The sequence below is a fragment of the Sphingomonas swuensis genome (assembly GCF_039538045.1).
GTDB lineage: Bacteria > Pseudomonadota > Alphaproteobacteria > Sphingomonadales > Sphingomonadaceae > Sphingomicrobium > Sphingomicrobium swuense.
This window is the reverse complement of the sequence record NZ_BAABBQ010000001.1, coordinates 1,105,787-1,218,285: the sequence shown is the minus strand read 5'-3', so window position 1 is coordinate 1,218,285 and position 112,499 is coordinate 1,105,787. Positions and strand designations below refer to the sequence as shown.

The window sequence follows — 112,499 nt, the reverse complement described above, 5'->3', positions numbered from 1 at the left end:
CGTCGTACCCACCAGGGCTGGACCAGATGGCCGCGGCGGGCGGCAAGGACGACGAACCAGATCCCGAGGCTCGTCGCCAGAAGCATTGCGATGACCGAGGCCTCGAGGCCAAACGCTCCACCCGACAGCCACTCTGGGCCCGACAGGCGCGCGGTGACCAGGCCCTGCTGGTCGAGACCCGAGACGGGCACGTCGAAGATCTCGCCCTGGGTGAAATTCCACGCCGCGTGGATGCCGATCGCGAACCACAGGCTGCGGGTCAGCATGTAGGCGCCGCCGAGCAGGATGCCCGCCTCCACCGCGATCGCCAGCGACGAGAACAGCGTCGCATTGGGGTTTGCGAAATGGGCGAACCCGAACAGCAGCGAGCTTGCGACAAGTGCGAACCAGGATCCGCCGAATTCCTCCAGCCAGCGAAAGAGGATGCCACGGATCAGCACTTCTTCGAAGAAACCGGGAACGAGGCCGATCAGGATCAGCGATGCGAGGATCCCGATGCGATCGCCATCCCCAGCGATCGAATAGACGCCGACCAGCGCGGCGACTCCAACCACCGCCGAGAACAGGACGAAGCCGACGGCGGTCCCGGCCCCGAGACCCTTGAGACTGCCGCGCCAGGGTAGGTCGTCGCGCGGACGCTCTCCCATCTTTGCGATGACGAACTTGTAGGCGAGCAATGCGAGTGTCAGTGCGATGAGGAAGCTGACCAGCTCCTCCCACGGGCTCGCGAGCTTCGGCAGCAGCCCACCGATCACCTGCGCCAGCACCTGCGCGAAGACGAAGGTCGCCGCGGCGATGACCATCGTCACCAGCGGAAAGTCGACGATCCGCCGCCACCGTGGCTTGCCTGCAATGTCCGTCATTTGCCCCCCCCCCTTTTCGTCCCCGCGCTACAGCAAGCGGGTTTCGCCCGCCGACGCAAGCCGTTCCGCCTCGAGCAGCGCGCGCTTGCGCTCCAGTCCTCCAGCATAGCCGCCGAGCGCGCCGTCGTTGCGGATTACGCGGTGACACGGAACGATAACGGCGATCGGGTTCGCGCCGTTCGCGGTGCCGACTGCCCTCGTGGCTTTGGGGTCGCCAAGAGCGCGAGCAATGTCGAGATAGGAGCGCGTTTCTCCAGGCGGGATCTTGCGCAGTTCAGCCCACACCCGCTGCTGGAAGGCGGTCCCGGGGACATCGACCGCGAGACCTTGCGCAAGCGACGGATCGGCAATGGCCGCCACCGCCGCCTGGACCATCGGAGCTTCCGCATCCTCGATGAACTCGGCCTCGGAGTAGACTGCCCGAAGGCGTTCCAGGTCAGGATCGAAGCTGACATGGCACACCCCGCGCGCCGTGGCCCCGATGAGCATCGGACCGAAGGCGGTTTCCACGACCGCATGGTGGATGGTCATTCCAGCTCCCTTTCGAACAATCGCCGATGGGGCAGCGCCGAGCGCCTTGGCCGCGGCGTAGAAACGGCTCGGCCCCGAATAGCCCGCCTCGTAGATGGCCTCTGTCACGCTCGCGCCCTGCTCCAGGCAGGCCCGCGCCCGCTCGAGCCGCACCGCCCGGCCGAAGGCGGCGGGCGACATCCCGATCTGGCGAGTGAAGATTCGCTGCAGATGCGACGGCGAATATCCGGTCGCGGCACCCAGCCCGGCAAGCGGCAGGGGACCACCGGTCTCCTCGATCCGGCGCCGCGCTTCGGCGACCGCGGCAACGTCGGCAGCAACGTCGTCGGGAAGGCAACGGCGGCACGCGCGAAAGCCGGCCGCGACCGCAGCGGCCGTCTCGGCGAAGAAGAGCATGTTCTCGCGCTTCGGCCGGCGCGCAGGACAGGATGGGCGGCAGTAGATGCCTGTCGTCGTCACCGCCCCGACGAAGCGGCCATCGAAAGACCGGTCGCGCGCCTCGAAGGCCGCCCAGGCCTGGTCGTCGCTGAAGGGGGTTGGTTCGTGCATCGCCGTCTTCTGCCCGATGTGCGATGCCCGCGCATCCCGAAGCTTGCGGTCAAACCTTCACCTCGTCCGGTCGGTGTCGGGCCGCTAGAAGCCACGCTCCATGACCCTCTCGATCCACATCGACCAGCTCTCCGCCGAAGATGTGCGGGCGCTGCTCGACCTGCACGTCGCCGCCATGCGGGGCCAGTCGCCTGCCGATGCCTGCCACGTCATGGCCGCCGATTCCCTCTCCCGCCCCGAGATCAGCTTCTTTGCCCTGCGTGACGAAGGAGCGCTCGTCGCCATTGGCGCCCTTAAGGAACTTGGCGACGGAAACGGGGAAGTGAAGTCCATGCGCGTCGACCCGGGTCGTGCCGGCCAGGGGTTCGGACGCGAGTTGCTCGGACGCCTCGTCGCCGAAGCCCGCCGACGCGGGTATCATGCGCTCCTCCTCGAAACGGGGCGGAACGCCGATTTCGCGGCTGCCAACGCGCTCTACGACAGCGCCGGCTTCGTCGAATGCGGCTCCTTCGGGGGCTATCCGGAAAGCAACTTCACCCGCTTCCTTCGCCTCGATCTCTGACTCGCCTTGCATCCCCCGGGACCCCCTGCTAGGGGCCCGGCCAACCCGGCTGGGGCGAGCGATCGTAAGGTCGCTACCGCCCCGCTTTGCATATATTTGACGGAGCTTTAGGCGCGTGGAGACTTCCGGCGGCATTCGGGCCAGCTTAGCGGGACGCTACGCGTCGGCGCTGTTCGACCTTGCCCGTGACGAACGCCAGATCGACGCGGTCGGTCGCAGCCTCGAGGGGCTAAAGGCAAACATGGCGGAATCGCGAGAGCTGCGGGCCCTCGTCTCGAGCCCGCTGGTCAGCCGCGACGCGGCCGGCAAGGCCCTTGCGGCCGCGGCGGCCTCGATGGGGCTCGATCCCCTGACCACCCGCTTTGTCGGCGTCCTCGCGAGCAACGGCCGGCTTCGCCAGCTGGCGGACGTGATCCGCATCTTCGAGCGGCTTGCAGCCGACCACCGCGGCGAGACCTCTGCCGAAGTGACCAGCGCCCGCCCGCTTGCCGACGACCAGATCGCTGCGCTCCGCACTCAGCTCGGAGCCCGCGTCGGCCGCGACATCCGGATCGACGCCCGCGTCGACCCCTCCATTCTCGGCGGCATCGTCGTCCGGCTCGGAAGCCAGATGATCGACGCGTCGATCCGCACCAAACTCAACTCCCTCGCCCAGGCGATGAAAGGCTAATCGATGGACATCCGCGCCGCTGAAATCTCCCGCGTCATCCGCGACCAGATCGCGAATTTCGACGCCGACGCGCAGGTCTCCGAAGTCGGCCAGGTGCTGTCGGTCGGTGACGGCATCGCCCGCATCCACGGCCTCGACAATGTTCAGGCCGGCGAGATGGTCGAGTTCGACAATGGCGTGAAGGGCATGGCCCTCAACCTCGAGGCTGACAACGTCGGCGTCGTCATCTTCGGCTCCGACTCCGAAATCCGCGAAGGCTCGACCGCCAAGCGCACCGGCACCATCGTCGACGTCCCCGTCGGCAAGGGCCTGCTCGGCCGCGTCGTCGACGCGCTCGGCAACCCGATCGACGGCAAGGGCCCGATCGTCGCCGAGAAGCGCAGCCGCGTCGAGGTCAAGGCGCCCGGCATCATCCCGCGCAAGTCGGTGCACGAGCCGATGCAGACCGGCCTCAAGGCGCTTGACGCGCTCGTTCCCGTCGGCCGCGGCCAGCGCGAGCTGATCATCGGCGACCGCCAGACTGGCAAGACCGCCGTCGCGCTCGACACCTTCATCAACCAGAAGGCCGCGCACCAGGGCGACAACGAGAACGAGAAGCTCTACTGCATCTACGTCGCGGTCGGCCAGAAGCGCTCGACCGTCGCTCAGATCGTCCGCGCGCTCGAGGAGAATGGCGCGATGGAATATTCCATCGTCGTTGCCGCGACTGCGTCGGAGCCGGCCCCGCTCCAGTTCCTCGCGCCCTACACCGGCTGTGCGATGGGCGAATATTTCCGCGACAACGGCATGCACGCCGTGATCGTCTATGACGACCTTTCGAAGCAGGCCGTCGCCTACCGCCAGATGTCGCTGTTGCTGCGCCGTCCGCCGGGCCGCGAAGCCTATCCCGGCGACGTCTTCTATCTTCACAGCCGGCTGCTCGAGCGCGCCGCCAAGATGAACGACGCCAATGGCAACGGCTCGCTGACCGCACTTCCGGTCATCGAGACCCAGGCGGGCGACGTGTCGGCCTACATTCCGACCAACGTCATCTCGATCACCGACGGCCAGATTTTCCTCGAGACCGACCTCTTCTACCAGGGCGTCCGTCCGGCCATTAACGTCGGTCTCTCGGTCAGCCGCGTCGGCTCGGCCGCGCAGACCAAGGCGATGAAGAAGGTCGCCGGCTCGATCAAGCTCGAGCTCGCCCAGTATCGCGAGATGGCGGCGTTCGCCCAGTTCGGTTCGGACCTCGACGCCTCGACCCAGAAGCTGCTGGCGCGCGGCGCTCGCCTGACCGAGCTGCTCAAGCAGGGTCAGTTCCAGCCGATGCCGATCGAGGAGCAGGTCGTCTCGATCTTCGCCGGAACGCAGGGCTTCATCGACAGCGTGCCGACCAGCGACGTCACCCGCTACGAGGCCGCGCTGCTCAGCTTCATGCGCTCGGAGAAGCCGGAGATCCTGGCCAAGATCCGCGACACCAAGGCGCTCGACGACGAGACCTCCTCGGCGCTCAAGGACGCGCTCGGCGCCTTCGGCAAGCAGTTCGCGTAGGTACGCTGGACCCCGCCCCGCGCGGGGTCCGGTCGTTCTTTGTAGGTTCTGGGCCCCGGCCAGCGCCGGGGAACAAGGAAGCAAATGGCAAGTCTCAAGGCCCTCAAGATCCGCATCGGCTCGGTCAAGTCGACGCAGAAGATCACCAAGGCGATGAAGATGGTCGCCGCGGCGAAGCTTCGCCGTGCGCAGTCGAACGCCGAGCAGGGCCGCCCCTATTCGCAGCGGCTGTCGGACGTGGTTTCCAGCCTCGCCAGCCGGATCACCGTTGGCCCGCAGAGCCCGCGGCTGATCGCCGGCACCGGTAGCGACCAGCGCCACCTGATTGTCGTCGCCGCCAGCGATCGCGGTCTCGCCGGTGCGTTCAACACCAACATCGTCCGCGCCGTCCGTCGCACCGCCGACGAACTCATCGCGCAGGGCAAGGACGTCCGCTTCTTCATCGTCGGCCGCAAGAGCCGACCGGTCCTGACGCGCTTCTTCGGCGCCGACCGCATCGTCGGCCAGTATGACACGAGCGAGATGAAGAACCCGGCCTACAGCGACGCCCAGGCGATCGCGGCCGAGATCACCCGCCGCTTCGAGGCAGGCGAGTTCGACGTTGCCCACCTCGCTTATTCGAACTTCAAGTCGGTCCTCGCGCAGGAGCCGACGATCGACCAGATCATTCCGGTCAAGCCCGCCGCCGCCAACGACGGTGCGACCTCGGTCGCTTCTGCCGCGGTAGAATATGAGCCTGACGAGGAGGAGATCCTCGCCGCACTGCTCCCGCGCAACGTCGCCATCCAGATCTATCGCGCCCTGCTCGAGAACCAGGCCGGCTTTTACGGCAGCCAGATGACGGCGATGGACAATGCGACGCGCAATGCCGGCGACATGATCAATCGCCTCTCGATCCAGTACAACCGCCAGCGCCAGGCGGCGATCACGACCGAGCTGGTCGAGATCATCTCCGGCGCCGAAGCGCTCTAACGAACACGACAAGGCAAGGAAGACAGCCATGGCCACCGCCGCCGACACCATCCACACGCCGCAGGGCACCTCCTCGAACCTCACCGGGCGCGTCGCGCAGGTGATCGGCGCCGTTGTCGACGTCGCGTTCGACGGCGAGCTGCCGGCGATCCTGTCGGCGCTCGAGACCGACAACAATGGCAATCGCCTGGTCCTCGAGGTCGCCCAGCACCTCGGCGAGAACATCGTCCGCACCATCGCGATGGACGCGACCGACGGTCTCACCCGCGGTCAGTCGGTCCGTGCCACCGGCTCCCAGATCCGCGTGCCCGTCGGTCCCAAGACCCTCGGCCGCATCATGAACGTCATCGGCGAGCCGATCGACGAACGCGGCCCGATCGGAAGCGACATGTCGGCCCCGATCCATGCCGAGGCTCCGCTGTTCGTCGACCAGTCGACCGACGCCTCGATCCTGGTTACCGGGATCAAGGTCATCGACCTTCTCGCCCCCTACGCCAAGGGCGGCAAGATCGGCCTGTTCGGCGGCGCCGGCGTCGGCAAGACCGTGCTCATCCAGGAGCTGATCAACAACATCGCCAAGGGCCACGGCGGCGTTTCGGTGTTCGCCGGCGTCGGCGAGCGCACCCGTGAGGGCAACGACCTCTATCACGAGTTCCTCGAAGCCGGCGTCATCGCCAGCGACTCCGACGGCAACCCGATCAGCGAAGGCTCCAAGGTCGCGCTCGTGTTCGGCCAGATGAACGAGCCGCCGGGAGCGCGCGCCCGCGTCGCCCTGTCGGGTCTGACCCAGGCCGAATATTTCCGCGACGTCGAAGGCCAGGACGTGCTGTTCTTCGTCGACAATATCTTCCGCTTCACCCAGGCGGGTTCGGAAGTGTCGGCGCTGCTCGGCCGTATTCCTTCGGCCGTGGGCTATCAGCCGACCCTGTCGACCGACATGGGCCAGCTGCAGGAGCGGATCACCTCGACCAACAAGGGCTCGATCACCTCGGTGCAGGCGATCTACGTCCCGGCCGACGATCTTACCGATCCGGCCCCTGCCGCGTCGTTCGCCCACCTCGACGCCACCACCACGCTGTCGCGCGCCATCTCGGAGCTGGGCATCTACCCGGCGGTCGATCCGCTCGACTCGGTCAGCCGCGTGCTGACCCCGGCTGTCGTCGGCCAGGAGCATTACGAAACGGCCCGCGCGGTTCAGGAAGTGCTCCAGAAGTACAAGAGCCTGCAGGACATCATCGCCATTCTCGGCATGGACGAGCTTTCGGAAGAGGATAAGCTCACCGTCAGCCGCGCCCGCAAGATTCAGCGCTTCCTTTCGCAGCCGTTCCACGTCGCCGAGGTGTTCACCGGCATCCCGGGCAAGTTCGTCCAGGTCGAGGACACCGTGCGCAGCTTCAAGGCGGTCGTGAACGGCGAGTATGACCACCTGCCGGAATCTGCCTTCTACATGGTCGGCGGCATCGACGAGGCGGTCGCCAAGGCCGAGAAGATGGCCGCGGACGCCTAAGTCTTCTTCCCCTCCCGTTCGCGGGAGGGGACCGAGGGGTGGGTCTGATTGGGCCGCCCGCACCTCGGCTTCACTGACAGGCCCCCCCCCACCCTTCCCGCAAGCGGGAGGGGAGCAGGTATTCGAGCGATGGCAGACCTTCACTTCACCCTCACCACCCCCGAGCGCCAGATGATCAGCGACGACGTCCACATGGTCGTCGTTCCCGGCGTCGAGGGCGAGTTCGGTGTGATGGCTGGCCACGCCCCCTTTATGACCACGCTCCGCGACGGCGAGCTGGCGGTCTATCGCTCGGCCGGCGCTACCCCCGAGCGCATCCGGGTGTCGGGCGGCTTTGCCGAGGTGGGCGACGCCGGCCTCACCATCCTTGCGGAAAGCGCCGAGGCCTAGCTCCTCGCCACTGCCGTTCGCACCCCTGAAGCCCCGCGAACGTTAACGAACCTCAGTTCCGGTTAGCCTTTTGGCAAAGTTTGCGTGTCATCAACCACGCGAACAAACGTCACGGACGGGATCGGCACTGGCATGAACGCATTCGGCAAGCGCGGAGGGATGACCGGGGGAGGTCGTCCAAACTTCGGCGTCGCGCGTCCGATGAAGGGCGGCGGCAGTGCCGGTGGCGAACAATTCCCGCCCGTCGAGGACGTCGCGCCGGAGCCTGAACCGGTCGAACCGGGCGGCCCGCAGCTGGGCGCAATGGACCGCCTCAATATCCGGATGAACGGCTCGGCCGAGGCAGGCTCGTCGAAGCAGGAGGGCTTCGAGGCCAGCGTCCACCGGATCAAGGAACAGGTCCTCCCCCGCCTGCTCGAGCGGGTCGATCCCGAGGCCGCCGCAACGCTCGGCAAGGACGAGCTGGCGGAAGAATTCCGCCCGATCATCTCCGAAGTGCTGACCGAGCTCAAGATCAACCTCAACCGGCGCGAGCAGTTCGCGCTGGAGAAGGTGCTGGTCGACGAATTGCTCGGCCTCGGACCGCTCGAGGAACTGCTGGCCGACCCGTCGGTCAGCGACATCATGGTCAACGGTCCCGACCAGACCTTCGTCGAACGCAAAGGCAAGCTCGAACTCGCCCAGATCCAGTTCCGCGACGAGGAGCATCTGTTCCAGATCGCCCAGCGGATCGTGAACAAGGTCGGCCGCCGCGTCGACCAGACCACCCCGCTCGCCGACGCCCGCCTCCAGGACGGCAGCCGCGTCAACGTCATCATCCCGCCGCTCTCGCTTCGCGGCACCGCCATCTCGATCCGTAAGTTCTCCGAGAAGCCGATCACGCTCGACATGATGCGCGGCTTCGGGTCGATGAGCGAGAAGATGGCGACCGTGCTCAAGATCGCGGGCGCGGCGCGGATGAACATCGTCATCTCGGGCGGTACCGGCTCGGGCAAGACGACCATGCTCAATGCCCTGTCGAAGATGATCGACCCGGGCGAGCGCGTCATCACCATCGAGGACGCGGCCGAACTCCGGCTTCAGCAGCCGCACTGGCTGCCGCTCGAGACCCGCCCGCCCAATCTCGAGGGCCAGGGCGCGATCACCATCCGCGACCTCGTCATCAACGCGCTGCGTATGCGTCCCGACCGGATCATCCTCGGCGAAATCCGTGGTCAGGAGTGTTTCGACCTCCTGGCCGCGATGAACACGGGTCACGACGGCTCGATGGCCACCCTCCACTCCAACAGCCCGCGCGAGTGCCTGGCGCGTATGGAGAACATGGTCATGATGGGCGACATCAAGATTCCGAAGGAGGCGATCAGCCGGCAGATCGCCGATTCGGTCGACCTCATCGTCCAGGTGAAGCGCCTCCGCGACGGTTCGCGCCGCACGACCAACATCACCGAGGTCATCGGGATGGAGGGCGAGGTCATCGTCACCCAGGAGCTGTTCAAGTTCGAATATCTCGACGAGACCGCCGAGGGGAAGATCATCGGCGAATATCGCTCGATGGGCCTCCGCCCCTACACGCTCGACAAGGCCAAGCAGTTCGGCTTCGACCAGCCCTACCTCGAGGCCTGCCTCTAGGCCTGCCTCTAGGCGCAGACCCTTGCCTGCCGGAGGCTCAGCGCTCCATTCGGTAGACGAGGTTTAGCGAGATGCCGGTTTCGAGCTGTCCAGGCGCGACTATTCCGTCACGCAGCGGCGCTGGCGGCGGCGCTGGCGGCGCGGCTTCGGAATAGCTGACCCGGCTGGCCGTCACGACCACGTCGGTACCGCGATAGCTGGTTCCCTCTTCCATCGACAGCAATGACACCCGGCTGAAGCCCTGCGCGCGGGCATATTCGAGCGCTTCCGACTGGCCGCGGGCGAGCGCGCGCTTGCGGGCTTCGGCGCGCAATGGAAGCGGATCGGAGATCGAGAAATTGGGACCGTAGACGGTATCGGCGCCGGCGGTGGTCAGCGTGTCGAGCAGCGCGGTCAGCCGGGGAATGTCGCGCGTCTTGAGCTGGATCGAATTGCTCGCGACATAGCCGTTGAAGACCTGCCGCCCACGACCCGTCGCGGGATCGTTGACGTAATTATACTCGGGGCTGAGCTGGATGCCCTGGGTCTGGATGTCGCGCTCGCGGAGCCCGGCACGGCGGATGGTGGCGAGCAGCCGCTCGGTCTTCTCCTTATTGGCCGCGGCGGCCGCGGTCGCGGTTGGTGCCCGCGACTGGGTCCCGACGGTGATGCTCGCCTCGTCGGGCGGCGTGCGCAGGGTCTCCGCGATCTGCAGCTTGACCAGAGGGGTCGTCGCCATCTCAGCGATGGTCGATTGCGGCAGCACCTGTGCGCCGGCGATGGCGGGAAGCGGGAGAAGCAGAAGCAGGGCGGCAAGACGCATCGGAGATCCTTCGACTGTTCAAGCAGGCAACGAGCATTTGCGCGATGCTGTTCCGGCTCCTCAACAACTCCGGCTGAAGCGAGGCTTAACCCTTTGACGTTGACCGCTTGATTTACCGCTGCTCCAATCGGCGGCGAGGTTCGAATCCTCACAACGGGGAACCAGCATGAAGCGCGACATCCTTCCGATGCGGTCAGCACCAGACTGCCGGTTTCCCACTGCACCGGGTATGCAGGTGCCTGCCACGCACCACAAGCGAACGCCTTCCGCACGCCGGTCCCCCGGGACAGCGCGGGCACGGTCCTGCGAGCTTCGGGCTCCCACCGTGCCGACGTGGCGTGCGGGAGGTCAGTAGCATGACGCTGCCCCTCGCCTACCTGACCCTCGCAGCAATCGGCGGCATCGTCCTGCTGTGGCTGCTCGGCGCGCGCAGGTCGGAGACGATCTACGCTCCCGATGTCGGCCTGCTCTATCGCGACGGCCAGTTCGTGCGGGAGCTTGGACCGGGGCGGCACATGTTGTTCGACCCGGGATCGCGCATCCGGATCGTTCGGGTCAACGCCGCCCCGACAACCCTGCGGCTGGCCGAGACCACGCTCGTCTCGGCCGATCAGTTCGCCTTCAAGGTCGGCTTGTCGCCGACCGTCCGGATCACTGACGCCCGTGCCTTCCACGAAGCGCAGCCAATTGCTCCCGCCTACTCGATGAGCGGTGGAACGGTGCAGGCGGTTCGGCCTGCCATGCGCCCGACCACGGTAAGCGGCCCCCCCGACATGCAGGCGCAGCTCTCGGCGGCGGCGATCCTGGCGGCTGCGGCCATGCCGTTGAAGGAAATCATCGCCGCGCCCGCCACCCTTGCCGCGGCGGCGCGGACGGCCCTGACGGGCAGCGTGCCGGGGGTCGACGTGGTGGACGTGCTGGTCACCTCGATCACCCTTCCGCCCGAGACCCGGCGGATGTTCACCGACGTCGAACGGGCGCGGCAGGAAGCACTGGCTTCGCTCGAGCGGGCGCGCGGCGAGCAGGCTTCGCTGCGAGCGCTGGCCAATGCCGCTAGGCTGCTCGCCGACAATCCGGCGCTCGGCAATCTGCGCTTCCTGCAGACGCTCGAACAGACGCCCGGCCCCAAGACGATCGTGCTCGGCCAAGGCGGGCTGATGGCGGACGTCGGGGCTACTCGCGCGTCTCCTCGTCCCGACACCGCCGACTGAGCGAAAAAGAAAAGGAGCCCGGCCTTGCGGCCGAGCTCCCTTTCAGTTCCGACAGTGAGCGGTGACGCTCAGGCCTCGTCGTCGGCTTCCGGACCGACCATCAGCGCGTCGCCGATCTCGTCCTTGCCGCGGCGGATCGCCATCTCGATCTTGGCGGTCATCTCGGGGTTCTCGCGAAGATAGTTCTTCGAATTTTCGCGACCCTGACCAATGCGGGTGCTGTCGTAGCTGAACCAGGCACCCGACTTCTCGACCACCCCGGCCTTGACCCCGAGGTCGAGGATCTCGCCGATCTTGCTGACGCCCTCGCCGTACATGATGTCGAACTCGACCTGCTTGAACGGCGGCGCGACCTTGTTCTTCACCACCTTCACGCGGGTGGTGTTGCCGACGATATCGTCGCGGTCCTTGATCTGCCCGGTGCGGCGAATGTCGAGGCGGACCGAGGCGTAGAACTTGAGCGCGTTGCCGCCCGTCGTGGTCTCCGGATTGCCGTACATGACGCCGATCTTCATGCGCAGCTGGTTGATGAAGATCACCATGCAGCGCGAGCGGCTGATCGAGCCGGTCAGCTTGCGCAGCGACTGGCTCATCAGGCGGGCCTGGAGGCCGACGTGGCTGTCGCCCATCTCACCCTCGATCTCGGCCCTCGGCACCAGCGCGGCGACCGAATCGACCACCAGCACGTCGATCGCGTTCGAACGGACCAGCGTGTCGACGATCTCCAGTGCCTGCTCACCCGTGTCGGGCTGCGACACGATCAGCTCGTCGATGTTGACCCCGAGCTTCTTGGCATAGGCCGGATCGAGCGCATGCTCGGCGTCGACGAAGGCCGCGGTGCCGCCGGTCTTCTGCGCCTCGGCAATGGTGTGGAGCGCGAGCGTCGTCTTGCCCGAGCTTTCCGGGCCATAGATCTCGATCACGCGACCGCGCGGGAGACCACCGACGCCAAGGGCGATGTCGAGCCCGAGGCTTCCGGTCGAGATCACCTCGACTTCCATCTTGGGCTTTTCGCCCAGCTTCATCGCCGAGCCCTTGCCGAACGCCCGATCGATCTGCGCCAATGCGGCGTCGAGCGCCTTCTGCCTGTCCGTAGTCACCACATCCCCGCCCATACCGACGACCTTCAGCTGCGTTGCCATTCCCATCCCTCTCGCCGGCGGTGGCCAGATGCCTCCGCGATGGAGCGTATGTACTCTATCCGTTCCGGAGGAACAAGAGGAGAACAGCGCCATCCGGCAGCGAACGGGAGTTGGGCATGGCAAGAGTGAGCCGAGCCCGCTTACTCTAGCGGAAGCGGGAGCCCGTGCAACGGGGAATGCGGGTCAGGAGCGGCGCGACTTGCGCTTGCGGCTGCGCCAGAAGTCTAGCGCGTGGGATGCTTCGAGCGGCTTGGCGAAGAAGAACCCCTGCCCTGCGACACAGCCGAGCGCGGCCAGTGTCGTCGCGAGTTCGCGGCTCTCGACGCCTTCGGCAGTGGTCGACATGCCGAGGGCGTCGGCGAGGCTCAGCACCGCGCGGACAATCGCCACGCTGTCGGGATCGATCATCATGCCCGTGACGAAGCTGCGGTCGATCTTGAGCACGTCGATCGGGAGCCGCTGAAGATAGGCAAGACTGGAATAGCCGGTCCCGAAGTCATCCATCGCGACGGTCGCGTTGAGCGCCTTCAGCGCATCGAACACGCGGGTCGCGCGGCGCGGGTCCTGGACGATCGCGCTTTCGGTCAGTTCGAGCGTCAGCCGCTCGCCCGCCAGACCACTCGAGCGGAGCGCACCTCCGACCATTCCCGCGATGTCGTCGCGCGCAACCTGAATCGCGCTGAGGTTGACTCCGACGTAGAAGGGCAAGGTCTCGCCGGCTTCCTGGTCCCAGGAAGCGAGCGTGGTGGCGGCCTTGTGCATCGCCCAGCGGCCGAGCGTCAGGATGAGCCCGCTTTCCTCGGCGACCGGGATGAACTCGCTCGGGCTGATCTCGCCGCGGTCCTCGTGGGTCCATCGGGCGAGCGCCTCGAAGCCCGACACCTCGCCGGTCTTGAGGTCGATCAGTGGCTGGTAGAAGAGGTTGAGCGCGTCCCGGTCGAGCGCGCGACGAAGCTCGGTCTCGATCGAGAAGCGGCGGCGAGCGAGGCTGGCTTCCTTGGGCTCGTAGACCTGCGGGCGGCCCGTCGCCTTGGCCTGCTTGACCGCGAATTGCGCGTTGCGGAACAGCTCCTCCGCGTCCTGACCAGGGGCCATGATGGCGAGACCGATCGCGCATTCGACCTTGATCTCGAGCTCGCTTAGCCGGAACGGCGCGCTCATCGCGTCCTGAATCCGGCTTGCGGCCTTGAGCGCGTCGGCCATTCCGCGGCGAAGCGCGACGATGATCCCGAACTCGTTGCCGCCGGTTCGTGCCAGGCGGTCACCCGACCGCAGCGCCGAGATCAGCCGGCGGGCGAAGGTGATCAGCAACTCGTCGCCGGCAAGGCTGCCCATGCTCTCATTGATGCGGCTGAAGCGGAGCATGTCGACCACGAGCACGGCGTGCTCGGTGGCGAGGTCGCCCTCGGCCGCCTCGGGCATGCGGCCGGCCACCTCGATCATCTCGGTGAAGGCAAGGCGATTGGGAAGGCCGGTCAGGCTGTCGCGCAGCATCTCGGCGCGAAGGGTGCGCTCGGCCTGGACCTCGGCGGTGCGGTCGACCACCGACACGAGCGCACGCCGGACGGCGCCACGGGTCGGCAGCGGCGCGAGCTTCAGCCGATAGAAGCGGGCCGCGACCCCCGAATTGTCACGAAACTCGAGGTCGGGACCGACCGCGCAATCGTCGAACCAGTCGCGCAGGTGCGAGGCGATCAGCCCGTCCCCCTGAAGGCAGCTGGCGTTCATCCCCTCGAGAGTTCCGACGGTCGAGATGGTGACGGTTTCCTCGAACCGCGGATTGTAGGCGGCGATGGTGATCCGCTCTTCCTCATACTCGAGGATGGCAGCGGCGATCGGCAGGGCGGCGAGCAGCACGGGGCCGTCCGCCCAGAGGGGCGGCGCATCGTTCGGAGCGCTTCGGCGAGCGGAAGCGCGCGGTGGCGAGGCCTGCATCACGACGCCATGCGCCACGAGGCGTTAAACTTCTGTTTCATGCCGGTCGCTTTTTACGCCCGTCCCTTGCCTCGCCGGTCGGGCGCGAACAAAGGAAGCGAGGTCTACTTCCGACGAGGGTTTCCGATGCGCCGTCTTGCCTTGCTCCTCCCTGCCCTCTCACTCGCCGCCGCGGCGCCTGCCGCCCAGCCCAAGCCCGAACAGCGCGCGCTCGCCGCGGCGGTGGCGAGCTCGGCGCGGAGCGAGGCGAACCGCGCCCGCGACCGCTTTCGCAATCCGGCCGCGACGCTCGCTTTCTTCGGGGTTCGCCCGCGCCAGACGGTGGTCGAGATCTTTCCCGGCGGCGGGTGGTACAGCGAGATTCTCGCACCCTACGTACTGAACGGCGGAGGCACCTATTATGTCGCCGCGCCCGATCGCGGTCTGACAGGATTCCGGCGGTTGGCCGAGAAGAACCCGGCGCTCTACGGACGAGCTCGCCTCGCCGCCTTCCCGGTCCGTTCGGCGAGCGAGACGGGAGTTCCGGCGGGCAGCGCCGACGTCGTCCTCACCTTCCGCAACGTCCACAATTGGGCGATGGGCGACGAGCCCTACGCCGACCTCGCCTTCAAGCAGATGTTTGCGATGCTCAAGCCCGGCGGCGTGCTTGGCATCGAGGAGCACCGCCTGCCGGAGAGCGCCGATTCCGCGCGCGAGAAGTCGAGCGGCTATCTCAAGGTCTCGACCGTCCGCCGGCTTGCCGAGCAGGCGGGCTTCCGCTTCGCCGGATCGAGCGAGATCAACGCCAACCGCAAGGACAGCGCCGACTGGCCGGAAGGCGTGTGGACGCTTCCGCCGACCCTCGCCCTCAAGGACAAGGACCGCGCCCGCTACCTCGCGATCGGTGAGAGCGACCGCATGACGCTGAAGTTCGTCAAGCCCGCCCGCTGATCCGGGCGCCGGTCGGAACCGCCGGGTTCGTCGCGAGCCACGCCTCGAGCGCGTCGAGGTCGAGGCCCGCGTCGAACGGGTCGGTGCCCGAGGCGAGCACCGAATAGCCGTCGCCGCCGCTGGCGAGGAAGTTGTTGACCGTCACCCTGTAACGCCGCGCCGGGTCGATCGGGCGGCCGCCGAGCGTCATCGCGACGATCCGCTGCCCGGCCGGCCGCGAGACATCGACGCGGTAGGCGAAACCGGCCGAGGGGATCAGCAGCGAGCTGGCCTGGACCTTGCCGTTGACCTCGCGGAAGCCCTGCTCGAGCAGCGCGCCGAGCTGCGCGCCGGTCAGCGTCTTCACCACCAGGCTGTTGCCGAACGGCTGGGTTGCGAACACCTGGCCGTAGGTGATCGTCCCGTCGGCCCGCGGCACCAGGTCGGTGCGGACCCCGCCCGAATTGATGAAGGCGATGTCGGCCCCGCCGCGGTCTGCGGCACGGGTCGCGGCGAGCTGCGCGTCGGCGATGAGCTCGCCCGCCGAGCTGTCGCCGTCGTCGGCATCCTTGAGCGCCGGGCGCGACAGCCGTCCGACCACCCGCTCGGCGGCTGGACGAGCGGCGGCGACATAGCGGTCGACCAGCGCCTGCACCGCGGGATCGCCCTCGGCCAGCACCGGCACGTTCTGCGCCCGCGCCGCTACCACCGTCCTTGTGGCGGGATCGAAGTCGAGCCGGATGTCGCTCACGAGATAACCGTTCTTGCCCGCGCTGGTCAGCAGCCGAGTGGTCCCGCCCGCCTCGACGTCGCAGGCATAGGCATGGTGGGTATGGCCGCTGACCACGACCCGGATCGCGGGGTCGAGTTTGCCGAGGATCGGCACGATCTCGCCCGACAGGCCCTCGCAACCAAGCGCGTCATAGGTGGGGGGAACGCGCCCGCCCTGGTGGATCAGGAGCACGATGGTATCGGCCCCCTCGGCCTTGAGCCTGGGCACCAGCGCGTTGGCGGTCGCGGCTTCGTCGGCGAAGGTCAGCCCGGCGACCCCGGCGGGCGTGACGAGGGTCGCGGTCTCCTTGAGGGTCATGCCGATGAAGCCGACCTTGACCGGGCCGAGCTGCTTGATCGCGGTGCCGGGGAAGAGCGTCGAGCCGCCCTCAGTCAGTACGTTGGCGGCAAGGTAGCGGAAGCTGGCGGGCGCGTGCGGCTCGACCGCGCAGGGCTTGCGGCTGGTCAGCTTGTCGCAGCCGCCATCCTGCATCCGCTTGAGCTCGGCGCCACCCTTGTCGAATTCATGGTTGCCCACCGCGGCAAGTTCGAGCCCGGCCATGCTCAGCGCGCGCACCGTCGGTTCGTCGAGGAAATAGGCCGAGACCAGGGGCGTCGCGCCGATCAGGTCGCCCGCGGCGACGGTCACGCTCGGCCGTCCGGCGCGAAGCCGCTGCAGGGTCGCGGCGAGCTGGGCCGCGCCGCCGGCCCTGATCTTGCTCGTCGTCCCGTCGGCGTTGCGCAGCGGCACCGGATCGGCGGGCGCGACGAGATTGCCGTGGAAGTCGTTGATCCCGAGCAGCTGCACCTCGACCGGTGCGGCCGCAGCGGCGACGGGCGGCGGAGCGACCGCGCGGGGGGTCGTCGCGCAGGCGGCGAGGCCCGCGCTAGACGCGAGCAGCAAAAGGCGTGAAATCGGTACGCTCATCAAAGACATCCATTCCTTCGCGCCGCTTGAGCGCACCAACCACCAGATAGGTCAGCGGGGTGAGCAGCACCTCCCACGCGACCTTCAGCGCCCATTGCGTCAACAGCACCTTGATGACGAGGTCGTTACTCCAGCCCGCGGCGCCGAGAAAGGCGAGCGGATAGAAGATCAGGCTGTCCACACCCTGACCGGCGACCGTGCTGCCGATGGTCCGCATCCACAAATGCCGACCGCCCGTCCAGACCTTCATCCGGGCGAGTACCGCCGAATTGACGAACTCCCCCGCCCAGAAGGCGATGATCGAGGCCATGACGATCCGCGGGACCTGGCCGAACACCTGCTCGTAGGCCCCCTGCCCGGTCCAGCCCGGTGCCGGCGGAAGCGCGACCACGACAAAGCTCATGAAGGCCATGAACAGCAGCGCCGCGGTCCCGACCCAGATGCAGCGGCGCGCCCGGGCATAGCCGTAGACCTCGGTCAGCACGTCGCCGATGACATAGCCGAGGGGAAAGAAGAGGATCCCCGCCCCGAACGGCCAGTCGCCGATCAGCGGCAGATCGACGGTCGCGACCTTGCCCGCGCCGAGCACGTTCGAGAGCAGGAGGATGGTGACGAATGCCGCCATGACGAGGTCGAAGAAGCGCATCGGCCGCCCGTGCAGGGTGCCGGCCTCGACCTTCTCGACCATCATGCCCCCACCTCCGTCATCACTTCTTTCCGCCCGCCGCCAAGACAGAAGAAGCGGGACCCCGGGTCAAGCCCGGGGTGACGAAGGGAGGTGTCGCAGCTAACAGCCCTCCATGACCGACGACGACCTCATCGCCGCCGCCCGCGCCGCGGCGCTCAAGGCCTATGCTCCCTATTCCGGCTTCTCGGTCGGCTGCGCGATCCTCAGCGTCGACGGCGAACTGGTCAGCGGGGCGAACATGGAGAATGCCTGCTACCGCCTCGGCCTCTGCGCCGAGCAGAGCGCGCTCACCACCGCGCAGCATGCCTTCGGTCTCCAGCGCATCGCCCGGATCGCGGTGGCCGGCGGCGACGGCTCGGGCGAGGCGCTCAAGGGCGAACAGAGCGTCACCCCTTGCGGCGGCTGCCGCCAGGCGCTGCTCGAGGCGAGCCATCTCTCCGGCCGCGACTTCGAGCTCCTCTGCGCCAGCGGCGACGGAAAGACGGTGGAGCGGCTGACGCTGTCGGCGCTCATTCCTCATGGCTTCGGTCCGAACAACCTGTCCGACGCGGGTTGAAGCGCGCCTGACAGACAGGCGCGCTTCAGATCGAAGGAAGCTGTTCGGCCTGAAACATTCCGGTGAACGGCGAGCAGACCAGCAGCAACTCGCCCATCAGCAGCGCCGCGATGACTTTGTGGCGAGGGCTCACGATCTGCCGGTGGACGAGGGTCATCGCGAGCGCGATACCGGGCCACAAGGGCGCATAATAGCGCATCTGGGCGGAGGTCAGATCGCCGATCGCGAGGAAGGCACTCCAGCCGTAGATTGTATGGATGCCGATCGAGATCGGCAAAGCGAGCAGGAAGGCCCCGGCGACCAAGGCCAGCGGCTCTGGCTGTTCGCGGCGGAGTACCGTCGGCAGGATGAAGAAGGCACCAGCAAGGCAGATCAGCAAGACGGCCGCAAGGCACGCCAGCTGGATCGGTGCGGCGGGTTCGAAGGCCGGCCACTTGAGCGCCAGATTCTGGAGGAAGTGGAGCAGGAACTCTCCCGCCGAAAGGTCGGGCCGCAAGGCCTCCGGAACCGCATTGTGGGTCGGGCTGCTCCAAATGATCTTGCCGCTGCTCAGCAGGTTGGCGAAGGTCGGGATGGCGCCGATCGCGGCGATCGACGCGCCGGTGAGGAGCGTTCGGCGAGCAACCGCCCGACCGTTCAAGGCGACCAACAGAACCACGAGCAAGGCCGCCGTTCCGAGCATCACGAGCGCGGTCAGCTTGGTCCATCCGGCAAGCGCCAGCCCGGCTCCGACGAGAAGGCCGGCCCTCGTGTCGCGCTGGTCGGCCAGTCGAAGCAGGCCAGCGAACACGATGCCGGTGGCGACAAGAACCAGCGAGTCATTGTTGACGAAACCGGCCATCCCCGGGGTCTTTGGGAACAGCACCAGCACGCTCGAGAAGACGGCCCGACCCGAAAGGTCCGGAAAGGCCATCGCTCCTGCTGCCAACATGATGATGATGGCGAAGCTGGCGACGGCGACATTGATCAGGCGCAGCTTGAGCATCTGCCCTTCGACACTGACGCCGTCATCCCACAATTGCCCAAGCGCCACATAATATGGCGTCGGATGGTTGAGATAATTGGGTTCGGGAGCGGCCGCGCTCGGCGGGAGCCCGCTGCCAAGCGAGGCATAGTCCGGGAAGAATTCGGGATTGGCTGCCATCGACCGGACGAAAGTCGTGTGTTGCAGCTCGTCGATGGGCGATGGAAACGGAGTGGCTAAGGCGAGCCAGAGCGACAGGCCGAGTTGAACCAGGAGCGGCAGTGCGAGAACCAGAAAGGCAAGCGCCCGCCGCGAGATCGCGGGAGCGCCGCGGTCCAAGATCTCCACCAGGCTGATCGACATGCCTCGTCTTAGTGAGGAGGCCGTTAATTATGTCCTGCCTTGCCACGGTCCGACGCGCGATTTCTGGCGCGTCGGGTTCGCCGCTCCGCCGAGGGGCTCTACCTGGTCCTGTGATTGCGACCGAATGCGCCGAGGGGCGTTGAGGGGTCGTTTCCAGCGCAAGCGAGACCCGTGATGAAGACCTTATCCCTGTCCGGTGGCGAAGCGGTTCCGATGCTTGGGCAAGGGAGCTGGATGATGGGCGAGCAGGCCTCGCGGCGGGCGGACGAGATGGCCGCGCTGCAGGCCGGGGTCGACCTCGGCATGACGCTGATCGACACCGCCGAGATGTATGGCGACGGCGCCGCCGAGGAACTGATCGGCGAGGCGCTCGGGCATCGGCGCGACGAGCTGTTCCTCGTCAGCAAGGCCTATCCGCACAATGCCTCGAGCGACCGGCTTGCCCGCTCCTGCGAGGCGAGCCTCAGGCGGCTCGGGACCGACCGGCTCGACCTCTACCTGCTTCACTGGCGCGGGTCGGTGCCGCTCGCGGAGACGGTCGAGGCGATGCAGGCGCTGAAGGCGGCGGGCAAGATAAGGCACTGGGGGGTCAGCAACCTCGATACCGACGACATGGAGGAGTTGGTCGATGCCGGCGGCGATGGCTGTGCGACCGACCAGATCCTCTACAACCTGACCCGCCGCGGGGCGGAGCAGGAGCTGATGCCGTGGCTGGCCGAGAACGGCATCCCGGTGATGGCCTACAGTCCGGTTGAACAGGGCCGGTTGATCGGCCATTCGAGCCTAAGCGAGATCGCCCGGAGGATCGGAGCGACGCCGGCACAGGTCGCGCTCGCATGGACGATGCGCGACGGCCGGGTGATCGCCATCCCCAAGGCGGGCAGCGTCGATCACGTGCGCGACAATCGCGCGGCGGCGGACCTTCTTTTGTCAGACGAGGACCTGGCGGCGCTCGACCGCGCTTTCCCCAGGCCGCGGGTGCCGACCCCGCTCGAGATGCTCTGAGCCCTTGCGGCTCAGATCGGGCGGAGCTTGAAGCCGGTCACCCGGCGGTCGAAGCGGCATTCGAACGACCGGCGCCCGGCCGGGGCGGAGACGGTGCCCCAGACGATGGCCTTGCCGCCGTCGCGCATCTCGACGTCGATGATGTGGACCGTGCCGTACGCCGCAGCCTGCGCCTGGCAGGCGGAGGAGGCGGCGAGCCGCACCGCATTGCCGTCATAGGCGACCGCCTCGCCCTGCTGGCTGCTGCGGACCGCCGCGCCGATCGCGCTCGCCGCCATGCCCGCGACGCAGCCGCCGAGCGACAGGCCGAGCATGGGGACGATCAGCAGCCGGGCGACGCGCAGGCTCACGCGAGCTTGATCTCGCGCAGACGCTCCATGAGATAATCGTGGCTGCTGATCGGCGGCCACTTGGGCTCCTCGCCGGCGGGCACGGTGCCGGGCAGCGCCTCGATGGTGAAGTCGGGGCGGAAGTGGAGGAAGAAGGGCATGGAGTAGCGCGCGTTCGAGGCCCGGTCGGGGGTCGGGTTGACCACCCGGTGCGGGGTCGAGCGGAGCTTGCCGTTGGTCAGGCGCTGCAGCATGTCGCCGATGTTGATGACCAGTTCGCCCGGCTTGGGCGAGACGGGGATCCAGCGGCCGTCGCGGGTCTTGAGCTCGAGCCCGGCTTCCTCGGCGCCGAGGAGCAAGGTGATGGTGTTGATGTCCTCGTGCGCGCCCGCGCGGATATGCTCGCCGGTGGCTTCCTTCTGCGGCGGATAGTGGAGCAGGCGGAGCACCGAATTGCCGTCGCGGACGGTGTCGGTGAAATAGTCCTCGTCGATCCCGAGGTAGCGCGCGATCGCCTTGAGGACGGTGACGCCAGTGCGGTCGAAGGTGTCGTAGAGCTCGAGGAAGGTTTCCTTGAAGCCCGGCACTTCCTCCGGCCAGACATTGTCGGCCATGACGTCGCGGAAGCTGTGGCCCGGGGTCAGCTCGCGGCCGACGTGCCAGAATTCCTTGAGGTCGTGCGCCTTGGCACCCTTGGCGGTCTCGATCCCGAACGGCGTGTAGCCGCGCGCGCCGCCCGACCCGAGGGCATAGTTGCGCTTGGTCTCTTCGGGCAGAGCGAAGAATTCCTTCGCCTTCTGCTCGGCCCGCGCGATCAGCTCATCGGGGATGCCGTGGTCGGCAAGGACGGCGAAGCCATATTCCTCGAAGCTGCGCCCCAAATGCTGGGCAAAGGCGTCGCGGTCGGCGTCGGCTTCCTTGAGGCTGACGGAAGCGATGGTGTCGGCGGTGATCGTGTCGGTCGTCATGCGGGCCGCTTTAGCCGAAGCTTGGCGGCCCGCAAATGATTGAGATCGACCGTTCTACGGCAGCATGATCCCGGCCAGCGCGGCGCTCATCAGATTGGCGAGGCTGCCCGCGAGCAGCGCCTTCAACCCGAGCCGGGCGATCACCGGGCGCTGGTTGGGGGCGAGGCCGCCGGTGACCGCCATCTGGATCGCGATCGACGAAAAGTTGGCGAAGCCGCACAGGGCGAAGGTGACGATCGCGCGGCTTCGGTCGCTGAGGAGCGCGGACGGTCCGCCGGCGTTGCCGAGCTCGATGAAGGCGACGAACTCGTTGAGGACGATCTTTGTCCCGAACAGCCCGCCCGCGACCTGGGTCTCGTTCCACGGCACGCCGATCAGGAACATGATCGGACGGAAGATCGCGCCGACCAGCGCCTGGAAGCTCAGCGTCGGATAGCCGAACCAGTTGCCGATCCCGCCGAGAATCCCGTTGGCGAGCGCGACGAGGGCGACGAAGGCGAGCACCATCGCGCCGACCGCGACCGCGAGCTTGACCCCGGTCTGCGCCCCCTGCGCGGCGGCCATGATGATGTTGGCGGGCTTCTCGCCTTCCTCGAAGGTCTCGGCGATCTCGATCGTCTCGGCCGGAGGACCGGCTTCGGCGCGCGCCTCGGCATTGGTCGGCGGGACGCTGTCGCGGGCGTCGGGCATCAGGATCTTGGCCATCAGGATGCCGCCCGGCGCCGACATGAAGGCGGCGGCCAGCAGGAAGGGCAGATATTGCTCGCCGAGCAGGCTGGCGTAGGCGGCGAGGATGGTTCCGGCGACGCCCGCCATGCCGACCACCATCAAAGTGAACAGCTGCGGCGGCTTCAGCGCGGCGAGATAGGGACGGACGACCAGCGGGCTTTCCGACTGGCCGACGAAGATGTTGGCGGCGCTGCCCAGCGCCTCGACCCGGCCGACCCCGGTGATCCAGCCGATCGCGCCGCCGACCCAGCGGACCACGCGCTGCATGATCCCGAGATAGTAGAGGATCGAGACCAGCGCGGCGAAGAAGATGATCACCGGCAGCGCGCCGAGCGCGAAGGTGTTGTAGAGCGCGGGGTTCTTGTCCTTGGCGCCGAACAGGAAGGCGGTCCCCTCCCCGGCATAGCCGAGCAGGTTGGAGACGCCGGTCGCCATGCCCTCGATCGCGGCCCGGCCCCATGGCGTGTACAGCACGAGGAAGGCGATCGCGGCCTGCATTGCGAAGGCGGCGCCGACGACGCGCGGCCGGATCGCCCTGCGGTCGGAGGAGAAAGCGAAAGCGACCAACAGGATCGCGACGATCCCGAGCAGACCGAACCAATGACTCATGTTCAAGCTTCCCCAGCCCGCTGGCAGATTACCAGACCATCCCTTGCGTAGCGTTTGCGTGCGCTTCGTCCAGCCTGTCGATCGCCTGCGCCGGAGTCTCCGCCATCAGCAGCTGCGCGCGGCGCGCCGGCGACAGGAAGCCCGAGGCCGAGACATGGTCCATGAACTGATCGAGCCCGTTCCAGAAACCCTTCACGTTCAACAGGCAGAAGGGCTTGGCGTGATAGCCGAGCGCGTTCCAGGTCCAGGCCTCGAACAGCTCGTCGAGCGTCCCGATCCCGCCCGGCAGGCAGACGAAGGCGTCGGTGAGCTCGGTCATCCTGGCCTTGCGCTCGTGCATTCCAGAGACCTGGTGCAATTCGGTGCAGCCGAGGTGGGCGACTTCCTTGTCGACCAGCGCGACCGGAATCACGCCATAGACCTTGCCGCCCGCGGCAAGCATCGTGTCGGCGACCAGCCCCATCAGGCCGAGCTTGCCGCCGCCATAGACGAGGTCGATACCGCGCTTCGCCATCTCGGTGACAAGCGCGACCGCCGCCTCGGCAAAGACCGGGTCGTTCCCCGGCGCCGAGCCGCAATAGATGGCGATCCGACCGATGCTCACAGCTTCACCAGCTCGGCGAGGTCGGCGACCGGGCGGGCGCCGAAGTGGCTGATAATCTCGGCCGCGGCGATTCCGCCGGTCATCAGCTGGCGGTCGATCGGATGCCCCTTGCAGCGCGCGGCGAGGAAGCCGGCGGCGAACAGGTCACCCGCGCCGGTGGTGTCGACGACCTGGCTGACGGAAATGGCCGGGACCTCGGTGGTGACCCCCGCCTCATGGGCGAGTGCTCCGGCAGGACCACGGGTGAAGACCAGCGTACGCACCTGCGAGGACAAGCGCTCGATCGCGCTGTCGAGGTCGGCCGCTCCGGCCAGTTGCAGCGCCTCCGATTCGTTGGCGAAGATGAGGTCGATCCCGCCGCCGCCAATAAGCTGCTGGAGCGGCTCCTTGCGCCCGGGAAGGCAGACGCTCTCGCTCAGGGTGAAGGCGACCGTTCTTTCAGCGGCATGGGCGATGTCGATCGCGTGCATCATCGCAGCGCGCGATTTCTCGGGCCCGAACAGATAGCCCTCGAGATAGAGGATCGAGGCGGCGCGGATCGCCTCGGCGTCGACCGCCTCGCGCGACAGATGGTGGGCGGCGCCGGGACAGGTGTTCATCGTCCGCTCGCCGTCGGGCGTGACGAGGATCAGGCAGCGGCCGGTCGACGGGCCCTCGGTCAGCGGCGGCGTTTCGAAGTTCACGCCGAGCGCGCGCATGTCGTGGGTGAAGATGGCGCCGAGTTGGTCGTCCGCGACCTGGCCGACGAAGGTGACGCTGGCGCCCATTGCCGCCGCGCCCGCCATCGAGTTGGCGGCCGAACCGCCGCTCATCTCGCGGGCACTCCCCATCGCTTCGTAAAGCGCGAGCGCCTGCGGCTCGTCGAGCAGCTGCATCGCGCCCTTGGGCAGGTCGAAGCGGGTCAGGAAGTCGTCGTCGCAGGTCGCGATGACGTCGACCAGGGCGTCGCCCATGGCGAGGATGTCGTGGTTGGCGGAGGTCACGAGGGCGGGCGGTTAGGGCCCACCCGCTCCCCGGTCAATGCCCGCCGCTCAGCATTGCCCGGCTCGCGGCGGTCAACATCGCCAGCCGTTCGCCGTGCGTCCCGTCACGTTCGGCATGCCGGAGCGGAAGGACATTGGCGACAAGGATCTCGGGCGGAGTAGGCTGCTGCCCGAACAGCGCGAAGGCCTCGTCGGCGAAGTCGCCGAGGGGCTGGTAGCCGGCGCGAGTCGACTGGCCGGGGGTGAGGTCGGTCTGCACGCCCGGCGGGGCCAGCTCGATCACTTCCACCCTGCCCGCCAGGGCCTCGCGCAGCGACTGGGTGTAGCTGTGCATCGCCGCCTTGGTCGCGCTGTAGGTCGCAGTCGCCATCAGCGGCACGAAGGCGAGCCCCGAAGTGACGTTGACGATGGCCGCGTCGGGCTGCTGCGCGAGATGGTCGATGAGACCGTCGATCAGGCGGATCGGACCGAGAAGGTTGGTGGCGATGGTCTGCTCGGCGACGGAAAGATCGCGGGCGGTATCGAGCCGCTCGTGGCGCATGATGCCGGCATTGTTGACCAGCACGTTGAGGCGGGGAAAGCGCTTCACCAGTGCTGCAAGCGCGGACTGCAGCGCATCGGCATCGTCGACGTCGAGCGCCACGGCATGGATGTCGGGACGACCTTGGGCGGTCTCCTCGAGCGCGTCCAGCCGCCGCCCGGCGACGATCACCACATTGCCCGCGTCGTGCCAGCGACGGGCGAGTTCGCGGCCGATGCCCGATCCTCCACCGGTGACGAGGATGGTGTTGCCGCTTGCCTTCATGGTGGATGTCCCTGTCTGGAGTGCCGCGCGAGATGGCGCTCGCCCCAAGGCGCTTCAACCCCGCTTGCAACTTAGCAGGCAGTCGCTACCCCTCCGCCCCATGAGCACCGATACCGCGCCGCCAAGCCGCCTTCTCGCCCCTTCCCTGTTCGCCTTCGCCATCTTCTATGGCGGAATGGTGTGCATCGCCGGCGTGCTCGGCAACAAGCAGGTGGCGCTCGGGCCGCTGGCCGTCGAAGCCGGCATCTTCGCCTTCCTGCTGCTGGTGGTGACGAGCAGCTCGATCGCCGAGCTGCACGGGCGCGAGACCGCCAACCGGCTGGTGGTCATCGGCTTCGTTCCGCTGCTGATCTCGCTCGCGCTTTCCGAGCTGGTCCTCGCCCTTCCGGCCAGCCCCGAGATGGATCCGGAGCGACTCGGTGCCTTCACCCTGATCATGAGCGGCACCCCGCGCATCTGGCTCGGCGGGATCCTCGCCTACGGCATCTCGACGCTGCTCAACGTCTACATCTTCAGCAAGCTGCGCGGACGCGAAGGCTCGCGCCTGCTGTTCTTCCGCTCCGCAGTGGCTTCGGCGCTGAGCCAGGCGGTCGACACGCTGATCTTCGTCAGCGTCGCCTTCGCCGGCGTGTTCCCGATCGCGCCGCTGCTCGGCGGGCAGATGCTGGCCAAGGTGGTGCTCTCGATTGTGTTCGTTCCGCCACTCATCATCCTCTTCGTGAAGCTTGGACGCCATCTGGACCGGTCCGCGGCTTGAAAATTCGCGTTTAAACTGCTGTTAGCCGGCCCGAGTCGCGGGGGTGGCGACCGGCAAGCGTTGTTTCTGAACAACAGATTGGGATCGAATGGTGAGGCCGCCCCGGCCGTCACCCTTTTGTCTTAATCAAGCCATAGCGGCCCCGGTGAACTGAACGACCACATAAGTTCCGTCAGTCACTCTCTCACCACGGGGTTCCCAAGTGAAAAAGCTCATCCTGCTCTGCTCCGCCGCGGCGGTGTTCATGCCGACCGCCGCCTTCGCCCAGTCGACCGGCACCATCGAGACCGAAGAAGAAGCGGCGCCGATCGTCGTCACCGGCACCCGGTCGAGCAACGTCGACGGCATCCAGGTGCCCGACACGACCAAGGCCAAGGCGGTCATCACGCAGGAGCTGATCAGCAAGCAGTCGGCCGGCCAGACCATCCTCAACACGCTGAACCTGGTCCCGGGCGTCAACTTCACCCAGAGCGATCCCTACGGCAGCGCGGGCGGCAACATCCGCATCCGCGGCTTCGACGGCAACCGCATCAGCCTGACGCTTGACGGCCAGCCGCTCAACGACACCGGCAACTATGCCATCTATTCGAACCAGCAGGTCGACCCCGAGCTGATCGAGCAGGTCAACGTCGGCCTCGGGGTCACCGACGTCGACTCGCCGACCGCGTCGGCCGCCGGCGGCACCGTCAACTACCGCACCATCCTGCCGACGCTCGACCAGCAGCTGAACTTCACCGGCTCGGTCGGCACCTTCGACTATCGCCGCCTGTTCGGCGTCGTCCAGACCGGCACCCTGCACTCGTCGGGCACCCGCGCCTTCCTGTCGGGCAGCTATGCCCGCAACGACAAGTTCAAGGGCCCGGGCGAGATCTACAAGCGCCAGGCCAATGCCAAGATCTATCAGCCGATCGGCAACAACGGCGACTTCATCACGCTCGGCGCGCACATCAACATCAACCGCAACAACTTCTTCCGTAACCCGAGCCTGAGCGACTTCCGCTCGCTGTTCGGCACCTCGGAGATCCAGGACAATGCCCTGGCGAATGCGAACAATCCGACCCGCGTCGGCTACTTCAGCTACGCGCAGGAAGAAGCTGCCTACGACTTCGAGAACCTGGCCGAGTGCAACAACCCCATTCCGCTGAATGGCGTCGTCCAGAACGGTAACGGCGGCACCGGCCCGAACGGCACCGGCCCCTCGGCACCCGCAATTGCCGGAAGCGCCAACAACAACCCGCTCAACGCGTCGGCCTGCACCAACTATTTCGGTGTGCGCGTCAATCCGTCGGACACCGGCAACATCCGCGGCAGCTCGCGCTTCACGCTGACCGACGCGCTGACCCTGACCGTCGACCCGAGCTACCAGTACACGCTGGCGCATGGCGGCGGCACCACCACGCTCGCCGAGAACAGCGCCCGCGCCCGTGGCGGTTCGACCACCGCTGCCGGAGTCGACTACAACGGTGACGGCGACATCCTCGACACCGTCCGCTTCTTCACTCCGAACATCACCAACACCCGTCGCTACGGCCTGACCAGCTCGCTCATCTGGGACATCACCCGCGAGCACCGCCTGCGCGTCGCCTACACCTACGACCGCGGCAACCACCGCCAGACCGGTGAGTGGGGATATCTCGAGCAGGACGGCAGCCCGCAGAACATCTTCTCGGGCCGCAACGGACGCGACGTCCTGACCGCCGACGGCTTCCAGATCCAGCAGCGCGACCGCAAGTCGATCGCTCTCCTGAACCAGATCTCGGGCCAGTATATCGGCCGCTTCTTCGACCGCGCCCTGCGGGTCGAGGTCGGCGTCCGTCGTCCGTTCTTCAAGCGCGACCTCGAGACCTTCTGCCCGATCGAGGCGCGTGGGTCTGGCTTCGCTTACTGCACCAGCGAGACCAACCTCAACTTCATCGACGCCGACGATGTCGTGCCGACCACCGGCCCGACGCCTTACTACCGTCCGTTCAAGGCCAAGTATAAGTTCGGCAAGCTGCTTCCGAACGTCGGCTTCACCTACAACTTCTCGGGCAGCCTCAACGGCCTCTCGACCTTCGGCAGCTATGCCAAGGGCTTCTCGGCGCCGCGCACCGACAACCTCTACCGTGCTCCGATCGTCGAGATCGATCCGGAAGAGACCGATGCGTTCGACCTCGGCCTGCGCTACACCCGGCGCAACGTCCAGGCGCAGCTCGCGGCCTGGAAGATCGACTATCAGAACCGGATCGTCAGCTCGTTCAACCCGGACCTCGGCATTTCGCTCGACCGCAACATCGGTTCGGTCGACAGCCAGGGTGTCGACGCGAACATCGCTTATCAGCCGGCTCGCTGGATCAGCCTCGTCGGCCTGGTCAGCTACATCGACACCGAGCTGAAGGAGAATGTCGAGATCCAGCGCTACACGGCGCCGGCGACCGGCACGATTGCTCCGCCCGCAGGCCTGATCTTCTGCGGCGCGGCGCCGACCGCGGGCCAGACGACCACCGTCTGCGCTCCGACCGCCGGCAAGTTCGTCACCGAGACCCCCAAGTGGCAGTTCGGTGGCCGCGTGAACTTCGACTTCAATCCGTTCGAGCTGGGCTTCCAGTTCAAGCGGGTCGGCTCGCGCTTCGCGACCGACACCAATGACGTGAAGGTCTCCGGCTACACCACCGTCGATGCGGACCTCCGCATCTCGGCCGAGCCGCTGGGTCTCAAGAACACCTTCTTCCAGGTGAACGTCACCAACCTGACCGACCAGTTCTACCTCGGGAACATCGGCACGCAGATCCGTGCCAACGACAACCCGAACTTCACCCCGGCTGCGCCGCGGACCATCATGGCGTCGCTCCGCTTCGGCATCTAAGCCGATCCCGGACTGACCGGACCTGGGGCGTCGCTTCCGCAAGGAGGCGGCGCCCTTCGTCTTTCTGGGGGTTGATGGGCGACACACCCTGTGGCAATCGCTCTGCGGCGCGAGCGCGCGGGTATGATGTAATGGTAGCCTGTCAGCTTCCCAAGCTGAACGCGCGGGTTCGATTCCCGCTACCCGCTCCAGCCTTGGCCAGTTTCGCGACTAGCGTCGCCAGTCGCCACCCAGCGCTCGAAACAGATCAATCTGTGCATTGGCAATGCCGGCGTCGCTCTGCGCCACGGCGGCTTCCGCGTCCGCGTAGGTGCGTTCGGCATCGAGCAGCTCGAGCGAGCTGATCTGTCCTTCACGCTGCAGCGCGCGGGTGCGGCGGACCACGGCTTCCGCCTGGGTGCGGGCCGAGGCGAGCGCGGCGCGCCGCTGCTCGAGACGCTGGTAGGCGGAGAGCGCAGTCTCGGTCTCCTGGAGCGCGGTCAGGATGCTGCCATCGAACTGCGCCAGTGCGATCCGGCTGTCGGCCTCGGCTGTCGCGATCCGCGCTCGGGTTGCCGATCGGTTGGCGGTCCAGTTGAGCAACGGTCCGACCAGCCAGCTCAGTGGATTGAGGAGGTTCGACACGTTCGTCCCGCTGCCCCCGATCGAGCCGCCGAGCGAGATGCTGGGGTAGAGGTCGGCGGTGGCGACCCCGATCCGGGCGGTCGCGGCCGCAAGGCGACGCTCGGCCGCGCGGACGTCGGGGCGGCGGGCAAGCAGGCCGGCGCCATCGCCGACGGGGATCGGCTGATCGAGCGTCAGCGTGTCGTTGCGCGCCGCCGCCACGGCCGGCAGGTCGCGCGGCGTACGCCCGGTCAGGGTCGCGAGGCGCAGCAGCGCGGCGGTGCGGTCCGCTTCGAGCAGCGGGACCTCGGCCCGGCGCTGGTCGCGAAGGGCGGCGATACGGGCAGTATCGAGGCCGGTTGCAAGCCCCACCACGCGGCGTCGCTCGGTCAGGGCGAGCGAGCGGTCGAGTAGGCCGACGATGCGCTCGGCGACCGCGATCCGCTTGGCCGCCGAGGCGGCGTCGGCATAGGCCCGCGTCGTGTCGGCGACGACCAGCACGCGCACCGCATCGGCTTCGAAGGCCGCGGCGGCGGCATCGCCCCGCGCGGCCTCGACCGAGCGGGAGAGCCGGCCGGCAAGGTCGAACTCGTAGGCGACGCTCAGGCCCGCATCGAGCTGGAGGTCGATGCCGCCCTCCCCGCCCGCAATGGCCTGGGGCGAGCGGCCGAGCTGGGCTCCGGCGTTGGCGCCGATCTGCGGCTCACGCGCCGCCCGCGTCTGGCGGACCAGCGCCCTTGCCCGCTCCAGCCGACCGGCCGCGACCCGCACGTCGGTGTTGGCGGCGAGCGCGTCGGCGACGAGGCGGTCGAGCACCGGATCGCGGTACAGCCGCCACCAGTCCCCCGCCGGCTGGGCGGTGCTGACGAGCGGACTGGTCGATCCAAGGAAGGGCGCGGCGGCGGTCGTCGGAAGCGGCCGGGCGGCATAGTCGCTACCGCTCGCACAGGCGGCGAGGGCAAGGACGGACGCCGCGATCGGCAGGAGGCGCTTGGTCATGATCATTTCCTCATTCCGCTGGCAGCGGTGCCGGGGAAGCAGACGGGCGGGCACCGCGAAGGCGGCCAATCCGGTCGGCCAGCGCGCGGCAGACGACATAGAAAGTGGGGGTGAAGATGAGGCCGAAGGCGGTCACTCCGATCATCCCGAAGAACACCGCCGTGCCCAGCGCCTGGCGAAGCTCCGCCCCCGCCCCTTTCGCGATTAGCAGCGGAAGCGAACCGAGGATGAAGGCGAAGCTGGTCATCAGGATCGGACGGAGGCGATCGCGCGCCGCCCGCACCGCGGCCTCGACCGGGGACATGCCCGCGGCCTCATCCTGTTGCGCGAACTCGACGATCAGGATGGCATTCTTGGCCGCAAGCGCGATCAGCACCACCAGTCCGACCTGGGTCAGGACATTGTTGTCCATGCCGCGCAGGTTCACGCCCGCCATCGCCGCCAGCAGGCACATGGGCACGATCAGGATGATCGCCAGCGGAAGCACCAGGCTTTCGAATTGCGCTGCAAGCACCAGGAAGACGAACAGCACGGCCAATCCGAAGACCAGGGTCGCGGTGCTTCCCGCGGCCTTTTCCTGATAGGCGATGCCGGTCCACTCGGTCCGGAAGCCCGCCGGAAGCTGCGCCAGGGCGAGCTCCTCCATCGCTTCCAGCGACTGGCCGGACGAATAGCCGGGCGCGGTGTCGCCATCGATCTCGACCGCCGGGAAGCCATTGTAGCGGGACACGCGATAGGGTCCGGTACGGTCTTCGAAGGTCGTGACCGATCCGATCGGCACCATCGCGCCCGAGTTGGAGCGGGCCCTGAGGTTGGCGATATCGGCCTCGCTGGCACGGGCGTCAGCCTCCGCCTGCGCGGTCACCCGATAGGTGCGGCCAAGCAGGTTGAAGTCGTTAACGAAGGCAGAGCCGAGATAGACCTGGAGTGCCTCGAAGATCCGCTCCGGCGGCACGCCCAGCATGTCGGCCTTGGTGCGGTCGACGTCGGCGAACACGCGCGGCGTCGAGATGTCGAACAGGGTGTAGACCTGGCGAAGGCCGGGCGTCTGGTTGGCCTTGCCGATGATGCTCCACGACAGGCCGGACAGTTGCTGGAAGCTGTGGCCGCCGGTGTCCTGAACGATCATCCGGTAGCCACCCGCCGATCCGATCCCCTGGATCAGGGGCGGCGGGATGATCAGCAGGCGAGCCTCGTTGATGTCGGCGGTCCGCTTCTGCGCCTCGGCCATGATGTCCGACAGCTTGACCCCGAGCTTCTCGCGCTCCTCGAATGACTTGAGGGGAACATAGGCGGCGGCGGCGTTGGGCGCCTGGGTCTGCGACGCGCCGTCGAAGCCGGCCAGCATCACCGCACCCTCGACGCCCTTGATGGGCAGGATGCGGTCGGCGACCTTGCGCATCACCTCGTCGGTACGCTCGAGCGAGGAGCCTGGCGGCAATTGGATGACGGTCAGGAAGTAGCCCTGATCCTGCGCCGGGATGAAGCCCGTCGGCGTGATCGAGAAGAGCCCTACGGTCAGCGCGATCAGCACCGCATAGGCGGCCATCATCCGCTTGGGCGCGGCGACCAGCCGGCGGGTCAGCCGGGCATAGGACTCGCTGAACCGCTCGAACATGCGGTTGAAGGCATCGCCCGCCCGCTGCGCCAGCGCCGCGAGACGGTTCTTCGGCGGCTCGTGGCCATGCGGCTTCAGCAGCAGCGCAGCCATCGCCGGCGACAGCGTCAACGACAGCAGCAGCGAGATCAGCGTCGCCGCCGAGATGGTCACCGCAAACTGGTGATAGAAGGCGCCCGACAACCCGTTGAGGAACAGGGTCGGAAGGAACACCGCGCACAGCACGAGCACGATCGCGACCAGCGCGCCGGCGACCTCGTCCATCGAGGTTCGCGCGGCTTCGAGCGCGGTCATGCCCTTGGCGAGGTTGCGCTCGACATTCTCGACCACGACGATGGCGTCGTCGACCACGATCCCGATCGCCAGCACCAGGCCGAACAGCGACAGGTTGTTGAGCGAATAGCCGACCATCTGCAGCACTGCGAAGGTGCCGATCAGCGAGACGGGGATGGCGATGACGGGGACCACCGCGGCGCGCCAGCGCTGGAGGAAGACGATGATCACCAGCACGACCAGCAGGATCGCTTCGAACAGGGTCTTGCCGACCTCGTCGATCGACTGGGCGATGAACTCGGTCGGATTGTAGATCACCCGATACTCGAGGCCCTTGGGGAAGGACTTGGAGGCGGACTCCATCTCCTTCTTGACGAGCTCGGCGGCGGCGAGCGCGTTGGAGCCCGGGCGCTGGAAGACGCCGAGCAGGACGGTGGGCTCGCCCGAGAGGTAGGTGTTGGACGCATAGTCGGCGGCGCCGAGCTCGACCCGTGCGACGTCCGAGACGCGGACCTGGCGGCCGTCGGCATCGCTTCGGATGATGACGTTGGCGAACTGCTGCGGATCGGCGAGCCGGCCCTGGGTCTCGACGCTGAGCTGGTAGGCGGCGCCGGTCGCGTAGGGCGGCTGGCCGAGCGTGCCCGCGGCGACCTGCACGTTCTGGGCGCGCAGGGCTGCGACGATCTCGCCCGCCGTCAGGTTGAGCGCCGCGGCGCGCTCGGGATCTATCCACACCCGCATCGCATAGTCGCGGGCGCCGAACAGCTGGACGTCGCCGACCCCGTCGAGGCGCGAAAGCCGGTCGCGTACCTGGGTCAGCGCATAGTTGGACATGTAGCCGCGATCGAGCGATCGGTCGGGCGACACGAGGTTCACCACCATCAGGAAGTCGGGCGACGTCTTGCGGGTGATGACACCCAGCCGCTGGACCTCCTGCGGCAGGCGCGGAGTGGCCACGGCCACCCGGTTCTGCACCAGCACCTGCGCGGCGTTGAGGTCGGTCCCCTGCTTGAAGGTGACGGTGATGGTCAGGCGCCCGTCGCCGGTCGATTGCGACGACATGTAGATCATGTTGTCGACGCCGTTGATCTCCTGCTCGATCGGCGCGGCGACGGTCTCGGACACGGTCTCGGCCGAGGCGCCGGGATAGCTGGCGTTTACCGTGACCGTCGGCGGCACAATGTCCGGATATTGCGAGACCGGCAGGCCGAAATAGGCGATCGCGCCCATCACGGTGATCAGCACGGCAATCACCGCCGCGAAGATCGGGCGGGTGATGAAGAAGCGTGACAGACGCATGGATGTTCTCCCCGCCGACGCTGGACGGCGCCGGACGGCTGGAAGGAATGGTGCTTAGCGGGTCGCGAAGGTGGCCGAGCCTGCGAGCGGCGCGGACTGCGGCGCAGCAGGCGGCGGCGCCGCGGCCTTGATGGTGCCGGGACGGACCTGCACCTTCATTCCGGGCATGGCGAGCTGCGCGCCGCTGATCACGATCCGGTCACTGGGCTCGAGCCCCGAACGGATCACCCGCAGGCCGTCGATCAGCGGACCGGTGACAACGGAACGTGGCGCCAGGCTGCCGTCGCGGCCGACTACGGTCACCACCTTGCGGGCCTGGTCGGTCGTGACCGCCGCATCGGGCACCAGCAGCGCCGGGCGCGCGTCGCCCGAGGCGAGGCGGAGGTTGCCGAACATGCCCGGCGTCAGGAACTGGCGGCCATTGTCGATCACCGCTCGGAGCCGGATCGTCCCCGACCGCGTGTCGAGACCATTGTCGGTGAAGTCGAGCCGGCCGCGCCAGCGATAGTCGGTTTCGTCCTGGAGCCGGATCTTCACCTCGCTCGGCGCCTCGCCATTCTCCTGCGCCCGCCGGGCCTTGAGGAACAGCGCCTCGGACGCGTCGAAGGTGAAGTAGATCGGGTCGAGTGCGTTGATGGTGGTGAGCAGGGTCGCTTCGCCCCCGCCCTCGCCCTGAACGAGGTTGCCGGCGTCGATGCGACGATCCGAGACGCGGCCGCTGATCGGCGCGCGGACCTGGGTGAAGCCGACGTCGAGCTGCCGTGAACGGACTCGTGCGTCCGCTGCGGCGAGCGAGGCCTGCGCGGCCTGGACCCGCGCACGAAGCCGGTCGACGTCGCTGCGCGAGACCGCGTCGGCTTCGAGCAACCGCTGCGCCCGCGACAGGTCGGCCTGCGCGAGGCTGAGTTCGCTGCGGGCACCGGCCACCGCGGCGCGCGCCTCCGCCAGCGATGCGGCGAAGGGGCGCGGATCGATGGTGAAGAGGAGTTGTCCCTGCCGGACGTAGCTGCCGTCCCTGAAGTGGACTCCAACGATCGCGCCCGACACCCGCGGACGCACTTCGACTGAGCGGCTGGCTTCGAAGCGGCCGGAGTAGTCGTCCCACTCGGACACTTGTCGGACCAGCGGCTGGGCGGCGGTCACCGTTACCGGTGGCGGCGCGGCATTGGCCTCGGGTCCGCCCGGACGGCCAAAGGCGATCCCGGCGACGAGGGCGAGAGGAACGAGGCCGAGCGCGATCTTCTGCTTGGCATTCAGCCGGGACAAGCCGGTAGGCGGTTCGACAGGGTGCAAGACTTCTTCCATGTTGGGGTGCGAAGGCGCGTTCATCGGCCACGTCCCCGGCGACGGGTCGGGGCGGCACGTTCGGCGATGCTGGCCTGGATCAGCTCGTACTGGTCGAGCGTGAAACCTTCCGCGAGGAAGGCCTCGAGTTCGCTCTTCGGCACCTTCCAGCCCTGCCGCCACACGAACACGGCGACCCGGCGCAGGACCTCGAGACGCGAGTTGGCGAGCTTGTTGGGGCGATGGACCCCGAACAGATTTTCCAGCGCGGCGACGATCCGACCCGGCTCGCGCAGCGAGGCGATCGTGTCCCGCTCGGCAAGGGCGACGATCGACCATTCGAGCGCCGACAAGCGCGCCGGTGCGGCGATGGCCGGGGCCGATGCCTCGACCGCGACAAGCCGCGGCCTCGGCGGCTGAGCGAGAGTATCGAGGTCGGTCGGCCAGGCGGAGACGGGCAAGGAGGCCATGGGATGTCCTTTCGGAAGACGCAGCCCGGCGCTCCCCGAGGCGCATGGGCTCGGAGGCGATCGGGAAATGAAGGGCGAGCAGCGACCGTGGCTGCGACGCATGACGCGCGTCGGCCTGCAACCAAGCTGCGGAATGTTGGGGTGGATCGAGAACCCGCGTCTAGCGCGGGTTCGAAACCCTTTCAGGCAATCGTGCCATACGAGCTTTCCTCTGTTCTATACTGAGCGGTATATAAAGAGGATTCGAGCCGGTCAATACTTCTATACCGGGCGGTAGAGAAATTTTTTTCCGCTATTTTCCGGGCCAGAAAGCGACGCTCGTGCGCACCACTTCCTCGAGCTGCTCCTTGGAGGCACCACTGCTCGCCTGGACCGACATGCCCTGCAGGATCGCGAGCAGGTAGTTGGTCATCGCCTCGGCGTCGGCATGCGCCGGCAGGTCGCCCTCGTCCTTGGCGCGCTGCATGCGGTCGAGCAGCGCCTGGTGCGACGAGGCACGACGCGCGACGAGATCGGCCCGGACCGAGTCGGCCTCCTGCCCGCAGCTAATGGTGCTGATGACGCGCAGGCAGCCGCGCGGCTCGCATTCGCTGGTCTGCATCTCGAGCGCACCCGTAAGCAGCCGCTCGGCCACTTCGCGCGAGGTCGGGGCGCTCAGCGCCTCGCCGATGTAGGCGAGCTTTTCCTTCTCGTAGAGATCGAGCGCCTTCTTGAAGAGCGCTTCCTTGTTGCCGAAGGCCGCATAGAGGCTCGGCCGGGTAATGCCCATCGCATCGGTAAGGTCGGTCAGCGACGCGCCATCATAGCCCTTGCTCCAGAAGACGCGCAGCGCCGCAGCCAATGCCTCGTCGACATCGAACTCGCGCGGACGGCCTTTGCAGACCCTGGTCATGACGCTTACCATATCGACCGGTATATAAGTCGGCGCGGCAGGATGTCCAATGCCGGGTGCGGCCCGCTTGCGGGCGCGGCTGGATCGGCTACATGACGCCATGCCTGACATCGAGAATATCCTCGACCAACTCGAAGCCATCTTCGACCGTTCGGTCGCCAATCTCCGCCGCGCCCTGGCCCTCTACGTCAGGGAGGGCGTTCGACCCGAGTCCCAGGCGCGTGCCGCCGGCTGCTTCTCCTATCCCGAGCTGCGCATCGACTATGACCCGTCGAGCCCGCCGCCGCTTCCCGCCCGCGCCTTCGCCCGGCTGAACCAGCCCGGCGTCTATGTCGCCAGCATCGCCCGTCCCAGGCTGTTCCGCGACTATCTGCGGATCCAGCTCGAGCACCTCTGCCGCGACTATGACGTCAAGGTCAGCGTCGGCCTGTCGGCGAGCGAGATCCCCTACCCTTACGTCCTCGACGGAAGCGACGACCTGCAACTGGGCGGGATCCAGTCGGCCGAGCTCGGGCGCTGGTTCCCGACCACCGAGCTGGTCCACATCGGCGACGAGATCGCCGACGGCGACTGGGACATGAGCCGTCATTCGGCCCGCCCGCTGGCGCTCTTCGACGGACCGCGCACCGACTTCAGCCTGGCCCGGCTGCGTCACTATACCGGCACGCCGACCGAGGACTTCCAGCGCTTCGTCCTGTTCACCAACTATGTCCGCTACGTCGACGAGTTCGTCCGCTTCGCCGCCGACGTGCTGCGCGAGGAAGGCAGCGGCTATCAGGCGCTGACGGTGCCCGGCGGGCGCTACGACCGCGGAATGCTCGAGAATGCCGAGGCCGAGATCGCCTCGGGCTCGTGGCGGCGTTACCAGATGCCGGCCTATCACCTCGTCGGGCCCAACGGCGACGACGGCATCACCCTGGTCAACATCGGCGTCGGGCCGTCCAACGCCAAGACCATCTGCGACCATATCGCGGTGCTCCGGCCCGAGGTGTGGCTGATGATCGGCCATTGCGGCGGGCTTCGACCGAGCCAGACGATCGGCGACTATGTCCTCGCCCACGCCTATCTGCGCGACGACCATGTGCTCGACGACATCCTTCCGGTCGAGATCCCGGTCCCGCCGATCGCCGAGGTCCAGACCGCGCTCTACAATGCCGCGGCAATGGTCACCGGCGAGGAGGAGGAAAGCCTCAAGAAGCGGCTTCGCACGGGCACGGTGGTGACCACCGACGACCGGAACTGGGAGCTTCGCTATACCGACAGCGCACTCCGCTTCAACCAGAGCCGGGCGGTCGGAATCGACATGGAAAGCGCCACCGTCGCCGCCCAGGGCTACCGCTTCCGGGTGCCCTACGGGACGCTGCTGTGCGTCTCGGACAAGCCCCTCCACGGCGAACTCAAGCTGCCGGGGCAGGCCAACGCCTTCTACGAGCGGGCGATCAGCCAGCATCTCCGGATCGGGATCGAGACGCTCAACCTGCTTCGCGAGGAGGGCGACGCGCTCCACAGCCGCAAGCTGCGCAGCTTCGACGAGCCGCCGTTCAGATAAAAGGAAAGCCGCCCTCCGATTGGGAGGGCGGCTTGCCTTGCGGCCCTTCGCGAGAAGGGCCGACGATCAGCAATCGCTTAGCCGCGCTCGCCGCGGGTCTGCGGCTGGGCGGGCTGGTTGGTGCTGTTGGCGAGCCAGCGGCTGGTCGCGCCGCAGCTCGAGGTGGCGTTCACCGTCTGACCGGCCTGGAACGGCTGGTTGTAGGGGAAGCACTCCTGCGCACCGCCGCTGTTCAGGCAGAGCTGACCGGCGTTGGCGGTCCAGCTGGCCGGAACGACGTTGCCGTTGGGGGTGGTGATGCGAGCGGTTCCGCCCGGCTCGAAGGTGATGTTGTTGACGACACCGTTGGTTTCGACCTGGACGGTCTGGCCGGCGATCTCCGAACCCGGAACCCACTGGGCAGCAGCAGAAGTGGCCAGCAGCGCCGCTGCGCCAAGGCCCGTAACAATCGAGAATTTGGTCATGGCGGCACTCCCCACCTGGTAAAAGAACACATAAGCGGAAATCCGCCCTGTAGGACGTCTCCAGCCGAACGTTGAACCATCGTCAAGCAGAGAAGTTGCAGTCAGTTCCCTCGCTTGCACAATTGCGGCTCTTGCCGTGTCTTCTGTGCACCCTATGAAGCGCGGCGAACAGGCAATTGGAAGTGAACACGTTGCACGACAACAAGATAATCGTGATCGGCCTCGGCTATGTCGGCCTTCCGCTGGCGGTCGCGCTGGCCGACCATTTCGACGTCACCGGCTTCGATATCGATCGCGGGCGAGTCGCGGAGCTCGGCCGCGGTGAGGATCGCACCCGCGAGCTCACCGCCGAGCGGCTCGCCTCGAGCAAGCTCAAGCTGACCTGCGAGCCCGAGGAGGCGCGCGGCGGCGACATCTATATCGTCACCGTCCCGACCCCCGTCGACGACGCCAACCGGCCCGACCTCTCGCCGCTCCTGTCGGCCACCCGCAGCGTCGCCGGCCTGATCGATCGCGAGCGCCCGGCGATCGTCGTCTACGAGAGCACCGTCTATCCCGGAGTGACCGAGGACATCTGCGGGCCCGAACTCGAGCGCGTTTCCGGACTGTCGCGCGGCCCCCACTTCAAGCTCGGCTACAGCCCCGAGCGGATCAACCCGGGCGACCGCGAACATACCGTCGACCGGATCGTCAAGGTCGTCGCCGGCGAGGACGCCGATACCACCGAGCGCCTGTCGGCGATGTACGGCGCGATCAACGGCGGCAAGATCTTCAAGGCCGCCTCGATCAAGGCCGCCGAGGCCGCCAAGGTGATCGAGAACGCCCAGCGCGACATCAACATCGCCTTCATGAACGAGATCACCCAGATCTTCGCCAAGCTCGACCTTTCGATCTGGGACGTGCTCGCCGCGGCCCGGACCAAGTGGAACTTCCTTCCGTTCGAGCCCGGCCTGGTCGGCGGCCACTGCATCGGGGTCGATCCCTACTACCTTGCCCACCGCGCCCGCGAACTCGGCCATGAGCCGCGGATCATCCTTGCCGGCCGCGAGACCAACGACGGCATGGGCGCCTGGGTCGCCGACCGGCTGCACGAGCGGCTCGGCGCCAACCGCTCGCGGATCCTGGTGCTCGGGCTGACCTTCAAGGAGAATGTCCCCGACCTGCGCAACAGCCGGGTGATCGACGTCATCAGCCGGCTGCAGTGGCTCGGCCACGAGGTGCTGGTCGCCGACCCGCTCGCCGACGCCGCCGAGGCCCGTCACGAATATGGGCTCGAGCTGGTCGACCCGGCGACCCTCGGCCAGAGCGCTGACCTGGTGCTCGGCGCGGTCGCCCATGACGAATATCGGGGCTGGTCCGCCAAGGACGTCGCCGGTCTTCTCGCGCCCAGCGGCCAGGTCGCCGACCTGAAGCGCCTGTGGCAATGGGACGAGCAGCCTTCCTTCGAGATGTGGACGCTCTAACCTCATGTTCCAGTTGACCCCAGTCCAGCGCGTAGCCCGCGGCGGGTGGCTTGTCCGCCGGCGGGTGCAGCTGCTCGGGGCCTTCCTGCTCGCGGGGGTCGGACCGCTGGCCTGGCGGCTGCTGTTCACGCCCGAAGCCATCTACATTTCGACCTTCAACGCCTTCTACGCCAACCTGGTCGCAATCGTGCTGACCATGTGGCTGCGCCTGAGCGTCGAGCCCTACCCGGGCATCCGGTCGAGCACGGTGATCCTTCCGACCGCCGCGGCGGCGCACGGACTGGTGCTCGCCTTCTTCTTCTTCACCCGCCTCCCCTATGACCGGACGACCTTCGTCGCCGGCTTCCTGATCCACGTCCTGTGGTTCTACGCAATCTACTTCCTGGTCCAGCGCCGGCTGGTGCTGCAGATCGGCGTGGTCCCGATCGGCGAGTGGAAGAAGCTCATCGACCTGCCGAACGTGAGCTGGATCCGGCTCGAGCGGCCGAGCATGGAGCTGGCGAGCCGCTGCGACGCGGTGGTCGCCGACTTCGCCGCCGATCTCCCGCCGCTTTGGGAAAGCTTCCTCGCCGACGCCGCGCTGGCGGGGATGATCGTCTACCAGGTGAAACCGCTTCAGGAATCGCTCACCGGCCGGGTCGAGATCGACCATCTGTCCGAGAACAGCTTCGGTTCGCTGGTTCCCGCGCGCGGCTATTTCACCTTCAAGACCGCGCTCGACTTCCTGGTCGCACTGGCGGTCCTGCCGCTGCTGCTGCCGATCATGGCCATCGCCGCGCTTGCCATCAAGCTCGACGACGGCGGGCCGGTGCTGTTCGTTCAGCGGCGGATCGGCCACCGCGGCGAGGCGATCCGGGTGGTCAAGTTCCGCACCATGCGCGCGGGTCCGGCACCCAAGGCGGCCGACGCCCGCGCTGCCGCGATGACCGGCGACCTCGACCCGCGCATCACGAGGGTCGGCGCCTTCCTTCGCAAGACCCGGATCGACGAGCTTCCTCAGGTCTGGAACATCCTCAAGGCCGAGATGAGCTGGATCGGCCCGCGGCCCGAGGCCGAGGTGCTGAGCCACTGGTATGTCGGCGAAATCCCCTTCTACCGCTACCGCCACGTGGTGAAGCCGGGGATCTCGGGCTGGGCGCAGACCAACCAGGGCCATGTCGCAGAGGTGGAGGAGATCCACCAGAAGCTGCAGTACGACTTCTACTACATCAAGTATTTCTCGCCTTGGCTCGACGTGCTGATCGTCTTCAAGACGCTGCGGACGATGATGACAGGGTTCGGCGCGCGCTAGCTGCTGCCCTGCAAAAAGCAGGGAACGACTACTCCACCGTCAGCAGGCGATAGCTCCACGGCGCCATGGCAAAGCTGGTGCTCGCGCCGACCGTCACGCTCTTGCCGTCGGCGAAGTCGCGGTAGGTGCCGTCTCCGAGCCGCTCGGAAAGCTTCACCGTCTGCGGCTCGGCCGAGAAGTTGAACAGGCCGAGCACCTTGTCGCCATTCTTCTGGCGCACGAACGAGAAGACCTTCTGCGGGCGATCGTTGACCACGCCGACCATCCGCCCGCCCCACGGCGCGTTCCACATCGCCTGGTTGCGGCTCTTGAGGGCTGCGAGGCGCGTGAACAGGGCGCGATTGGGGTGCTCGCGCCAGGCGATCGGGTCCTTCTCGAAGAACTTCAGCCGCTTGGGATTACCCGCTTCCTCGCCATTGTAGACAAGCGGAATGCCCTCGCCGGCGAAGGCCAGCACATGGACGTTGGTGAGCGCCGGGCCGAACACCTCGGTGCCGGTTCCGTGCCAGGCGTTCTGGTCGTGGTTCTCGGCATAGACCATGCGCATCGAACCGGCCGGCCAGGCGCTTTCATTCTCGCTGAAATAGCCGAACAGGGCGCCGGTGTCGGACTTGCCCTGCGCGATCTCGGCGAGCGCATTGTACCAGCCCCAGCCGTAGCTCGCGTCGAACGCCTTGTGATGAAGATCGCGCATCTGCGCCTCGCCGAGCATGAAGACCGGCTTGATCCTGTCGGCGTCGGCGCGGACCTTCTCCCAGAAGTCGAGCGGGACATAGGCGGCGACGTCGGCGCGGAAGCCGTCGATGTCGGCCTCGCGCACCCAGTAAAGCATCGAGTCCGCCATATACTGACGGATTCCTTCCTGTCGGAAGTCGAAGTCGATGATGTCCGACCAGTCCCACCAGGGGGTCGGGCGGAAGTCGCCCTTCCAGTCGCGCTCGTACCATTCGGGGTGCTGCGCGACGAGTGGGTTGTCCCAGGCGCTGTGGTTGGCGACCCAGTCGATGATTACCTTCATCCCCTGCCCGTGCGCGGCTCGGACGAAGCGCTGGAAGTCGGCCATGGTCCCGAACTCGGGATTGACCGCGCGATAGTCCCTGACGCTGTAGGGCGAGCCGAGCGTCCCCTTGCGGTTCTTCACCCCGATCGGGTGGATCGGCATGATCCACAGGATGTCCACGCCCATCGCCTTCAGCCGTGGGAGCTGCGCCTCGGCGGCCTTGAAGGTGCCTTCGGGCGTGAACTGGCGGGTGTTGATCTGGTAGATGACGGCATCCTTCGTCCACTCGGGATGCCTGACGCCGCTGAGGTCCTGCGGCGCGTAGCGGCCGGCAACCGCGGCAGTCGGCGAGACGGTCAGGGCGAGCGCTGCGGCGGCGAGGAGAAGGTGCTTCATGGGAGGGAGTGAAGCATGGCGACGAAGGTCGGGATAGCCACTGCATAGGTATTCACAGGCGCTCTGATCGCGGCGAACGCTCGGGTGCGATGCCTCCTTAACGCGGAAAGAGACGGACAAAACCTTTGGTCTCCTGCTCCCGCAGGAACAAGACGCTTGCGTTCATCCGTTTCTGTCATTACAGAAATGGCTGTCATGCAGATCATCGACCATCCGGACGCAAAGGCCTTCATCCTCCACTGGGGGGAGATGGGTACGCAATGGGGGGTGAACCGCTCGGTCGCGCAGCTGCATGCGCTGCTCTATCTCTCCGACCGGCCGATGCACGCCGAGGAGATCGTCGACCAGCTCGGCCTTGCCCGCTCGAATGTCTCGACCGCCGTGCGCGAGCTTCAGGGGTACGGGATCGTCCGCCGGGTTCATGTCGAGGGCGACCGTCGCGACCATTTTGTCGCCGACACCGACCTGTGGGACATGCTCCTCAAGATCGCCGCAGAGCGCAAGCGGCGCGAGATCGACCCGACCGTGGCGCTCCTCGCCGAACTGGCGGAGAAGCTCCGCAACGATCCCGCCGCGCCGCCGCAGGTGCGCGAGCGGATCGTCCGGATGCACGAATTCATCGGCACGCTCGGCAACTGGTACGACCAGGTGCGCAAGCTGCCCAAGCCGACCCTCGTCACCCTGATGAAGCTCGGCGCAAAGGTCGCCCGGCTGATCCCGGGCAGCGGAAAGGACCCCACCCACCCCTAGTCCGGCAACGCGACGCCGTACTGCCACGCCATTCACGTTCGCAATCTTCAGAAATGTCAGAAGAAGAGGAACAAGATCATGGTCATCATCAGCTACTCGCTCTATCTCGCGATCAGCCTCGGCATCACCGTCTGGGTCGCCCGTACGCTGTCGAAGAATGGCAAGGTCTTCCTCGTCCAGTGCTTCGGCCAGAACGACGAACTGGCGACCTCGACCAATCACTTGCTGGTGGTCGGCTTCTACCTCGTCAACATCGGCTTCATCACCCTGACGCTGAGCCTCGGCCGCGAGCCCGCGACCTGGCCCGAGGCGATCCGCTTCCTGTCGAGCAAGGTCGGCCTCGCCGTCCTCGTGCTCGGCGGAATGCACTTCTTCAACATGTCGGCGATCGCCCGCTTCGGTCGCAAAGTTAACCAGTGGCTGGCCATGGAGCCCCTCGCCGCCTGATCCCCCACCCGCGCCGCCAGCGCAGGAGAGCAGCCATGAACGCCGACAGGGACGAGCAAGCCACGGACAGAAAGGCGCGGCTCCGGGCGCTGCTCTCCGCATTGCTGATCGTCGGCGGGTTCGCCCTCGGCATCTACTATCTGATCGACAGCACGACCTCGGGCGGGCTGATCAGCTTCAGCTTCCTCCTGCTGCTCCCCGTGGCGCTGGCGGCGCTGATCTGTCTCCTCGCCGACCTGCCCGGCCACCAGCCCTGGTCCTATTACGCGAAGGTCATCCTGCTGTTCAGCGCGCTGCTGGTCGGCGTGTCGGTCCTGGTCCTGCGCGAGGGTGTCATCTGCATCCTCATGCTGCTGCCCTTGTGGATGCCCGCAATGTTCCTTGGCGCGTGGATCGTCCACCGGCTCCGTCGCCGGCCGGTCGAGGAGCGGAAAACCTATTGCGCGGCCTTCGTGACCCTTCCGCTTGCCGCCATGCTGATCGAGCCGATGATCCCGCTGCCGATCGATGAAGCGGAGGTGAGCCGTTCGGCGGTGATCGCCGCCAGCCCCGAGGAGCTGTGGCCGCTGCTCGAAGGGATCAATAGGGTCGCGCCCGGGGAAGGTCGCTGGAACCTCTCGCAGGACCTCATCGGAGTTCCCCGCCCGCTTGGTGCCCGGCTGGTCGGACAGGGGCTCGGCGCCGTCCGCCTGGCGCGCTGGGAACATGGCATCGCGTTCCGCGAAACGATCACCGAATGGCGTCCCGGCCGCGCGATCGGCTGGGAGTTCCACTTCGACAACTTTCGCGGCTGGGACATGACCGATCGCCACCTCCTGCCCGACTCGCCGCACTTCAAGGTGGCGAGCGGCGGCTACGTGCTCGAGCCGCTCGGACCCCGCCGCACCCGGGTCACGCTGACCACCCGTTACCGTATGCGTACCCCGGTCAACGCCTATGCCGAGTGGTGGGGCGAGCTGTTCCTCGGCGACCTCCACGACAATCTGCTGGCGCTGGTCGAGCAGCGGGCGGCCAATGCCCGACAGGCGCAGCGGGTGATCGGATGAGCGGCTACCTCGATCGCCCGACCCAGCGGCGCGGGACCGGAATCATCCTTACGGGCTGTCTCGGCGGGCCGCTGGTCGCGCTGGAGTTTCTCCTTCTCTCGATTGGCGCGAGCCTGCTTGAAGGCAAGGTTCCGCTCGACGCGCCAAGCATCGGCATAGTGCCCCTGATTCTCGCCTTCGCGCTTCTGTTCGGCTTCCTCCCCGCCCTCGTCACGGCCGGGGTCGGCACCGCGCTGATGCTTGCACTGGAGAATTACGATCCCGCTGCCGGAAGCCGTGCTGCCTGGATCGCAATGGGGTTCATCCTGCCGGCACCGCTCGTCCTGCTCGTCCTGCTCGCCATGCCCTCGATGCCGGACATGGAGTTCGCGGCAGCGATGGCCATGGTCTTCGCACTCCCCGGCGCAATCTGCGCCGCCATCTGCTGGCGCTTCGAACGGCCTTCGCCTCGCGCCTGAACGGCGCTAAGGGCGCGGTCATGCAGGATATTCACATCATCGGCGGCGGGCTCGCCGGGTCCGAGGCCGCATGGCAGCTGGCCGAAGCCGGCCTCAAAGTCCGTCTCAGCGAAATGCGGGGCGGCGGCGACAGCACGCCCGCCCACGACAGCGACCAACTGGCCGAGATGGTCTGCTCGAACAGCTTCCGCTCGGACGATGCCGAGAGCAATGCGGTCGGGCTGCTCCACCAGGAGATGCGCCGGATGGGCTCGCTGATCTTGCGCGAGGCCGACCGCACCCGCGTTCCCGCCGGCTCGGCGCTCGCCGTCGACCGCGAGGTCTTCGCGGCCGGAGTCACCGCGGCCATCGCCGCCCACCCCAACATCGAGGTGGTGCGCGAGCGGATCGACGCGTTGCCCGACCATCCCGCGATCATCGCCACCGGCCCGCTGACCGGTTCTGCGCTGGCCGAGGCGATCGCCGCCGAGACCGGCCGCGACGCCCTCGCCTTCTTCGACGCGATCGCGCCGATCGTCCATGGCGACAGCATCGACATGGACATCGCCTGGAAGGCCGCGCGCTGGAACAAGGGCGGTGACGACTACATCAACTGCCCGATGACCCGCGAGCAGTATCACGCCTTCGTCGAGGCGCTGAACGCGGGCGAAAAGACCGAGTTCAAGGAGTGGGAGAAGGACACGCCCTACTTCGAGGGCTGCATGCCGATTGAGGTGATGGCCGAGCGCGGCCCAGAGACTCTGCGCTTCGGTCCGCTGAAGGGCGTCGGCCTCGACGATCCGAAAACCGGCCGCTGGCCCTATGCCGTGGTCCAGCTTCGCCAGGACAATGCCAGCGGCACATTGTGGAACATCGTCGGCTTCCAGACCAAGTTGAAGCACGCCGAGCAGGTCCGGATCTTCCGCACCATCCCCGCGCTCGAGAAGGCCGAATTCGCGCGGCTCGGCGGGATTCATCGCAACAGCTTCATCCGCTCGCCCGACCTGCTCGACCGCCAGCTTCGCCTGAAAAGCCGGCCGAACATCCGCTTCGCCGGCCAGATCACCGGCTGCGAAGGCTATGTCGAGAGCGCCGCCATCGGCCTTGCCGCGGCCCGCTTCGCCATCGCCGAAGCGCGTGGCGCGAGCCTTCCCGCGCCGCCCAACACGACCGCGCTCGGCGCCCTGCTGGGCCACATCACCGGGGACGCGGTCGCGGCGACCTTCCAGCCGATGAACGTCAATTTCGGACTGATGCCCCCGCCACCCGAGAAGGTCCGCAAGGCCGACCGCAAGAAGGCCTACACGGACCGGGCGCGCGCGGCCTTCGGCGAATGGCTGGCGTCGTGCGGGCAGGAGAACGCGGCGGCGGCCTGAGGCCTAGCCGGCGACGTCCTCGCTGATCCGCTCGACCATCGCGGCGATGCGGTCGCGGATGGCGGGCGGAAGCGCCTCGGGAAGCGCCTGGGTCACGTCCTCGCGGGCGAGCAGCACCTGGCTTCGGACCCGGACGAGGTTCATCGACCAGTGGCCGAACATCCGTTCCTCGGCTCCGCCCTCGTCGCGGACCTCGAAGCCGCTGTGGCGGGGATCGCGGCGGAGTCGCTCGACGAGGTCGTCGACCGCCTGCGGCGGACCTTCGATCCATTGCAGGAAGTGGGTCCCGTTGTGGATCAGCAGCCCGGTGATGCCGTCGAGGCCGTTGAGATCGCGGGCGCTGTCGTGGATGGCGATGAGCTGCTGCTCATCCATGTCGAGCGCCGCGAGGCTGGTGTACGCGAGATACTTGAACTGCATGAACGAACCTTCCGGACCCGGAAGGGTCGTGGCACCTAGATAACGGCCGACCATCCGAATTTCAAATCCGGACGACTGTTGTCCGCCCGGATCAAGGCGTTAGCAGCTGCACACCGCCCTGCGCTTCGGTGCCTTGGGAGCGGTCAGCGCATATTCCGCCGGGGTCAGCCAGCCCGAGCGGTCGAGGTCCGCACTGGCGAACTTGTCTACCGTCCTGGTCGCCCATTCCTCGAAACTGAGGCTGCCGCTGCCGTCCTTGTCGAGCTTGGCGAAGGCCTTGCGGCGCGGCTCGAACAGTTCGTTCGAGGTGACCCGGCCGTCGTCGTCCTTGTCGGCCCGGGCGAAGCGCTTCTCCTCGCGCGACCTGGGGCTGGCGGACAGCGGGGAACGGACCGACAGGGTCGGCGAGGCCGCGGCGACCAGCGGGGCGGCGACCCGGGCCGGGGGCGGCGGCGGAAGCGTCGGCTCGGACGCGTTGCTGGCGAAGAGGATGGCGGAACCGGACAGCAGCAGCACAGCGGCGATGCCACCGACAACGAGGCGGGTCATGTGTGACCTCCACAAGCGCATCGATCCGGCGGCACCTTTCTCACGCGATCGTAACGGAGAGTCAACGACCCGTCAGGCGGTGCTTCAGCAGGGCCCAGCTTCGTCCGGGCGTAGCTTCGGGCTCGGGGGGCCAGCCGCGCCGCTGGTCGCGCGCACCGAGCGCGTCGAGCGCGGTAACCGGCCGGAGCCTCGGTGCCGCGCGCTCGAGCCGGACCGGCTTCAGCCACCCTGCCTCACCCGTGCGTCGGGCAAGGTCGGCACGGGCGAAGGCCTCGCCGCCCGGGGCCTCCTGCTCGCCGAGCAGCCGTGCAAGGAGGGTGAACAAAGCCTGCCCGCGCGGCGCGGGGTCGGGCTCTTCATCGAGCAGCCCCGACCAGCCTTCGGCGAGTCGCGACAGTGCCGCGCCGCTCAGGCCAAGGGGCAATACTTCACCGGCCACGGCGGAGAGGATCGGCTCGGGCGGCGGCTTCTGGGTGTCGAGCACGACGAGCTGGTCGCGCCACCAGGCCAGCTTGATCGCGCCGAGCGCCGGCTGGCTCGCTCCCAGCGCCACTTCGGCCAGTCGGTCGTCGAGCGCCATCAGCGCGTCGAAGGCAGCCCGCAGCGGCTCAGGCCAGTGCAGCCGGACGAGGTCGCGATCGCGCATGCTCAGGCAACGGGGCGGCGAGCGCGAAGCGCCTGCGCCAGCGTGCCCTCGTCGAGATAGTCGAGCTCGCCGCCGACCGGCAAACCATGCGCAAGCTGGGTCAGGCGAACGGGAAAGCGCTCGAGCCGTTCGGCGAGATAATGGGCGGTCGTCTGGCCTTCGAGCGTGGCGTTCATTGCCAGCACGACCTCGTCGATTCCGCCGGCTTCCACCCGCCTCAGCAGCGGCTCGATCGACAGATCCTCGGGCCGCACGCCTTCGAGCGCGCTCAAGCGACCGCCGAGGACGTGGAAGCGCCCGGGGAACAGCCGCGAGCGGTCGAGCGCCCAAAGGTCCGAGACTTCCTCGACCACGCACAGGCTCTTGTCGTCGCGGCGCGGGTCGGCGCAGATGGTGCAGGGATCGCTGGTGTCGACATTGCCGCAGATCGAGCAGGTCGAAAGCCGCTCGGACACGGTCTGAAGCGCCCGCAGCAGCGGCTCGAGCGCGCCCTCGCGCTTCTTCATCAGGTGGAGCACCGCGCGTCGCGCCGAGCGGGGACCGAGCCCCGGAAGGCGGGCCAGCGCCCCCGACAATGCCTCGATCTCCTGTGATGCCATGGCGAGGCATGTAGGAATTTCGCGCGGCCTAGGCCATAGCGCCGCGCCATGCGGCTCATCTTCATGGGATCACCGGCCTTCGCGGTGCCGACGCTCGACGCGCTGGTCGCCGCTGGCCACGAGGTTGCGGCGGTCTACTGCCAGCCGCCCCGCCCCGCCCAGCGCGGCAAGAAGCCCCAGCCGACCGCGGTCCAGTTGCGGGCCGAGGCGCTCGGCCTGCCCGTGCGCTCGCCCGAGCGGCTTCGCTCGCCCGAGGAGCAGCAGGCCTTCGCCGATCTCGGCGCCGAGGCGGCGGTCGTCGCGGCCTATGGGCTGCTGCTGCCCCAGCCGATCCTCGACGCGCCGGCGCGCGGCTGCCTCAACGTCCATGCGAGCCTGCTCCCGCGCTGGCGCGGCGCGGCCCCGATCCACCGCGCGATCCTCGCGGGGGACACCGAGACCGGAGTCACCATCATGCAGATGGAGGCCGGGCTCGACACCGGGCCGATGCTGCGCGTCGGGCAGACGCCGGTGGCGGGCAAGACGGTCGGCGACCTCACCGATGAACTCGCCCAGATGGGCGCGCGGCTGATGGTCGAGGAACTCGCCTCCCCTTCCCCGCCGCGTGTCCAGCCTGCCGACGGCGTCACCCATGCCCCCAAGATCGTTAAGGCCGAGGCGCGCATCGACTGGTCGCGACCCGCGACCGAGATCGAGCGCCAGGTCCGCGCCTTCAACCCGGCCCCGGGCGCCTGGTTCGAGGTCGCGGGCGAGCGGGTGAAGCTGCTCGCCGCCGACCTCACCGAGGGTTCGGCTGATCCCGGCACCGTGCTCGACGATGCGCTGACCGTCGCCTGCGGATCGGGCGCGATCCGGCCGACGCTGGTCCAGCGCGCCGGCGGCCGGACGATGCCGACCGCCGAACTTCTCCGCGGTTTCCCGATCGCTCCGGGTACCCTCCTCGCGTGACCCGCTGGAAGTTGATCCTCGAATGGGATGGCGCGCCGTTCATGGGCTGGCAGCGCCAGGATCATGGCCCATCGGTCCAGGGCGCGCTCGAGCAGGCAGCCCGCAGGATGACCGGCGAGGAGGTCACCGCCTACGCGGCCGGGCGGACCGACGCCGGAGTCCATGCGCTGGCGATGGCGGTGCATATCGATCTCGCCAAGGAGCTGAGCGGCCACCGGCTGGCGGAGGGACTGAACGCGCTCATCCGCCCGGCTCCGATCGCGATCCTCTCGGCCGAGCCGGTCCCCGACGACTGGCATGCCCGCTTCTCCTGCCTCGGCCGCCGCTACCTCTACCGGATCAGCAATCGCCGTGCCCCGATCGCGCTCGATCGCGGCCGGGCGTGGCGGATCGCCAAGCCGCTCGACGCCGCCGCCATGGGTGAGGCCGCCGCGCACCTCGTCGGACTGCACGATTTCACCACCTTCCGTTCGGCCCACTGCCAGTCCGACAGCCCGATCAAGACCCTCGACCGCCTCGACGTCGAGCAGATCGGCGAGGAGGTCCACGTCCACGCCGCTGCGCGCTCCTTCCTCCACCACCAGGTCCGCTCGATGGTCGGCTGCCTGTCGATGGTCGGCCTCGGCCAGTGGACCCCGGCCGACATGAAGGCCGCGCTCGACGCCCGCGACCGCGCCGCGCTCGGCTTCAACGCCCCGGCCGAAGGCCTCTACTTCGCCGAGGCACTTTACGAGAGCCCAGCCGCTTGAGCACGATGCCCACCTCGCCCCTGCAGATCGCCGACTTCCGCCTCTACTGGCTGGCGCGCTTCTTCGCGGTGCTCGCGACCATGGGGATGGTCGTGATCATCGGCTACCAGGTCTACGATACCGCCCGCGCCGACTATGGGATGAGCATCCGCGAAGCGTCGCTGATGCTCGGGCTGCTCGGCGCGGTGCAGTTCGTGCCGCTGGCGCTGCTGACCCCCGTCGCCGGCTGGACCGCCGACCGCTTCGAGCGCCGGACGGTCGCCCGCTGCGCGAACGCGGTGGACATGCTGGTCGCGCTGACGCTCGGCCTTGTCACCTATGCCGAGGTGCTCAACCTCCCATTGCTCTTCACCCTCGCCGCCCTCCATGGAGTGGCGCGGGTGTTCGTCGGGCCTTCGATGTCGGCGATCGCGCCCAACATCGTCCCGCCCGAGCTCCTGCCCAAGGCCATCGCGCTCTCCTCCATCGCCTGGCAATCGGCCTCGGTCGCCGGTCCGGCGCTTGGGGGCTTCCTCTACGCCGTGGGCGCGCCTTTGCCTTACTGGGCGGCGACCGGCCTGATGCTGTGCGCGATCCTGCTGCTCACCCCCGTGCGCCGGATCATGCCGCCGCCGATGACCGCCAACCTCCATCCGATCCGGCAGATGATCGAGGGCCTGACCTTCGTTCGTCGCCGCCGCTTCCTGTTCGGTGCGATCACGCTCGACCTGTTCGCCGTGCTGCTCGGCGGCGCGACCGCCATGCTTCCGGTGTTCGCGCGCGACATCCTCCATGTCGGGACCGAGGGGCTGGGCCTCATGCGCGGCGCCCCGGCGATCGGCGCGGCGCTGGTCGCCGGCCTGTTCGCCATCCGTCCGCTCCGACACAATGTCGGGATCAAGATGCTGTGGAGCGTCGCCGCGTTCGGCGCCCTGACGATCGCGTTCGGGCTGTCGGACAATTTCGTGCTCAGCCTCGTCATTCTCGCCCTGCTCGGCGCGGCCGACATGCTCAGCGTCTATGTCCGTTCGAGCCTCGTCCAGCTGCATACGCCCGACATGATGCGCGGGCGGGTGTCGGCCGTCAGCGGGCTCGCGATCAGCGCCTCGAACGAGCTTGGCGAATTGCAATCGGGTCTGGCCGCAGCGCTGCTCGGTCCGGTGGGTGCGGTGGTCGCCGGCGGCGGCGCTGCCATCGTAATTGCGGGAGGCTGGTCCTATCTCTTCCCGGAACTTCGGCGGGCGAAGACCTTCGACCCGCCTCCAGAGGTGCTCGCCAACGCTCTTCAAGAGGAGAAACCCGCGTGAAGGCCGACAATATTCTCGCCACCATCGGTAAGACGCCGCACATCCGCATCAATCGCCTGTTCGACGCCAATGCCGAGGTGTGGATCAAGTCCGAGCGGTCCAATCCGGCCGGCTCGATCAAGGATCGTATCGCGGTCTCCATGATCGAGGCCGCCGAGCGCGACGGCAAGCTCAAGCCCGGCGGAACGATCGTCGAGCCGACCAGCGGCAACACCGGCGTCGGCCTCGCGATGGTCGCCGCGGTCAAGGGCTACAAGCTGATCCTCGTCATGCCCGAAAGCATGAGCCTCGAGCGCCGCCGCCTGATGCTGGCGTTCGGCGCCACCTTCGACCTCACCCCGCGCGAAAAGGGGATGAAGGGCGCGATCGCCCGTGCCGAGGAGATCGTCGCGGAGACCGACGGCGCGTGGATGCCGCAGCAGTTCGACAATCCGGCCAACATCGACGTCCACGTGCAGACGACCGTGCCCGAGATCCTCGCCGATTTCGGTGACGATGATCGCGGCTTCGACGCGCTGATCACCGGGGTCGGTACCGGCGGTCACATCACCGCTGTCGGACGCGAGCTCAAGAAGCGCTGGCCCAACCTCAAGGTGTTCGCGGTCGAGCCGACCTTGTCGCCGGTCATCTCGGGCGGCCAGCCTTCGCCGCACCCGATCCAGGGCATCGGCGCGGGCTTCATTCCGACCAACCTCGACATGGACGTGCTCGACGGGGTCATCCAGGTCGCTCCGGAGGATGCCAAGGAAATGGCCCGTCGCTCGGCGCGCGAGGAAGGCATCCTCGTCGGCATCAGCTCGGGCGCGACGCTCGCCGCCATCGCCCAGAAGCTGCCCGAACTCGGGCCCAATCCGCGGGTGCTCGGCTTCAACTACGACACCGGCGAACGCTACCTGTCGGTGCCCGATTTCCTTCCGGAATGAGGTAATTGGAGGATTAATCCTCCGAATGTGACAAAGCGTTAACTCGCGTGGAGATAACTGGTCCTGCTCGGGGGGAGAGCAAGGACCAGTCATGCGTCGCACCAGAGTGGACATCGGTAGTGCAGGGAGCCCCAAGGCGTCCCGGGCTTCCGTTCGGGAGGCGATGACGTTCGACGTCCTCCCGCCGGAGAGCGACGACGATTTCACGCTTCAATCCAAGCGCATCGCCATGTGGGCCTATGCGCCGATGCTGCTGTCGGGGACCCACCTGGTGGTCGGCCTGATCCTCGTCATGCGCGAGCGCACCAACCTCGACTTCAGTGCGCTGCTGATGGCGCTCGCCCCGGTCCTGATCGCGATCGTCCTCGACGGCGCGGCCGGCCTGCTGCTCGCCTTCCGCAAGCAGCTCGGCGTCTCCCCGGTGTCGACCGCGCGCCTCGTCCTCCTGTGGTTCGCCTCAACCGGAATCATGTGGATGCTGTTCGGAACGGCGGCCTACGCCGGCCTCCAGGACACCAGTTTCCTGCCCTTGGCGCTCGGCGCCGGGCTCGCGGTCAAGGCGATGCTCAGCATCGGCTCGCCGCCAGCCGCGATCATCAATGCGCTGCTTGCGACGGTCGGGGTTAATCTCTTCTCCGACGATCCCCTGCTGCAGTCGGCGATCCCGCTGCTCGGCCTCGCCACCGCGGCCTACTCGACCGTCATAACCCGCCACATGCTCGCCAGCAGCCGCCGACGCCTGGCGCTCGACTGGCAGGCCAAGAAGGCGCTCAACTTCGTCGAGGAATTCGAGAACAGCGGCCGTGGCTGGTTCTGGGAAACCAATGCCGCGGGCACCCTCTCCTACGTCAGCCAGCAGCTCGCCGACGACTTCAAGACTCAGCCGGAAGCGCTGCTCGGCCGCCAGTTCACCGATCTCCTTTCGGTCGACAACGGCAGCGGCGACACGATCCGCGAGGAGCGCACGCTCGGTTTCCACCTGTCCGCGCGCTTCCCCTTCTCGGACGTGGTGGTCCGCCCGGCCAGCGACCAGGACGTCCACTGGTCGCTCTCGGGCAACCCGATCTTCGACGACAACGGCCGCTTCCTCGGCTTTCGCGGGATCGGCACCGACCTCACCGAGCAGCGCCGCTCCGAACAGGAGATCAGCCGTCTCGCCCGCTTCGATTCGCTGACCGGCCTCCCCAACCGGGCGATGATGCGCCAGACGCTCGACGAGGGGCTTCGCAACGCCGCCCACCGCCAGCGCGGATGCGCGCTGTTCCTGATCGACCTCGACCGCTTCAAGAACGTCAACGACACGCTCGGCCATCCCGCCGGCGACGCGCTGCTCAAGCAGGTGGCGCAGCGGCTCCAGTCGGTGATGGGCGACCATGGCCAGATCGGTCGGCTCGGCGGCGACGAGTTCAAGGCGGTGCTCCCCGGCACCGTCGACATCGGCCTCCTCGAAAGCCTCGCCAAGACGCTGATCGAACAGGTCTCGCGGCCCTACATGCTCGATGGCCACCGGGTGACGATCGGCGCCTCGCTGGGGATCGCGATCGGCGATCCCGGCCGCTCCTGCGCCGATTCGATGATCCGCAATGCCGACCTCGCCCTCTATGCCGCCAAGGCGGCCGGCCGGGGCAAGCACTGCTTCTACGAGCCCTCGATGCACTCGGAGGCAAGCAAGCGGCAGTTGCTCGAGAACGACCTTCGCGGCGCTCTCGAGCGCAACGAGCTTTCGGTCGTCTACCAGCCGGTGGTCCGTGCCGCGGGCGAGGAAGTCGCCGGCTTCGAGGCGCTGGTCCGCTGGAAGCACCCCAAGCAGGGCGACATCTCGCCGACCCGCTTCATCCCCCTCGCCGAGGAATGCGGGATGATCGGCAAGCTCGGCGAATGGGTGCTCGAGCAGGCGGTGCATGCCGCCCGCGAGTGGCCCGACCATGTCCGGATCGCGGTCAACCTGTCGCCGATCCAGTTCAACGATCCCAAGATCGTCGAGACCGTCGGCCTTGCGCTCCAGCGCAGCGGAATCCGCCCCTCCCGCCTCGAGCTCGAGATCACCGAGGGCGTGTTCCTTGCCGACAGCGACGTGACCGACGGCACCTTCGCGCGGCTCAAGGAGCTTGGCGTGCGCCTCGCGCTCGACGACTTCGGCACCGGCTATTCATCGCTCGGCTATCTGAAGAAGGCGCCGTTCGACAAGATCAAGATCGACCAGAGCTTCGTCCGCGGCGCCGCCTCCACCTCGAGCCGCAACGCCGCGATCATCCGCGCCATCGTGACGCTTGCCGAAAGCCTCGGCATGGACACGGTGGCCGAGGGCGTCGAGACCCACGACGACCTCCAGCTGATGCGCGACCTCGGGGTCAGCCAGATCCAGGGCTACATCTTCGGACGTCCCTCGGCGCTCGAGGATGCGACCGACCTCGCCAGCGCCAGCTCGGTCGAGGCGGACGGACACCAGTGCCTTCGCGAGCCGCGCCAGCGGCTGATGCGCCGTGCGCTGATCGCGCTCGAGGGGCGCGTGGTCGAAGTCAGGCTGCGCAACATCTCGGCGATGGGGACGCTCGTCGAGTGTGTCCACCCGGTCACACCGGGCAAGCCAATGACCATCGACATCGTCGGGGTCGGGCCGGTCACCGGCATGGTCCGCTGGGCCCAGCGCAACCGCTTCGGGGTCCAGTTCGACAAGCAATTCGACCTTGCGCGGCTTGCCCCGAGGCCGACCAAGGCCAACGATGTCACCATGCTGCAACCCTGGTATGTCCAGAAAGCCGCGGGGCAAGGTTAAACTAAGGGTTGGCAAACATGACATTATTGGGCATTGGCCGCCTGAACAGGCTCGGAGATAAGTACATGAAGTTCGTTGCAGCTCGTCTTGCTGCCGTCGTCGGCGCGGCCACCCTGGCCGTCAGTGCGCCCGCATCCGCCGCCGTCCAGGCGCAGACCCCGGCTTACAGCCCGTGGGCAGCCCTCTCGGCGTTCGCGTCGCAGAGCAGCAGCCAGGCGCTGTGCGGTGCCGCCGTGTCTACCGCTGCTCAGGGCGCCGCCCCGGGCTGCGTCCTGCCGCAGGTCGACGCTCCGGTCGCTGCTCCGGTCGAGCAGGCTCCGGTCGGTCCGGTCGTGGCGCCGGTCGCCGCCTCGGGCTTCAACGTCGTCCCGCTCCTGATCGGCCTCGGCGTGATCGCCGGCCTCGCGGCGCTGATCCTCGGCGGCAGCGATGACGACGACGTCATCGTCGGCGCTCCGGTCAGCCCGGCCTGAGCCCACGCTCAGCGCTGAATCAATCAGCCCCGGCCTCACCGCCGGGGCTTTTTGTTTGCCTGCGCCACCCCCTCGCCTTCGTCACGCGGCCCCGCTAAGGGCCAGCCATGGGGGAACTGTCGAGCGTAGAACGCCACCTCGTCGAACAGGCCGCTGCCGCGCCGATGCTCGAGCAGACCCGCGCCTGGGCGGCGATCAACAGCGGCTCGGCCAACCTGCCCGGGCTCGAGCGGATGGCGGCGACCCTCGCCGACGCCTTCTCCAGCCTTCCCGGCGCGCTGACGCTCGAAGCGCCCGCGCCGGTCACCGCGATCGATCCCGCCGGGCGGACAGCCGAGATCGCCCACGGTCGCCACCTCCGCCTGTCGGTCCGGCCGGACGCTCCGCTCCAGCTGCTGCTGACCGGCCACATGGACACGGTCTACGGCGCCGACCATCCCTTCCAGGCGCTGACCGATCTGCCCGACGGCACCGTCAATGGCCCGGGGGTCGCCGACATGAAGGGCGGGCTTTCGATCATGCTCGCCGCGCTCCGGGCGATCGAGCACCACCCCGGCCGCGATCGGATCGGCTATGAGGTACTGGTCAACAGCGACGAGGAAGTCGGTTCGGCGAGCAGCGCGCCGCTGATCGCCGCCGCCGCCCGCGGCAAGCGCGCCGCGCTCACCTACGAGCCCTCGGCACTGCCCGACGGGACGCTTGCCGGCGCCCGCCCGGGTTCGGGCAATTTCTCCTTCCACGTCACCGGTCGCTCGGCCCATGCCGGGCGCAACCCCGAGGACGGGCGTAACGCGATCACCGCCGCCGCCGACCTCGCACTGCGCCTCGAGCAGCTCCGCCGCGACGGCCTCAGCGTCAATGTCGCCCGGCTGGACGGCGGCTCGCCCAACAACGTCGTCCCCGACCTCGCCATCCTCCGTGTCAACCTGCGCCCCCGCACCCCCGAGCTCGAGACCGTCGCCCGCGCCGCGATCGAGCAGGCGGTCGCCGAGGTCGTCGCCGCCCGCGACGTCGCCATCCACGCCCATGGCGGCTTCGGTCGGCCGCCCAAGCCGCTCGACGCCGCCGCCGAGCAGCTGTTCGCGCTGGTCACCGCCGCTGGCCGTGACCTCGGGCAGACCATCGGCAGGAAGGATTCGGGCGGGGTGTGCGACGGCAACAACATCGCCGCCTGCGGCGTGCCCGTGGTCGACACCATGGGGGTGCGCGGCGGCGCCATCCACTCGGCCGCCGAATATATGATTTCGCAGTCCCTCCCCGAGCGTGCCGCACTGTCGGCCCTCGTCATCGCCCGCCTAGCCCAAGGTCCCGCATGAGCTTCCGCATTCGCCCTGCCACCCCGAACGACTTCGACGCCATCTACGAGATGGCCAAGCTGACCGGCGGCGGCTTCACCAACCTCCCCGCCGACAAGGCGACCCTCGTCCAGAAGCTGTCCAAGTCCGAGGTCGCGTTCGACAAGGAAGCCGACGAGCAGGGCAACGACTGCTACATCTTCGTGCTCGAGGATCCCGCGGCCGGGATCATCCGCGGCACCTGCCAGGTGTTCGGCCAGGTCGGGGTGACCCAGGCCTTCTATTCCTACCACCTCTCCACCCTGACCCAGTGGAGCCCCGAGCTCGGCAAGACCTTCCGCAACCAGATGCTGACGCTCACCACCGACCTCGAGGGCTCGAGCGAGGTTGGCGGGCTGTTCCTCCACCCGGGGCTTCGCGCCGGCGGCTGGGGCATGCTGCTCGCGCGCAGCCGCTACCTGTTCATCAAGGCCCACCGCCAGCGTTTCGGCGACCGGCTGCTCGCCGAGCTTCGCGGAGTGATGGACGAGGCGGGCAATTCGCCCTTCTGGGACGCGCTTGCCGGGCGCTTCTTCGACATGACCTTCCCCGAGGCGGACGGCTTCAATGCGGTCAACGGGACCCAGTTCATCGCCGACCTCATGCCCAAGACCCCGATTTACGTCTCGCTACTTCCGGAAAGCGCGAAGGCGGTAATGGGCCAGCCCCACCCGTCCGGCCGCGCCGCGCTCCGCATGCTGCAGGAGGAGGGACTGGTGTTCGACCGCTACGTCGACATCTTCGACGGCGGCCCGACCGTCACTGCCCCGACCGATCAGATCCGCACCATTCGCGAAAGCACCGAAGAGACGGTCACCGAGATCGGCGAGGGCGGCAAGGTCAAGATGCTGCTCGCCGCCGGCCGCCTGCGCGACTTCCGCTGCGTTCGCGCCGAGGTGAAGCGCATCGGCCGCCGCAAGATCGGAATCACGCGCGAGTCCGCCGAGCTGCTCGGGATCGACGAAGGCGCCCAAGTCATGGCGGTCGCGCGATGAGCCTGGTCGAGATCAACTTCGACGGGCTTGTCGGCCCGAGCCACAATTATGGCGGGCTCAGCCTCGGCAACCTCGCCTCGGCCCGCAATCTCGGCCAGCTGAGCTTCCCCCGCGCCGCCGCGCTCCAGGGGTTGGAGAAGATGCGCGCCAACCTTCGGCTCGGCCTCGTCCAAGGCATCTTCCTGCCTCAGCCCCGCCCCGCCCGCGCCTTTCTCGCCGAGCTCGGCACCGCCCCCGAAGACGCTTCCCCGGCGCTTCTTGCCAATGCGATGAGCGCGTCGGCGATGTGGGCCGCCAATGCCGCGACGGTCAGCCCGGCGCCCGATACCGCCGATGACCGGACCCACCTCACGGTCGCCAACCTGCGCACCATGGCGCACCGCAGCCACGAGTGGGTGGCGACCCTCGCCCAGCTTCGCCTCGCCTTCGCCGACCCGGCCTTCGCGGTCCACGGCCCTGTCCCGCCGACCTTCGGCGACGAGGGCGCCGCCAACCACATGCGGCTCGCGGCCCGCCACGACGCGCCGGGCCTCGAGCTGTTTGTCTACGGTGTGACCGGCGGCCCCTTCCCGGCTCGCCAGCACCGCCAGGCGTGCGAGGCGATTGCCCGGCTCCACCGGCTCGCCCCCGAGCGCACCCTCTTCGTCCAGCAGTCGGAGGAGGCGATCGCCGCGGGCGCCTTCCACAATGACGTGGTCGCGGTCGCCAACGAGCGCGTGCTCTTCTCGCACGAGCTTGCCTTCGAGGGGCGCGACGCCTTTCTCGCCGAGCTTGAAGCCCGCTTCCCCGAGCTCGAGCATGTCGAGGTCCCTGCCGCCGAGGTCAGCCTCGAGGACGCGATCCGCTCCTACCTGTTCAACGCGCAGCTGGTCACCACGCCCGACGGGCGCACCACGCTGATCGTGCCCGAGGAAGCGCGCGAGACGCCGTCGGTGTGGGGCTGGCTCCAGCGCCATCTCGCCGGCAACGGCGCGATCCGCGACGTCCGGGTGGTCGACGTCCGCCAGTCGATGGCCAATGGCGGCGGTCCCGCCTGCCTCCGCCTGCGCGTGGTCTGCGATCCCGCCACGGTCGATCCCCGCTTCCTCGTCGACGAGGCTAAGCTCGACCGGCTCGGCGAGGTGGTGGCGCGCACTTGGCCCGAGCAGATCGCGGTCGAAGACCTCGGCAACCCGGCGCTCATCCGCGACGTGGAAGCCGCGCGCGCGGCGCTGATGGAAGCGTGCGGGCTCGGCGAACTGATCTGAGCCTGCAAATTCGCCTGCAGGCGAACGGGTGCTACAGCCCTGCCGCCTTCAGGCCCGCATCGACCTTCGCCCGCGCCGCCTCGCTCGCCGGCAAGAGCGGCAGCCGGAGTTCCTGCGGGAAGCCCGGGCGGACCTTGCCCAGTGCATATTTGGCCGGTCCCGGCGACGCATCGGCGAACATCGCGTCGCTCAGCAGGTAGAGCCGGTCGGCGAGCGTCCGCGCCTCGTCCCACCGCCCCTCGAGCGTCGCCGCCTGGAGGTCGGCGCACAGCCTCGGCGCGACATTGGCGGTGACCGAGATGCATCCGACCCCGCCCATCGCGTTGAAGCCCAGCGCCATGTCGTCGTTGCCCGACAATTGGCAGAAGTCCTCGCCGCAGGTCAGCCGCTGCGCCGTCACGCGCGCGAGATTGCCGGTCGCATCCTTGATCCCGACCACCGACGGCAGCGTCGCCACCTCGGCCAGCGTCTCGACCGAGATGTCGGCGACTGTCCGCGCGGGCACGTTGTAGACGACGATCGGCAGGTCGCAGCCCTCCGCCAGCGCGCGGAAGTGGGCGGCGATGCCGGCCTGGCTGGGCTTGTTGTAATAAGGCACGACGACCAGTGCCGCGTCGGCCCCGAGCTCCTTCGCGACCTTCATCCTCCTGAGGCTCGACGCGGTCGAATAGCTGCCGCAGCCGGCGATGACCGGGACCCGTCCGTTTGCGACCTCGACCGTGGCGCCAACCACCGCGGCATGTTCCTCGTCCGACAGCGTCGGCACTTCGCCGGTCGTCCCGCACGGCACCAGCCCGCTCGATCCTTCGGCGATCTGCCAGTCGACGAGGTCGCGGAAGGCGGCGAGATCGACCTCGCCTGCGGTGAACGGTGTCACGAGTGCGGGGATCGACCCGGAGAACATGGCCCTGACCTCTTTTCTTTGGCGAAGGACCGCTATCATCACCGGGTCCCGTGCGTTCAGGCGCTGATAAGGACTAGGGAGCGATACTGTCCAGCATGAGACGAGTGGCTTATCTTCTTCCGCTGGTCCTCGGGCTCGGCACCGGCGCTTCGGCGCAGCTGGTTCCGGCGACCCCGACCTACGCGCCCGTCTATGCGCCGGCAGGCGATGTCAGCGCCGCGCTGGCCGACTGGCGGCGGCTTCGAGCGTCGAGCAACTGGTCGTTCGCCGACCATGCCCGCTTCCTCCTTTATTATCCCGATTTCCCCGGCGCGACGACGCTTCGCCGCAACGCCGAGCGGGCGATGCAGCCGGGCGAGAATCCGGCCACCGTCATCGCCTTCTTTCGAGCCGCGCCGCCGGCCACCGCGAACGGCTTTGCCCGCCTGGCCGACGCCTATGCCGCGCAGGGCCGCGCCGCCGAGGCGCTCGCCGCCGCACGCTCGGCCTGGAGTGCGAGCGGTCTCTCGGCGATGGACGAGATCGCGCTCTACCAGCGGTTCGGTGCCAGCTTCACCAGCGCCGACCACGATCGCCGGATCGACCGGCTGCTGATCGATCGTGATGCGGTGAACGCCGCGCGGATGCTAGCCTCGGCCAGTGCCGCCCGGCGCCCGGCCTTCACCGCGCGGATCGCGATGCAGCAGCGCTCGCCCGATACCGAGACCTACTACAATGCGGTGAGCGCGCAGGTGACCAGCGATGCGGGGCTGATGCAGGACCGCGCGCGCTACCTTCGCGCCGCGACCTGGAACAGCGCCGCGCGCCAGCTGCTCGCCCGCCCGCACCGCTTTACCTATCTGCCGGTCGATGCGGCCAAGTGGTACGAGCTGAAGCGGATCGTCGCGCAGGAAGCCGCGGCCGAGGGCGCGATCACCCAGGCCTATGAGATCGCCCGCCAAGTCGACGATGCGCTCCCCGTTGGAACGGTGCTGACCAGCCAGCCGCTCGCGGTTCGCGACGAATATACCAACCTCACCTGGCTCGCCGGGACGCTCGCCTATCGCAGCCTCAACCGCCCGGCCGAGGCGATGGCGCTGTTTGACCGCTATTCCGAAGGCGGACGCTCGCTCCAGGTCACGTCCAAGGGTGCCTATTGGGCCGGCCGTGCCGCGACCCAGGCCGGCCAGTATCAGGCCGCCACCGCCCACTTCGCCAAGGCCGCGGCGAGCCCCGAGCTGTTCTACGGCCAGCTTGCCCACGAGCGGCTCGGCCGTGCCATCCCGGTCCCGCAGATGATGCCGCAGGCGGCGGTCACGCCCGCCCAGCGCGCCGCCTTCGCCAACCGTCCGCTGGTCCGCGCGATCCGCCTTCTCCAGAGCCAGGGTCGCGCCGAGGAGCAGGCACTCTTCATCCGCGCGCTGAGCGAGAACCTTACCGGCGATGCCGAGCGGGTCATGGCGATGGAATTGTCCGCGCAGCTTGCCCGGCAGGACCTCGCCGTGTGGACCGCGCGCTCGGCCCGCAACGATGGCAACGCCTTCTACGTCCGCCAGGCCTATCCGACGCTCAACGTCTCGGCGAGCGAGGCCTATCTGTGGAGCATCGCCCACGGCATCACGCGCCAGGAAAGTTCGTTCGACCGCGGCGCGGTCAGCCATGCCGGCGCGCGCGGGCTGATGCAGCTGATGCCCGGCACCGCCGCCGAGCAGGCAGGCAAGCTCGGCTATGGCTACGACTACAGCCGCCTGACCAGCGATCCTGCCTACAATGTCATGCTCGGCTCGTCCTACTTCCGCCGGCTGCTCGACCAATGGGGAGGCAATTACGTGCTTGCGGTGGCGAGCTACAATGCGGGCGCGGGCAACGTCCGCAAATGGGTCCGCAACAATGGCGATCCGCGCCGCCCGGGCGCCGACATCGTCGCCTGGATCGAGGACATCCCGTTCACCGAGACCCGCGGCTACGTCCAGCGCGTGCTCGAGAACACGGTCGTCTACGATCGCTTGAACGCCCGTGCGACCACGCCGCCGCGCCAGCTCAGCCACTTCCTCGGCAAGCCGCGCCTCGGCTAAGGGCCGGGGATGAGTGATCGTCCCCGCTTCATCACCCCCGACGGCTTCGCCCGCATCCGCGCGGAATATGAGCAACTGTTCGGGACCGAGCGGCCCAAGCTAGTCGAGACGATCAGCTGGGCAGCGGGCAACGGCGATCGCTCGGAAAATGGCGACTACATCTACGGCCGCAAGCGGCTGCGCGAGATCGACCGGCGGCTGGGCTATCTCAGCAAGGTCATGAAGAACGCCAAGGTGGTCGACCCGGCAAGCCAGCCCGACCGCGACGTGATCCGCTTCGGCGCCACCGTCGAGCTCGCCGATGAGGACGACGCCCGCCGCATCCTGACCCTGGTCGGCGAGGACGAGGCCGACGCCTCGGCCGGCCAGATCAGCTGGCTAAGCCCGATCGCCAAGGCCCTCGTCGGCGCCCGAGTCGGCCAGGAACGCACCGTCCGCCTCCCCGCCGGCGAGCGCTGGTACGAGGTGCTGGCGATCAGCTACCCCGAGGCAGCTCGCTCCGCCGGGTCAGAGTCCTGATCTCGTCGCCATAGGGGAAGCGCCGACCGCGATTTCAATCACCGGCCAGCCCACGCAACCTTTGCATCAGCGGGTGCTCGGAATCGGTCACCACGCCCACGTCTGGAAAGCCCGGGATCCAGCCTTGCTCGGCAGACGCCCCAAGCGCGCGGCGGGCCGCCGTGGTCGAGGCTTCCCGCTCACCGCGGCCATCGTGCAGGATCGCCCGCGCGGCCTCGACCTCGAACATCATGTCGGGGAGGAAAGCGGGTTCGCCTTCCTGGAGCACCGCCCACGCCCGATCGAAGCGCTGCCGCTCGTCATGGAGAGCGACGAGGAAGGGATATTCGAAGGCCGCGCTGGTGCGGTGGCGCGGCTCGCGCTGCTGCTGATCGAGCAGCGCTTCCAGGGTGTCGAGCGCCTCTCCGACATGGCCGAGGCGATAGTGGGCATGTGCCATGTCGAGCATGGCATGAGCGATCGTGAGCGGATCGCCCTCGCCGATGCAGCGCCGGAACAGCTCTATCGCCGCTCGCGGGTCGACGTCCTTCAGGGTCGACCCCTGGATACGCAGATACTGGCTTCGCTGGCCCCGCGACCGTGCCAGCTTCGCGTCGAAGCCGGCGGCGACCTCGTCATTCCACTCGGTGTTGCGATACCAGTCTGGCAAGGGTCAGCCGTGCTGCGCCGCCTCGCCAACGACCTTGATCGACAGTTCCTTGAGCTGCTTGGCGGTGACGAAGGCGGGGGCGTTCATCATCAGGTCCTCGGCCTTCTGGTTCATCGGGAAGACCACCACCTCGCGGATGTTGGGCTCGCCCGCGAGCAGCATGACGATCCGGTCGATGCCCGGGGCCGAACCGCCGTGCGGCGGCGCGCCGAACTTGAAGGCGTTGATCATGCCCGAGAAGTTGGTGTCGACCTGCTCCTGCGTGTAGCCGGCGATCTCGAACGCCTTGTACATGATGTCCGGGCGATGGTTACGGATCGCGCCGCTCGACAGTTCGACGCCGTTGCAGACGATGTCATACTGCCAGGCGAGGATATCCAAGGGATCCTTGGTCTCCAGCGCCTCCAGCTCGCCCTGCGGCATCGAGAAGGGGTTGTGGCTGAAGTCGACCTTCTTGGCGTCCTCGTCATATTCGAACATCGGGAAGTCGACGATCCAGCAGAAGTCGAAGCGGTTCTCGTCGATCAGGCCGAGGCTGGTTCCGACGCGGGTCCGCGCATGGCCCGCGAGCTTGGCCGCTTCCAGCTCCTTGCCGCTGGCGGCGAAGAAGATTCCGTCGTCGGGCCCGAGGCCGAGTTCGGCGGCGAGCCTGTCCATGCCCTCGGTGCCATGGTTCTTGGCGATGGGTCCGCCCCACTCGCCGCCCTTGCGGGTGGCGTAGCCGAGCCCGGCATAGCCCTCGCCGCGAGCCCAGTCGTTCATTTCGTCGAAGAACTTGCGGCTCTTGTCGGCGGTGCTCGGCGCCGGGATCGCGCGGACGAAGCCGCCCTTCTCGATGATGCCCGCGAAGAGGCCGAAGCCGCTGCCGCGGAAGTGCTCGCCGACATCGGAAATGATGATCGGGTTGCGCAGGTCGGGCTTGTCGTTGCCGTACTTCAGCATCGACTCCTTGTACGGGATGCGCGGGAAGGCACCCTCGGTGACTTGGCGCTTGCCCGCGAATTCGCGGAACACGCCGGCCAGCACCGGCTCGATCGCGTTGAACACGTCGTCCTGGGTGACGAAGCTCATCTCGAAGTCGAGCTGGTAGAATTCGCCGGGGCTGCGGTCGGCGCGGGCGTCCTCGTCGCGGAAGCAGGGCGCAATCTGGAAGTAGCGGTCGAAGCCCGCGACCATCAGCAGCTGCTTGAACATCTGCGGCGCCTGCGGGAGCGCGTAGAACTTGCCCGGGTGGACCCGGCTCGGGACCAGATAGTCGCGCGCACCCTCGGGGCTCGACGCGGTCAGGATCGGGGTCTGGAACTCGGTGAAGCCTTGCTCGACCATCCGCCGCCGAATGCTCGCGATGACGTTCGAGCGGAGCATGATGTTGGCGTGGAGCCGCTCGCGGCGAAGGTCGAGATAGCGATATTTGAGCCGGATCTCCTCGGGATATTCCTGCTCGCCGGCGACCGGCAGCGGAAGCTCGGCGGCCTGGCTCTGAACGGTGATCCCGCGGGCATAGACCTCGATGTCGCCCGTCGGCAGGCTGGGGTTGCTCGTTCCCTCGGCACGCGCCTTGACCGACCCGTCGATGGTGACGACGCTCTCGACCCGGAGCCGCTCGAGCACGGCGAGCGCGGGGCTGTCGCTGTCGGCGACGACCTGGGTCAGCCCGTGATGGTCGCGCAAATCGACGAACAGCACGCCGCCATGGTCGCGCTTGCGATGCACCCAGCCGGAGATGCGCACTTCCTCGCCCACGTTGGTCTGGCGAAGCTGGCCGCAATGATGGGTGCGATAGGCGTGCATGGTTGGTTCGCTCACAAGGCTGTCGGAGTAGGGGAAATCCGAGCGGGCGCTTTCCCCACCCCTCCCCTTTTGTCAACTTGGACGCGCCTCGCTACAGCGTGGCCGACATGAAGATTCATCCCCTGATTACCGACAGCGCCAGTCTCGCCGCGCTGTGCGAGCGCCTCTCGACCCACGGCTTCGTCGCCGTCGACACCGAGTTCATGCGCGAGAACACCTACTGGCCCGAGCTGTGCCTAATCCAGATCGCCTCGGAGGACGAGGCGGCTGCGATCGATCCGATGGCCGACGGCATCGACCTCAAGCCCCTGTGGGACCTGCTGGTCGACAATGAGGACGTGCTCAAGGTCTTCCATGCCGGCGGGCAGGACCTCGAGATCGTCCACAACATGACCGGCAAGGTCCCGCATCCCCTGTTCGACACCCAGATCGCCGCCATGGCCTTGGGCTATGGCGAGCAGATCGGCTATTCGAACCTCATCGAATCCATGCTCGGTCACGCGCTCGACAAGGGCGCCCGCTTCACCGACTGGAGCCGCCGACCGCTCGACAAGCGCCAGATCGACTATGCGATCGGCGACGTCACCCACCTCGCCACCATCTTCCCCAAGATGGTCGGCAAGCTGCGCAAGACCGGTCGTGGCCTGTGGCTCGACGAGGAGATGGAGCGGCTCGCCGATCCCTCCTCCTTCGCCTTCGATGCCGAGGATGCGTGGAAGCGCCTGAAGCTGCCGAGCCGCAACCCGGCGGTGCTCGGCCGCCTGAAGGTCCTCGCCGCCTGGCGCGAGCGCGAGGCCCGCAACAAGAACCTGCCCCGCGGCCGGATCGTCAAGGACGACACGCTCGCCGACCTCGCCGGCCACCCGCCCAAGACCCAGGACGACCTCGGCAAGGTGCGCGGCCTCTCCGCCGGCTGGCGCAACAACGAGATCGGCGCCCGGCTGATGAACGCGCTCGAGGGCGCCGCTCCGCTCGGCCCCGACGAGCTGCCCGACCGCGGGCCCAGTCGCCCTGGCCTGACCAAGGACGGCGCGCTGGTCGCCGACCTCCTCAAGCTGCTGCTCAAGATCAAGGCCAAGGAAACGGGCGTCGCCTCCAAGCTGATCGCCCGCTCGGACGAACTGGAGGCGCTCGCCGCCGGAGTCCGCAAGGATCTCGCCATCCTCTCGGGCTGGCGGTTCGAGGAGTTCGGCCGCGATGCACTGGACCTCGTCGAGGGCCGGCTTGCCTTCGCCACCGTCGGCGGCAAACTGAAGATGACCCGCAGCCTGGAGAATGCCGAATGACCCGCCTGTTGCTTGTCGCCGCGACCCTGCCGCTGATCGCCGCCTGCGCCACCGCACAGCCGGGCTCGCCCTATCCCGGCGGCAACAGCGCGGACCGCTACGTCTGCTCGGGCACCATGCTGGCGCAATTCAAGGGGCGTCCGGCCTCGGCCGAGCTCGCCAACGAGATCATCCGCTCCTCGGGCTCCAAGACCCTGCAGTGGGTCGCCAAGGGCATGATGGTGACGATGGACTATCGCGACGACCGGGTCCGCGTCTGGCTCGACGGCCAGAACCGCGTCGAGCGCGCCAACTGCGGCTGAGGCCGCGCGTCCGCCGGCGAACTAGCTTTCCTCGACCCGCGCCGAATAGCCCATCAGCGCCGCCAGCTGGCGGTGCCGCCGTGCGGTGACGTCGCTGTAGATCGCTCGGTCCTTGCGGGTCAGGCTCAGGACCACCTCGCCCTCCTCGAGCCGAACCGAGGTCCGCTCGAGCAGTTTCTCGGTCCCGCCCGACAGCCGCTGCGCAAGCCGGATCGCAGCGCCCCACTGGCCGGCATGCTCGAGCACCCGCTGTTCGACGAGGTCGGCGAGCCGCCCGTCGAACGGACCGTCGCCGCCGAACGCCGACCACAAGGTCCGGCCGATCACCGTCCGTCCCTCGGCGTTGATCCCGACCCAGTTGCCGTGGACTCCCATGTCGACCGCCCAGAGGGCGCGAAAGTCAGGGTGCGCCTCCCACGCCACGTCGGCCAGCAGGCAGGCCGCGAGCCGGAGCCGCCGCGCCGCCTTGTCGTCGTCGGGGAAGAGCGGCGCGATCCAGCGGTCGAGCTCGGCGCCATGATCGCCGAACCGGCCGAGCTTCTCGCCCGCCTCGAGGGTCGCCGCGAGCAAAGGGTCTTCCGACTGGATGTCGGGCGAGAGATGATCGTAGAGCAGGCCCTCGCGAAGCCCGTAGGCGCTGGCCACCGCGCGCGCCGGCTCGAGCACCTTGAACAGCGCCTCGAGCACCGCCGAGGCCGCGCCCAGAGTCTGCGAGCGGGTCGCCGACAGGCCGTAGCGCCGCTTGATCTCCTCGGGCGTCATGCCGCGCACCAGCTGGCGAAGCTCGCGGGCGCGGACCTGGTCGACCGAATGGCCGTGGACGATCCGCAGCGGGAATGCCGCTTCCTGCTGGTCGAGCTGGACGAAGGCGCGGAACGAGCCGCCGACGAGGTAGAGCGTTCGCTCCGCCCCGGCCGACAGGATCGCCGGCGGGAGGTTCTTGCGGAGCATTGCGGCGATCGCCTTGGCGCTCGCGTCCGATCCGAGGCGAAGCACGCCGAGCGGCAGCGAGATGCCCTGGCCGGGCTTGCCGTCGACCACCGGGGTCAGCTCGAGGCTTCCGCCGCCGAGGTCCGCGACGACCCCGCGCGCGCCGGGGATCGCCGAGATGACGCCGAGCGCAGACAGCCGCGCTTCCTCCTCGCCGCTGATCACCTGCGGGTCGATCCCCGCCTTGCGCGCGGCCTTGAGGAAGTCCTCGCCATTCTCCGCGTCACGCACCGCCGCGGTGGCGACGACGTGCAACGTCTTGAGCTTCACCTCCTTGGCCAGCAGCCGGAAGCGGGCGAGCGCGGCGACCGCCTGCTCCATCGCCTTCTCGGGCAGCCGCCCGGTGGTCGCGAGCTCGCGCCCGAGCCCGGCGGCGACCTTCTCGTTGAACAGGGTCGAGGGCACCCGCTGCGAGCCAGCGAAGGCGACGAAGCGAACCGAGTTGGACCCGATGTCGATGATCCCGACGGGAGGCGGAGACTTGCTCACCCGCCCTGCTCCAGTCTCAGCTTCGGCACTTTCTTGCCCTCCAAGGCCTGACCACGACCCGACAGCGACGGGTTGGTCATGAAATAGGTATGCAGGTTGAACGGCTTCTTGCCCGCCGGAACCCGCGTGTAGTTGCCCGAACCATCGAGGCTCCAGCTCTGTTCATTGTCGATGAGGTTGGCGACCATCACCTGGTCGAGCACCTGCGCATGAACCGTCGCATTCTCCAGTGGCACCGCTACCTCCACCCGCCGGTCGAGATTGCGCGGCATCCAGTCGGCCGAGCTGATCAGGACCCGCGCCTTGGCATGCGGAAGCCGGGCGCCGCTGGCAAAGCACCAGATCCGGCTGTGCTCGAGAAAGCGGCCGACGATCGACTTGACGCGGATGTTGCTCGACATGCCCGCGATCCCCGGCCGCAGGCAGCAGACGCCGCGGATGATGAGCTCGATCTTCACCCCCGCCTCGCTCGCCTCGTAGAGCTTGTCGATGATCAGCGGGTCGACGAGGCTGTTCATCTTGGCCCAGATCGCAGCCGGCTTGCCCGCCTTCGCGTTGGCGATCTCGCCGTCGATCCAGCCGGTCAGTTTCTCGCGCAGCGTGACCGGGCTCAGGGTCAGCAGCTCGAGCCCCTTCGGCGGCACATAGCCCGAGATGAAATTGAACAATTTGGCCGCGTCGCGTGCCGCACGCTTGGAAGCGGTGAAGAAGCTGAGGTCGGTGTAGAGCCGCGCGGTGGTCGGGTGGTAGTTGCCGGTCCCGAAGTGGCAGTAGGTGCGGAACACCGCGCCTTCGCGGCGCACGACCATCGACACCTTGGCGTGGGTCTTCCACTCCATGAAGCCGTAGACGACCTGCACGCCCGCCCGCTCGAGCCGCGAGGCCCACAGCAGGTTCTGCTCCTCGTCGAACCGCGCCTTCAATTCGACCACCGCGGTGACCGACTTGCCCGCCTCCGCCGCCGCGACCAGCGCGTCGATGATCGCCGACTGCTTGCCCGCGCGATAGAGCGTCTGCTTGATCGCGATGACGTCGGGATCGCTCGCCGCCTGGCGAAGGAAGGCGACCACCACGTCGAAGCTCTCGTAGGGGTGGTGGACGATGAAGTCCTTGCCTCGAATCGCCGCGAAGCAGTCGCCGCCATGCTCCTTGATCCGCTCGGGCAGTCGCGGCGTGTAGGGCTGGAACTTGAGGTCGGGCCGCTCCTCCTTGTCGACCAGGATGCCGAGGTCGGCGACCCCGATCAGCCCGCCGCTCTCGGCGATCAGCGCATGCTCGGCGCTGAGCCCGGCGCGGACCAGCGTTTCCAGCTCGACCGGCGTCCCCGCCGCGAATTCGAGCCGGATCACCCGCCCGCGCCGGCGCTGCTTGATTGCCGAGCGGAAGTGGCGGACGAGGTCCTCGGCATCCTCCTCGATCTCGATGTCGGTGTCGCGAAGCACCCGGAAGGCACCCGCGCCGATCAGCTGGAAGCCGGGGAACAGCAGGTCGAGATGCGCCGCCACCGCCTGGTCGATCGCGAGATAGCGCGACTTCATGCCGGGCAGGCGCAGGAAGCGCGGGACCGAGGCCGGGATCATCAGCACTTCGCTGACCGGCTCGCCGTCGGCGGTGTCGACCATCGAGAAGACCAGCGCGAAGCCGAGGTGGGGCACGAACGGGAACGGGTGCGAGGGATCGATCGCCTGCGGGGTCAGCACCGGCAGGATCTGCTCGGCGAGGTGACCGCGCAGCCACTCGCGCTCGGCTTCGGTCAGGTTGGAGGCCTCGGCGACCTCGATCCCCACTTCGGCGAGCCGCTCGCCAAGCTCGATCCAGGTCCGTTGCTGGTCGGCGATCAGCGCGTCGGCCGCCTCGCTGATCTTCTCGAGTTGCTGCCCGGCGGTCAGTCCGTCGTGGCTGTGATGCTCGAGCCCCTCGAGCTGCTGTTCCTTGAGCCCGGCGACTCGGACCGAGAAGAATTCGTCGAGGTTGGTCCCGCTGATCGACAGGAAGCGAAGCCGCTCGAGCAAGGGATGCGCGACATTGCCGGCCTCCTCGAGCACCCGCCGGTTGAACGCCAGCCACGACAGCTCACGATTGAAGAAGCGGCTCGCGGGCTTCTCCTTCGCGGCGGCGACCTTGATGTCGGACGCGGCGTTCACTCCTCGATTCCTCCCGTGATCAGACCGCCGGCGACCAGCGCCCGCCGGACCGTCGGCACGGTCAGCCGAGCCCGCTCGGCGATGGCAAAGCGGTCGATCGCGTCGACCACCCGCTCCGCGGTCCAATAGTCGCGGGTCACCCGGCTGACCACGTAACGCAGCGCCTCCTCGGGAAGGTGCAGACCGCGATCGGCGAACAGGCGCTGGATGAGCGCGGCGAACAGGCGGTCGTCGGGCTGCTCGATCCGCACCACCGGGGTCACCGCAAGCCGGGTCCGAAGGTCGGGCAGCGCGATGCTCCAATCGGGCGGAGCGGCGCTTGCGACCAGCACCAGCGGCAGGCCCGTCTCCTGCGCCTGGTTCCAGGCGTGGAAGAGCGCCTCCTCCTCATGGTCCTCAGCCGGGTCGAACAGACGCCCGCCAACCCGGGCGACGAAGTTGCGCGCCAGCAGCGAGCGGCCCGAGCGGCGCGGCCCTATCAGGATCGTCGCCTTGACCGGCCAGCGGCTCCAGAACTGGAAATGCTCGTGCGCCGCCTGGTTGGCCTCGCTGAGGATGAACCGGCTGTCGTCGCTCCCCTGGGGCCAGTCGAGCGGAAGCGCGAACTGGTCGGGGAGTTTCATCGATCCCCCGAGTTCCGGGTCGTCGGCACCGGGACCAGCGGCTCGCGTGCGCCCTGCGTGGGCTGCGGCTGCGGCTGCGGCCTCGGCGGGGTCGGCGCGGGCGGACCTCCCGCGGGCGGTGGCGCGGGAACCGGGGCCGGGGTCGCGGCCGACGCTGGAGGCGCATAGCCGGTGATGGTCAGCACGCCGCTTGCGCTGTTGGTCTGCCAGCCGCGCGCATTGAGCGCTCCGGCCAGCTGACCCGGCGAGCCGCTGTAGCGGACGACCAGCACCTGCGCGCCGATCTCCTGGACGCTGCGCACGCCCGGGATCGAACGCAGCCAGCCGACCGGCGAGTAAGGCGAGGTGACTGCGATCTGGATCACCCGCTCGGCCGGCTTCTGCTCGACCACTTCCTCTTCTTCCTCGGGCGGAAGCGGGACTTCGGGGATGATCAGGCTCGGATCGGGGCGAAGCTCGCCCGCGGCGAGGTAGCGGGTGTAGAGCGCGTCCATCTGCGCGACGCCCTCGGCCATCATCCGAGGCACGCCGGCACTGTCCGCGGCGCGAAGGGTGAAGGCACCGAGCGGTCGCCTGTCGGCGCCGAAATAGCCGATGAAGGTCGCGACCGCGGGACCGCCGGGGTAGAGCCGCCGAACCTGCGCCTCGGCGACGAGGATGTCGGCCGCGCCGTAGAAGTCGGTGATGCTGCGCCACATCGCGCGGCCGGGCCGCCTCGTCTGCGCGGCGTTGATCAGCAGCGGATCGATCCCCTGCCCCGACACGCGCACATAATCGATCGCGCTTCCCGACGTGCGATAGCCGGCCCACGCGCGCTGCCAGCTGTTGCGAAGCTCGACGCTGGTCGAGGTCCCGCCGCTGGTCAGGATCGGGATCAGCAGCATCGGCGCCGAGCGTCGCACCGGTCCGTCGCTGCCGAGCAGCGCACCCGAGCGCGAGCGGTCGAACAGCACGCCGAGCGTCGCGATGTAGCGGCCCGGCGCGATCTTCTCTTCCTCGATGCTGATCGAGCTGACGAGATCGTCGAGCGTTCCATCGGGCACCTTGGGCGCTTCGGTCTCGGGCCTCTTGTGCATCCGCGCCCAAAGCCGGGCGAAGCCGATCCGCTGCGCCTCGCGCCAGCCGGCGAGCCGCGCGCTCTCGGCATCCTTGGCGGCGATGTCGACCTTGATTCCGCCGATCTCGAGCGTGCTCGAGCTGTCGAGCGGCGGGATTCCGCGGTCCCCGCTCTCGAGCTGCGCGACCACCGCTCCGCCTCCCGCCAGCGAGAGCAGGAGAAGGAAGCTGAGCATCAGACCCGGAGCACGGAGCGACATGCCACGCCTCAAAGCAGCTTGGGGCTCGATTTCCAAGGCTCTTGTGGGCTAGGCGCCTGTTCCATGGGGCTGACATATGAACAGGCCGGCGTGAACATCGCCGCGGGCAATGCGCTGGTGAAGGCGATCGGTCCGCTCGCGCGGAGCACGCGGCGGCCGGGCGCCGACGCCGACCTCGGCGGATTCGGCGGATTTTTCGACCTTCGCGCCGCGGGCTTCACCGATCCCATCCTGGTCGCCGCCAACGACGGGGTCGGGACCAAGCTGAAGCTCGCGATCGACCTCGGCCGCCACGATGGGGTCGGAATCGACCTCGTCGCGATGTGCGCCAACGACCTTGTCGTCCAGGGTGCCGAGCCGCTCTTCTTCCTCGACTATTTCGCCACCGGCAAGCTCGACAACGGGGTCGCCGAGGCGGTGGTCGCCTCGATCGCCCAGGGCTGCCTCCAGGCCGGCTGCGCGCTGATCGGGGGCGAGACCGCCGAAATGCCCGGCATGTACGCGCCCGGCGACTATGACCTCGCCGGCTTCTGCGTCGGCGCGGTCGAGCGTGGCCAGCAGCTCACCGGTCAGGAGATCCGCCCCGGCGACCAGCTGCTCGGCCTCGCCAGCTCGGGAGTCCACTCGAACGGCTTCAGCCTGGTCCGCAAGCTGATCGAGGTGAACGGCTGGCGGCTCGACCGCCCGGCTCGCTTCGCGCCCGAGCATCTGCTTGGCGACCTCCTGCTCGAGCCCACCCGGATCTATGTGAAGAGCCTGCTTCCCGAGATCCGCGCAGGTCGCGTCCGTGGGCTTGCCCACATCACCGGTGGCGGCCTGCTCGAGAACATCCCGCGGGTGCTTCCCGCGGGCTGCCACGCGGTGGTCGACGCCGACCTGTGGCCGCTTCCGCCCCTGTTCGCCTGGCTCCAGGCCGGCGGGCAGATCGAGCCCGAGGAGCTCGCCCGGACCTTCAACTGCGGGATCGGGATGGTCGTCGCGGCCGCGCCCGACCAGGCCGAGGCGCTTGCCGATAGTCTCGCCGCAGCGGGCGAAACCGTCCACCGCATCGGCGAGGTCGTCGAGGGCGAGCGCGGCTGCACCGTGCGCGGCTCGGACGAAAGCTGGAGCGCGCGCGGCATGTGGAGCGCCACGCACCATCATGGCTGACAAGGCCCGCGTCGCCGTCGTCATCTCGGGCGAGGGCAGCAACATGGCCGCCCTCCTCTATGCCAGCCGCCTCGACGGAAGCCCGTTCGAGATCGTCCTCGTCGCCTCGAACAATCCCGAAGCGCCCGGCCTCGCGCTGGCCGAGGCCGAAGGCGTTCCGACCTGGGCCCGGTCGCATTCCGGCCTTGCCCGCGCGGATTTCGACCAGCTTCTCCACGACGCCCTTGCCGCGGCCCGCCCCGACGCGGTGGCGCTTGCAGGTTACATGCGCCTGCTCACCCCCGACTTCGTCGCGCGCTGGGCCGGCCGGCTCCTCAACATCCACCCCAGCCTGCTCCCGCTTTATCCCGGGCTCGACACTCATGCCCGAGCGCTCGAGGCAGGCGACGCGCAGGCCGGCTGCACCGTCCATCTCGTCACCGAGGAGGTCGATTCCGGCGAGATTCTCGGCCAGGTCGCGGTTGCGATCCGCCCCGGCGACACGCCCGAGACGCTCGCCTCCCGGGTCCGCCTCGCCGAGCACCAGCTCTACCCGGCGACGCTCCGCGCCTATGTCGCACGACACCAGGATGCCGACTGGATCGAGGCGCAGATCGATGCGCTCGCCGCGGCGCTGCCCGCGGTGATCCGCAAGTCGAACCACGGTTCGCCCGGCTGGGCGGTGGGGAGCGAGAAGACCGCCAAGCATTTCGCAATCCTCGCCGACCGCCACCACGGCTCGGACGCGATCGGCCTTCTCCTTCGCGCCAGCGGCCCCGACGAGATGACCGGGCTGATCGAGGCGCATCCCGAGCTCTACTATTGGCCCAAATATTATGGTGCGAGCGGCTGGCTGGGCCTCAGGCTCAACCGCCCGGACACCGACTGGGACGCGGTGCGAGGCTGGCTCGAGCGGAGCTGGCAATCGTCGGCCCCGGCCCGGCTCACTCGGCTGATCCGGGCGGCGGAAGAGTTCTAGACACTGCCCCGGAGCGTTGCCGACTCGGCGCGGCTCTAGTAATTGGAAAGGCGCTTCCAGGGGGAAGCAGCGCCATGCCCGAGCTTGCCGTTCTCGCCTGTCTTGCCTTCGACATCCGCGCTCCCGCCGACGACCTCGCACGCTTCAAGCAGGGCCTCAGCCACTGCCCCTGCGTCGACAGCTACATGCAGGCGTCGGGCAAGTACGACCTCATCGTCGAATGCCGCTTCCAGTCGCTCGCCCACTACACCGACCAGGTCGAGCGCATGCGGCCTCACCTCGCCCAGCTGGCCAGCCGGCTCGACTTCAGCTTCATCTCCAGCCGGATCGAGTGCCGCGAAGACGGCGACGGCCAGGCGATCTGGCTGCCCTGCGAGGGCGGGATGAAGCAGGTGGCGAGCAGCCTCGTCGACAAGGTCCTCGCCGAGGGCGACTATATGCGGGTCCATGTCGGCGAGTGGAACTGCCTCGTCCATGCGACCATGGCGCATTTGTCCGAGCAGCTCGCGCCACCGAACTTCATCCGGCTCCGGCGATCCTGCCTGGCGCGGGTCGGCTTCATCGAGCGACTGACCCATGAGGGCCGCCGCTGGACCGCGAGGCTCAAGGATGGGACCGAGGTCGCCATCGCCCATTCGAACGTTGCCGCCGTGATGCGCCTGGTTGCGGGCGAGTCGTCGACCCCTCGTCGCGATTCTTCGACAAATGGAGCGCTCAAGGAGGGCCTGGCTCCCTTCAACGAAATTGACCTGAAGCTTCCTCACTGAACGCGCAAGAGAAGCGTCGAGCCGTCACACGGCTCGCTTTCAGGAGGGTTCCATGAACGACCGTAAAGTCGCGTGCATCGCCGCCGCCCTGTTCCTCGGTACCGTGCTTACCGCGGGAGCGACCGACAGCCTGGCCGCGCCCCGTCCCGACATCGTCGTCAAGGCACCGCAGATCGATCCCGAGCTCCAGCGCACGGTTTCCTATGCCGACCTCAACCTTGCGCTCAAGCAGGACCAGCGTCGTTTCGACTGGCGGATCCATCGCACCGCCAACTCGCTCTGCTTCGACATCAACGGCTACGACAACGACCTGTGCACACGGTCGGCGATCGAAAGCACCGACGATCAGGTCGCGGCGGCGATCGATCGGGCCAAGCGCAAGATGGCCGGGCTTCCGGTTGGTCCCGCGATCGCCATCAGCATGGTGATTGGCAACTGACCGCGCCGCGTCCCCGCCAGACGCAGGAAAGCCCGCCGGACGGCAGTCCGACGGGCTTCCGTTGATGCGCGTCGCGAAACGCGCTCGCGTGGCTTGGCTTAGCCGACGATCTCTTCGGGCTTGAAGAAATAGTCGATTTCGATCTTGGCATTCTCGTCCGAGTCCGAACCGTGGACCGAGTTCGCCTCGATCGACTCGGCCAGTTCCTTGCGGATGGTGCCGGCGTCAGCGTTCTCGGGGTTGGTCGCGCCCATGATGTCGCGGTTGCGCTTCACGGCGTCCTCGCCCTCGAGCACCTGGACGACGACCGGGCCCGAGATCATGAAGCCGACGAGGTCGTTGAAGAAGGGACGCTCGCGGTGCACGCCGTAGAAGCCCTCGGCCTGCTCCTTGGTCATCTGGATGCGCTTGGAAGCGACGACGCGCAGGCCGGCTTCCTCGAGCATCTTGGTGACCGCACCGGTCAGGTTGCGGCGGGTGGCGTCGGGCTTGATGATCGAAAAGGTGCGCGTAATCGCCATGGCGTCGCGAGGCTCCTGTTGGTTGAGGGTCGGGATTGGCCGCGCCCCTAGCCGCCGGAGCCCGGACAGGCAAGGCTCAGCCCTTGTTGACCCAGCGCCCGTCTTCCTGTGCCCAGTAGCGCCGCTCGACCCCTTCGCGCCCGCTGAGCAGCTTCCAGGCCTGCCTGGACTGCGTGAGCTGGCCCTCGTCGAACAGGTGAAAGGCACGCTCGAAGGTCAGCGCCGCCTCGCGCCATTCGCCGTCGGCGACCGCGAGGTTGCGCGCGCCATTGACCGGGTCGGGCGTGGTCGAAAGCAGGATCGGCTGGCGTGCGTCGTCCGGACCCCCGGCGAGCGCGTGTGGGAGGAAGCTCGCCTCACCCGTGTCCCACAGCAGCCGGTCGAGCCGCGCCAGCGCGCCCTCGTCCTCCATCACCACCAGCAGCCGCTCGCCCTCCTTGAGGAGCTTGCCGGCGATGCTAGCGATGATCTGCTCGGGCGGCGATCCCGCCAGCTGGTAGAAGTCGACGAGCACCTAGCCCGCCACCTGCTCCACCCAGCGGTCGAGCAGCCGAACGCCATAGCCGGTCGCGCCCTTGTCGAAGGTGGTGCCGGGCTTGTCGCTCCAGACCATGCCGGCGATGTCGAGGTGGGCCCATTCGACCCCCTCCTCGACGAAGCGGGCGAGGAACTGGGCGGCGGTGATCGAGCCGGCCTCGCGCGGGCCGACATTCTTGATGTCGGCGATCGGGCTGTCGATCAGCCGGTCATAGGCCTCGCCGAGCGGCATCCGCCACAATTTGTCGCCGGTCTCGAGCCCCGCCGCGGTCAGTTCGCCGGCCAGCGCGTCGTCGTTCGAGAACAGCCCGCCATGCTCGTGCCCGAGCGCGATCAGCATCGCTCCGGTGAGCGTCGCCAGGTCGACCATCCGCCTGGGCCGGAAGGTCTGCTGCGCGTAGGTCATCACGTCGGCGAGGACGAGCCGTCCCTCGGCATCGGTGTTGATGACCTCGATAGTCTGCCCGTTCATCGAGGTGACCACGTCGCCCGGGCGCTGCGCCCGTCCGTCGGGCATGTTCTCGACCAGCCCGCACAGGCCGACGACATTGGCCTTGGCCTTGCGCCGCGCGATGGCGAGCATCGCGCCGGCGACCGCGCCCGCGCCGCCCATGTCCCACTTCATCGATTCCATGCCCGCCGCCGGCTTGATCGAAATCCCGCCGGTGTCGAAGGTCACGCCCTTGCCGATCAGCGCCAGCGGCGCCTCGCCCTCGGTCCCGCCGTTCCAGCGCATCACCAGCAGCCGCGGCTCGCGCTCGCTGCCCTGGTTGACCCCGAGCAGCGCGCCCATGCCGAGCTTCTCCATCTCGGCCTGGCCGAGCGCCTCGACGACCAGCCCGGTGCCCTCGGCGGCCTTGCGGACCCGCTCGACGAAGCTTTCGGCGTAGATGATGTTCGCCGGCTCGGCGACCAGTTCGCGGGTCAGCGACAGCCCGGCGAGCAGCGGCTGGTAGCGGCTGGTCCAGCGCTCCTCCGATCCCTCGGGGGCGCCGACGATGGTGATCTCCTCGAGGGTCGGCTTCTGCTTGTCCTTGAGGCGGGTCCGGTAGCGGTCATGGCGCCACGCGCGGGCTGCCGCGCCGAGCGCCAGCCGAGCCGCGGAATCGGCGTCGAACCGGGTTCCGCCAAGGTCGATGACGAGGCTCCGCTCGCCCGAGGTCAGCAGCCGTGCGGTCGCCGCGCCGCCGAGCTTCTCGGCCATCGCCCCGTCGCTCGCGGTGCCGGTGCCGATCAGCAGCAGCCGGCGAACCTGGGCGGTGCTTCCGCCGATCCAGGCCTCGGCCACCGCGCCCGCGTCGCCTTCGAAGCGCTGCGCCCGCGCCGCTGCCTCGACCGCCGCCCGCTCGTCGCCGAGCGAGGACAGGTTGGCGCGGTCCGAGGAGCCGGCAGGAAGGGCAAGGGCGAAGGAGCCGGAAGGGCGCTGGTCGGCGAAACGGATCTGCATGGAGACGGATACCTGCTCAAGGAAAGGGTCGCGGGCTATTTGGCGTGGGCAGCCGGGCCTGCCAACCCCGTTGCTCCCTTCCGTCCAAGCTGCAATAGGCGCTTCTTCATCCAGGCAGCGCAACTTTAAGGGCAGACACGAGTGGATTGGGCGTCACGGAGCTGGACGGCGCTGCCGCTGATCCTGGCGCTGGCCTCCCCGGCCATGGCGCAGGACGGAACCGCCGTGCCCGCGCCTCCCGCCGAGGCAGTCCCCGCGAACCCGCCCGAGATCGCCCCGCCGGCCGAGACCTCGATGGCCACCGGCGAAGGCACCATCGCCTTCACCGCCGACGTCGTCTCCTATGACAGCGAGGCCGACCTGGTCTCCGCAAGCGGACAGGTCCGGCTCAACCGCGACGGCATCTTCGTCGCCGCCGACCAGGTCAGCTGGGATCGCCGCTCGGGCCAGGTGGTCGCGACCGGCAACGTCGTCGTGGTCCAGCCCGCCGGCGACAAGCTCATTTCCGAGCGGGTGGTGCTGACCGACTCGCTGCGCGACGCCACGGTCGAGAACCTCCTCGTCGTGCTCGAGAGCGGAGGCCGCCTCGCCGCCGACCGCGCTACCCGCAACGGCACCGTCACCCGGCTCGACAATGCGGTCTATTCGCCCTGCCCGGTCACCAGCGAAAGCGGCTGCGCCAAGCGCCCGAGCTGGCGGATCCTCGCCGCCCGCGTGCGCTATAACGAAGCGACCAAGCGGGTCCGCTTCGAGCGCGGCCGGCTCGAGATCTTCGGCATCGCGCTTCCCTTGCTGCCCGTGTTCAGCCTCGGCACCGGTGGCGGCGGCGACGGCTATTCGGGTTTCCTCCTCCCCGAGCTGCGCTTCAGCCGCCGCCGGGGTGCCGAGCTCTCGGTCCCCTACTACCATCGCTTCGGACCCAACCGCGACCTCACGGTCACCCCGCACGTCTTCACCGGCCTCGCCCCCGCCGCCGAGGTCAGCTACCGCGACCTCAACCCGCTCGGCGCCTTCACCCTCGGCGGCTTCCTCACCTACGGCGACAAGACGAGCTACGACGACAGCCGCGACGAGAAGGGCCTGCGCGCCTATGTCGAAGGCAATGGCAAGCTGCAGTTCTCGCCGCTGTGGAGCCTGACCGGCCAGGTTCGCCTCGCCACCGACAAGACCGTGGCGCGCTTCTACGACATCAGCCGCGACGACCGCTTCCGCAACTTCCTCAACCTCGAGCGGATCGACACCGACAGCTACCTCTCGATCGCCGGCTGGGCCTTCCAGGGACTTCGCCAGAACGACGTCCAGAGCCGCATCCCGTTCGCACTTCCGGCCATCGACGCACGGCTCCGGCTGACCGATCCGGTGCTCGGCGGCCGGGTCGAGCTCCAGGCCAACAGCCTCGCCGTCTTCCGCCGCGAGGGCCAGGACAGCCAGCGCGCCTTCGCCGGCGCCCGCTGGGACCTGAGGCGGCTGACCCGGATGGGCCAGGAGGTGCTGCTGACCGGCTATGTCCGCGGCGACATCTACCACAGCGACGAGAACCAGCTCACCTCGACCGTCTTCTATCGCGGCGAGGAGGGCTGGCGCGGGCGCGGGATCGTCGCCGCCGCGGCCGAGGTACGCTGGCCGCTGATGGGCGAGTTCCTCGGCGGCATCCAGCGGCTGACCCCGCGCGCGCAGCTCGTGCTCACCCCGCCGACCGCCAACATCAGCCTGCCCAACGAGGACAGCCGCTCGGTCGACCTCGAGGACAGCAACCTGTTCGCGCTGAATCGCTTCCCCGGCTACGACCGGTGGGAGGACGGCAGCCGCCTGACCTACGGGCTCGACTGGAACCTCGACCGGCCCGGCTGGGCGGTCGCGACCACGGTCGGCCAGAGCTACCGGCTCAATCGCGACGAGCGCATCTTCCCCGAGGGCACCGGGCTGACCGATCGCTGGTCGGACTTCGTCGGCCGCACCCGGGTCAAGTTCGGCCGCTTCCTCGACCTCACCCACCGCTTCCGGCTCGACAAGGACAATCTCGCGGTCCGCCGCAACGAGGTCGACCTCACCGTCGGCACGACCGAGACCTACGCGCGGATCGACTATCTGCGGCTCAACCGCAACGTCGACCCCTCGGTCGAGGACCTTCGCGACAAGGAAGAGCTGCGGCTCGCCGGGCGCTGGAAGTTCGCCCGCTACTGGGCGGTGTTCGGGGCGACCGTGCTCGACCTTACCGACCAGAACGAGGATCCGCTGAGCATCGCCGACGGCGTCAACGCGGTCCGCCACCGCCTCAGCCTCGACTATGAGGACGAGTGCATCGCCTTGGGGGTCAGCTGGCGCCGCGACTATGAGCGGATCGGCAACCGGGCCGAGGGCAGCACCTTCAGTTTCCGCCTGTCCCTCAAGGGGCTGAGCCGCTAAAGAGCGCTCATCGCCGGTTCAGCGGGGACTGTCCATGGCGGCGTTTATCGCTTCGATAACAAGGGATTGAAGGACCATATGGGTCGCAACTTGAAGGTGCTTACGGCTGCTGCGGTGGTCGGACTCGCGGGTGCCGCCATTGCCCAGACCGCGCCGGCTCCGGCGCCCGGCCGGTCGAGTGCCGCGGGCCTCAACCTGCCCGAGACCGTGACCGTCTACGGCAAGCCGATCCCCTCGGTCGTCAAGGCCAGCGCCATCGTCAACGGCGTGGTCATCACCCAGACCGACATCGACCAGCGCCTCGCCCTGCTCGCAATCGCCAACAACTCGCCGATCCCGGCCGAGGAGGAAGAGCGTCTGCGCGTCCAGGTGCTCCGCAACCTCATCGACGAGACGCTGCAGATCCAGGCCGCCAAGCAGGCCGAGATCACGGTCAGCCAGCAGGACATCGACCGCACCCTCGCCCGCGTCGCGCAGAACGTGAAGCAGAACCCCGACCAGCTCGCCGCCTACCTCAAGGCGAACGGCAGCTCGATCCGCTCGATCCGCCGCCAGATCGAGGGCGAGATCGCCTGGTCGCGTCTCCAGCGCCAGAAGATCGAGAGCCAGATCAGCGTCGGTGACGACGAAGTGAAGGCCGTGATCGACCGCCTCAACGCCGCCAAGGGCACGCAGGAGTATCGCATCGGCGAGATCTTCCTCGCCTCGAGCCCGGCGAACAGCCAGCAGGTCGCCGCCAATGCGCAGCAGATCGTCGCGGCGCTGAAGCAGGGCGCGAGCTTCGCCGGCTACGCTCGCCAATATTCGGAAGCCTCGACCGCCGCGGTCGGCGGCGACCTCGGCTGGATCCGTCCCGAGCAGCTCCCCGAGCAGCTCGCCATGACCGTCCGCGCGATGGGTCCGGGCCAGCTTTCCCAGCCGATCGCCATCCCCGGCGGCTTCTCGATCCTCGCCGTCCAGGACACCCGCAAGGTGCTGACCGCCGATCCGCGCAACGCCGTCCTGGCGCTGAAGCAGGTCTCGATCAGCTTCCCGAAGGGCACCACCTCGGCCTCGGCGGAGTCGACCCTGCAGCGGTTCGCCGCTGCGACCCAGAACGTCGGCGGTTGCGGCGGTGCCGACAAGCTCGCGGCCGACTTCAAGGCCGACGTCGTCCAGTCGGACCAGGTCAAGCTGCGCGAGCTTCCGCCCGCGCTCCAGGACATGATGCTGCCGATGCAGGTCGGCCAGGCGACCCGCCCGTTCGGGAGCATCGAGGACGGCGTCCGGGTGCTCGTGATCTGCGGCCGCGACGAGGATCAGACCGCCAACGCGCCCAATCCCGACGCGGTCTTCGCCCAGCTTCAGGAGGAACGCGTCAACCTGCGCGCCCGCCGCTACCTGCGCGACCTTCGCCGCGATGCGGTGATCGATTACCGCTAGGCGTGACAGGAGTGCAGCCGCGAGGCTAGGGCGGGTTCGATGAGCCCGCCCCTTACTCCGCTTGCCGTATCGCTCGGGGATCCGGCCGGGATCGGGCCCGAGATCGTCGCCAAATGCTGGGACGCGCGGCGTGCGCTCGGCCTTCCCGCCTTCGTCGCGGTGGGCGACCCGCGCAGTCTCTCGGCGGTTTGGGACGGCCCGCTCGCGATGGTCACCGATCCGCGAGAGGCCGAGGCGGCCTTCGAGTTCGGGCTGCCGCTGATCGCCGTTCCCGCCGCCGGTGCCGACATCCCCGGCGTGCCGACCATCAACGGAGCGCATTGCAGCCTCGACTCGCTCGAACTCGCGGTCGGCCTCGCCCGCTCGGGCTCCTGCTCGGGCGTGGTCACCGGCCCCGTCGCCAAGCACCAGCTCTATGCGATCGGCTTCAGCCATCCCGGCCAGACCGAGTTCGTCGCCGAGCGCTGCGGGGTCAGTCCCCAGAATGTCGCGATGATGCTCGCCGGTCCGACGCTTCGCGCGGTTCCGGTCACCACCCACATTCCACTGACCGCGGTCGCCGCGGGGCTGAGCGCGCCGCTGATCGAGGCGCGCGGCCGGGCAACGCTTCGCGGATTGCAGCGCAATTTCGGGATCGGCGAGCCGCGGCTTGCGGTCGCGGGGCTCAACCCCCATGCCGGCGAAGGCGGCGCGCTCGGGCGCGAGGAGATCGAGATCATCCAGCCGGCGATCGACGCGCTCCGCGCCGAAGGCTGGCTCGTCACCGGCCCTCACCCGGCCGACACCATGTTCCACACCGCCGCCCGCGCGCGCTACGATGCCGCGCTCTGCATGTACCACGACCAGGCACTCATCCCCCTGAAGGCGCTGCACTTCGAGGAAGGGGTGAATCTCACCCTCGGGCTGCCGATCGTCCGCACCGCGCCCGACCATGGCACCGCATTCGACATCGCCGGCGAGGATCGTGCCGACCCGCGCGCGATGGCAGCCGCGATCCGGATGGCGGCGAGCTCGGCCCGCGTCCGCGCCGCGCACGGCTGACCATGCCGACCCTTCCGCCGCTCCGCCAGGTCATCGCCGCGCACGGCCTCAGCGCGACCAAGGCACTCGGCCAGAACTTCCTCCTCGATCGCCAATTGCTCTCGCGGATCGCTGCAATTCCAGGCTTCGCGCCCGGCGCCACCGCCTATGAGGTCGGGCCCGGCCCCGGCGGCCTCACCGGCGCCTTGCTCGAGGCCGGCGCGAAGCTCACCGCGGTCGAGCGAGACCGGCGCTGCATCCCCGCCCTGGCCGAACTGGAAGCGCTGTTCCCCGGCAACCTGCGGGTGATCGAAGAGGATGCGCTCAAGATCGACGAGCCCGCGCTGCTCGGCCGCGGCGTCCATATCGTCTCCAACCTTCCCTACAATGTCGGCACCGCGCTGCTGCTGCGGTGGCTCGGCGCCGACTGGTCGCCCTGGTGGGACAGCCTGACGCTGATGTTCCAGAAGGAAGTCGCCGAGCGTATCGTCGCTTCGCCCGGCGACGAGGCCTACGGCCGGCTGGCGGTCGCGGCGCAGTGGCGATCGCGTCCGCGGATCGCGCTGAAGGTCCACCGCTCGGCCTTCGTGCCTCCGCCCAAGGTCGCCTCGGCGGTGGTCCACCTCGTTCCCGCCGCCGAGCCCGAGGGCGTCCGCCTGGCGGTGCTCGAACGGCTCACCGCCGCCGCCTTCGGCCAGCGCCGCAAGATGCTCCGCCAGAGCCTGAAGTCGGTTCCGGACGCGCTCGACGCGCTAGGCGCTCTCGGCATCGCGGCCGAACGGCGGGCGGAAACCGTCGGCGTGGACGAGTGGGTCGCCCTCGCCGCCGCGCTCAGTTCTTCTTCGGAGCCGTCGCCGGGTCGGCCTTGACCGCCATTGCCGGCCCGCGCTGGATCGCGCTCGCCAGGCTGGTCGCCGGAGCGCAGGGCTTGGCTCCGCACAGGGTGCGGATCTTGGCGAGGTTCTGCTGCGCCCGCGCCGCCGCGCCGAGCTCGACCATCGCCTCGCCCTGCACGCCGAGCGCGATCGTGTCGTTGGGCTCGAGCGCCAGCGCCTTGTTGGTCAGCCGGATCGCCTGCCCGTAGAGCTTCTGCTTCTGCGCCACCCGAGCGAGGCTGACGAACGCCCCGCGGTTGCGCGGATCGATCACCAGCGCGGTCTCGAGCGCATCGTCGGCGGCCTGGAAGTTGCCCGCCGCCAGGGACGCCTCGCCGGCCTTCTGCCAGGTCAGCGACTGCGGGCTGATCTGCGCATCGGGCACCTGGCTCGTTCCGCTGCTCGCGAAGGTCAGGGCAGCAACGCCAAGGGCAGCAGCAATCGGCAACAGGCGCATCAGCACTTCCTTCATTTCCGGCCCGTTCACCTAGCGCGGAGCCGTGCGATGTAAAAGCCGTCGGTCCGGTCATGTCCCGGAGTGAGAAGCCGACCGACCCCGTCGGAACGCCCGACGGCCATGGCGATATCCTCGGCTTCGAAGCCTGAATGGCGGCTGAGGAATTTGTCCACCTGTTCAGCGCCTTCGGCCCGGATAAGCGAACAGACCGCATAGACGATCGAGCCCCCTGGCCGGACCAGCGGCGCGGCGAGGTCGAGCACCCGCGCCTGAAGAACCAGCAGCCGCTCTAACCGCTCGGGATTAAGCCTCCAGCGTCCCTCGGGATTGCGCCGCCACGTCCCCGAGCCCGAGCAGGGCGCGTCGACCAGCACCGTGTCGGCTTGCGCCTCGAGGTCGGCCAGCCCCTCGGACTCGCGCGGCTGGTCGAGCAGACGGGTCTCGATCGTCGCCCCCGCCCGCTCCGCCCGGGGGCCGAGCTTCGACAGCCGCTGCCGGCTGGTGTCGCAGGCGATGATCCGCGCGTCCGTCGCCGCCGCAGCAATCGCAAGCGCCTTGCCCCCGGCTCCGGCGCAGAGGTCGACGATGACCTGTCCGTTGGCAGGCGCGCAGGCGAGCGCGATCAGCTGGCTGCCCTCGTCCTGCACCTCGACCAGCCCCTCGGCGAAGGCCTGATCGTCGGTGACTTTGGTGTCGGCGGGCAGCCGCACGCCCCACGGACTGAGCGGCGTCGGCTCGGCCGAGAATTGCGCCGCCATTGCCTCGCGGGTCGTACGCGACAGGTTGGCGCGAAGGTCGATCGGTGCGCGCTCGGTCAGCGCCGGCCATTCCTCCTCCCCGACCAGCGGCGACAGACGCGGCGCGATCCAGCCGGGGACCACGCCCGCGCCCGCGCGAGCCTCGTCCGGATCGGCCGGCGCCGGCCCGTGCCCGCTCCCGTCGAACAGCGCCTCGGCGAGCGGAAGAAGTGCAGCGCGTCCACTGTCCGGCACCTCGGCCGATTGGCGGATCGCTTGGAACACCCACTCGCGCACCGCCCGCCTGTCCTTCGATCCGGCATAGCGGCGGGTCTTGAAATAGGCCGAGACCAGCGCGTCGGCCGGCGGCCCGTCGTCGCGCGCCGAGGCGATCACCTGCTCGAGGATCTCGATCGCGGCCTGGGCCCGGGCGGAGGGAGTCACTTCTCCCCTCCCGCTCGCGGGAGGGGCCGGGGGAGGGAATGTTGAGGGGCTTTGGACACGCCTGCGACATGCCCTCCCCTAGCCCCTCCCGCAAGCGGGAGGGGGACCATCCTAGCGCGTCGGATAATTGGGCGCTTCGCGGGTGATCGCGACATCGTGGACGTGGCTCTCGCTCAGCCCCGCGCCGGTGATCCGGACGAAGCGCGCGCGCTCCTGCATCTCGGCGATCGTGCGCGAGCCGGTGTAGCCCATCGCCGCCTTCACGCCGCCGACCAGCTGGTGGACGACGTCGCGCACCGGGCCCTTGTACGGCACCTGCCCCTCGATCCCTTCGGGCACCAGCTTCATCGTGTCCTTTATGTCCTGCTGGAAATAACGGTCGGCCGAGCCCCGGCTCATCGCCGCGAGGCTGCCCATGCCGCGGTACGACTTGTAGGCGCGACCATGGTAAAGGAAGGTCTCGCCCGGGGTTTCGTCGCAGCCGGCGAGGAGCGATCCGACCATCACGCTCGACGCGCCCGCCGCCAGCGCCTTGGCCATGTCGCCCGAAGTCCGCACGCCGCCGTCGGCGATCACCGGGACGCCTTCGGCCTTTGCCGCGGCGCTCGCCGACATGATCGCGGTCAGCTGGGGCACGCCGACGCCGGCGACGATCCGCGTGGTGCAGATCGAGCCCGGCCCGATCCCGACCTTGATCGCGTCGGCGCCCGCCTTGACCAGCGCCCGCGCCGCCTCGGCGGTGGCGACGTTGCCGGCGATCACCTCGACCCGGTTGCTCGCCGCCTTGCAGCGCTCGACCGCGCGGGCGACGTCGATGTTGTGGCCGTGCGCGGTGTCGATGACGATGCAGTCGACCCCGGCCTCGATCAGGGCCTCGGAACGCTCCCAGCCCTTCTCGCCGACCGTCGAGGCTGCCGCGACCCGGAGCCGTCCTTCCGCATCCTTGGTCGCGTGCGGTGCCGAGACCGCCTTCTCGATGTCCTTGACGGTAATCAGCCCGACGCAATGGCCCTCGCCGTCGACCACGATCAGTCTCTCGATCCGCCGCTGGTGGAGCAACCGCTGCGCGTCCTGCCGGCTGGTCCCGGGTGCGACCGTCGCGAGATTGTCGCGGGTCATCAGCTCGCTGACGGGCTGCGCGGGGTTCTCGGCGAAGCGGACGTCGCGGTTGGTCAGGATACCCGCGAGCTTGCCCGACCGCTCGACCACCGGAACGCCGCTGATCTTGTGCCGCTTCATCAGTTCGAGCGCTTCGGCCAGCGTCTGCTCGGGATTGAGCGTGAAGGGATTGACCACCATCCCGCTCTCGAACCGCTTGACCGAGCGCACCGCGTCGGCCTGCTGCTCGACCGTCAGGTTGCGGTGGAGCACCCCGATCCCGCCGAGCTGCGCCATCGCGATCGCCATGTCGGTCTCGGTCACCGTGTCCATCGCGGACGACAGCAGGGGAATGCGAAGGTCGATCCCGCGGGTCAGCTGCGTCGTGGTGTCCGCGTCGGACGGAAGCACGCTCGATTCGAGCGGCTGGAGCAGCACGTCGTCGAAGGTCAGACCAAGTGGGATGTCGGGCGAGTTGAGGAAGTCAGCCATGCGCGCACTTGGCCGCTGGAAGGCGATTCGGCAAGCCTCAGCGAGCAAGCAGCCGCTCCGCCGCCTCGACATGCATCCGCTCGATCATCTCGCCCTCGAACCGCTGCGCCCCGCCGCTTGCCGCGGCGACCAGCCGCTCGGCCCGGGCGATCTCCGCCGGGGTCGGTGCCCAGGCAGCCTTGCACGGCGCGATCTGGTCGGGGTGGATCAGAGTCTTGCCGTCGAACCCGAAAGCGCGGCCCTCCGCCGCCTCGGCCGCGAGCCCCTCGGCATCGTCGAGCTTGTTGTAGACACCGTCGAAGCAGGGCCGACCCGCTGCGCGAGCGGCGAGCACGATCGTCTGCAGCGCGGTGGTGAGCGGCGCCCGCCCTGCCCCCGTCGGCAGCCGCAGGGTCGCGGCAAGGTCGTTGGTCCCGGCGATCAACGCGGCCGCCACTTCCGCAATCTCCCAGCAGCGGCGCACCCCTTTGGGGGTCTCGATCATCGCCGCCACCGGCCTGCCCGTCGCTGCCGCCACCTCGGCGATTACCGCCGGATCCTCGACCCGCGGCACGATCACCAGGTCGGCGAACGTGGCCGCCTCGAGGTCCTTGCGGTGCCAGGCGCTGCCATGGGCATTGACCCGGATCGCAAGCGGCACCCGCCACGGCTCTCGCGCCGCCGTTGCCGCCGCCGCCCGCGCCTCTTCCTTCTGCTCGGGCGCGACCGCATCCTCGAGGTCGAGGAAGACGATGTCCGCCGCGCTCTCCCGCGCCTTGCGGATCGCAGAGGCGCGGCTCGCCGGGAGGAACAGTACCGCCGGCCGCCCGAACAGGTTCGCGCTCATGCCGATTTCGCTTCGCTTGGCCGAGGCGCTGCCGCATGATGCGGGCAATGGAATCTGGGGGAAAACATGCTTGAAACGTTCCTGGCTGTCGTGGCCCTGCTGGTGCTCGTCTTCATGATGATGAGCATCAAGATCGTCCACCAGGGTCATCGCTACACGATCGAGCATTTCGGCCGCTTCGTCCGCGTCGCCGACCCCGGCTTCAACTTCGTCCCCGCCTTCTTCTATCGCGTGGGTCGCAAGATCAACATGATGGAGCAGGTGCTCGACATCCCGGGGCAGGAGATCATCACCAAGGACAATGCCATGGTGGCGGTCGACGGGGTGGTCTTCTTCCAGGTGCTCGATCCCGCGAAGGCCGCCTATGAGGTCAGCGACCTCTACACCGCGATCATGGCGCTCTCGACCACCAACCTGCGCACCGTGATGGGCTCGATGGACCTCGACGAGACCCTCTCCAAGCGCGACGAGATCAACGTCCGTCTGCTGCAGGTCGTCGATCACGCCACCGAAAGCTGGGGCGTCAAGATCACCCGCGTCGAGTTGAAGGACATCCGGCCGCCGGCCGACATCGTCAACGCGATGACCCGCCAGATGAAGGCCGAGCGCGAGAAGCGCGCCGCCATCCTCGAGAGCGAGGGCATGCGCGCTTCCGAGATCCTTCGCGCCGAGGGCGAGAAGCAGGCCAAGATCCTCCAGGCCGAGGGCCTCAAGGAAGCCGCCTTCCGCGAAGCCGAGGCGCGCGAGCGTGCGGCGCAGGCCGAAGCCTCGGCGACCAAGTCGGTCAGCGACGCCATCGCCGGCGGCGACAGTCAGGCAATCAACTATTTCATCGCCCAGAAATATGTCGAGGCGCTCGGCAAGTTCGCCGACAGCCCCAACGCCAAGACGATCCTGATGCCGGTCGAGGCGACCCAGCTGATCGGCAGCCTCGGCGGCATCGGCGAAATCGCCAAGGCCGCCTTCGGCGGTGACTCCAAAGGCGCCCCGCCAGCCGTCAGTCCCGGCGTTCCGCGGGTCGGCGGCTAGGCCATGGACGGCATCGACCAGGGCTGGTGGTGGCTGATCGGCGGCGTCCTGCTGCTCATCGCCGAAGTGCTCGCCCCCGGCTTCTTCCTGATCTTCATCGGCGTCGCGGCGATGGTCACCGGCCTGTTCGTCCTGCTGTTCGATCTCGCGCTGGCCCCGGCGCTGGCCCTATTCGCCATCTACACCGCGCTTGCCGTCTACCTCGGCCGGAGGGTCTATGCGAACCGCCCCGTGCCCGCCGCTTCCGGCCACCTCAACGACCGCTCGGCCGCGCTGATCGGCCGCAGCGCTGTCGCGGTCGGCCCGATCGACGAGCATGGCGGCCGCGCCCGGCTCGGTGACGGCGAGTGGAGCGCGCGCGGCGGCCCGGCGCAGGCCGGCGACCGGGTCGAGATCATCGGGGTCGAAGGCAATTGCCTGATCGTCAGGGGGACGCCTAAGCTGGAGGGATGACCGCCCTCACGCGCCGCCAGGCCCTTGCTTCGATTGCCGCGACCTCGACCGTCGCGGCCTGTTCGACCCCCGCGACCGTCGGCTCCGCCCGCCGTCCGCTCGCCAAGGCCGAGGCCGACGCGCTGATCGACCGCGTCACCGACCGCTTCCTCCGCTTCAATCCCGAGAGCGCGACCAGCCTCAACGTCGACAAGGGCCGCTGGGCCGAGCTTCGCGGCCGCCTCGCCGATCGCGGCCCCGCCGGCCAGGCGCGCTACGCCGCCGGGCTTCGCGAGGACCTCGCCAGCCTCGACACCGCCGACTTCTCCGCGCTCGACCATTCGACCCGGACCACGCTCGAGGTCATTCGCTCGACCTACCGAACCGCGCTCGAGGGCTTCGCCTTGCCCTATGCCGACGTCGCCGTCGGCGGCTGGCGCAACAGCCCCTATGTCGTGATCCAGAACACCGGCGCCTATCTCGACGTGCCGCGCTTCCTCGACACCGACCATCTGGTCGAGAATGCCGCCGACGCCGAGGCCTATCTCTCGCGCCTCGCCGCCTATCCCGGAGTGCTCGACGGCGAACTCGCCCGGATGCAGTCCGCCGCCGCGCAGGGGCTGATCCCGCCCGGCTTCCTGATCGACAAGGCGATCGCCCAGATGACCCGCTCCGCCGCCGACGCGGCCAAGGGCGGCGCGCTGGTCGACAGCCTCGTCCGCCGCACCCGCGAGAAGAACATCCCGGGCAACTGGGAAGCGCGCGCCCGGTCCGTCGCCAGCAGCCAAGTCGCCCCTGCCCTCCAGCGCCAGATCGCCGAGCTCCGCCGCCAGCGCCCCAGCGCGACCGACCAGGCCGGCATGTGGGCGCGTCCCGGCGGCGATGCCTTCTACGCCTGGGCCTTGAAGGCCAGCACCACCACGTCGATGACCCCGGACGAGATCCACCGGCTCGGCCTCTCCACCCTCGATTCGCTCCACGCCCGGATGGAGCCGCTGCTCCGCCAGCTCGGCCTCACCCAGGGCAGCGTCGGGCAGCGCATGGCGGCGCTCGCCAAGGATCCACGCTACGCCTTCTCGGAGGGCGACAAAGGCCGCGCCGAGATCATGGCCTTCATCCAGGAGCGGCTCGGCATCATCCGCGCCCAGCTCCCCCGCGCCTTCCGCACGCTGGTCAAGGGCAACCTCGAGGTGAAGCGCCTGCCCCCCGAGGAGGAGCCCGGTGCGCCCGGCGCCTATGGCGGGGCCGGCTCGCCCGACGGCAAGATCCCGGGCAAGTTCTGGATCAACCTCAGGACAACCGACCTTCACAGCAAGGTCAGCCTGCCCGACCTCGCGCACCACGAGGCGATCCCAGGCCACGTCTGGCAGGGCGAGTACACCTTCCAGCTTCCGCTGATCCGCACCCTCCTCGCCTTCAACGCCTACAGCGAAGGCTGGGCGCTTTACGCCGAGCAGCTCGCCGACGAGCTCGGCGTGTTCGACGACTTCCCCGCCGGCCGCCTCGGCTATCTCCAGTCGATCGCCTTCCGCGCCTGCCGGCTGGTGGTCGACACCGGCCTTCACGCCAAGCGCTGGACAAGGGAGCAGGGCGTCCAGTTCTTCGTCGAGCGCAACGGCTCCAATCCGCTCGAGGTCGCGTCGGAAGTTGACCGCTACTGCAGCTGGCCCGGCCAGGCTTGCGGCTACGAGATCGGCCACCAGGAGATCGTCCGCCAGCGCACCCGCGCCCAGGGCGCGCTCGGCTCCGCCTACGACCTCAAGGACTTCAACGACGCGGTCCTCTTGGGCGGCAACGTCCCGATGGACGTCCTCGCCCTCAACGTCGGCGAATATATCGGCGCCACGGGCGGCAAGGCCTAGATCGCCTTCCGCCGCTCGAGCCGGGTCGTCGCGGCCGCTTGATAAGTAGGATTTGGGCTGATTGGATCGCTCGGCGATGCTGACCAGCGCTCACCTTGGCGACCGCCGCTGCCCACTGTGTCCGGCGCGCCACGAAAAAGGGCCGGCGCATGGCGCCGACCCTGTGAACTTCGAGAACTTCGTCGCGGCGCGGGACCCCCGCACCCCGGGAACTTCGAGAACTTCGCTCGCTTCGCGGTCGCCAATCGTGCCCGTATGGCCACAGGGCGGCTTGCCCCGTGGCCGCCGGGCCACTCGGCCTCAGGCGGCTTCGGCCACGACCTTGGGCGCGCACTGGCGGACGCCTTCCTCGACATGCTCGGCGAACTGCTCGAAATTGTCGCAGAACAGGTCGACCAGCTTGGCCGCCGTCCGGTCGAAGTCGTCCTTGTCGGCCCAGGTCGATCGCGGATCGAGGATCGCGCTGTCGACGCCCGGCACCGCCACCGGCACCTCGAAGCCGAAATACGGATCCTTGCGGAACTCGGCGCTGTTGAGGCTCCCGTCGAGCGCCGCGTTCAAAAGCGCCCGGGTCGCCTTGATCGGCATCCGCTTGCCGGTGCCATATTTGCCGCCGGTCCAGCCGGTGTTGACCAGCCAGCAGGTCACCCCGCCCTTGGCGATCCGCTCCTTGAGGAGGTTGCCGTAGACGCTCGGGTGGCGCGGCATGAACGGCGCTCCGAAGCAGGTCGAGAAGGTCGCCTCGGGCTCGGTCACGCCGATCTCGGTGCCGGCGACCTTGGCGGTGTAGCCCGAGAGGAAGTGGAACATCGCCTGGTCGGCGGTCAGACGGGCGATCGGAGGCAGCACGCCGAACGCGTCGGCGGTCAGCATGATAATCGTCTTGGGCACCGGCCCCATGTTCCGCTCGGAACTGTTGGGGATGAAGTCGATCGGATAGGCCCCGCGGCTGTTCTCGGCGAGGCTGTTGTCATCGAGGTCGAGCTCGCGGGTCTCGGGGTCCATGACGACATTTTCCAGCACCGTGCCGAAGCGGCGGGTGGTGGCGTAGATCTCGGGCTCGGCCTCTTCGCTGAGGCGGATCATCTTGGCGTAGCAGCCGCCCTCGAAGTTGAAGACCGCGGTGTCCGACCAGCCATGCTCGTCGTCGCCGATGAGGGTCCGGTTGGGATCGGCCGACAGCGTCGTCTTGCCGGTGCCGCTGAGGCCGAAGAAGACCGCCGTGTCGCCGTCCGGCCCGATGTTGGCCGAGCAGTGCATCGGCATGATGCCGTCCTGCGGGAGGAGGAAGTTCAAGAGGCCGAACACCGACTTCTTCATCTCGCCGCCATATTGCGTGCCGCCGATCAGGATCAGCTTCTTGGTCAGGTTGATCGCGATCACCGTCTCCGAGCGGCAGCCGTGGCGCTCAGGGTCGGCGCGGAAGCTCGGCAGGTCGATGATCGTATAGTCGGGCTGGAAGCCGGCCAGCTGCCCGCCCTCGGGACGGACCAGCATCGTGCGGATGAACAGATTGTGCCAGGCGAGCTCGTTGATCACGCGGACGTTGACCCGGTGCTCGGGCTGCGAGCCGCCGAACAGGTCGGCGACGAACAGCTCCTCCTTCTGGCCGAGCGCGGCGAGGAAGTCCTCGTGCAGCCGGTCGAAGGCGGCAGGGTCCATCGGCTTGTTCGACTTGCCCCACCAGATCACCTGCTCGGTGGTCTCGTCGCGGACGATGAAGCGGTCCTGCGCGCTTCGGCCGGTATGGGCACCGGTGGTCGCGACCAGCGGACCTTCCTTGGCGATGCGGGCCTCGCCGCGGCGGACGGCGGCTTCATAGAGGGGCGCCGTGACCAGATTCCAGTGAAGCTTGGCCGAGGTCGCAATACCCTGCGCCTCGAGACCATAGGAAGGAACCCTGCTCGTCACTACTAACCCTTTCGCTCATGAACGAGCGGCGGCGAGACCTCTCGGGTCCGCCGCCGCATACGTATGCGGTGCTAAGCGCCTATGGCCGGAAAAGGTTGCTCGGGTCAAACGAGCACCCCCCGCCTTGAAGCCGACCCTAGGCTTGCGCTACCGCCGCTTTCATCATGGCGGGCCCGGTCATCGCGCTGGTCGACGACGACCGCAACATCCTCACCTCGGTGTCGATCGCACTCCAGGCGGAGGGCTTCGTCACGCGGCTCTACACCGACGGGCTGAGCGCGCTCCGGGCGATCACCGAGAACCCCGCCGACCTTGGCGTCTTCGACATCAAGATGCCGGCGATGGACGGACTCGAGCTGCTCGGCCGGCTGCGCGAGGGCGGCGGCGGGGCGGCGACCATGCCGGTCATCTTCCTCACCTCCAAGGACCAGGAGCAGGACGAGGCGTTCGGCCTCGCCGCCGGCGCCGACGACTATATCGCCAAGCCGTTCAGCCAGCGGCTTCTGGTCGCACGGATCCGGGCCATCCTGCGCCGCGCCGACATGGCCCGCCGCCCGGCCGAGGGAGAAAGCGAGGAGCCGGTCCCGGCCGTGATCGAGCGCGGCCGGCTGCTGATGGATCCCGCCCGTCACCAGGTGCAGTGGGCCGAGCGCCCGGTGACCCTGACCGTGACCGAGTTCATGATCCTCGAGGCGCTCGCCCAGCGCCCGGGCGTGGTGAAGAGCCGCAACCAGCTGCTCGACGTCGCCTATCAGGAAGACGTGTTCGTCGACGATCGAACCATCGACAGCCACATCAAGCGCATCCGCCGCAAGTTCCGCGCCGCCGACAACAGCTTCGACGCGATCGAGACGCTCTACGGCGTCGGCTACCGGTTCAGCGATGGCTGACGAGGGCGACAGCAGCGTTCCCCGCTCGGCCCTGCGCTGGCGGCTGTCGCACCGGATCCTCGGGGTCAACGCGATCATCCTGCTGGTGCTGGCGCTCGCGCTGCTGTTCCTCGACAGCTTCCGCAACCAGCTCCGCGACGAGCGCGAGGCGCAGACCCGGCACCTCGCCGAGCTGGCCGCCACCGCTGTCCCCAAGATCGCCGCGGCGGACGTTCCGCGACTGTTCGCCGACATGGGCCAGACGACCGGCGCGCGTGTTCGGCTCTACGGCGCGGATGGCGCCCTACAGCAGGACAGCTGGCGGGACGCGGAGCCGACCTATCGCCTGCGCGACCCGACCACCCAGGCCTGGACCAAGGCCTTCGCCCGTACCCTCGACCGCGCCTTCAACGCGGTCGTCGGCGAGAAAAGCCCGCCCGACTTCGCCGAGCCCGCGGTCGACCGGGCAACGGCTTGGCCCGAGGCCGTCGGCGCCTTCCGCACCGGCCGCACTCAGGGCGCCGTGCGAAGCGCGCCCGACCTCACCCCGGTGCTCTCGGCCGCGACCCGGACCGCGGACCAGCGAATAGTCCTGGTCACCGCCAACGACCGCAATTTCACCCGCACCGTCCGCCAGGAGCGGACCAAGCTCGCCGCCGGGCTGCTTGCCGCCGCGCTTTTCTCGCTCCTCCTGTCGCTGTTCCTGGCACGGACCATCGCGCGGCCCCTCCGCCGCCTCGCCCTCGCCGCCCACCGGGTCCGCCAGGGCCGTGCGCGCGAGGTCCGGGTGCCGCGCTTCACCAAGCGCAAGGACGAGATCGGCCTCCTCGCCCGGGCGGTCAGCGACATGAGCCAGGCACTTCGGCAGCGAATCGACAACATCGAGGCCTTCGCCGCCGACGTCACCCACGAGCTCAAGAACCCCCTCGCCTCGCTTCGCAGCGCGGTCGACGGGCTCGACCGGATCGAGGATCCGGCGCTCCGTCGCCAGCTGCTCGATGTCGTCCGCCAGGACGTGGTTCGGCTCGACCGGCTGATCGGTGACATCGGCGAGGCGGCGCGGACCGACGCCGAGCTTGCCCGGGCAGCGTTCGAGCCGGTCGACCTCGGCAAGCTCGTCGGCCAGATCTGCGCAGGATGGGAGGAGCGCCGCCTGACCGGCGACGTCCGCATCGCCTTCGCCCGCCCCCGCGCCGCCTCGGCGATCGTCATGGGAGAGCCTGCCCGGCTGGCGCGCGCGATCGACAACCTCATCGACAATGCCATCTCCTTCTCGCCGGCGGGGAGCCTGGTCGAGGTGGCGGTGGCGCGGGTCGCCGAGGAAGTCTTGATCCGGATCGACGACGAAGGCCCGGGCGTCCCGCCGCAGGTGCGCGAAGCCATTTTTAACCGCTTCGTCTCAGTAAGGCCGGACGGGGACGATTTCGGTCGTCATTCGGGGCTGGGCCTTGCGATCGCACGGGCGATCGTGAAGGGCCATGACGGGGAGATTGATGTGGCCGACCGCGACGACGCACCTTCGGGAGCGCGCTTTACCATCCGACTGCCGGCGGTTGCCGGCGAGGTGACGGCGTGACCATCCGGCTGTCGAGCGAGACGCTCCACGCCAGCACGGTGGCGATCGATGGCCGCGCGGTGCTCATCTCGGGCATCTCGGGCTCGGGCAAGTCCGACCTCGCGCTGCGCCTGATCGACCGCGGCTTCACGCTGGTCGCCGACGACCAGACGATCGTCCAGAAGCGCGGCGAGCGGCTGATGGTCAGCGCTCCGCACACGATCCGCGGCAAGCTCGAGATCCGCGGCCTCGGAATCGTCGACATGCCGGCGATCGAGGACGTGCCGCTGGCGCTCGCGGTGGAGCTGACCAGCGACGTCCAGCGGCTTCCCTCGGATTCGCGCGAGCGGATGATCTGCGGGCTGATGGTGCCGCTGATCACCGTCGATGCGCTGACCGCCTCGGCGCCGTCGAAGGTCGCGCTCGCGCTCGATCGCTTCGGGCTCAAGTGACCACCGGGCGGCGCTCTCAGCGGGCGCCGCGGCTGCTGCTGGTCACCGGCATGTCGGGAGCGGGCAAGTCGACCGTGCTCGACGCGCTCGAGGACATGGGCTGGGATACGGTCGACAACCTTCCGACCGCGCTTCTCCACGAGTTCGTCCACGGACCCGACCGCCACACTCGCCAGGCGCATGTCGCGGTCGGAATGGACGCGCGCAGCCGCGGCTTCGACCCGCAGGCGCTGCCGGCATTGCTCCGCTCGGTCCCCGAGGTCAGGCCCGAGATCCTCTATCTCGACGCGACCGGGGCCGAGCTCATCCGCCGCTATGGCGAGACCCGCCGCCGTCACCCGCTCGCCGCCGACCGTCCGGCCGAGGACGGGATCGCCCGCGAGCGCGACCTCACGGCGGCGCTGCGGCTGGCGGCGGACGCGGTGCTCGACACCACCGACCTCAAGCCCGCCGACCTTCGCGACGAGCTTCGTCGGCGCTTCGGCGACGAAGGCGACGAACTGGTGGTGACGATCACCAGCTTCGGCTTCGCCCGCGGGATCAGCCGCACCGCCGACTTGGTGTTCGACCTGCGCTTCCTTCCCAATCCCCACTGGGTGGACGAACTCCGCCCGCTGACCGGGGCCGATGCGCCGGTCGCCGATTTCGTCGCTGTACAGGATGGCTGGGCCGAGTTCATGGACCGCACCGAGGAGCTGCTTGCCTTCCTCCTTCCGCGCTACTGGGAATCGGGGAAGACCTATGTCGGAGCGGCGTTCGGCTGCACCGGCGGGCGGCACCGTTCGGTGGCTGCGGCGATCGCCATGGCCGAGCGGTTGCGTCACCGCGGCTTTTCGCCGAATATCCGGCATCGCGACCTTGCGCTCCGCCCCAATGATTCTCTCGAGCTTGGACAGGAGCGCATGAAAGAGCTCAAGAGACCGCAAGAATGATCGGACTAGTGTTGGTGACCCACGGCCGCTTGGCGGCCGAGTTCATCATTGCCATGGAACATGTCGTTGGCCCGCAGGAGGCCATCGAGGGCATCTGCATCGGCCCCGACGACGACATGGAAGCGCGCCGCAAGGACATCGCCGAGGCAATCGCCAAGGTCGACTCCGGCGAAGGCGTCATCATCCTCACCGACCTGTTCGGCGGCACTCCGTCGAACCTCGCCATCAGCCTGATGAAGTCGGGCAACATCGAAGTCATCGCAGGGGTCAACCTGCCGATGCTGATCCGGCTGGAAGGGGCACGCAAGGCAATGAACGTCCGCGCAGCAGTGGCGGCGGCGCGCGAGGCGGGCCGGAAGTATATCTCGGTCGCCTCCGAGATTCTCGGCGAGGCCGCGGCTTGAGCGCGCCCGTCTGCCGGATCGTCCGGATCGACAACAAGCGCGGACTCCACGCCCGGGCGAGCGCCAAGTTCGTCACCCTCGCCAGCGAGCTGACCGCCGAGGTCGAGGTGGCAAAGGACGGCAATCGCGTCTGTGGGACCTCGATCATGGGTCTGATGATGCTCGGCGCGGCCCGCGGCGACTCGATCGAGATCAGCGCCTCGGGCGACGGCGCCGACGAGGCGGTTGCGCGGCTTGCGCGGCTGGTCGAGGACAAGTTCGGGGAGGACTGATGCCCCGCTCGATCACGTCCTTCTCCAACGACACGGTCAAGCGGCTGCGCTCCCTTCGCGAGAAGAAGGCGCGGCGGCTTGAGGGGCTGTTCCTCGCCGAGGGCCTGCGGATCATGGCCGAGGCCCGCGAGGTCGGCGTGCTGCCCGAGATCGTGGCCTGCGGCGAAGGCGATCTCCACCCGCTTGCCGCGACCATCGTCGCCGAGGCCGAGGCTAATGGCGCCGAAGCGATCGCGGTGCCCGACGAGATCATGGCCAAGATGAGCGGCAAGGATAATCCGCCGCTTCTGCTCGGTGCGTATCGCCAGCCGCGGCTCGGCCTTGCCGATCTCGACCGCGCCGCCTCGCCCTTGTGGCTGGTTGCCGAGAAACTTCGCGATCCCGGCAATATCGGGACGATCCTGCGGACTGGCGACGCGGTCGCGGCGGGCGGGTTGATCCTAGTCGACGACAGCGCCGACCCTTTCAGCGTCGAGGCGGTGCGCGCGTCGATGGGCGCGATCTTCACCCAGAAGGTGGTGCAGGTGCCCTGGTCGACCTTTCTCGACTGGCTCCGCAGCGGCCCCGGGCAGCTGGTCGGGACCAGCCTCCAGACCGAGCACGACTATCTCGGCCCGACGTACGAGAAGCCCTGCTTCCTGCTGGTCGGGAACGAGCAGGCGGGACTACCGGAGGCCTATGAGGCCGAGTGCGATCTCCTCGTGAAGATGCCGATGCTCGGGCGTGCCGACAGCCTCAACGCGGCGGTGGCGGCGGCGGTGATGGCCTTCCAGGTGCGGGCCAGCTGGCGCTGAGTTCCGGTCGAGCGCCGTTCATCTTGCCGTGCTAGCATCGACGTCATGAAACGCCTCGCCTTCCTCCTCCCGCTGGCTGCGCTGGCAGCCTGCACCACCGTCCCGCCGCAGCCGGCGCCCCCGCCACCCGCCGAGAGCGGCTCGAGCTACCGCGCGCTCGGCACCGAGCCCTTCTGGAATTTGAAGCTCGACGGGCGCGAGATGGTCTTCACCAATGTCGACGGGCAGCGCGTGGCCGAGCCGCAGCCGCGTGCCATCCATGGCTTCGCCGGTGACATCTACCAGGGCCGCCGGATCAACCTCAACATCGTCCATGGGCAGCGATGCAGCGACGGGATGAGCGATCGCGTCTTCCCTGACAGGGTCCAAGTGTCGGTCGACGGCCGCCGCTACGAGGGCTGCGGCGGCGAGCCGCGCGAGGTCGCGACTCTGACCGGCGACTGGACGGTCTTGGCGGTGGCCGGACGTCCTGCCTCGGGCGGCCAATATCGTATGGGCTTCTCCGGCGACCGGCTGACCGCCCAGTTCGGCTGCAACCGGATGAGCGGTCCTTACCGGGTCGAAGGAGAGCGGCTGGTCCCGGGCGCAATCGTCGCGACCCGTATGGCCTGCCCCGACATGAGCGCCGAGAATGCTGCCGGGCGTATCCTTGGCCAGCCGATGCGGATGGCGTGGAGCGCCAGCGGCGCCCTGACGCTCGCCAACGAGGCCGGCGAGATCAGGCTGGGCAAGCTGCGCTAGATCATTCGGCTGCTTCGAGCGCGTCCCCGGCGGGCGGAGCAAGCTTGTTCAGCGGACGCGGGCTGACCTCGATCATCGGCGGGGTCGCGACTTCCTTGTTGCTCCCCGCGCCGAGCGCTTCGAAGCGCTTGGCCTGGGTGAAGACCTGGGTTTCGAGACTTCCGACCATCTTGTTGTAGGCATCGTTGGCGGTGGCGAGGTTGCGGCCCATTCGGACGACATGTTCGGCCATCGTCGCGATCCGGCTGTGGAGCTCCTTGCCGAGCGCCGCGATGACCTCGGCCTGCTCGGTGATCTTCTCCTGCCGCCAGACGCTGGCCACGGTTCGCGCGATCGCGACCAGGTTGGTCGGGGTCGCGAGCAGCACGCGCCGCTCGAAGGCCCAGTCCCACAATTGCGGGTCCTGCTCGAGTGCGGCGGTGAGGAAGTGCTCCCCCGGGATGTACATGATCACATAGTCAGCGGCTTCGCCGAACTGGGCCCAATAGTCCTTCGATCCGAGCGCCTGCGCATGGTTGCGCATCGAGGCGACGTGGAGCTTGAAGCAGGCCTGCTTGCGGTCCTCGTCGACCTCGTCGCAGGCGTCGAGGAAGGCATTCAACGAGCATTTGGCGTCGATCACCAGCTTGCGGTTACTGGGCAGGTTGACGACCACGTCGGGCCGGAGGCGGCCATCGGCGGTCTCGAGGCTGACTTCCATCTCGAAGTCGATGCCTTCGGTGAGACCGGCCTGGACCAGCACGTTGCGCAAGCTTTGTTCGCCCCACCGCCCCCGGGCCTTGGGGCTCGAGCGCAATGCGTTGACGAGGTTGCGGGTCTCATCGCGGACCTGCCCATTGTCCTTGCGCAATTCGCCGAGCACGCCGCGCAGCTCGCCATAGCTGTCCTTGCGCTCGGCCTCGACCCGCTGCAGCCCTTCCTCGTAGCGCTTCAACGTATCGGAGACGGGCTGGAGCAGGGTCTGGAGCTTGGCCTGGTTCTCGAGATCGGCCTTGCTGAGCCGCTCGTCGGCCTTGGCGAGGAAATCGACCTGCGCCTTCTCGAGCAATTTGTCGCCGACTTCGCGGAATTGCACCACTAGTTCGTCGCGTGACTTCCGAAGGTCGGAGAGACGCTCCTCGAAGCTCTTCACCTCGGTCTCAAGGCCAGCCTTGCGCCGCAGCGCCTCGTCGCGTTCGGTCGTGCGCTGCTCGAGCAGACGCTCGACCTCGGCCAGCCGCTGCAGCCGTTCGCCCGCGCTGGCGATGTCGCCGCGAAGCATGCCGGCTTCTTCTTGAAGTGCGCGATGCCGAGCCTCGAGCTCATCGTAGCGCACCGAGACGACCCTGGCCGCTGCCAGTTCTGCCGAGAGGCCGTCGCGCTCGTCCGTCACCGACTTCAGCGCTTCCTCTGTCTGGACCGCCCGGCGGAGCTGTTCGGCGGCGACCGCCTGGTCGCGGCCGAGGGTCGCTACCTCGTCGCGCAGCCGGGCGGCCTCGTTCGCGTGGGCGGCGCCGGGCCTGCTGCCGAGAACCCAGCCGAGCAGCACCCCCGCAACGGCGATGACCCCGACCAGCACTGCCACCATCCACGCGTCCACGATTCGCCCCCACCCTTGCACAAGAGAACAGAGTGTGAACTAGCCGCCTGCGGGCCCCGGCACAATCGCTTGCGGCGCTGCGGTGCACCGCTTAGGGCGCGCGCCATGAGCAGATACCAGGATCGCCTCGCCCTCGTCACCGGTGCCAGCCGCGGGATCGGAGCGGCCATCGCCGAGGCCCTTGCCCGCGAAGGCGCGCATGTCATCCTGACCGCGCGTTCGTCGGCCGGACTCGAGCAGGTCGAGGAGCGGATCCACGCAGCCGGCGGGTCGGCGACGATCGCCCCGCTCGATCTTTCCAAGGGTGAGGACATCGGCAAGCTGGCAGCGGCCATCAGCGGGCGCTGGACCAAGCTCGACTTCCTCGTGCTCAATGCCGCGATGCTCGGCAGCCTGTCGCCGGTCGAGCACATCGACCCCAAGGAATATTCGCGGCTGATCAACCTCAACCTGATGGCCAACCAGGCGCTTCTCGCCGCCTTCGATCCGATGCTCCGGGCAAGCGAGTCCGCCGAGCTGGTGGCGCTGACCAGCAGCGTCGGTGCCGCGCCGCGGGCCTTCTGGGGTGCCTATGGCTCGTCCAAGGCGGCACTGGAAATCCTGCTCGGCGCCTACGCCGATGAGACGTCGCACACGGGCAAGCTTCGGGTTACCATCCTCGATCCCGGCGCGACGCGCACCCGCATGCGCGCCCTCGCCTTCCCCGGTGAGGAGCCCGAGGAGGTCAAGCCGCCCGAGGCCGTGGCCGAACGGCTGCTGGCCCTTCTCGGCGAGGATCGTCCGACCGGAGAAAAGGTCCGCGTCGAGGGCTAAGCGCGGGTGAGTGTCACCTGGGCGACGTCGATTCCGCGCCCTTTGAAGCCGCCTTCGCAATACATCAGATAATAGCGCCACAGGTCGTGGAATGCCGGGCTGAATTCATGCAGCCGGCCGTCCGCCACGGCGCGGTCGTAGCGCTCGCGCCAGATCCGGAGCGTCTCGGCATAGTCGAGGCCGAAGCCGTGCCGGTCCTCCCACGACAGGCCGCGCCCCTCGGCGAGCGCTTCGAAGCGCTCCTCGTGGAGGAGCATGCCGCCGGGGAAGATGTAGGTCTGGATGAAGTCGGCGCTCGCGGCATAGGAGTCGAACAGCTCGGGCCGGATCGAGATATACTGCAGCGCCGCGCGGCCACCCGGGCGAAGCGCACCCGCGATTGCGTCGAGGTAGGCCGGCCACCAGCGCTGCCCGACCGCCTCGACCATCTCGACCGAGGCGAGCTTGTCGTAGGTGCCGCGATGATCGCGATAGTCCTCGAGGAGGATGGTGATGCGATCCGACAATCCTTCATCGGCGATGCGGCGCTCGGCCCACGCCTTCTGCTCGGTCGAGAGCGTAAGGCCAGTGACGGTCGCGCCGCGGCGGGCGGCGGCGATGGCGAGGCTCCCCCAGCCGCAGCCGATCTCGAGCAGGCGGTCGCCCGGCTGCAGGTCGAGCCGGTCGAGGATGGCGTCGATCTTGCGGTCCTGCGCGCTGCCGAGATCGTCGTCGCGGAACAGGGCCGAGCTGTAATTCATCCCCGGATCGAGCCACTCGGCATAGAAGTCGTTGCCGAGGTCGTAGTGCGCCGCGATGTTCTCGCGGGCTTGCGCGGGGGCATTGTCGCGCCACTGGTGCGCGAGCCGGTTGACCAGCCGGAACAGCCCCTTGGCGCGGGCGGTCTGACCAAGGCTCGCGGCGTTGCGCATGAAGAGGTCGAACAGGGGCACCGGGTCGGGCGATGCCCATTCGCCGCGGGTCCACGCCTTGTACCAGCCGACGCTTCCGCTGGTCGCCAGCCGGACCAGCGCAAGCCAGCTGCGGAGATGGACGACCGGCTCGGGACCGGGGGCGTGGAAGCCGATCCGGCGGGTCGACCCGTCGGGCAGCGTGGCGTGAATCCCACCTTCGCATAGCCGCTGGTCCAACTGGTCGAGCACCGGCGCGAATGCCGGCGCGACGAGCCGGCCGAGAAGGCCCGGACCGGTCGCGAAGCGTCGATCGGCATTGAGGAGGTGAGCGCCGCGAGTGGCCATGGGCCAGCCCTAGGAAAGCAAGGCTCCCCTGCGCAAGCAGGAGATGGCTATTTGCCGCGCTTGGCGAACGCGTCGAGCGCGCGCTCGCGCCCTTCCCTGTGGCCGATCAGCGGCTTGGCATAGCCCGCGGGCGCGGCCCCGCGGCCCCACGGATCGTGGATGTCGGCATCGGACAGTCGCGCGAGCTCAGGCACCCAGCGGCGGATATAGTCGGCGGCGTCGAACTTTTCACTCTGGGTCAGGGGCGCCATGATCCGGTAGAAGGGCTGGCTGTCGAAGCCGGTGCCCGCCACCCACTGCCAGTTCTGGCTGTTGTTGGCATAGTCGGCATCAACCAGGCAGTCCCAGAACCACTCCTCTCCGCGCCACCAGTCGATCAGCAGATGCTTGATGAGGAAGCTGGCGGTGACCAGCCGGGCGCGATTGTGCATCCAGCCGCTCTGCCACAGCTGGCGCATTCCCGCGTCGACCAGCGGGTAGCCGGTCTGTCCGCGGGTCCAGGCCCGGAAGTCTGCGTCAGCCGCCTTGCCCGAGCGGGTCTTGAGGCCGAGCGGCCGCTGCGATCGCTCGCCGAGCTCGGGATCAGAGAGGATGATGTGGCGGCTGAAGTCGCGCCAGGCGAGCTCGCGGTGGAACTTGTCCCCGCCCCTACGGCCGAGGGCATGCCAGACCTGGCGGGGCGTGATCTCGCCATGGTGGAGGTGCGGCGAGAGGCGACTGGTCGAATCCACGGCGGGAAGGTCGCGCTTGCCGGCATAGTCGCCGGCGTGATCGACGAAGTGCCGGAGTCGCCTGGCAGCGCCCTTCTCGCCGGGCTCCCACTCGGCAAAGCCGCCGGCCCAGTCGGGGCTGGTCGGAAGAAGCTTCCAGCTTTCCAGCCGGTCGCTTGGCGGCAGCTTGTCCGGACGCGAGAGTCGCGGTGCCGGCAGCGGCGCCGGGGGCGGAAAATGCTCGTGCAGCGCACGGTAATAGGGGCCGTAGATCTTGAACGGCTTGTTGGTGCCCGAGCGGATGTCTGACGGCTCATGAAGCACATCGCCGTCGTGGAGGATGACGAAGTCGCCCTTCTCGCACTCGGCTTCGCGCCACCAGGGCTCGTAATGGCGATTGGCGTGGATCCCGCCGGCTTTGACTTCGCTGGCGACCTTGCGGACCACCTCGGCGGAGCGGCCGCGGCGCAGGATCAGCGCCGAGCCGAGCGCTTCCAGTTCGTCGGCGAGGGCGGCGAGGCTGTGGTGCAGCCACCAGCGCGAGGCACCGCCGGGCTTCCACTTGCCAGGGGTTTCGTCGTCGAGGACGTAGAGGCCGAGCACCGGCCCACACTCGGCGGCGGCGCGGAGCGCGGGGTGATCCTTGGTGCGAAGGTCCTGCCGGAACCAGACGAGTTGTGTCGAAGCCATGGCCGCTTGAACGCGCTGAATCCTCAAAACGCACTATGGTCGTGAGGTCAGGGGCACCATGAAGCTTCCACGCGGCGCCCGGCTTCGAATGGCGGCGGGCACGCGGTCGTCGTCGAGCACTCGATAGTAGCGCTGATCGGTGAGGATGGGCTGTCCCCCCTCCTCGACAACGATCGGCATCCGCGACCAGTAGAGGAAGGAGCGAACGGACCGGCGCTCGGTTCGCGCAGCGAGGAAGGCGGGATGGTCGAGGCCGAGGCGGCGTCGTTCTGGGGCGACGACAAGCCCCGATGGGCCGAAGTCGCCCGAGCCCCATTCGCGCGCGCTGCGCCAGGCCATGGTCCGCTCCCAGAAGGCGAGCGGCGGCGGGCTTGCAACGATCAGCACCGGCTCGATCCCGCGCTGGCGAAGGATGGCGGCGGTGCGGCGCTCGGCGAGCGCGCTCCATGCGACGTTGGCGGTGATGTAGACGAGCAGGAGCCCGCCGGCGATCAGAGCGGGCTTGCCGGGATGGTCCCTCCCCCGCTTCCAGCGGCGCGCAGACATCCAGACGCCCGCTACGAGGATGATCCAGTAGACCCAGTCGATGATGAAGATCGCGTTGGCCGAATACCAGCGGTCACCGAGCGGGGCGAAGAAGGCGACGGCATAGGTCGTCAGCCAGTCGAGGAAGGGATGGCTGACGACTCCGCCAAGCGTCACCAGGAACAGCGGCCAGAAGCGGAAGGGCAGCGAGTCGGGCGCGGCAGGCTTCAGCCGGTCGACGATCCACAGGAGCGCGACCGTCCCGAGCGCCATTACCGGCAATCCCCAGAGCGCATGCGTCGGACCGCGGTGAAAGGCGATGTTATCGACCGGCAGGAACAGCGGCGCGATCACGTCGATGTCGGGGGCGTTGGCGCCGAGGATGCAGCCGAGCAGGCCGAAGCGGCTCGCCCGCTTCAATCCCATCTGGCCAAGCAGCGCGCCGGCCAGGCTGTGGGTCAGATTGTCCATTCAGGCCCGGGCAAACCAGATGACGTGGCGCGGGCCCTTGCCGTTGTGCCGTGCGCGAACGACTTCCTCGTCGACCTGGAAACCGGCCTGCTGCAGCGTCCTGGTGAAGCGGGGATCAGGCCCGGCGGACCAGATGGAGACCAGCCCCGCGGGGTTCAGCGCGCGTTTCACGACCGCCAGCCCCGAAGGTTCGTACAACCACTGGTTGAGCGCCCGGACCAGCGCATCGGGACCATTGTCGACGTCGAGCAGGATGGCGTCCCAGCCGCTCTTCTCGATCTCCTTGGCGACATCGCCGATGACCAGCCTGACCCGGGCGTCTTCGAGGCAATCGCCGGTCAGCGCCGACATCGGTCCACGTGCCCAGTCGACAATCTCCGGCACCAGCTCGGCGACGGTGATCTCTGCATCCTTCGGCACAGTGGCGAGCGCGGCGCGGAGAGTGAAGCCCATGCCATAGCCGCCGATCAGCCAGCGCTGTCTGGGTCGTGACCCGAGGCGCTCGGCCGTCATCGTCGCGAGTGCTTCTTCCGAGCCGCTCATGCGGGTCGACATGAGTTCGTCGCGCTCGACGCAGATCATGTGGTCGCCGCCACGCGAATAGAGGTGCATCTCGGGTCCGCCCGGGATGCGGGCGGTGGCGAGGTGGGTACGGGGGATCATCGCCGGTCCTTGCGCTCGCGGGAGTTCAGCAGGTTTCCGGCCGCCCGTCCGGCGCTACTCAGCCCTCGGTTCCTTTTCCACCATCCAGCTCTGGCCCTTGGCGACGAGCGCCTGGAGATCGGGCTTCTTGCCGGCGGAGACCTGGTCGTTCTGCTCGATGACCGCGGCTTCGAAGGTCGAAGCGGGATCGTCGTAGAGAACGCCCAATGCGACCGGGAAGCCGACCGGCGGCATCTCGACCAGCATGTGCGCCATCATCCGATTACGCGGATTGTGGACCAGCACCGCGGGATGGTCCCCAGCGACGACCTTGAGGGTCAGCGTCTCGGCGTCGAGCGCGATGCCCTTGGCGCCGCCCGCGAACAGCATCTTCTCGCCCGCCTTCAGCCACAGCTGCATCTCGGACGCGACCTCGCGCGCGGTGAAGGGCGCAAAGACGTCGTCATTATAGACGACGCAATTCTGGAAAATCTCCACGAAGGCGGTGCCCTTGTGGGCATGGGCGGCCTTGAGCACGTCGGGCAGGTTCTTGTTGACGTCGATCGCCCGCGCCACGAACCGCGCGCCCGCCCCGAGCGCGAAGCCGCACGGCCGCGCCGGACGATCGACCGAGCCGAACGGGGTCGAGGGGCTGCGCGTGCCGATCCGGCTGGTCGGCGAATATTGCCCCTTGGTCAGGCCGTAGATCTCGTTGTTGAACAGCAAGAGCTGGCAGTCGAGATTGCGGCGGATGAGGTGCATCGTGTGGTTGCCGCCGATGCTGAGCGCATCGCCGTCGCCGGTGATGATCCACACGTCGAGGTCGGGATTGGCGAGCTTGACCCCCGTCGCCACCGCCGGCGCACGGCCGTGGATGGTGTGGAAGCCGTAAGTCTCCATGTAATAGGGAAAGCGGCTCGAGCAGCCGATCCCGGAAACGAACACGGTCTTCTCACGCGCGACGCCGAGGTCGGGCATGGTCCGCTGCACGGCCTTGAGCACCGCATAGTCGCCGCAGCCCGGGCACCAGCGCACTTCCTGGTCGCTCGCCCAGTCCTTGGCGGTGGTCTTCTCGATTGGGGTCAGGTCATTCATCGTGTCAGCGCCACAGATAATAGAGGAGCGCCAGTACCAGGACCAGCATCAGGATCAGCGGAACGGGGTTGATCGGCTTCATGCCGTCACCTCGGCGGCGTGCGGGTGGCCGGGATCGTGGCCACTGTCGCCTTCGGGAAGTTGCGTCACGTCGGGCGGGACCACCCCGCCATGCGCCTCGGCCGCCGCAGCCTCGATCTCGGCAATGCGGAAGGGCTGGCCGCTGACCTTGGTCAGGCTCTGGACGTCGACCAGATACTGGTCGCGAAGCAGCGTCTTGAACTGGCCCGAGTTCATCTCGGGGCAGATGACGGTGCCGAAGCTGCGCAGCAGTTCGCCGAGGTTGGCGGGAAGCGGCCAGATGTGGCGGACATGGACGTGCGCGACGTCGAGCCCGCGCGCGCGGAGCCGCTTCACAGCCTGGTGGATCGGCCCGAAGGTCGAGCCCCAGCCGATCAGCGCGACCTTCGCCCCCGCCTCGCCGAGACAGACTTCCTGGTGCGGGATGTCGTCGGCGATCCCGAGCACCTTCTGCTGGCGCTGGCAGGTCATCTCGGCATGGGCGGTCGGCGAATAGTCGAGGTCGCCGGTGCCGGGGTTTTTCTCGATTCCGCCGATCCGGTGGGTCAGCCCCGGCGTGCCCGGCTTGATCCATGGCCGGGCGAGCTTCTCGTCACGGGCGTAGGGCATGAGCTTGCCGGCGTCGGTGCGCGGCACGTCATTCTCGTTGGCATGCACGACCGGGAATGCCTCGAAGGCCGTCATGTCGGGCACCTTCCACGGCTCGGCGGCATTCGCGATATAGCCGTCGGTCAGCAGCATGACCGGGGTCATGTAGCGGGTGGCGAGCCGCACCGCCTCGATCGCGACCTCGAACGCGTCGGCGGGCGAGCGGGCGGCGATCACCGGCAGCGGCGCGTCGCCGTTGCGACCGTAGACCGCCTGGTAGAGATCGCTCTGCTCGGTCTTGGTCGGAAGGCCGGTCGAGGGACCACCGCGCTGCGAATTGACGATGACGAGCGGAAGCTCGGTCATGATCGCAAGCCCCATCGCCTCGGTCTTGAGCGCGATGCCCGGACCCGACGAGGAGGTTACCCCGAGGCTTCCGGCATAGCTCGCGCCGAGCGCGGCGCAGATGGCGGCGATCTCGTCCTCGGCCTGGAAGGTGGTGATTCCATATTCCTTCAGCCGGCTGAGATGGTGCAGCAGCGGCGAGGCCGGGGTGATTGGATAGGAGCCGAAGAACATCGGCAACTCGGCCAGCTGCGCGCCGGCGACGAGGCCCAGCCCGAGCGATTCCGCACCGGTCACCGTGCGGTAGAGGCCGGGTTCGGCCGGCGCGGCGGGGATCGAGCGCGGGCGGAAGGCGGCGCCCATCTCGACCGTCTCGCCATAGGCATGGCCGGCATTCAGTGCCGCGACATTGGCCTCGACCAGCGTCGGCGCCTTGGCGAACTTGGCCTTGAGCCAGTCGACGATCGGCTGGCGGTCACGGTCGAACATCCACAGCGCGAGGCCGAGCGTCCACATGTTCTTGCAGCGCAGCGCCTCCTTGTTGCCAAGCCCGAATGGCTTCACGGCATCGAGGGTCAGCTGGCTGATGTTGAAGCGGACGAGCTGCCACTTGGCGAGGCTGCCGTCGTCGAGCGGGCTCTGCTCGTAGCCGGCCTTGGCCAGATTGCGGGCCGAGAACTCGCCCTCGTCGGCGATGATCAGGCCGCCCTCGCGGAGCGCGGCGACGTTCACCTTCAGAGCGGCGGGATTCATCGCGACGAGCACGTCGGGCTGGTCGCCCGCGGTCTCGATCGAGGCCGAGCCGAAGTTGATCTGGAAGGCCGAGACCCCGAAGGTCGTCCCCTGCGGCGCGCGGATCTCGGCCGGGAAGTCGGGGAAGGTCGCGAGATCGTTGCCGGCGAGCGCGGTGGACAGGGTGAACTGCCCGCCGGTCAGCTGCATGCCGTCGCCGCTGTCCCCGGCGAAACGGACCACGACATTTTCCGGAGCGAGGTCGGCATGCGCCTCCTCGGGGGTGAGCTGATGAGTGGCCGTGGCCATGACGCGTCCTGCGAATGAAAGGGGTTGATCTTCCCTAGCGCGTGGAAGTGCTGGCGTCACCACGTTACACGCAGGGGATGACCCAGCCTTATGTCCGTCCCGATGTCGCCGCTTTGCTCGAAATCGCCAACAAGCCGGGGGCCAAGCGAGCCGTCGACGTCGGGCTCGAGGGCGCGCGGGGGATGATGCACGCCAGCCGCAAGATGTTCGATGCCGAGACCGGCCCGCTGGCGGTCCTCCGCGACATCGAAGGCGGGCCCTGCCCGATGCGGCTCTACGACGCGCGCGCCGAGCGCGAGCCCGGGCCGGCGATCGTCTTCTATCACGGCGGCGGTTTCCTCCTCGGCGACCTCGACACGCACGAGCCCTTGTGCGCGGAGATCGCCCGGCTGACCGACCTGCCGGTGATCAGCGTCGACTATGCTCTCGCCCCCGAGCACCCCTTCCCTGCCGGAATCGAAGACGCCATGGCCGCGGCGCGCTGGATCGCCGACAGTCCGCTTGCCCTCGGCCGCGCCGTCGACGGCCTGGTTCTTGCCGGGGACAGTGCGGGCGGCAATTTCGCGATCGTCACCGCGCTCGCGCTTCGCGATCAGCCCGCAGCAGTCGCCGTTCGCGCGCTTTGGGCGATCTATCCCGCCGCCAATCCGACGCGCCACTATTCGAGCCTCGACCAGTTCGGCGAAGGCTTTCTCCTCAGCCGGGCGAGCATGGGATGGTTCGACGAAGGCTATGCGCCCGACCGTGGCGACTGGCGCTACGACCCGATGCTGAAGGATCTTGCCGGCCTGCCTTCAACGCTGGTCGTCGCCGGCTCGCTCGATCCGATCCGCGACCAGAGCCGCGCCTTCGTCGGGGCCTGCGCGGCAGCCGGGGTCAGCACCACTTATCTCGAGTGCGACGGCACGATCCACGGCTTCATGAATCTCCGCAGGGCACTTCCGAGCGCCCAGCACGACCTCGAGCGCTGCGTCGCGCACCTCGGGCTGCTGCTCGGCTAGGCGGATTGCAGCCACCAGTTGGCGACCGTCGCCGGAACTAGCGGGTCCGCGCTTCGCTCTCCCACCGCCGGCTTAGTTGCCGCCGGCCAAGGGAGAGCCCCATGCAAGGTACCAATGTCATTTCGGCCGTTTTCGACAGCCATAGCGAAGCCGAGCGCGCGATCGCCGAACTGCGCCAGGCGGGTGTCGAGGACAGTGCCATCTCGGTCATCGGCAAGCATGACGACACCGTCAGCGAGACGACCGGTGCCGGCGATCATGTCGCCGATCACAAGGAGCCGACCAGCTTCATCGCCAAGGCCGCCGCGGGTTCGGGCATCGGCGCCCTGCTCGGCGTCGCCGCGCTCGCCATTCCCGGCGTCGGCCCGCTCGCCGCGGCCGGTGCCATCGCCCAGAGCGCCATCGGCGGCGCGGCGCTGACCGGAACCGCCATCGGCGCTGCCGCCGGCGGCCTCAGTGACCTGTTCACCAGCCATGGCGTCAGCCGCGAGGACAGCGACTATTACGGCCAGCGGATCAATGACGGCGGCATCTTCGTGTCCGTCGACACCAGCCGAAGCAACATCGACCGCACTCGCGCCGAAGACATCCTCCATCGCGCCGGCGGTCACAGCTCGAGCCGCACCAAGATGAGCTCGACCGACAGCACCACCACCGCTTACTAAGCGGCACGCCGCATCCCGGCCCTTGACCTTGGTCGGGGCCGGGATGACGGACCAATCATGACCAGCAACGATTATCGCCGCGGGGTCGGCGTCATGCTCCTCAACGCCGACCGCCAGGTTTGGGTCGGCCGCCGGATCGACCGGACCGACGAGGCCTGGCAGATGCCGCAAGGCGGGATCGACGAGGGCGAGGAGCCCTGGGACACCGCGCTTCGCGAGCTCGAGGAAGAGACGGGAATTGCCCCGCACCTCGTCGAACGGGTGTCGGACTGCCCCGAACGTCTTCGCTACGACCTTCCGGAGGAGCTTCGCTCCAAGCTGTGGGGCGGCAAGTGGAAGGGGCAGGAGCAGGACTGGTTCCTGTGCCGCTTCCTTGGGCGGCAGAGCGACGTCGACATCGCCACCGCCCATCCCGAATTTGATGCCTGGAAGTGGGTCGACGCGGGCGAGCTTCCCGACCTGATCGTGCCGTTCAAGCGTGACCTTTATCGCAGGCTGATCGCGCAGTTCGAGGAGCATCTCGGCCTGCCCTGACGAAAAAGGGGCCGGTCGCCCGGCCCCTCTCTGCATTCCCGTGACAGCCCGTCAGGCGGGCTGCTTCGCGCCCATCGCCTCGGCGAGCTTGCGGATCTTCTCGGCGACCTTGGGGTCGTCAGCACGATCGGCCGCCTTGAGCGTGTCCTGGCCGATCTTCTCGAGCAGGGTCTTGAGCTTGTCGGTGTCGGGCTCGTCGTCGCCGAGCAGCTTCTCGAGCCGCTCGAGCTCCGAGGCGAGGCCCTTCGAACCGGTGAATTCGGCCTTGCGGATCGCTTCGACCCACTCGCCCGCGAGCTTGGCGCCCTGCTTGGCGCTAGTCTTCTCGATGCCCTTGTCGAACGCATTCTCTGTCGCGGTGAAACGCTGCGGCATAAGTCACTCCCGTGGACTGGCGATGACCAGATCAGTCATCCGCATCCTCCAACGAAGCACCTGCCCGATGGCCGCTACGGGCTATCGGGCAGGAACCGCTCGCCGGGCCGCCTTCAGGCAGCCGGACTGATTACCGCGCAAGCGACACGATCGCCGCTGTTGCCGCTCGGATCGGTGACATTGTCGTCCTCGCCGGCGTGGAGCACGAGCGCCGACCCATCACCGTCGCGAAGAGTGGCGAGGCTCGCGCCATTGAGCACAACCGTTTCGCGAAGCGCGCCATTGGCCGCGACAGGGACATTGGGCAGGTCGCCGGCATGCGGCCCGGCGGGGTTGGCGAGCCCATGCTTGCGAGAGGCCGGGTTCCAGTGGCCGCCCGCGCTGGTGAAGGCGGGACCGACGCAGCGTCCCACCGAATGGACGTGCAGCCCCTTGCGGCCGACCGACAGCCCATTCGCCTCGACCCTGAAGCTGACCGCT

General features: G+C 68.3%; 106 protein-coding genes and 1 tRNA gene (2 of these 107 running past the window's edge). 58 read left to right on the top strand and 49 right to left on the bottom strand.

All coding sequences use genetic code 11. From position 1 onward, the window contains the following. Together ABD727_RS06045 and ABD727_RS06040 are read right to left on the bottom strand one after the other, a co-directional pair. On the bottom strand, positions 1 to 863 hold the 5' portion of the coding sequence (locus ABD727_RS06045) for a CPBP family intramembrane glutamic endopeptidase (RefSeq protein WP_344706486.1). 64 nt of this gene lie to the left of the window's left edge; only the first 863 of its 927 coding nucleotides appear in the window; the start codon lies at positions 861 to 863; its stop codon lies beyond the left edge, outside the window. Between the two features lie 27 nt (positions 864 to 890). Next, on the bottom strand, positions 891 to 1,943 hold the full coding sequence (locus tag ABD727_RS06040) for a bifunctional transcriptional activator/DNA repair enzyme AdaA (protein WP_344706485.1): 1,053 nt from the start codon (positions 1,941 to 1,943) through the stop codon (positions 891 to 893). 100 nt (positions 1,944 to 2,043) lie between these two features. On the opposite strand from ABD727_RS06040, the gene ABD727_RS06035 reads away from it, so the two are divergent. The 7 genes from ABD727_RS06035 to ABD727_RS06005 all read left to right on the top strand — a co-directional run bounded on the left by ABD727_RS06035 (position 2,044) and on the right by ABD727_RS06005 (position 9,206). Continuing rightward, positions 2,044 to 2,505, top strand: coding sequence for a GNAT family N-acetyltransferase (locus tag ABD727_RS06035; RefSeq protein ID WP_344706484.1), 462 nt, complete (start codon positions 2,044 to 2,046; stop codon positions 2,503 to 2,505). A gap of 115 nt (positions 2,506 to 2,620) precedes the next feature. After that, the gene (locus ABD727_RS06030) at positions 2,621 to 3,175 is read left to right on the top strand and encodes a F0F1 ATP synthase subunit delta (protein ID WP_344706483.1); all 555 of its coding nucleotides are present in this window, start codon (positions 2,621 to 2,623) and stop codon (positions 3,173 to 3,175) included. 3 nt (positions 3,176 to 3,178) lie between these two features. Continuing rightward, on the top strand, positions 3,179 to 4,708 hold the full coding sequence (gene atpA / locus ABD727_RS06025) for a F0F1 ATP synthase subunit alpha (RefSeq protein WP_344706482.1): 1,530 nt from the start codon (positions 3,179 to 3,181) through the stop codon (positions 4,706 to 4,708). Between the two features lie 84 nt (positions 4,709 to 4,792). Beyond that, positions 4,793 to 5,680, top strand: a complete 888-nt coding sequence (locus tag ABD727_RS06020; RefSeq protein WP_344706481.1) for a F0F1 ATP synthase subunit gamma — start codon at positions 4,793 to 4,795, stop codon at positions 5,678 to 5,680. A 28-nt stretch (positions 5,681 to 5,708) separates the two neighbouring features. After that, positions 5,709 to 7,187 (top strand): F0F1 ATP synthase subunit beta, encoded by a 1,479-nt coding sequence (gene atpD, locus ABD727_RS06015; RefSeq protein ID WP_344706480.1) that lies wholly within the window; start codon positions 5,709 to 5,711, stop codon positions 7,185 to 7,187. Positions 7,188 to 7,316: 129 nt separating this feature from the next. Beyond that, positions 7,317 to 7,577: an ATP synthase F1 subunit epsilon gene (locus ABD727_RS06010; RefSeq protein WP_344706479.1), complete on the top strand. Its 261-nt coding sequence runs from the start codon at positions 7,317 to 7,319 to the stop codon at positions 7,575 to 7,577. 132 nt (positions 7,578 to 7,709) lie between these two features. After that, entirely contained in the window at positions 7,710 to 9,206 is a 1,497-nt protein-coding gene (locus tag ABD727_RS06005; protein WP_344706478.1) for a TadA family conjugal transfer-associated ATPase, read from the top strand. Between the two features lie 37 nt (positions 9,207 to 9,243). On the opposite strand, the gene ABD727_RS06000 is transcribed toward ABD727_RS06005, so the two are convergent. Then, positions 9,244 to 10,008 (bottom strand): SIMPL domain-containing protein, encoded by a 765-nt coding sequence (locus tag ABD727_RS06000; protein ID WP_344706477.1) that lies wholly within the window; start codon positions 10,006 to 10,008, stop codon positions 9,244 to 9,246. A gap of 356 nt (positions 10,009 to 10,364) precedes the next feature. Here ABD727_RS06000 and ABD727_RS05995 point away from each other — a divergent pair, with 356 nt between their 5' ends. Then, positions 10,365 to 11,219 (top strand): SPFH domain-containing protein, encoded by an 855-nt coding sequence (locus tag ABD727_RS05995; RefSeq protein ID WP_344706476.1) that lies wholly within the window; start codon positions 10,365 to 10,367, stop codon positions 11,217 to 11,219. 68 nt (positions 11,220 to 11,287) lie between these two features. On the opposite strand, the gene recA is transcribed toward ABD727_RS05995, so the two are convergent. Beyond that, positions 11,288 to 12,361, bottom strand: coding sequence for a recombinase RecA (recA, locus tag ABD727_RS05990; protein ID WP_344706475.1), 1,074 nt, complete (start codon positions 12,359 to 12,361; stop codon positions 11,288 to 11,290). 183 nt (positions 12,362 to 12,544) lie between these two features. Next, a complete protein-coding gene (locus ABD727_RS05985; protein WP_344706474.1) occupies positions 12,545 to 14,296 on the bottom strand; it encodes a putative bifunctional diguanylate cyclase/phosphodiesterase in 1,752 nt (583 codons plus the stop codon). A 126-nt stretch (positions 14,297 to 14,422) separates the two neighbouring features. Here ABD727_RS05985 and ABD727_RS05980 point away from each other — a divergent pair, with 126 nt between their 5' ends. Beyond that, the gene (locus tag ABD727_RS05980; protein ID WP_344706473.1) at positions 14,423 to 15,226 is read left to right on the top strand and encodes a class I SAM-dependent methyltransferase; all 804 of its coding nucleotides are present in this window, start codon (positions 14,423 to 14,425) and stop codon (positions 15,224 to 15,226) included. On the opposite strand, the gene ABD727_RS05975 is transcribed toward ABD727_RS05980, so the two are convergent. Next, a complete protein-coding gene (locus tag ABD727_RS05975) occupies positions 15,210 to 16,904 on the bottom strand; it encodes a bifunctional metallophosphatase/5'-nucleotidase (protein WP_344706471.1) in 1,695 nt (564 codons plus the stop codon). The two genes, ABD727_RS05980 and ABD727_RS05975, sit on opposite strands and share 17 nt — an antisense overlap. Further along, positions 16,864 to 17,595 (bottom strand): queuosine precursor transporter, encoded by a 732-nt coding sequence (locus tag ABD727_RS05970; protein ID WP_344706470.1) that lies wholly within the window; start codon positions 17,593 to 17,595, stop codon positions 16,864 to 16,866. The genes ABD727_RS05975 and ABD727_RS05970 overlap by 41 nt, the downstream gene beginning before the upstream one ends. Positions 17,596 to 17,704: 109 nt before the next feature. Between ABD727_RS05970 and ABD727_RS05965 the strand changes: the two genes are divergently transcribed. Further along, complete coding sequence (locus tag ABD727_RS05965; RefSeq protein ID WP_344706469.1) at positions 17,705 to 18,148, top strand: cytidine deaminase; 444 nt, start codon at positions 17,705 to 17,707, stop codon at positions 18,146 to 18,148. Between the two features lie 25 nt (positions 18,149 to 18,173). On the opposite strand, the gene ABD727_RS05960 is transcribed toward ABD727_RS05965, so the two are convergent. Continuing rightward, complete coding sequence (locus ABD727_RS05960) at positions 18,174 to 19,292, bottom strand: hypothetical protein (RefSeq protein ID WP_344706468.1); 1,119 nt, start codon at positions 19,290 to 19,292, stop codon at positions 18,174 to 18,176. Positions 19,293 to 19,649: 357 nt separating this feature from the next. Here ABD727_RS05960 and ABD727_RS05955 point away from each other — a divergent pair, with 357 nt between their 5' ends. Further along, positions 19,650 to 20,480 carry an aldo/keto reductase gene (locus tag ABD727_RS05955; RefSeq protein ID WP_344706466.1) on the top strand — a complete coding sequence of 277 codons (831 nt, stop codon included), beginning with the start codon at positions 19,650 to 19,652 and terminating at the stop codon, positions 20,478 to 20,480. An 11-nt stretch (positions 20,481 to 20,491) separates the two neighbouring features. Here the strand turns inward: ABD727_RS05955 and ABD727_RS05950 are convergent, their stop codons facing one another. Genes ABD727_RS05950 through ABD727_RS05925 form a run of 6 tightly spaced genes read right to left on the bottom strand, consistent with a single transcriptional unit; the run spans position 20,492 to position 25,507 of the window. Next, on the bottom strand, positions 20,492 to 20,830 hold the full coding sequence (locus tag ABD727_RS05950; RefSeq protein ID WP_344706465.1) for a hypothetical protein: 339 nt from the start codon (positions 20,828 to 20,830) through the stop codon (positions 20,492 to 20,494). Beyond that, the gene (locus ABD727_RS05945) at positions 20,827 to 21,777 is read right to left on the bottom strand and encodes an isopenicillin N synthase family dioxygenase (RefSeq protein ID WP_344706464.1); all 951 of its coding nucleotides are present in this window, start codon (positions 21,775 to 21,777) and stop codon (positions 20,827 to 20,829) included. The genes ABD727_RS05950 and ABD727_RS05945 overlap by 4 nt, the downstream gene beginning before the upstream one ends. 54 nt (positions 21,778 to 21,831) lie before the next feature. Then, entirely contained in the window at positions 21,832 to 23,115 is a 1,284-nt protein-coding gene (locus ABD727_RS05940) for a NupC/NupG family nucleoside CNT transporter (protein WP_344706463.1), read from the bottom strand. A 28-nt stretch (positions 23,116 to 23,143) separates the two neighbouring features. Further along, complete coding sequence (locus tag ABD727_RS05935) at positions 23,144 to 23,719, bottom strand: LOG family protein (protein ID WP_344706462.1); 576 nt, start codon at positions 23,717 to 23,719, stop codon at positions 23,144 to 23,146. Further along, positions 23,716 to 24,702, bottom strand: a complete 987-nt coding sequence (locus ABD727_RS05930) for an adenosine kinase (RefSeq protein ID WP_344706461.1) — start codon at positions 24,700 to 24,702, stop codon at positions 23,716 to 23,718. Before ABD727_RS05930 ends, ABD727_RS05935 begins: the two co-directional genes overlap by 4 nt. Before the next feature lie 34 nt (positions 24,703 to 24,736). Further along, positions 24,737 to 25,507, bottom strand: a complete 771-nt coding sequence (locus ABD727_RS05925; protein ID WP_344706460.1) for an SDR family oxidoreductase — start codon at positions 25,505 to 25,507, stop codon at positions 24,737 to 24,739. 100 nt (positions 25,508 to 25,607) lie between these two features. Here ABD727_RS05925 and ABD727_RS05920 point away from each other — a divergent pair, with 100 nt between their 5' ends. From ABD727_RS05920 to ABD727_RS05910, 3 genes are all read left to right on the top strand, one after another. Beyond that, a complete protein-coding gene (locus ABD727_RS05920; protein ID WP_344706459.1) occupies positions 25,608 to 26,264 on the top strand; it encodes a queuosine precursor transporter in 657 nt (218 codons plus the stop codon). A gap of 202 nt (positions 26,265 to 26,466) precedes the next feature. Beyond that, a complete protein-coding gene (locus ABD727_RS05915; protein ID WP_344706458.1) occupies positions 26,467 to 29,109 on the top strand; it encodes a TonB-dependent receptor in 2,643 nt (880 codons plus the stop codon). A 117-nt stretch (positions 29,110 to 29,226) separates the two neighbouring features. Next, positions 29,227 to 29,300, top strand: a tRNA-Gly gene (locus ABD727_RS05910). 19 nt (positions 29,301 to 29,319) lie between these two features. Here ABD727_RS05910 and ABD727_RS05905 read toward each other — a convergent pair. From ABD727_RS05905 to ABD727_RS05885, 5 genes are all read right to left on the bottom strand, one after another. After that, positions 29,320 to 30,717, bottom strand: coding sequence for an efflux transporter outer membrane subunit (locus tag ABD727_RS05905; RefSeq protein ID WP_344706457.1), 1,398 nt, complete (start codon positions 30,715 to 30,717; stop codon positions 29,320 to 29,322). A gap of 4 nt (positions 30,718 to 30,721) precedes the next feature. Continuing rightward, positions 30,722 to 33,901, bottom strand: a complete 3,180-nt coding sequence (locus ABD727_RS05900) for an efflux RND transporter permease subunit (protein WP_344706456.1) — start codon at positions 33,899 to 33,901, stop codon at positions 30,722 to 30,724. A 54-nt stretch (positions 33,902 to 33,955) separates the two neighbouring features. Next, positions 33,956 to 35,206, bottom strand: a complete 1,251-nt coding sequence (locus tag ABD727_RS05895) for an efflux RND transporter periplasmic adaptor subunit (RefSeq protein ID WP_425566802.1) — start codon at positions 35,204 to 35,206, stop codon at positions 33,956 to 33,958. Between the two features lie 20 nt (positions 35,207 to 35,226). Next, a complete protein-coding gene (locus ABD727_RS05890; RefSeq protein ID WP_344706454.1) occupies positions 35,227 to 35,655 on the bottom strand; it encodes a hypothetical protein in 429 nt (142 codons plus the stop codon). 292 nt (positions 35,656 to 35,947) lie between these two features. Further along, positions 35,948 to 36,547, bottom strand: coding sequence for a TetR/AcrR family transcriptional regulator (locus ABD727_RS05885; protein ID WP_344706453.1), 600 nt, complete (start codon positions 36,545 to 36,547; stop codon positions 35,948 to 35,950). Positions 36,548 to 36,647: 100 nt separating this feature from the next. On the opposite strand from ABD727_RS05885, the gene ABD727_RS05880 reads away from it, so the two are divergent. After that, positions 36,648 to 38,096 carry an AMP nucleosidase gene (locus ABD727_RS05880; RefSeq protein WP_344706452.1) on the top strand — a complete coding sequence of 483 codons (1,449 nt, stop codon included), beginning with the start codon at positions 36,648 to 36,650 and terminating at the stop codon, positions 38,094 to 38,096. A 77-nt stretch (positions 38,097 to 38,173) separates the two neighbouring features. Here the strand turns inward: ABD727_RS05880 and ABD727_RS05875 are convergent, their stop codons facing one another. Beyond that, positions 38,174 to 38,560: a hypothetical protein gene (locus ABD727_RS05875; protein WP_344706451.1), complete on the bottom strand. Its 387-nt coding sequence runs from the start codon at positions 38,558 to 38,560 to the stop codon at positions 38,174 to 38,176. A gap of 182 nt (positions 38,561 to 38,742) precedes the next feature. Here ABD727_RS05875 and ABD727_RS05870 point away from each other — a divergent pair, with 182 nt between their 5' ends. Continuing rightward, positions 38,743 to 40,023: a nucleotide sugar dehydrogenase gene (locus ABD727_RS05870; protein ID WP_344706450.1), complete on the top strand. Its 1,281-nt coding sequence runs from the start codon at positions 38,743 to 38,745 to the stop codon at positions 40,021 to 40,023. 4 nt (positions 40,024 to 40,027) lie between these two features. Beyond that, complete coding sequence (locus tag ABD727_RS05865; RefSeq protein WP_344706449.1) at positions 40,028 to 41,314, top strand: sugar transferase; 1,287 nt, start codon at positions 40,028 to 40,030, stop codon at positions 41,312 to 41,314. Positions 41,315 to 41,342: 28 nt separating this feature from the next. Here ABD727_RS05865 and ABD727_RS05860 read toward each other — a convergent pair whose 3' ends face one another. Then, positions 41,343 to 42,710: an alpha-amylase family glycosyl hydrolase gene (locus tag ABD727_RS05860; RefSeq protein ID WP_344706448.1), complete on the bottom strand. Its 1,368-nt coding sequence runs from the start codon at positions 42,708 to 42,710 to the stop codon at positions 41,343 to 41,345. Positions 42,711 to 42,905: 195 nt separating this feature from the next. On the opposite strand from ABD727_RS05860, the gene ABD727_RS05855 reads away from it, so the two are divergent. From ABD727_RS05855 to trmFO, 5 genes are all read left to right on the top strand, one after another. Continuing rightward, positions 42,906 to 43,460 carry a GbsR/MarR family transcriptional regulator gene (locus ABD727_RS05855; protein WP_344706447.1) on the top strand — a complete coding sequence of 185 codons (555 nt, stop codon included), beginning with the start codon at positions 42,906 to 42,908 and terminating at the stop codon, positions 43,458 to 43,460. 78 nt (positions 43,461 to 43,538) lie between these two features. Further along, positions 43,539 to 43,907, top strand: coding sequence for a hypothetical protein (locus ABD727_RS05850; RefSeq protein WP_344706446.1), 369 nt, complete (start codon positions 43,539 to 43,541; stop codon positions 43,905 to 43,907). A 35-nt stretch (positions 43,908 to 43,942) separates the two neighbouring features. Beyond that, entirely contained in the window at positions 43,943 to 44,953 is a 1,011-nt protein-coding gene (locus ABD727_RS05845) for an SRPBCC family protein (RefSeq protein WP_344706445.1), read from the top strand. Then, positions 44,950 to 45,411 carry a hypothetical protein gene (locus ABD727_RS05840; RefSeq protein ID WP_344706444.1) on the top strand — a complete coding sequence of 154 codons (462 nt, stop codon included), beginning with the start codon at positions 44,950 to 44,952 and terminating at the stop codon, positions 45,409 to 45,411. The genes ABD727_RS05845 and ABD727_RS05840 overlap by 4 nt, the downstream gene beginning before the upstream one ends. Positions 45,412 to 45,431: 20 nt before the next feature. Beyond that, entirely contained in the window at positions 45,432 to 46,766 is a 1,335-nt protein-coding gene (trmFO, locus tag ABD727_RS05835) for a methylenetetrahydrofolate--tRNA-(uracil(54)-C(5))-methyltransferase (FADH(2)-oxidizing) TrmFO (protein ID WP_344706443.1), read from the top strand. Between the two features lie 3 nt (positions 46,767 to 46,769). On the opposite strand, the gene ABD727_RS05830 is transcribed toward trmFO, so the two are convergent. From ABD727_RS05830 to recR, 4 genes are all read right to left on the bottom strand, one after another. After that, positions 46,770 to 47,186, bottom strand: a complete 417-nt coding sequence (locus ABD727_RS05830) for a BLUF domain-containing protein (RefSeq protein ID WP_344706442.1) — start codon at positions 47,184 to 47,186, stop codon at positions 46,770 to 46,772. A gap of 99 nt (positions 47,187 to 47,285) precedes the next feature. Then, a complete protein-coding gene (locus ABD727_RS05825; protein WP_344706441.1) occupies positions 47,286 to 47,735 on the bottom strand; it encodes an EF-hand domain-containing protein in 450 nt (149 codons plus the stop codon). A 61-nt stretch (positions 47,736 to 47,796) separates the two neighbouring features. Then, complete coding sequence (locus ABD727_RS05820; RefSeq protein WP_344706439.1) at positions 47,797 to 48,381, bottom strand: hypothetical protein; 585 nt, start codon at positions 48,379 to 48,381, stop codon at positions 47,797 to 47,799. Between the two features lie 2 nt (positions 48,382 to 48,383). Next, a complete protein-coding gene (gene recR / locus ABD727_RS05815) occupies positions 48,384 to 48,980 on the bottom strand; it encodes a recombination mediator RecR (protein ID WP_344706438.1) in 597 nt (198 codons plus the stop codon). 48 nt (positions 48,981 to 49,028) lie between these two features. Here recR and fmt point away from each other — a divergent pair, with 48 nt between their 5' ends. The 9 genes from fmt to ABD727_RS05770 all read left to right on the top strand — a co-directional run bounded on the left by fmt (position 49,029) and on the right by ABD727_RS05770 (position 59,711). Beyond that, a complete protein-coding gene (fmt, locus tag ABD727_RS05810) occupies positions 49,029 to 49,928 on the top strand; it encodes a methionyl-tRNA formyltransferase (protein WP_344706437.1) in 900 nt (299 codons plus the stop codon). Continuing rightward, entirely contained in the window at positions 49,925 to 50,677 is a 753-nt protein-coding gene (truA, locus tag ABD727_RS05805) for a tRNA pseudouridine(38-40) synthase TruA (protein WP_344706436.1), read from the top strand. The genes fmt and truA overlap by 4 nt, the downstream gene beginning before the upstream one ends. 5 nt (positions 50,678 to 50,682) lie before the next feature. Then, a complete protein-coding gene (locus ABD727_RS05800; RefSeq protein WP_344706435.1) occupies positions 50,683 to 51,963 on the top strand; it encodes an MFS transporter in 1,281 nt (426 codons plus the stop codon). Next, the gene (gene cysK / locus ABD727_RS05795) at positions 51,960 to 52,886 is read left to right on the top strand and encodes a cysteine synthase A (protein ID WP_344706434.1); all 927 of its coding nucleotides are present in this window, start codon (positions 51,960 to 51,962) and stop codon (positions 52,884 to 52,886) included. Before ABD727_RS05800 ends, cysK begins: the two co-directional genes overlap by 4 nt. Before the next feature lie 163 nt (positions 52,887 to 53,049). Next, positions 53,050 to 55,662: an EAL domain-containing protein gene (locus ABD727_RS05790; RefSeq protein WP_344706433.1), complete on the top strand. Its 2,613-nt coding sequence runs from the start codon at positions 53,050 to 53,052 to the stop codon at positions 55,660 to 55,662. 65 nt (positions 55,663 to 55,727) lie between these two features. Continuing rightward, positions 55,728 to 56,135, top strand: a complete 408-nt coding sequence (locus ABD727_RS05785; RefSeq protein WP_344706432.1) for a hypothetical protein — start codon at positions 55,728 to 55,730, stop codon at positions 56,133 to 56,135. Between the two features lie 107 nt (positions 56,136 to 56,242). Next, entirely contained in the window at positions 56,243 to 57,451 is a 1,209-nt protein-coding gene (locus ABD727_RS05780) for a hydrolase (protein WP_344706431.1), read from the top strand. After that, positions 57,448 to 58,464 carry an arginine N-succinyltransferase gene (locus ABD727_RS05775; RefSeq protein WP_344706430.1) on the top strand — a complete coding sequence of 339 codons (1,017 nt, stop codon included), beginning with the start codon at positions 57,448 to 57,450 and terminating at the stop codon, positions 58,462 to 58,464. Before ABD727_RS05780 ends, ABD727_RS05775 begins: the two co-directional genes overlap by 4 nt. Continuing rightward, the gene (locus ABD727_RS05770) at positions 58,461 to 59,711 is read left to right on the top strand and encodes an N-succinylarginine dihydrolase (RefSeq protein ID WP_344706429.1); all 1,251 of its coding nucleotides are present in this window, start codon (positions 58,461 to 58,463) and stop codon (positions 59,709 to 59,711) included. The genes ABD727_RS05775 and ABD727_RS05770 overlap by 4 nt, the downstream gene beginning before the upstream one ends. Before the next feature lie 31 nt (positions 59,712 to 59,742). On the opposite strand, the gene dapA is transcribed toward ABD727_RS05770, so the two are convergent. After that, a complete protein-coding gene (gene dapA, locus ABD727_RS05765) occupies positions 59,743 to 60,615 on the bottom strand; it encodes a 4-hydroxy-tetrahydrodipicolinate synthase (RefSeq protein ID WP_344706428.1) in 873 nt (290 codons plus the stop codon). Positions 60,616 to 60,710: 95 nt separating this feature from the next. On the opposite strand from dapA, the gene ABD727_RS05760 reads away from it, so the two are divergent. Beyond that, positions 60,711 to 62,669 (top strand): lytic transglycosylase domain-containing protein, encoded by a 1,959-nt coding sequence (locus ABD727_RS05760; protein WP_344706427.1) that lies wholly within the window; start codon positions 60,711 to 60,713, stop codon positions 62,667 to 62,669. 9 nt (positions 62,670 to 62,678) lie between these two features. Beyond that, positions 62,679 to 63,188 (top strand): transcription elongation factor GreB, encoded by a 510-nt coding sequence (gene greB, locus ABD727_RS05755; RefSeq protein WP_344706426.1) that lies wholly within the window; start codon positions 62,679 to 62,681, stop codon positions 63,186 to 63,188. 34 nt (positions 63,189 to 63,222) lie between these two features. Here the strand turns inward: greB and ABD727_RS05750 are convergent, their stop codons facing one another. Both ABD727_RS05750 and aspS read right to left on the bottom strand, forming a co-directional pair. After that, on the bottom strand, positions 63,223 to 63,837 hold the full coding sequence (locus ABD727_RS05750) for a hypothetical protein (protein ID WP_344706425.1): 615 nt from the start codon (positions 63,835 to 63,837) through the stop codon (positions 63,223 to 63,225). A 3-nt stretch (positions 63,838 to 63,840) separates the two neighbouring features. Next, a complete protein-coding gene (aspS, locus tag ABD727_RS05745; RefSeq protein ID WP_344708032.1) occupies positions 63,841 to 65,628 on the bottom strand; it encodes an aspartate--tRNA ligase in 1,788 nt (595 codons plus the stop codon). Between the two features lie 107 nt (positions 65,629 to 65,735). Here aspS and rnd point away from each other — a divergent pair, with 107 nt between their 5' ends. After that, positions 65,736 to 66,914 (top strand): ribonuclease D, encoded by a 1,179-nt coding sequence (gene rnd, locus ABD727_RS05740; RefSeq protein ID WP_344706424.1) that lies wholly within the window; start codon positions 65,736 to 65,738, stop codon positions 66,912 to 66,914. Next, positions 66,911 to 67,216, top strand: a complete 306-nt coding sequence (locus ABD727_RS05735; RefSeq protein WP_344706423.1) for an I78 family peptidase inhibitor — start codon at positions 66,911 to 66,913, stop codon at positions 67,214 to 67,216. Before rnd ends, ABD727_RS05735 begins: the two co-directional genes overlap by 4 nt. Before the next feature lie 21 nt (positions 67,217 to 67,237). Here ABD727_RS05735 and ABD727_RS05730 read toward each other — a convergent pair whose 3' ends face one another. The 4 genes from ABD727_RS05730 to ABD727_RS05715 are packed head-to-tail and all read right to left on the bottom strand — an operon-like array spanning position 67,238 to position 72,778. Beyond that, a complete protein-coding gene (locus ABD727_RS05730) occupies positions 67,238 to 68,695 on the bottom strand; it encodes a Ppx/GppA phosphatase family protein (RefSeq protein WP_344706422.1) in 1,458 nt (485 codons plus the stop codon). Further along, on the bottom strand, positions 68,692 to 70,839 hold the full coding sequence (locus tag ABD727_RS05725; RefSeq protein WP_344706421.1) for an RNA degradosome polyphosphate kinase: 2,148 nt from the start codon (positions 70,837 to 70,839) through the stop codon (positions 68,692 to 68,694). The genes ABD727_RS05730 and ABD727_RS05725 overlap by 4 nt, the downstream gene beginning before the upstream one ends. Next, entirely contained in the window at positions 70,836 to 71,462 is a 627-nt protein-coding gene (locus tag ABD727_RS05720) for an HdaA/DnaA family protein (RefSeq protein ID WP_344706420.1), read from the bottom strand. The genes ABD727_RS05725 and ABD727_RS05720 overlap by 4 nt, the downstream gene beginning before the upstream one ends. Then, complete coding sequence (locus ABD727_RS05715; protein ID WP_344706419.1) at positions 71,459 to 72,778, bottom strand: heavy-metal-associated domain-containing protein; 1,320 nt, start codon at positions 72,776 to 72,778, stop codon at positions 71,459 to 71,461. Before ABD727_RS05715 ends, ABD727_RS05720 begins: the two co-directional genes overlap by 4 nt. Before the next feature lie 63 nt (positions 72,779 to 72,841). Between ABD727_RS05715 and purM the strand changes: the two genes are divergently transcribed. The 4 genes from purM to ABD727_RS05695 all read left to right on the top strand — a co-directional run bounded on the left by purM (position 72,842) and on the right by ABD727_RS05695 (position 76,091). Beyond that, positions 72,842 to 73,927: a phosphoribosylformylglycinamidine cyclo-ligase gene (gene purM, locus ABD727_RS05710; RefSeq protein WP_344706418.1), complete on the top strand. Its 1,086-nt coding sequence runs from the start codon at positions 72,842 to 72,844 to the stop codon at positions 73,925 to 73,927. Beyond that, positions 73,920 to 74,885, top strand: coding sequence for a phosphoribosylglycinamide formyltransferase (gene purN / locus ABD727_RS05705; protein WP_344706417.1), 966 nt, complete (start codon positions 73,920 to 73,922; stop codon positions 74,883 to 74,885). The genes purM and purN overlap by 8 nt, the downstream gene beginning before the upstream one ends. Positions 74,886 to 74,959: 74 nt before the next feature. Then, positions 74,960 to 75,652, top strand: a complete 693-nt coding sequence (locus tag ABD727_RS05700) for a LytTR family DNA-binding domain-containing protein (RefSeq protein WP_344706416.1) — start codon at positions 74,960 to 74,962, stop codon at positions 75,650 to 75,652. Positions 75,653 to 75,704: 52 nt separating this feature from the next. Continuing rightward, complete coding sequence (locus tag ABD727_RS05695) at positions 75,705 to 76,091, top strand: UrcA family protein (protein WP_344706415.1); 387 nt, start codon at positions 75,705 to 75,707, stop codon at positions 76,089 to 76,091. Positions 76,092 to 76,189: 98 nt separating this feature from the next. Here ABD727_RS05695 and ndk read toward each other — a convergent pair whose 3' ends face one another. From ndk to ABD727_RS05680, 3 genes are all read right to left on the bottom strand, one after another. Next, the gene (gene ndk, locus ABD727_RS05690; protein WP_344706414.1) at positions 76,190 to 76,612 is read right to left on the bottom strand and encodes a nucleoside-diphosphate kinase; all 423 of its coding nucleotides are present in this window, start codon (positions 76,610 to 76,612) and stop codon (positions 76,190 to 76,192) included. Between the two features lie 76 nt (positions 76,613 to 76,688). Next, entirely contained in the window at positions 76,689 to 77,126 is a 438-nt protein-coding gene (locus ABD727_RS05685; protein WP_344706413.1) for a DNA polymerase III subunit chi, read from the bottom strand. After that, positions 77,127 to 78,596 carry a leucyl aminopeptidase gene (locus ABD727_RS05680; RefSeq protein ID WP_344706412.1) on the bottom strand — a complete coding sequence of 490 codons (1,470 nt, stop codon included), beginning with the start codon at positions 78,594 to 78,596 and terminating at the stop codon, positions 77,127 to 77,129. It abuts the gene before it with no gap. A gap of 141 nt (positions 78,597 to 78,737) precedes the next feature. On the opposite strand from ABD727_RS05680, the gene ABD727_RS05675 reads away from it, so the two are divergent. From ABD727_RS05675 to rsmA, 4 genes are all read left to right on the top strand, one after another. Beyond that, a complete protein-coding gene (locus ABD727_RS05675; RefSeq protein ID WP_344706411.1) occupies positions 78,738 to 81,002 on the top strand; it encodes an LPS-assembly protein LptD in 2,265 nt (754 codons plus the stop codon). A 78-nt stretch (positions 81,003 to 81,080) separates the two neighbouring features. Continuing rightward, positions 81,081 to 82,424 carry a peptidylprolyl isomerase gene (locus tag ABD727_RS05670; RefSeq protein ID WP_344706410.1) on the top strand — a complete coding sequence of 448 codons (1,344 nt, stop codon included), beginning with the start codon at positions 81,081 to 81,083 and terminating at the stop codon, positions 82,422 to 82,424. Between the two features lie 39 nt (positions 82,425 to 82,463). After that, complete coding sequence (gene pdxA, locus ABD727_RS05665; RefSeq protein ID WP_344706409.1) at positions 82,464 to 83,465, top strand: 4-hydroxythreonine-4-phosphate dehydrogenase PdxA; 1,002 nt, start codon at positions 82,464 to 82,466, stop codon at positions 83,463 to 83,465. Positions 83,466 to 83,467: 2 nt separating this feature from the next. Beyond that, positions 83,468 to 84,313 (top strand): 16S rRNA (adenine(1518)-N(6)/adenine(1519)-N(6))-dimethyltransferase RsmA, encoded by an 846-nt coding sequence (gene rsmA, locus ABD727_RS05660; RefSeq protein WP_344706408.1) that lies wholly within the window; start codon positions 83,468 to 83,470, stop codon positions 84,311 to 84,313. Here the strand turns inward: rsmA and ABD727_RS05655 are convergent. From ABD727_RS05655 to ABD727_RS05640, 4 genes are all read right to left on the bottom strand, one after another. After that, positions 84,276 to 84,776: a tetratricopeptide repeat protein gene (locus ABD727_RS05655; RefSeq protein WP_344706407.1), complete on the bottom strand. Its 501-nt coding sequence runs from the start codon at positions 84,774 to 84,776 to the stop codon at positions 84,276 to 84,278. The genes rsmA and ABD727_RS05655 overlap by 38 nt on opposite strands. Positions 84,777 to 84,802: 26 nt before the next feature. Next, positions 84,803 to 85,957 carry an RsmB/NOP family class I SAM-dependent RNA methyltransferase gene (locus tag ABD727_RS05650; protein ID WP_344706406.1) on the bottom strand — a complete coding sequence of 385 codons (1,155 nt, stop codon included), beginning with the start codon at positions 85,955 to 85,957 and terminating at the stop codon, positions 84,803 to 84,805. Positions 85,958 to 86,068: 111 nt separating this feature from the next. After that, positions 86,069 to 87,547 carry an IMP dehydrogenase gene (guaB, locus tag ABD727_RS05645; RefSeq protein WP_344706405.1) on the bottom strand — a complete coding sequence of 493 codons (1,479 nt, stop codon included), beginning with the start codon at positions 87,545 to 87,547 and terminating at the stop codon, positions 86,069 to 86,071. Between the two features lie 37 nt (positions 87,548 to 87,584). After that, on the bottom strand, positions 87,585 to 88,373 hold the full coding sequence (locus tag ABD727_RS05640) for an HpcH/HpaI aldolase/citrate lyase family protein (RefSeq protein ID WP_344706404.1): 789 nt from the start codon (positions 88,371 to 88,373) through the stop codon (positions 87,585 to 87,587). A gap of 66 nt (positions 88,374 to 88,439) precedes the next feature. Between ABD727_RS05640 and ABD727_RS05635 the strand changes: the two genes are divergently transcribed. From ABD727_RS05635 to ABD727_RS05625, 3 genes are read left to right on the top strand one after another with little or no spacing between them, the layout of a single operon-like run. Beyond that, positions 88,440 to 89,402, top strand: a complete 963-nt coding sequence (locus tag ABD727_RS05635) for an SPFH domain-containing protein (protein WP_344706403.1) — start codon at positions 88,440 to 88,442, stop codon at positions 89,400 to 89,402. A gap of 3 nt (positions 89,403 to 89,405) precedes the next feature. Continuing rightward, positions 89,406 to 89,855 carry an NfeD family protein gene (locus tag ABD727_RS05630; RefSeq protein ID WP_344706402.1) on the top strand — a complete coding sequence of 150 codons (450 nt, stop codon included), beginning with the start codon at positions 89,406 to 89,408 and terminating at the stop codon, positions 89,853 to 89,855. Continuing rightward, a complete protein-coding gene (locus ABD727_RS05625; RefSeq protein WP_344706401.1) occupies positions 89,852 to 91,696 on the top strand; it encodes a DUF885 domain-containing protein in 1,845 nt (614 codons plus the stop codon). The genes ABD727_RS05630 and ABD727_RS05625 overlap by 4 nt, the downstream gene beginning before the upstream one ends. A gap of 300 nt (positions 91,697 to 91,996) precedes the next feature. Here ABD727_RS05625 and ABD727_RS05620 read toward each other — a convergent pair whose 3' ends face one another. After that, positions 91,997 to 93,607 (bottom strand): phosphoenolpyruvate carboxykinase, encoded by a 1,611-nt coding sequence (locus tag ABD727_RS05620; RefSeq protein ID WP_344706400.1) that lies wholly within the window; start codon positions 93,605 to 93,607, stop codon positions 91,997 to 91,999. A 164-nt stretch (positions 93,608 to 93,771) separates the two neighbouring features. Between ABD727_RS05620 and ABD727_RS05615 the strand changes: the two genes are divergently transcribed. From ABD727_RS05615 to ABD727_RS05580, 8 genes are read left to right on the top strand one after another with little or no spacing between them, the layout of a single operon-like run. Next, complete coding sequence (locus ABD727_RS05615; RefSeq protein WP_344706399.1) at positions 93,772 to 94,497, top strand: response regulator transcription factor; 726 nt, start codon at positions 93,772 to 93,774, stop codon at positions 94,495 to 94,497. Beyond that, complete coding sequence (locus ABD727_RS05610) at positions 94,490 to 96,052, top strand: sensor histidine kinase (protein WP_344706398.1); 1,563 nt, start codon at positions 94,490 to 94,492, stop codon at positions 96,050 to 96,052. The genes ABD727_RS05615 and ABD727_RS05610 overlap by 8 nt, the downstream gene beginning before the upstream one ends. Further along, positions 96,049 to 96,483: an HPr kinase/phosphorylase gene (locus ABD727_RS05605; protein WP_344706397.1), complete on the top strand. Its 435-nt coding sequence runs from the start codon at positions 96,049 to 96,051 to the stop codon at positions 96,481 to 96,483. Before ABD727_RS05610 ends, ABD727_RS05605 begins: the two co-directional genes overlap by 4 nt. Then, positions 96,480 to 97,415 carry an RNase adapter RapZ gene (gene rapZ, locus ABD727_RS05600; RefSeq protein WP_344706396.1) on the top strand — a complete coding sequence of 312 codons (936 nt, stop codon included), beginning with the start codon at positions 96,480 to 96,482 and terminating at the stop codon, positions 97,413 to 97,415. The genes ABD727_RS05605 and rapZ overlap by 4 nt, the downstream gene beginning before the upstream one ends. Next, entirely contained in the window at positions 97,412 to 97,819 is a 408-nt protein-coding gene (locus tag ABD727_RS05595; RefSeq protein WP_344706395.1) for a PTS sugar transporter subunit IIA, read from the top strand. The genes rapZ and ABD727_RS05595 overlap by 4 nt, the downstream gene beginning before the upstream one ends. Then, the gene (locus ABD727_RS05590) at positions 97,816 to 98,091 is read left to right on the top strand and encodes an HPr family phosphocarrier protein (RefSeq protein ID WP_344706394.1); all 276 of its coding nucleotides are present in this window, start codon (positions 97,816 to 97,818) and stop codon (positions 98,089 to 98,091) included. The genes ABD727_RS05595 and ABD727_RS05590 overlap by 4 nt, the downstream gene beginning before the upstream one ends. Then, the gene (locus ABD727_RS05585) at positions 98,091 to 98,885 is read left to right on the top strand and encodes a TrmH family RNA methyltransferase (protein ID WP_344706393.1); all 795 of its coding nucleotides are present in this window, start codon (positions 98,091 to 98,093) and stop codon (positions 98,883 to 98,885) included. The genes ABD727_RS05590 and ABD727_RS05585 overlap by 1 nt, the downstream gene beginning before the upstream one ends. A 45-nt stretch (positions 98,886 to 98,930) precedes the next feature. Then, a complete protein-coding gene (locus ABD727_RS05580) occupies positions 98,931 to 99,626 on the top strand; it encodes an META domain-containing protein (protein WP_344706392.1) in 696 nt (231 codons plus the stop codon). Position 99,627: 1 nt separating this feature from the next. On the opposite strand, the gene ABD727_RS05575 is transcribed toward ABD727_RS05580, so the two are convergent. Then, positions 99,628 to 101,193: a DNA recombination protein RmuC gene (locus tag ABD727_RS05575; protein ID WP_344706391.1), complete on the bottom strand. Its 1,566-nt coding sequence runs from the start codon at positions 101,191 to 101,193 to the stop codon at positions 99,628 to 99,630. A gap of 117 nt (positions 101,194 to 101,310) precedes the next feature. Between ABD727_RS05575 and ABD727_RS05570 the strand changes: the two genes are divergently transcribed. Next, positions 101,311 to 102,018: an SDR family NAD(P)-dependent oxidoreductase gene (locus ABD727_RS05570; RefSeq protein WP_344706390.1), complete on the top strand. Its 708-nt coding sequence runs from the start codon at positions 101,311 to 101,313 to the stop codon at positions 102,016 to 102,018. Here the strand turns inward: ABD727_RS05570 and ABD727_RS05565 are convergent. The 6 genes from ABD727_RS05565 to ABD727_RS05540 form a co-directional block, all read right to left on the bottom strand. Further along, complete coding sequence (locus ABD727_RS05565; protein ID WP_344706388.1) at positions 102,015 to 103,256, bottom strand: class I SAM-dependent methyltransferase; 1,242 nt, start codon at positions 103,254 to 103,256, stop codon at positions 102,015 to 102,017. The genes ABD727_RS05570 and ABD727_RS05565 overlap by 4 nt on opposite strands. A 47-nt stretch (positions 103,257 to 103,303) precedes the next feature. Beyond that, a complete protein-coding gene (locus ABD727_RS05560; RefSeq protein ID WP_344706386.1) occupies positions 103,304 to 104,656 on the bottom strand; it encodes a cryptochrome/photolyase family protein in 1,353 nt (450 codons plus the stop codon). A 33-nt stretch (positions 104,657 to 104,689) separates the two neighbouring features. Next, complete coding sequence (locus tag ABD727_RS05555; protein ID WP_344706385.1) at positions 104,690 to 105,652, bottom strand: metal-dependent hydrolase; 963 nt, start codon at positions 105,650 to 105,652, stop codon at positions 104,690 to 104,692. Further along, entirely contained in the window at positions 105,653 to 106,315 is a 663-nt protein-coding gene (locus ABD727_RS05550; protein WP_344706384.1) for a spermidine synthase, read from the bottom strand. A 54-nt stretch (positions 106,316 to 106,369) separates the two neighbouring features. Beyond that, positions 106,370 to 107,389, bottom strand: a complete 1,020-nt coding sequence (locus ABD727_RS05545) for a 2-oxoacid:ferredoxin oxidoreductase subunit beta (protein WP_344706383.1) — start codon at positions 107,387 to 107,389, stop codon at positions 106,370 to 106,372. A 78-nt stretch (positions 107,390 to 107,467) separates the two neighbouring features. Continuing rightward, positions 107,468 to 109,444, bottom strand: coding sequence for a 2-oxoacid:acceptor oxidoreductase subunit alpha (locus tag ABD727_RS05540; RefSeq protein ID WP_344706382.1), 1,977 nt, complete (start codon positions 109,442 to 109,444; stop codon positions 107,468 to 107,470). 77 nt (positions 109,445 to 109,521) lie between these two features. Between ABD727_RS05540 and ABD727_RS05535 the strand changes: the two genes are divergently transcribed. The 3 genes from ABD727_RS05535 to ABD727_RS05525 all read left to right on the top strand — a co-directional run bounded on the left by ABD727_RS05535 (position 109,522) and on the right by ABD727_RS05525 (position 111,644). Then, positions 109,522 to 110,445 (top strand): alpha/beta hydrolase, encoded by a 924-nt coding sequence (locus tag ABD727_RS05535; protein ID WP_344706381.1) that lies wholly within the window; start codon positions 109,522 to 109,524, stop codon positions 110,443 to 110,445. Positions 110,446 to 110,546: 101 nt separating this feature from the next. Further along, positions 110,547 to 111,110 carry a general stress protein gene (locus tag ABD727_RS05530; protein WP_344706380.1) on the top strand — a complete coding sequence of 188 codons (564 nt, stop codon included), beginning with the start codon at positions 110,547 to 110,549 and terminating at the stop codon, positions 111,108 to 111,110. A gap of 57 nt (positions 111,111 to 111,167) precedes the next feature. Continuing rightward, on the top strand, positions 111,168 to 111,644 hold the full coding sequence (locus ABD727_RS05525; RefSeq protein WP_344706379.1) for an RNA pyrophosphohydrolase: 477 nt from the start codon (positions 111,168 to 111,170) through the stop codon (positions 111,642 to 111,644). Between the two features lie 51 nt (positions 111,645 to 111,695). Here ABD727_RS05525 and ABD727_RS05520 read toward each other — a convergent pair whose 3' ends face one another. Continuing rightward, positions 111,696 to 112,019, bottom strand: coding sequence for a hypothetical protein (locus tag ABD727_RS05520; protein ID WP_344706378.1), 324 nt, complete (start codon positions 112,017 to 112,019; stop codon positions 111,696 to 111,698). 113 nt (positions 112,020 to 112,132) lie between these two features. Continuing rightward, positions 112,133 to 112,499 carry the 3' portion of a superoxide dismutase family protein gene (locus tag ABD727_RS05515; RefSeq protein WP_344706377.1) on the bottom strand. Its footprint extends 149 nt past the window's final position, so the window shows 367 of its 516 coding nt (coding positions 150-516); its start codon lies off the right edge, out of view; the stop codon is at positions 112,133 to 112,135.

Coding starts and splice junctions, on each gene's coding strand:
- ABD727_RS06040 (WP_344706485.1), bottom strand. CDS start 1,943: ATGCACGAACCAACCCCCTTCAGCGACGACCAGGCCTGGGCGGCCTTC.
- ABD727_RS06035 (WP_344706484.1), top strand. CDS start 2,044: ATGACCCTCTCGATCCACATCGACCAGCTCTCCGCCGAAGATGTGCGG.
- atpA (WP_344706482.1), top strand. CDS start 3,179: ATGGACATCCGCGCCGCTGAAATCTCCCGCGTCATCCGCGACCAGATC.
- ABD727_RS06020 (WP_344706481.1), top strand. CDS start 4,793: ATGGCAAGTCTCAAGGCCCTCAAGATCCGCATCGGCTCGGTCAAGTCG.
- atpD (WP_344706480.1), top strand. CDS start 5,709: ATGGCCACCGCCGCCGACACCATCCACACGCCGCAGGGCACCTCCTCG.
- ABD727_RS06010 (WP_344706479.1), top strand. CDS start 7,317: ATGGCAGACCTTCACTTCACCCTCACCACCCCCGAGCGCCAGATGATC.
- ABD727_RS06005 (WP_344706478.1), top strand. CDS start 7,710: ATGAACGCATTCGGCAAGCGCGGAGGGATGACCGGGGGAGGTCGTCCA.
- ABD727_RS06000 (WP_344706477.1), bottom strand. CDS start 10,008: ATGCGTCTTGCCGCCCTGCTTCTGCTTCTCCCGCTTCCCGCCATCGCC.
- ABD727_RS05995 (WP_344706476.1), top strand. CDS start 10,365: ATGACGCTGCCCCTCGCCTACCTGACCCTCGCAGCAATCGGCGGCATC.
- recA (WP_344706475.1), bottom strand. CDS start 12,361: ATGGCAACGCAGCTGAAGGTCGTCGGTATGGGCGGGGATGTGGTGACT.
- ABD727_RS05985 (WP_344706474.1), bottom strand. CDS start 14,296: ATGCAGGCCTCGCCACCGCGCGCTTCCGCTCGCCGAAGCGCTCCGAAC.
- ABD727_RS05980 (WP_344706473.1), top strand. CDS start 14,423: ATGCGCCGTCTTGCCTTGCTCCTCCCTGCCCTCTCACTCGCCGCCGCG.
- ABD727_RS05975 (WP_344706471.1), bottom strand. CDS start 16,904: ATGAGCGTACCGATTTCACGCCTTTTGCTGCTCGCGTCTAGCGCGGGC.
- ABD727_RS05970 (WP_344706470.1), bottom strand. CDS start 17,595: ATGATGGTCGAGAAGGTCGAGGCCGGCACCCTGCACGGGCGGCCGATG.
- ABD727_RS05965 (WP_344706469.1), top strand. CDS start 17,705: ATGACCGACGACGACCTCATCGCCGCCGCCCGCGCCGCGGCGCTCAAG.
- ABD727_RS05960 (WP_344706468.1), bottom strand. CDS start 19,292: ATGGCAGCCAATCCCGAATTCTTCCCGGACTATGCCTCGCTTGGCAGC.
- ABD727_RS05955 (WP_344706466.1), top strand. CDS start 19,650: ATGAAGACCTTATCCCTGTCCGGTGGCGAAGCGGTTCCGATGCTTGGG.
- ABD727_RS05945 (WP_344706464.1), bottom strand. CDS start 21,777: ATGACGACCGACACGATCACCGCCGACACCATCGCTTCCGTCAGCCTC.
- ABD727_RS05940 (WP_344706463.1), bottom strand. CDS start 23,115: ATGAGTCATTGGTTCGGTCTGCTCGGGATCGTCGCGATCCTGTTGGTC.
- ABD727_RS05925 (WP_344706460.1), bottom strand. CDS start 25,507: ATGAAGGCAAGCGGCAACACCATCCTCGTCACCGGTGGAGGATCGGGC.
- ABD727_RS05920 (WP_344706459.1), top strand. CDS start 25,608: ATGAGCACCGATACCGCGCCGCCAAGCCGCCTTCTCGCCCCTTCCCTG.
- ABD727_RS05905 (WP_344706457.1), bottom strand. CDS start 30,717: ATGATCATGACCAAGCGCCTCCTGCCGATCGCGGCGTCCGTCCTTGCC.
- ABD727_RS05900 (WP_344706456.1), bottom strand. CDS start 33,901: ATGCGTCTGTCACGCTTCTTCATCACCCGCCCGATCTTCGCGGCGGTG.
- ABD727_RS05895 (WP_425566802.1), bottom strand. CDS start 35,206: ATGGAAGAAGTCTTGCACCCTGTCGAACCGCCTACCGGCTTGTCCCGG.
- ABD727_RS05890 (WP_344706454.1), bottom strand. CDS start 35,655: ATGGCCTCCTTGCCCGTCTCCGCCTGGCCGACCGACCTCGATACTCTC.
- ABD727_RS05885 (WP_344706453.1), bottom strand. CDS start 36,547: ATGACCAGGGTCTGCAAAGGCCGTCCGCGCGAGTTCGATGTCGACGAG.
- ABD727_RS05880 (WP_344706452.1), top strand. CDS start 36,648: ATGCCTGACATCGAGAATATCCTCGACCAACTCGAAGCCATCTTCGAC.
- ABD727_RS05875 (WP_344706451.1), bottom strand. CDS start 38,560: ATGACCAAATTCTCGATTGTTACGGGCCTTGGCGCAGCGGCGCTGCTG.
- ABD727_RS05865 (WP_344706449.1), top strand. CDS start 40,028: ATGTTCCAGTTGACCCCAGTCCAGCGCGTAGCCCGCGGCGGGTGGCTT.
- ABD727_RS05860 (WP_344706448.1), bottom strand. CDS start 42,710: ATGAAGCACCTTCTCCTCGCCGCCGCAGCGCTCGCCCTGACCGTCTCG.
- ABD727_RS05855 (WP_344706447.1), top strand. CDS start 42,906: ATGCAGATCATCGACCATCCGGACGCAAAGGCCTTCATCCTCCACTGG.
- ABD727_RS05850 (WP_344706446.1), top strand. CDS start 43,539: ATGGTCATCATCAGCTACTCGCTCTATCTCGCGATCAGCCTCGGCATC.
- ABD727_RS05845 (WP_344706445.1), top strand. CDS start 43,943: ATGAACGCCGACAGGGACGAGCAAGCCACGGACAGAAAGGCGCGGCTC.
- ABD727_RS05840 (WP_344706444.1), top strand. CDS start 44,950: ATGAGCGGCTACCTCGATCGCCCGACCCAGCGGCGCGGGACCGGAATC.
- trmFO (WP_344706443.1), top strand. CDS start 45,432: ATGCAGGATATTCACATCATCGGCGGCGGGCTCGCCGGGTCCGAGGCC.
- ABD727_RS05830 (WP_344706442.1), bottom strand. CDS start 47,186: ATGCAGTTCAAGTATCTCGCGTACACCAGCCTCGCGGCGCTCGACATG.
- ABD727_RS05825 (WP_344706441.1), bottom strand. CDS start 47,735: ATGACCCGCCTCGTTGTCGGTGGCATCGCCGCTGTGCTGCTGCTGTCC.
- ABD727_RS05820 (WP_344706439.1), bottom strand. CDS start 48,381: ATGCGCGATCGCGACCTCGTCCGGCTGCACTGGCCTGAGCCGCTGCGG.
- recR (WP_344706438.1), bottom strand. CDS start 48,980: ATGGCATCACAGGAGATCGAGGCATTGTCGGGGGCGCTGGCCCGCCTT.
- fmt (WP_344706437.1), top strand. CDS start 49,029: ATGCGGCTCATCTTCATGGGATCACCGGCCTTCGCGGTGCCGACGCTC.
- ABD727_RS05800 (WP_344706435.1), top strand. CDS start 50,683: ATGCCCACCTCGCCCCTGCAGATCGCCGACTTCCGCCTCTACTGGCTG.
- ABD727_RS05790 (WP_344706433.1), top strand. CDS start 53,050: ATGACGTTCGACGTCCTCCCGCCGGAGAGCGACGACGATTTCACGCTT.
- ABD727_RS05785 (WP_344706432.1), top strand. CDS start 55,728: ATGAAGTTCGTTGCAGCTCGTCTTGCTGCCGTCGTCGGCGCGGCCACC.
- ABD727_RS05780 (WP_344706431.1), top strand. CDS start 56,243: ATGGGGGAACTGTCGAGCGTAGAACGCCACCTCGTCGAACAGGCCGCT.
- ABD727_RS05775 (WP_344706430.1), top strand. CDS start 57,448: ATGAGCTTCCGCATTCGCCCTGCCACCCCGAACGACTTCGACGCCATC.
- ABD727_RS05770 (WP_344706429.1), top strand. CDS start 58,461: ATGAGCCTGGTCGAGATCAACTTCGACGGGCTTGTCGGCCCGAGCCAC.
- dapA (WP_344706428.1), bottom strand. CDS start 60,615: ATGTTCTCCGGGTCGATCCCCGCACTCGTGACACCGTTCACCGCAGGC.
- ABD727_RS05760 (WP_344706427.1), top strand. CDS start 60,711: ATGAGACGAGTGGCTTATCTTCTTCCGCTGGTCCTCGGGCTCGGCACC.
- greB (WP_344706426.1), top strand. CDS start 62,679: ATGAGTGATCGTCCCCGCTTCATCACCCCCGACGGCTTCGCCCGCATC.
- aspS (WP_344708032.1), bottom strand. CDS start 65,628: ATGCACGCCTATCGCACCCATCATTGCGGCCAGCTTCGCCAGACCAAC.
- rnd (WP_344706424.1), top strand. CDS start 65,736: ATGAAGATTCATCCCCTGATTACCGACAGCGCCAGTCTCGCCGCGCTG.
- ABD727_RS05735 (WP_344706423.1), top strand. CDS start 66,911: ATGACCCGCCTGTTGCTTGTCGCCGCGACCCTGCCGCTGATCGCCGCC.
- ABD727_RS05720 (WP_344706420.1), bottom strand. CDS start 71,462: ATGAAACTCCCCGACCAGTTCGCGCTTCCGCTCGACTGGCCCCAGGGG.
- ABD727_RS05715 (WP_344706419.1), bottom strand. CDS start 72,778: ATGTCGCTCCGTGCTCCGGGTCTGATGCTCAGCTTCCTTCTCCTGCTC.
- purM (WP_344706418.1), top strand. CDS start 72,842: ATGGGGCTGACATATGAACAGGCCGGCGTGAACATCGCCGCGGGCAAT.
- purN (WP_344706417.1), top strand. CDS start 73,920: ATGGCTGACAAGGCCCGCGTCGCCGTCGTCATCTCGGGCGAGGGCAGC.
- ABD727_RS05700 (WP_344706416.1), top strand. CDS start 74,960: ATGCCCGAGCTTGCCGTTCTCGCCTGTCTTGCCTTCGACATCCGCGCT.
- ABD727_RS05695 (WP_344706415.1), top strand. CDS start 75,705: ATGAACGACCGTAAAGTCGCGTGCATCGCCGCCGCCCTGTTCCTCGGT.
- ndk (WP_344706414.1), bottom strand. CDS start 76,612: ATGGCGATTACGCGCACCTTTTCGATCATCAAGCCCGACGCCACCCGC.
- ABD727_RS05680 (WP_344706412.1), bottom strand. CDS start 78,596: ATGCAGATCCGTTTCGCCGACCAGCGCCCTTCCGGCTCCTTCGCCCTT.
- ABD727_RS05670 (WP_344706410.1), top strand. CDS start 81,081: ATGGGTCGCAACTTGAAGGTGCTTACGGCTGCTGCGGTGGTCGGACTC.
- pdxA (WP_344706409.1), top strand. CDS start 82,464: ATGAGCCCGCCCCTTACTCCGCTTGCCGTATCGCTCGGGGATCCGGCC.
- rsmA (WP_344706408.1), top strand. CDS start 83,468: ATGCCGACCCTTCCGCCGCTCCGCCAGGTCATCGCCGCGCACGGCCTC.
- ABD727_RS05655 (WP_344706407.1), bottom strand. CDS start 84,776: ATGCGCCTGTTGCCGATTGCTGCTGCCCTTGGCGTTGCTGCCCTGACC.
- guaB (WP_344706405.1), bottom strand. CDS start 87,547: ATGGCTGACTTCCTCAACTCGCCCGACATCCCACTTGGTCTGACCTTC.
- ABD727_RS05640 (WP_344706404.1), bottom strand. CDS start 88,373: ATGAGCGCGAACCTGTTCGGGCGGCCGGCGGTACTGTTCCTCCCGGCG.
- ABD727_RS05635 (WP_344706403.1), top strand. CDS start 88,440: ATGCTTGAAACGTTCCTGGCTGTCGTGGCCCTGCTGGTGCTCGTCTTC.
- ABD727_RS05630 (WP_344706402.1), top strand. CDS start 89,406: ATGGACGGCATCGACCAGGGCTGGTGGTGGCTGATCGGCGGCGTCCTG.
- ABD727_RS05625 (WP_344706401.1), top strand. CDS start 89,852: ATGACCGCCCTCACGCGCCGCCAGGCCCTTGCTTCGATTGCCGCGACC.
- ABD727_RS05615 (WP_344706399.1), top strand. CDS start 93,772: ATGGCGGGCCCGGTCATCGCGCTGGTCGACGACGACCGCAACATCCTC.
- ABD727_RS05610 (WP_344706398.1), top strand. CDS start 94,490: ATGGCTGACGAGGGCGACAGCAGCGTTCCCCGCTCGGCCCTGCGCTGG.
- ABD727_RS05595 (WP_344706395.1), top strand. CDS start 97,412: ATGATCGGACTAGTGTTGGTGACCCACGGCCGCTTGGCGGCCGAGTTC.
- ABD727_RS05585 (WP_344706393.1), top strand. CDS start 98,091: ATGCCCCGCTCGATCACGTCCTTCTCCAACGACACGGTCAAGCGGCTG.
- ABD727_RS05580 (WP_344706392.1), top strand. CDS start 98,931: ATGAAACGCCTCGCCTTCCTCCTCCCGCTGGCTGCGCTGGCAGCCTGC.
- ABD727_RS05575 (WP_344706391.1), bottom strand. CDS start 101,193: ATGGTGGCAGTGCTGGTCGGGGTCATCGCCGTTGCGGGGGTGCTGCTC.
- ABD727_RS05570 (WP_344706390.1), top strand. CDS start 101,311: ATGAGCAGATACCAGGATCGCCTCGCCCTCGTCACCGGTGCCAGCCGC.
- ABD727_RS05565 (WP_344706388.1), bottom strand. CDS start 103,256: ATGGCCACTCGCGGCGCTCACCTCCTCAATGCCGATCGACGCTTCGCG.
- ABD727_RS05560 (WP_344706386.1), bottom strand. CDS start 104,656: ATGGCTTCGACACAACTCGTCTGGTTCCGGCAGGACCTTCGCACCAAG.
- ABD727_RS05555 (WP_344706385.1), bottom strand. CDS start 105,652: ATGGACAATCTGACCCACAGCCTGGCCGGCGCGCTGCTTGGCCAGATG.
- ABD727_RS05550 (WP_344706384.1), bottom strand. CDS start 106,315: ATGATCCCCCGTACCCACCTCGCCACCGCCCGCATCCCGGGCGGACCC.
- ABD727_RS05545 (WP_344706383.1), bottom strand. CDS start 107,389: ATGAATGACCTGACCCCAATCGAGAAGACCACCGCCAAGGACTGGGCG.
- ABD727_RS05540 (WP_344706382.1), bottom strand. CDS start 109,444: ATGGCCACGGCCACTCATCAGCTCACCCCCGAGGAGGCGCATGCCGAC.
- ABD727_RS05535 (WP_344706381.1), top strand. CDS start 109,522: ATGACCCAGCCTTATGTCCGTCCCGATGTCGCCGCTTTGCTCGAAATC.
- ABD727_RS05530 (WP_344706380.1), top strand. CDS start 110,547: ATGCAAGGTACCAATGTCATTTCGGCCGTTTTCGACAGCCATAGCGAA.
- ABD727_RS05525 (WP_344706379.1), top strand. CDS start 111,168: ATGACCAGCAACGATTATCGCCGCGGGGTCGGCGTCATGCTCCTCAAC.
- ABD727_RS05520 (WP_344706378.1), bottom strand. CDS start 112,019: ATGCCGCAGCGTTTCACCGCGACAGAGAATGCGTTCGACAAGGGCATC.